Annotated in this window: 119 protein-coding genes, 3 tRNA genes, 1 other RNA gene and 1 pseudogene (1 of these 124 running past the window's edge); 66 read left to right on the forward strand and 58 right to left on the reverse strand. The window is 59.0% G+C overall.

What is annotated here, in order from left to right; translation table 11 throughout:
- The first annotated feature begins 589 nt into the window (after positions 1-589).
- The 13 genes and pseudogenes from OOZ52_RS00005 (at position 590) to OOZ52_RS00065 (ending at position 11356) form a co-directional block, all read left to right on the forward strand.
- Positions 590-1183, forward strand: a complete 594-nt coding sequence (locus OOZ52_RS00005) for a hypothetical protein (protein WP_274696436.1) — start codon at positions 590-592, stop codon at positions 1181-1183.
- 50 nt (positions 1184-1233) lie between these two features.
- Positions 1234-1461, forward strand: coding sequence for a hypothetical protein (locus OOZ52_RS00010; protein ID WP_274696437.1), 228 nt, complete (start codon positions 1234-1236; stop codon positions 1459-1461).
- A gap of 27 nt (positions 1462-1488) precedes the next feature.
- Positions 1489-1848, forward strand: a complete 360-nt coding sequence (locus OOZ52_RS00015) for a TrbC/VirB2 family protein (protein WP_274696438.1) — start codon at positions 1489-1491, stop codon at positions 1846-1848.
- Between the two features lie 124 nt (positions 1849-1972).
- Positions 1973-2260 (forward strand): type IV secretion system protein VirB3, encoded by a 288-nt coding sequence (locus OOZ52_RS00020; RefSeq protein WP_446698105.1) that lies wholly within the window; start codon positions 1973-1975, stop codon positions 2258-2260.
- Positions 2257-4617 carry a VirB4 family type IV secretion/conjugal transfer ATPase gene (locus OOZ52_RS00025; RefSeq protein WP_274696439.1) on the forward strand — a complete coding sequence of 787 codons (2361 nt, stop codon included), beginning with the start codon at positions 2257-2259 and terminating at the stop codon, positions 4615-4617. The genes OOZ52_RS00020 and OOZ52_RS00025 overlap by 4 nt, the downstream gene beginning before the upstream one ends.
- A complete protein-coding gene (locus OOZ52_RS00030) occupies positions 4617-5810 on the forward strand; it encodes a type IV secretion system protein (RefSeq protein ID WP_274696440.1) in 1194 nt (397 codons plus the stop codon). The genes OOZ52_RS00025 and OOZ52_RS00030 overlap by 1 nt, the downstream gene beginning before the upstream one ends.
- Positions 5807-6547 carry a virB8 family protein gene (locus OOZ52_RS00035; protein WP_274696441.1) on the forward strand — a complete coding sequence of 247 codons (741 nt, stop codon included), beginning with the start codon at positions 5807-5809 and terminating at the stop codon, positions 6545-6547. Before OOZ52_RS00030 ends, OOZ52_RS00035 begins: the two co-directional genes overlap by 4 nt.
- 5 nt (positions 6548-6552) lie before the next feature.
- Positions 6553-7248 (forward strand): TrbG/VirB9 family P-type conjugative transfer protein, encoded by a 696-nt coding sequence (locus OOZ52_RS00040; protein WP_274697199.1) that lies wholly within the window; start codon positions 6553-6555, stop codon positions 7246-7248.
- Between the two features lie 5 nt (positions 7249-7253).
- Entirely contained in the window at positions 7254-8297 is a 1044-nt protein-coding gene (locus OOZ52_RS00045; RefSeq protein ID WP_274696442.1) for a TrbI/VirB10 family protein, read from the forward strand.
- A gap of 6 nt (positions 8298-8303) precedes the next feature.
- Positions 8304-9275, forward strand: coding sequence for a P-type DNA transfer ATPase VirB11 (gene virB11 / locus OOZ52_RS00050; RefSeq protein ID WP_274696443.1), 972 nt, complete (start codon positions 8304-8306; stop codon positions 9273-9275).
- A gap of 213 nt (positions 9276-9488) precedes the next feature.
- Positions 9489-9812 (forward strand): hypothetical protein, encoded by a 324-nt coding sequence (locus OOZ52_RS00055; RefSeq protein ID WP_274696444.1) that lies wholly within the window; start codon positions 9489-9491, stop codon positions 9810-9812.
- 101 nt (positions 9813-9913) lie between these two features.
- Positions 9914-10264: pseudogene (locus tag OOZ52_RS00060) on the forward strand (recombinase family protein); the annotation flags it as partial.
- Between the two features lie 408 nt (positions 10265-10672).
- The gene (locus tag OOZ52_RS00065; RefSeq protein WP_274697200.1) at positions 10673-11356 is read left to right on the forward strand and encodes a zinc ribbon domain-containing protein; all 684 of its coding nucleotides are present in this window, start codon (positions 10673-10675) and stop codon (positions 11354-11356) included.
- On the opposite strand, the gene OOZ52_RS00070 is transcribed toward OOZ52_RS00065, so the two are convergent.
- The 3 genes from OOZ52_RS00070 to OOZ52_RS00080 form a co-directional block, all read right to left on the reverse strand.
- A tRNA-Thr gene (locus OOZ52_RS00070) sits at positions 11322-11397 on the reverse strand. The two genes, OOZ52_RS00065 and OOZ52_RS00070, sit on opposite strands and share 35 nt — an antisense overlap.
- A gap of 100 nt (positions 11398-11497) precedes the next feature.
- Positions 11498-12367, reverse strand: a complete 870-nt coding sequence (locus OOZ52_RS00075; protein ID WP_274696445.1) for a hypothetical protein — start codon at positions 12365-12367, stop codon at positions 11498-11500.
- Positions 12360-13679: a replication-associated recombination protein A gene (locus OOZ52_RS00080; protein ID WP_274696446.1), complete on the reverse strand. Its 1320-nt coding sequence runs from the start codon at positions 13677-13679 to the stop codon at positions 12360-12362. The genes OOZ52_RS00075 and OOZ52_RS00080 overlap by 8 nt, the downstream gene beginning before the upstream one ends.
- Positions 13680-13814: 135 nt before the next feature.
- Between OOZ52_RS00080 and OOZ52_RS00085 the strand changes: the two genes are divergently transcribed.
- Positions 13815-14747, forward strand: a complete 933-nt coding sequence (locus OOZ52_RS00085; protein WP_274696447.1) for a PadR family transcriptional regulator — start codon at positions 13815-13817, stop codon at positions 14745-14747.
- Between the two features lie 84 nt (positions 14748-14831).
- On the forward strand, positions 14832-15266 hold the full coding sequence (locus OOZ52_RS00090) for a hypothetical protein (protein ID WP_274696448.1): 435 nt from the start codon (positions 14832-14834) through the stop codon (positions 15264-15266).
- Here the strand turns inward: OOZ52_RS00090 and OOZ52_RS00095 are convergent.
- Positions 15258-16427, reverse strand: coding sequence for a glycosyltransferase family 4 protein (locus OOZ52_RS00095; RefSeq protein ID WP_274696449.1), 1170 nt, complete (start codon positions 16425-16427; stop codon positions 15258-15260). The two genes, OOZ52_RS00090 and OOZ52_RS00095, sit on opposite strands and share 9 nt — an antisense overlap.
- A gap of 145 nt (positions 16428-16572) precedes the next feature.
- On the opposite strand from OOZ52_RS00095, the gene OOZ52_RS00100 reads away from it, so the two are divergent.
- Both OOZ52_RS00100 and OOZ52_RS00105 read left to right on the forward strand, forming a co-directional pair.
- Positions 16573-16968, forward strand: a complete 396-nt coding sequence (locus OOZ52_RS00100) for a thioredoxin family protein (protein WP_274696450.1) — start codon at positions 16573-16575, stop codon at positions 16966-16968.
- Between the two features lie 26 nt (positions 16969-16994).
- Entirely contained in the window at positions 16995-17714 is a 720-nt protein-coding gene (locus OOZ52_RS00105) for a cytochrome c biogenesis CcdA family protein (protein ID WP_274696451.1), read from the forward strand.
- A gap of 97 nt (positions 17715-17811) precedes the next feature.
- Here OOZ52_RS00105 and typA read toward each other — a convergent pair whose 3' ends face one another.
- Entirely contained in the window at positions 17812-19653 is a 1842-nt protein-coding gene (gene typA, locus OOZ52_RS00110) for a translational GTPase TypA (RefSeq protein WP_274696452.1), read from the reverse strand.
- Positions 19654-19991: 338 nt separating this feature from the next.
- Between typA and OOZ52_RS00115 the strand changes: the two genes are divergently transcribed.
- Complete coding sequence (locus tag OOZ52_RS00115) at positions 19992-22715, forward strand: TonB-dependent receptor (RefSeq protein ID WP_274696453.1); 2724 nt, start codon at positions 19992-19994, stop codon at positions 22713-22715.
- 147 nt (positions 22716-22862) lie between these two features.
- A complete protein-coding gene (locus tag OOZ52_RS00120; protein WP_274696454.1) occupies positions 22863-23336 on the forward strand; it encodes an RDD family protein in 474 nt (157 codons plus the stop codon).
- A gap of 70 nt (positions 23337-23406) precedes the next feature.
- On the opposite strand, the gene OOZ52_RS00125 is transcribed toward OOZ52_RS00120, so the two are convergent.
- Together OOZ52_RS00125 and OOZ52_RS00130 are read right to left on the reverse strand one after the other, a co-directional pair.
- On the reverse strand, positions 23407-25917 hold the full coding sequence (locus OOZ52_RS00125) for an ABC transporter permease (protein ID WP_274696455.1): 2511 nt from the start codon (positions 25915-25917) through the stop codon (positions 23407-23409).
- On the reverse strand, positions 25914-26627 hold the full coding sequence (locus tag OOZ52_RS00130) for an ABC transporter ATP-binding protein (protein WP_274696456.1): 714 nt from the start codon (positions 26625-26627) through the stop codon (positions 25914-25916). The genes OOZ52_RS00125 and OOZ52_RS00130 overlap by 4 nt, the downstream gene beginning before the upstream one ends.
- Before the next feature lie 27 nt (positions 26628-26654).
- Between OOZ52_RS00130 and OOZ52_RS00135 the strand changes: the two genes are divergently transcribed.
- Positions 26655-27380, forward strand: coding sequence for an arylesterase (locus OOZ52_RS00135; RefSeq protein WP_274696457.1), 726 nt, complete (start codon positions 26655-26657; stop codon positions 27378-27380).
- A 3-nt stretch (positions 27381-27383) separates the two neighbouring features.
- Here OOZ52_RS00135 and recF read toward each other — a convergent pair whose 3' ends face one another.
- Positions 27384-28469: a DNA replication/repair protein RecF gene (gene recF / locus OOZ52_RS00140; RefSeq protein WP_274696458.1), complete on the reverse strand. Its 1086-nt coding sequence runs from the start codon at positions 28467-28469 to the stop codon at positions 27384-27386.
- 226 nt (positions 28470-28695) lie between these two features.
- Between recF and OOZ52_RS00145 the strand changes: the two genes are divergently transcribed.
- From OOZ52_RS00145 to OOZ52_RS00155, 3 genes are read left to right on the forward strand one after another with little or no spacing between them, the layout of a single operon-like run.
- Entirely contained in the window at positions 28696-28824 is a 129-nt protein-coding gene (locus OOZ52_RS00145) for a hypothetical protein (protein WP_274696459.1), read from the forward strand.
- A 31-nt stretch (positions 28825-28855) separates the two neighbouring features.
- The gene (locus tag OOZ52_RS00150; RefSeq protein WP_274696460.1) at positions 28856-28981 is read left to right on the forward strand and encodes a hypothetical protein; all 126 of its coding nucleotides are present in this window, start codon (positions 28856-28858) and stop codon (positions 28979-28981) included.
- Entirely contained in the window at positions 28978-29187 is a 210-nt protein-coding gene (locus OOZ52_RS00155; protein WP_274696461.1) for a PspC domain-containing protein, read from the forward strand. Before OOZ52_RS00150 ends, OOZ52_RS00155 begins: the two co-directional genes overlap by 4 nt.
- A 31-nt stretch (positions 29188-29218) precedes the next feature.
- Here OOZ52_RS00155 and OOZ52_RS00160 read toward each other — a convergent pair whose 3' ends face one another.
- The gene (locus OOZ52_RS00160) at positions 29219-29965 is read right to left on the reverse strand and encodes a queuosine precursor transporter (RefSeq protein ID WP_274696462.1); all 747 of its coding nucleotides are present in this window, start codon (positions 29963-29965) and stop codon (positions 29219-29221) included.
- 58 nt (positions 29966-30023) lie between these two features.
- On the opposite strand from OOZ52_RS00160, the gene OOZ52_RS00165 reads away from it, so the two are divergent.
- Positions 30024-30100, forward strand: a tRNA-Arg gene (locus tag OOZ52_RS00165).
- Positions 30101-30251: 151 nt separating this feature from the next.
- Here OOZ52_RS00165 and OOZ52_RS00170 read toward each other — a convergent pair.
- The 8 genes from OOZ52_RS00170 to leuC all read right to left on the reverse strand — a co-directional run bounded on the left by OOZ52_RS00170 (position 30252) and on the right by leuC (position 35326).
- Positions 30252-30812: a uracil-DNA glycosylase family protein gene (locus OOZ52_RS00170; RefSeq protein ID WP_274696463.1), complete on the reverse strand. Its 561-nt coding sequence runs from the start codon at positions 30810-30812 to the stop codon at positions 30252-30254.
- Between the two features lie 373 nt (positions 30813-31185).
- Positions 31186-32067, reverse strand: coding sequence for a hypothetical protein (locus tag OOZ52_RS00175; RefSeq protein ID WP_274696464.1), 882 nt, complete (start codon positions 32065-32067; stop codon positions 31186-31188).
- 37 nt (positions 32068-32104) lie between these two features.
- Positions 32105-32446, reverse strand: a complete 342-nt coding sequence (gene grxD, locus OOZ52_RS00180; RefSeq protein ID WP_274696465.1) for a Grx4 family monothiol glutaredoxin — start codon at positions 32444-32446, stop codon at positions 32105-32107.
- Between the two features lie 34 nt (positions 32447-32480).
- Positions 32481-32714, reverse strand: coding sequence for a BolA/IbaG family iron-sulfur metabolism protein (locus OOZ52_RS00185; RefSeq protein WP_274696466.1), 234 nt, complete (start codon positions 32712-32714; stop codon positions 32481-32483).
- A 9-nt stretch (positions 32715-32723) separates the two neighbouring features.
- On the reverse strand, positions 32724-33047 hold the full coding sequence (locus OOZ52_RS00190; protein WP_274696467.1) for a DUF1476 domain-containing protein: 324 nt from the start codon (positions 33045-33047) through the stop codon (positions 32724-32726).
- A gap of 49 nt (positions 33048-33096) precedes the next feature.
- Complete coding sequence (gene leuD / locus OOZ52_RS00195) at positions 33097-33702, reverse strand: 3-isopropylmalate dehydratase small subunit (protein ID WP_274696468.1); 606 nt, start codon at positions 33700-33702, stop codon at positions 33097-33099.
- The gene (locus OOZ52_RS00200; RefSeq protein WP_274696469.1) at positions 33702-33860 is read right to left on the reverse strand and encodes an isopropylmalate isomerase; all 159 of its coding nucleotides are present in this window, start codon (positions 33858-33860) and stop codon (positions 33702-33704) included. The genes leuD and OOZ52_RS00200 overlap by 1 nt, the downstream gene beginning before the upstream one ends.
- Before the next feature lie 38 nt (positions 33861-33898).
- Complete coding sequence (leuC, locus tag OOZ52_RS00205; RefSeq protein WP_274696470.1) at positions 33899-35326, reverse strand: 3-isopropylmalate dehydratase large subunit; 1428 nt, start codon at positions 35324-35326, stop codon at positions 33899-33901.
- Between the two features lie 99 nt (positions 35327-35425).
- Here leuC and OOZ52_RS00210 point away from each other — a divergent pair, with 99 nt between their 5' ends.
- Genes OOZ52_RS00210 through OOZ52_RS00225 form a run of 4 tightly spaced genes read left to right on the forward strand, consistent with a single transcriptional unit; the run spans position 35426 to position 37176 of the window.
- Positions 35426-35830, forward strand: coding sequence for an acyl-CoA thioesterase (locus OOZ52_RS00210; protein ID WP_274696471.1), 405 nt, complete (start codon positions 35426-35428; stop codon positions 35828-35830).
- A gap of 58 nt (positions 35831-35888) precedes the next feature.
- Complete coding sequence (locus OOZ52_RS00215; protein WP_274696472.1) at positions 35889-36407, forward strand: sterol desaturase family protein; 519 nt, start codon at positions 35889-35891, stop codon at positions 36405-36407.
- A gap of 16 nt (positions 36408-36423) precedes the next feature.
- A complete protein-coding gene (locus OOZ52_RS00220) occupies positions 36424-36777 on the forward strand; it encodes a hypothetical protein (protein ID WP_274696473.1) in 354 nt (117 codons plus the stop codon).
- Entirely contained in the window at positions 36778-37176 is a 399-nt protein-coding gene (locus tag OOZ52_RS00225) for a hypothetical protein (RefSeq protein WP_274696474.1), read from the forward strand. It abuts the gene before it with no gap.
- Positions 37177-37203: 27 nt separating this feature from the next.
- Here the strand turns inward: OOZ52_RS00225 and OOZ52_RS00230 are convergent, their stop codons facing one another.
- The 13 genes from OOZ52_RS00230 to OOZ52_RS00290 all read right to left on the reverse strand — a co-directional run bounded on the left by OOZ52_RS00230 (position 37204) and on the right by OOZ52_RS00290 (position 41734).
- Positions 37204-37611 (reverse strand): SufE family protein, encoded by a 408-nt coding sequence (locus OOZ52_RS00230; protein WP_274696475.1) that lies wholly within the window; start codon positions 37609-37611, stop codon positions 37204-37206.
- Positions 37612-37705: 94 nt separating this feature from the next.
- Entirely contained in the window at positions 37706-37948 is a 243-nt protein-coding gene (locus OOZ52_RS00235; protein ID WP_342454911.1) for a hypothetical protein, read from the reverse strand.
- Between the two features lie 32 nt (positions 37949-37980).
- Positions 37981-38229, reverse strand: coding sequence for a hypothetical protein (locus OOZ52_RS00240; protein WP_274696476.1), 249 nt, complete (start codon positions 38227-38229; stop codon positions 37981-37983).
- A complete protein-coding gene (locus OOZ52_RS00245; protein WP_274696477.1) occupies positions 38226-38522 on the reverse strand; it encodes a hypothetical protein in 297 nt (98 codons plus the stop codon). Before OOZ52_RS00245 ends, OOZ52_RS00240 begins: the two co-directional genes overlap by 4 nt.
- Positions 38522-38809, reverse strand: a complete 288-nt coding sequence (locus tag OOZ52_RS00250) for a hypothetical protein (RefSeq protein WP_274696478.1) — start codon at positions 38807-38809, stop codon at positions 38522-38524. Before OOZ52_RS00250 ends, OOZ52_RS00245 begins: the two co-directional genes overlap by 1 nt.
- Positions 38809-39060, reverse strand: a complete 252-nt coding sequence (locus tag OOZ52_RS00255) for a hypothetical protein (protein ID WP_274696479.1) — start codon at positions 39058-39060, stop codon at positions 38809-38811. The genes OOZ52_RS00250 and OOZ52_RS00255 overlap by 1 nt, the downstream gene beginning before the upstream one ends.
- Positions 39060-39377 (reverse strand): hypothetical protein, encoded by a 318-nt coding sequence (locus tag OOZ52_RS00260; protein ID WP_274696480.1) that lies wholly within the window; start codon positions 39375-39377, stop codon positions 39060-39062. Before OOZ52_RS00260 ends, OOZ52_RS00255 begins: the two co-directional genes overlap by 1 nt.
- Complete coding sequence (locus OOZ52_RS00265; RefSeq protein WP_274696481.1) at positions 39377-39727, reverse strand: hypothetical protein; 351 nt, start codon at positions 39725-39727, stop codon at positions 39377-39379. The genes OOZ52_RS00260 and OOZ52_RS00265 overlap by 1 nt, the downstream gene beginning before the upstream one ends.
- Positions 39727-40035 (reverse strand): hypothetical protein, encoded by a 309-nt coding sequence (locus OOZ52_RS00270; protein ID WP_274696482.1) that lies wholly within the window; start codon positions 40033-40035, stop codon positions 39727-39729. Before OOZ52_RS00270 ends, OOZ52_RS00265 begins: the two co-directional genes overlap by 1 nt.
- 31 nt (positions 40036-40066) lie before the next feature.
- Entirely contained in the window at positions 40067-40447 is a 381-nt protein-coding gene (gene pspC, locus OOZ52_RS00275; protein WP_274696483.1) for an envelope stress response membrane protein PspC, read from the reverse strand.
- The gene (pspB, locus tag OOZ52_RS00280) at positions 40444-40740 is read right to left on the reverse strand and encodes an envelope stress response membrane protein PspB (protein WP_274696484.1); all 297 of its coding nucleotides are present in this window, start codon (positions 40738-40740) and stop codon (positions 40444-40446) included. The genes pspC and pspB overlap by 4 nt, the downstream gene beginning before the upstream one ends.
- 2 nt (positions 40741-40742) lie before the next feature.
- Complete coding sequence (gene pspA / locus OOZ52_RS00285; protein ID WP_274696485.1) at positions 40743-41582, reverse strand: phage shock protein PspA; 840 nt, start codon at positions 41580-41582, stop codon at positions 40743-40745.
- A complete protein-coding gene (locus tag OOZ52_RS00290; protein WP_274696486.1) occupies positions 41579-41734 on the reverse strand; it encodes a hypothetical protein in 156 nt (51 codons plus the stop codon). The genes pspA and OOZ52_RS00290 overlap by 4 nt, the downstream gene beginning before the upstream one ends.
- Before the next feature lie 172 nt (positions 41735-41906).
- Between OOZ52_RS00290 and pspF the strand changes: the two genes are divergently transcribed.
- The 8 genes from pspF (at position 41907) to OOZ52_RS00330 (ending at position 50064) form a co-directional block, all read left to right on the forward strand.
- Complete coding sequence (gene pspF, locus OOZ52_RS00295) at positions 41907-42935, forward strand: phage shock protein operon transcriptional activator (protein ID WP_274696487.1); 1029 nt, start codon at positions 41907-41909, stop codon at positions 42933-42935.
- A 147-nt stretch (positions 42936-43082) separates the two neighbouring features.
- The gene (gene rimP, locus OOZ52_RS00300) at positions 43083-43637 is read left to right on the forward strand and encodes a ribosome maturation protein RimP (RefSeq protein WP_274696488.1); all 555 of its coding nucleotides are present in this window, start codon (positions 43083-43085) and stop codon (positions 43635-43637) included.
- A gap of 3 nt (positions 43638-43640) precedes the next feature.
- Positions 43641-45296 carry a transcription termination factor NusA gene (nusA, locus tag OOZ52_RS00305; protein ID WP_274696489.1) on the forward strand — a complete coding sequence of 552 codons (1656 nt, stop codon included), beginning with the start codon at positions 43641-43643 and terminating at the stop codon, positions 45294-45296.
- The gene (locus OOZ52_RS00310) at positions 45277-46005 is read left to right on the forward strand and encodes a DUF448 domain-containing protein (RefSeq protein ID WP_274696490.1); all 729 of its coding nucleotides are present in this window, start codon (positions 45277-45279) and stop codon (positions 46003-46005) included. Before nusA ends, OOZ52_RS00310 begins: the two co-directional genes overlap by 20 nt.
- 31 nt (positions 46006-46036) lie before the next feature.
- The gene (gene infB / locus OOZ52_RS00315; protein WP_274696491.1) at positions 46037-48541 is read left to right on the forward strand and encodes a translation initiation factor IF-2; all 2505 of its coding nucleotides are present in this window, start codon (positions 46037-46039) and stop codon (positions 48539-48541) included.
- Positions 48542-48554: 13 nt separating this feature from the next.
- A complete protein-coding gene (locus OOZ52_RS00320) occupies positions 48555-48980 on the forward strand; it encodes a PaaI family thioesterase (protein ID WP_274696492.1) in 426 nt (141 codons plus the stop codon).
- A complete protein-coding gene (gene rbfA, locus OOZ52_RS00325; RefSeq protein ID WP_274696493.1) occupies positions 48980-49390 on the forward strand; it encodes a 30S ribosome-binding factor RbfA in 411 nt (136 codons plus the stop codon). The genes OOZ52_RS00320 and rbfA overlap by 1 nt, the downstream gene beginning before the upstream one ends.
- A 92-nt stretch (positions 49391-49482) precedes the next feature.
- Positions 49483-50064 carry a thymidine kinase gene (locus OOZ52_RS00330; protein WP_274696494.1) on the forward strand — a complete coding sequence of 194 codons (582 nt, stop codon included), beginning with the start codon at positions 49483-49485 and terminating at the stop codon, positions 50062-50064.
- Here OOZ52_RS00330 and OOZ52_RS00335 read toward each other — a convergent pair whose 3' ends face one another.
- The 5 genes from OOZ52_RS00335 to OOZ52_RS00355 are packed head-to-tail and all read right to left on the reverse strand — an operon-like array spanning position 50065 to position 54699.
- On the reverse strand, positions 50065-50517 hold the full coding sequence (locus OOZ52_RS00335) for a hypothetical protein (protein ID WP_274696495.1): 453 nt from the start codon (positions 50515-50517) through the stop codon (positions 50065-50067).
- Complete coding sequence (locus tag OOZ52_RS00340; RefSeq protein WP_274696496.1) at positions 50514-50948, reverse strand: GNAT family N-acetyltransferase; 435 nt, start codon at positions 50946-50948, stop codon at positions 50514-50516. Before OOZ52_RS00340 ends, OOZ52_RS00335 begins: the two co-directional genes overlap by 4 nt.
- Complete coding sequence (locus OOZ52_RS00345; RefSeq protein WP_342454912.1) at positions 50948-51439, reverse strand: flavodoxin family protein; 492 nt, start codon at positions 51437-51439, stop codon at positions 50948-50950. Before OOZ52_RS00345 ends, OOZ52_RS00340 begins: the two co-directional genes overlap by 1 nt.
- Entirely contained in the window at positions 51436-53016 is a 1581-nt protein-coding gene (locus tag OOZ52_RS00350) for an AbgT family transporter (protein WP_274696497.1), read from the reverse strand. Before OOZ52_RS00350 ends, OOZ52_RS00345 begins: the two co-directional genes overlap by 4 nt.
- Before the next feature lie 30 nt (positions 53017-53046).
- On the reverse strand, positions 53047-54699 hold the full coding sequence (locus OOZ52_RS00355) for an AbgT family transporter (protein WP_274696498.1): 1653 nt from the start codon (positions 54697-54699) through the stop codon (positions 53047-53049).
- Between the two features lie 100 nt (positions 54700-54799).
- Between OOZ52_RS00355 and OOZ52_RS00360 the strand changes: the two genes are divergently transcribed.
- The 5 genes from OOZ52_RS00360 to OOZ52_RS00380 all read left to right on the forward strand — a co-directional run bounded on the left by OOZ52_RS00360 (position 54800) and on the right by OOZ52_RS00380 (position 59965).
- On the forward strand, positions 54800-55486 hold the full coding sequence (locus tag OOZ52_RS00360; protein WP_274696499.1) for a site-2 protease family protein: 687 nt from the start codon (positions 54800-54802) through the stop codon (positions 55484-55486).
- Complete coding sequence (gene truB, locus OOZ52_RS00365; RefSeq protein WP_274696500.1) at positions 55479-56459, forward strand: tRNA pseudouridine(55) synthase TruB; 981 nt, start codon at positions 55479-55481, stop codon at positions 56457-56459. The genes OOZ52_RS00360 and truB overlap by 8 nt, the downstream gene beginning before the upstream one ends.
- Positions 56460-56486: 27 nt before the next feature.
- The gene (rpsO, locus tag OOZ52_RS00370; protein ID WP_274696501.1) at positions 56487-56756 is read left to right on the forward strand and encodes a 30S ribosomal protein S15; all 270 of its coding nucleotides are present in this window, start codon (positions 56487-56489) and stop codon (positions 56754-56756) included.
- A 171-nt stretch (positions 56757-56927) separates the two neighbouring features.
- Positions 56928-59216: a polyribonucleotide nucleotidyltransferase gene (gene pnp, locus OOZ52_RS00375; protein WP_274696502.1), complete on the forward strand. Its 2289-nt coding sequence runs from the start codon at positions 56928-56930 to the stop codon at positions 59214-59216.
- Positions 59217-59284: 68 nt separating this feature from the next.
- Positions 59285-59965 carry a spermidine synthase gene (locus OOZ52_RS00380; protein WP_274696503.1) on the forward strand — a complete coding sequence of 227 codons (681 nt, stop codon included), beginning with the start codon at positions 59285-59287 and terminating at the stop codon, positions 59963-59965.
- Between the two features lie 7 nt (positions 59966-59972).
- On the opposite strand, the gene OOZ52_RS00385 is transcribed toward OOZ52_RS00380, so the two are convergent.
- Together OOZ52_RS00385 and OOZ52_RS00390 are read right to left on the reverse strand one after the other, a co-directional pair.
- Positions 59973-60491 carry a DUF1993 domain-containing protein gene (locus tag OOZ52_RS00385; RefSeq protein WP_274696504.1) on the reverse strand — a complete coding sequence of 173 codons (519 nt, stop codon included), beginning with the start codon at positions 60489-60491 and terminating at the stop codon, positions 59973-59975.
- A 545-nt stretch (positions 60492-61036) separates the two neighbouring features.
- Positions 61037-61705, reverse strand: coding sequence for a GcrA family cell cycle regulator (locus tag OOZ52_RS00390; RefSeq protein ID WP_274696505.1), 669 nt, complete (start codon positions 61703-61705; stop codon positions 61037-61039).
- Between the two features lie 82 nt (positions 61706-61787).
- On the opposite strand from OOZ52_RS00390, the gene OOZ52_RS00395 reads away from it, so the two are divergent.
- Positions 61788-62651 (forward strand): ABC transporter permease, encoded by an 864-nt coding sequence (locus OOZ52_RS00395; protein ID WP_274696506.1) that lies wholly within the window; start codon positions 61788-61790, stop codon positions 62649-62651.
- Between the two features lie 6 nt (positions 62652-62657).
- Here the strand turns inward: OOZ52_RS00395 and hspQ are convergent, their stop codons facing one another.
- Positions 62658-63038: a heat shock protein HspQ gene (hspQ, locus tag OOZ52_RS00400; RefSeq protein WP_274696507.1), complete on the reverse strand. Its 381-nt coding sequence runs from the start codon at positions 63036-63038 to the stop codon at positions 62658-62660.
- Between the two features lie 168 nt (positions 63039-63206).
- Here hspQ and OOZ52_RS00405 point away from each other — a divergent pair.
- The 8 genes from OOZ52_RS00405 to OOZ52_RS00440 all read left to right on the forward strand — a co-directional run bounded on the left by OOZ52_RS00405 (position 63207) and on the right by OOZ52_RS00440 (position 71578).
- Positions 63207-63296, forward strand: a tRNA-Ser gene (locus OOZ52_RS00405).
- An 82-nt stretch (positions 63297-63378) separates the two neighbouring features.
- Positions 63379-64599, forward strand: coding sequence for a saccharopine dehydrogenase family protein (locus OOZ52_RS00410; protein WP_274696508.1), 1221 nt, complete (start codon positions 63379-63381; stop codon positions 64597-64599).
- Positions 64600-64754: 155 nt separating this feature from the next.
- On the forward strand, positions 64755-67124 hold the full coding sequence (locus tag OOZ52_RS00415) for a chemotaxis protein CheA (protein ID WP_274696509.1): 2370 nt from the start codon (positions 64755-64757) through the stop codon (positions 67122-67124).
- Positions 67121-67558 carry a CheW domain-containing protein gene (locus OOZ52_RS00420; protein WP_274696510.1) on the forward strand — a complete coding sequence of 146 codons (438 nt, stop codon included), beginning with the start codon at positions 67121-67123 and terminating at the stop codon, positions 67556-67558. Before OOZ52_RS00415 ends, OOZ52_RS00420 begins: the two co-directional genes overlap by 4 nt.
- Positions 67559-67611: 53 nt before the next feature.
- Positions 67612-67980, forward strand: a complete 369-nt coding sequence (locus tag OOZ52_RS00425) for a response regulator (RefSeq protein WP_274696511.1) — start codon at positions 67612-67614, stop codon at positions 67978-67980.
- Between the two features lie 10 nt (positions 67981-67990).
- Entirely contained in the window at positions 67991-69109 is a 1119-nt protein-coding gene (cheB, locus tag OOZ52_RS00430) for a chemotaxis-specific protein-glutamate methyltransferase CheB (RefSeq protein WP_274696512.1), read from the forward strand.
- Positions 69106-69939, forward strand: a complete 834-nt coding sequence (locus OOZ52_RS00435) for a CheR family methyltransferase (RefSeq protein WP_274696513.1) — start codon at positions 69106-69108, stop codon at positions 69937-69939. Before cheB ends, OOZ52_RS00435 begins: the two co-directional genes overlap by 4 nt.
- 118 nt (positions 69940-70057) lie before the next feature.
- On the forward strand, positions 70058-71578 hold the full coding sequence (locus OOZ52_RS00440) for a putative bifunctional diguanylate cyclase/phosphodiesterase (RefSeq protein WP_274696514.1): 1521 nt from the start codon (positions 70058-70060) through the stop codon (positions 71576-71578).
- Positions 71579-71792: 214 nt separating this feature from the next.
- Here the strand turns inward: OOZ52_RS00440 and OOZ52_RS00445 are convergent, their stop codons facing one another.
- Positions 71793-73196, reverse strand: coding sequence for a methyl-accepting chemotaxis protein (locus OOZ52_RS00445; protein ID WP_274696515.1), 1404 nt, complete (start codon positions 73194-73196; stop codon positions 71793-71795).
- A gap of 163 nt (positions 73197-73359) precedes the next feature.
- Between OOZ52_RS00445 and OOZ52_RS00450 the strand changes: the two genes are divergently transcribed.
- Positions 73360-74187 carry a S1/P1 nuclease gene (locus tag OOZ52_RS00450; protein WP_274696516.1) on the forward strand — a complete coding sequence of 276 codons (828 nt, stop codon included), beginning with the start codon at positions 73360-73362 and terminating at the stop codon, positions 74185-74187.
- A gap of 66 nt (positions 74188-74253) precedes the next feature.
- Positions 74254-75708, forward strand: coding sequence for an AMP nucleosidase (locus tag OOZ52_RS00455; RefSeq protein WP_274696517.1), 1455 nt, complete (start codon positions 74254-74256; stop codon positions 75706-75708).
- Positions 75709-75714: 6 nt separating this feature from the next.
- Here the strand turns inward: OOZ52_RS00455 and OOZ52_RS00460 are convergent, their stop codons facing one another.
- The 4 genes from OOZ52_RS00460 to OOZ52_RS00475 all read right to left on the reverse strand — a co-directional run bounded on the left by OOZ52_RS00460 (position 75715) and on the right by OOZ52_RS00475 (position 82578).
- Complete coding sequence (locus OOZ52_RS00460; protein ID WP_274696518.1) at positions 75715-77415, reverse strand: bifunctional metallophosphatase/5'-nucleotidase; 1701 nt, start codon at positions 77413-77415, stop codon at positions 75715-75717.
- A 100-nt stretch (positions 77416-77515) separates the two neighbouring features.
- Positions 77516-80038 carry a TonB-dependent receptor gene (locus tag OOZ52_RS00465; RefSeq protein ID WP_274696519.1) on the reverse strand — a complete coding sequence of 841 codons (2523 nt, stop codon included), beginning with the start codon at positions 80036-80038 and terminating at the stop codon, positions 77516-77518.
- A 278-nt stretch (positions 80039-80316) separates the two neighbouring features.
- Positions 80317-81240 (reverse strand): isopenicillin N synthase family dioxygenase, encoded by a 924-nt coding sequence (locus OOZ52_RS00470; protein WP_274696520.1) that lies wholly within the window; start codon positions 81238-81240, stop codon positions 80317-80319.
- A gap of 9 nt (positions 81241-81249) precedes the next feature.
- Positions 81250-82578, reverse strand: a complete 1329-nt coding sequence (locus tag OOZ52_RS00475) for a NupC/NupG family nucleoside CNT transporter (protein WP_274696521.1) — start codon at positions 82576-82578, stop codon at positions 81250-81252.
- A gap of 183 nt (positions 82579-82761) precedes the next feature.
- Here OOZ52_RS00475 and OOZ52_RS00480 point away from each other — a divergent pair, with 183 nt between their 5' ends.
- Both OOZ52_RS00480 and OOZ52_RS00485 read left to right on the forward strand, forming a co-directional pair.
- Positions 82762-83394 carry a queuosine precursor transporter gene (locus tag OOZ52_RS00480; RefSeq protein ID WP_342454914.1) on the forward strand — a complete coding sequence of 211 codons (633 nt, stop codon included), beginning with the start codon at positions 82762-82764 and terminating at the stop codon, positions 83392-83394.
- A complete protein-coding gene (locus OOZ52_RS00485; RefSeq protein ID WP_274696523.1) occupies positions 83391-83807 on the forward strand; it encodes a cytidine deaminase in 417 nt (138 codons plus the stop codon). Before OOZ52_RS00480 ends, OOZ52_RS00485 begins: the two co-directional genes overlap by 4 nt.
- Here OOZ52_RS00485 and OOZ52_RS00490 read toward each other — a convergent pair.
- Positions 83804-85405 carry a phytoene desaturase family protein gene (locus OOZ52_RS00490; RefSeq protein WP_274697203.1) on the reverse strand — a complete coding sequence of 534 codons (1602 nt, stop codon included), beginning with the start codon at positions 85403-85405 and terminating at the stop codon, positions 83804-83806. The two genes, OOZ52_RS00485 and OOZ52_RS00490, sit on opposite strands and share 4 nt — an antisense overlap.
- A 136-nt stretch (positions 85406-85541) precedes the next feature.
- Here OOZ52_RS00490 and OOZ52_RS00495 point away from each other — a divergent pair, with 136 nt between their 5' ends.
- From OOZ52_RS00495 to OOZ52_RS00510, 4 genes are all read left to right on the forward strand, one after another.
- Positions 85542-88760 (forward strand): amidohydrolase family protein, encoded by a 3219-nt coding sequence (locus OOZ52_RS00495; protein ID WP_274696524.1) that lies wholly within the window; start codon positions 85542-85544, stop codon positions 88758-88760.
- 126 nt (positions 88761-88886) lie between these two features.
- On the forward strand, positions 88887-89345 hold the full coding sequence (locus OOZ52_RS00500) for a lasso peptide biosynthesis B2 protein (protein ID WP_274696525.1): 459 nt from the start codon (positions 88887-88889) through the stop codon (positions 89343-89345).
- Positions 89338-91101 (forward strand): ATP-binding cassette domain-containing protein, encoded by a 1764-nt coding sequence (locus OOZ52_RS00505; RefSeq protein ID WP_274696526.1) that lies wholly within the window; start codon positions 89338-89340, stop codon positions 91099-91101. Before OOZ52_RS00500 ends, OOZ52_RS00505 begins: the two co-directional genes overlap by 8 nt.
- A 121-nt stretch (positions 91102-91222) precedes the next feature.
- The gene (locus OOZ52_RS00510) at positions 91223-91798 is read left to right on the forward strand and encodes a LuxR C-terminal-related transcriptional regulator (RefSeq protein WP_274696527.1); all 576 of its coding nucleotides are present in this window, start codon (positions 91223-91225) and stop codon (positions 91796-91798) included.
- A gap of 180 nt (positions 91799-91978) precedes the next feature.
- Here OOZ52_RS00510 and OOZ52_RS00515 read toward each other — a convergent pair whose 3' ends face one another.
- The 5 genes from OOZ52_RS00515 to OOZ52_RS00535 are packed head-to-tail and all read right to left on the reverse strand — an operon-like array spanning position 91979 to position 95514.
- Positions 91979-92827, reverse strand: a complete 849-nt coding sequence (locus OOZ52_RS00515) for a kinase (protein ID WP_274696528.1) — start codon at positions 92825-92827, stop codon at positions 91979-91981.
- Positions 92824-93372: an NUDIX hydrolase gene (locus tag OOZ52_RS00520; protein ID WP_274696529.1), complete on the reverse strand. Its 549-nt coding sequence runs from the start codon at positions 93370-93372 to the stop codon at positions 92824-92826. The genes OOZ52_RS00515 and OOZ52_RS00520 overlap by 4 nt, the downstream gene beginning before the upstream one ends.
- A gap of 21 nt (positions 93373-93393) precedes the next feature.
- Positions 93394-94068 carry a TPM domain-containing protein gene (locus OOZ52_RS00525; RefSeq protein WP_274696530.1) on the reverse strand — a complete coding sequence of 225 codons (675 nt, stop codon included), beginning with the start codon at positions 94066-94068 and terminating at the stop codon, positions 93394-93396.
- A gap of 1 nt (position 94069) precedes the next feature.
- On the reverse strand, positions 94070-94912 hold the full coding sequence (locus tag OOZ52_RS00530; protein ID WP_274696531.1) for a TPM domain-containing protein: 843 nt from the start codon (positions 94910-94912) through the stop codon (positions 94070-94072).
- Entirely contained in the window at positions 94909-95514 is a 606-nt protein-coding gene (locus OOZ52_RS00535; RefSeq protein WP_274696532.1) for a LemA family protein, read from the reverse strand. Before OOZ52_RS00535 ends, OOZ52_RS00530 begins: the two co-directional genes overlap by 4 nt.
- Before the next feature lie 144 nt (positions 95515-95658).
- On the opposite strand from OOZ52_RS00535, the gene mscL reads away from it, so the two are divergent.
- From mscL to OOZ52_RS00550, 3 genes are all read left to right on the forward strand, one after another.
- Positions 95659-96093 (forward strand): large conductance mechanosensitive channel protein MscL, encoded by a 435-nt coding sequence (gene mscL, locus OOZ52_RS00540; RefSeq protein WP_274696533.1) that lies wholly within the window; start codon positions 95659-95661, stop codon positions 96091-96093.
- A gap of 35 nt (positions 96094-96128) precedes the next feature.
- Positions 96129-96474, forward strand: a transfer-messenger RNA (tmRNA) gene (gene ssrA, locus OOZ52_RS00545).
- A 140-nt stretch (positions 96475-96614) separates the two neighbouring features.
- Positions 96615-97292 carry a CPBP family intramembrane glutamic endopeptidase gene (locus tag OOZ52_RS00550; protein WP_274696534.1) on the forward strand — a complete coding sequence of 226 codons (678 nt, stop codon included), beginning with the start codon at positions 96615-96617 and terminating at the stop codon, positions 97290-97292.
- An 8-nt stretch (positions 97293-97300) separates the two neighbouring features.
- Here OOZ52_RS00550 and OOZ52_RS00555 read toward each other — a convergent pair whose 3' ends face one another.
- The 4 genes from OOZ52_RS00555 to OOZ52_RS00570 form a co-directional block, all read right to left on the reverse strand.
- Positions 97301-97540, reverse strand: coding sequence for a hypothetical protein (locus OOZ52_RS00555; protein ID WP_274696535.1), 240 nt, complete (start codon positions 97538-97540; stop codon positions 97301-97303).
- Positions 97541-97656: 116 nt separating this feature from the next.
- Positions 97657-98910 carry an N-succinylarginine dihydrolase gene (locus OOZ52_RS00560; RefSeq protein ID WP_274696536.1) on the reverse strand — a complete coding sequence of 418 codons (1254 nt, stop codon included), beginning with the start codon at positions 98908-98910 and terminating at the stop codon, positions 97657-97659.
- Positions 98907-99920, reverse strand: a complete 1014-nt coding sequence (locus OOZ52_RS00565) for an arginine N-succinyltransferase (RefSeq protein ID WP_274696537.1) — start codon at positions 99918-99920, stop codon at positions 98907-98909. Before OOZ52_RS00565 ends, OOZ52_RS00560 begins: the two co-directional genes overlap by 4 nt.
- Positions 99917-101128 (reverse strand): hydrolase, encoded by a 1212-nt coding sequence (locus OOZ52_RS00570; protein ID WP_274696538.1) that lies wholly within the window; start codon positions 101126-101128, stop codon positions 99917-99919. Before OOZ52_RS00570 ends, OOZ52_RS00565 begins: the two co-directional genes overlap by 4 nt.
- 175 nt (positions 101129-101303) lie before the next feature.
- Between OOZ52_RS00570 and OOZ52_RS00575 the strand changes: the two genes are divergently transcribed.
- The gene (locus OOZ52_RS00575; protein WP_274696539.1) at positions 101304-101732 is read left to right on the forward strand and encodes a PilZ domain-containing protein; all 429 of its coding nucleotides are present in this window, start codon (positions 101304-101306) and stop codon (positions 101730-101732) included.
- Here the strand turns inward: OOZ52_RS00575 and rsmA are convergent.
- The 4 genes from rsmA to OOZ52_RS00595 form a co-directional block, all read right to left on the reverse strand.
- Positions 101717-102547: a 16S rRNA (adenine(1518)-N(6)/adenine(1519)-N(6))-dimethyltransferase RsmA gene (gene rsmA, locus OOZ52_RS00580; protein WP_274696540.1), complete on the reverse strand. Its 831-nt coding sequence runs from the start codon at positions 102545-102547 to the stop codon at positions 101717-101719. The two genes, OOZ52_RS00575 and rsmA, sit on opposite strands and share 16 nt — an antisense overlap.
- Positions 102540-103547 carry a 4-hydroxythreonine-4-phosphate dehydrogenase PdxA gene (pdxA, locus tag OOZ52_RS00585; RefSeq protein ID WP_274696541.1) on the reverse strand — a complete coding sequence of 336 codons (1008 nt, stop codon included), beginning with the start codon at positions 103545-103547 and terminating at the stop codon, positions 102540-102542. The genes rsmA and pdxA overlap by 8 nt, the downstream gene beginning before the upstream one ends.
- A gap of 4 nt (positions 103548-103551) precedes the next feature.
- Complete coding sequence (locus OOZ52_RS00590) at positions 103552-104841, reverse strand: peptidylprolyl isomerase (RefSeq protein ID WP_274696542.1); 1290 nt, start codon at positions 104839-104841, stop codon at positions 103552-103554.
- A 224-nt stretch (positions 104842-105065) separates the two neighbouring features.
- Entirely contained in the window at positions 105066-107339 is a 2274-nt protein-coding gene (locus OOZ52_RS00595) for an LPS-assembly protein LptD (protein ID WP_274696543.1), read from the reverse strand.
- A gap of 99 nt (positions 107340-107438) precedes the next feature.
- Here OOZ52_RS00595 and OOZ52_RS00600 point away from each other — a divergent pair, with 99 nt between their 5' ends.
- From OOZ52_RS00600 to ndk, 4 genes are all read left to right on the forward strand, one after another.
- Positions 107439-108902 carry a leucyl aminopeptidase gene (locus OOZ52_RS00600; RefSeq protein ID WP_274696544.1) on the forward strand — a complete coding sequence of 488 codons (1464 nt, stop codon included), beginning with the start codon at positions 107439-107441 and terminating at the stop codon, positions 108900-108902.
- Positions 108903-108915: 13 nt separating this feature from the next.
- Positions 108916-109353, forward strand: coding sequence for a DNA polymerase III subunit chi (locus OOZ52_RS00605; RefSeq protein ID WP_274696545.1), 438 nt, complete (start codon positions 108916-108918; stop codon positions 109351-109353).
- Between the two features lie 58 nt (positions 109354-109411).
- The gene (locus OOZ52_RS00610) at positions 109412-109906 is read left to right on the forward strand and encodes a hypothetical protein (protein WP_274696546.1); all 495 of its coding nucleotides are present in this window, start codon (positions 109412-109414) and stop codon (positions 109904-109906) included.
- 85 nt (positions 109907-109991) lie between these two features.
- Positions 109992-110414: a nucleoside-diphosphate kinase gene (gene ndk, locus OOZ52_RS00615; protein ID WP_274696547.1), complete on the forward strand. Its 423-nt coding sequence runs from the start codon at positions 109992-109994 to the stop codon at positions 110412-110414.
- A 63-nt stretch (positions 110415-110477) separates the two neighbouring features.
- On the opposite strand, the gene OOZ52_RS00620 is transcribed toward ndk, so the two are convergent.
- On the reverse strand, positions 110478-110999 hold the final stretch of the coding sequence (locus OOZ52_RS00620) for a sulfotransferase family protein (protein WP_274696548.1). 681 nt of this gene lie beyond the right edge of the window; the window shows 522 of its 1203 coding nt (coding positions 682-1203); its start codon lies beyond the right edge, outside the window; the stop codon is at positions 110478-110480.

The following is a 110999-nucleotide window of genomic DNA, read 5'->3' on the forward strand; positions in this document are numbered from 1 at the left end:
CGATATGATGACGGCTCTGAAGGCACTCCCCAACTTTATGACATTACCTACTCCCATGAAAAGGAGGGGTGCGATCCCCAGCCGAATGTGGATCCTACAGGTCCCGGCGGCAGAGACGGGGGCGGGCCGCGAGAGCGTGGTAAGCCGCGCCCAAAGAAAAAGAGCTTTCCACGCTTTTGCAGTGGACCTGCAAGAGTGCTTGCTGGAAACCCGAGACTTATCGGGCGACAAGGGGGTATGTTGCGGCCTGTGCGGCCAAATTCGGCAGCGGTTATTCCGAGGCAGTGGATTCCTTCGTCGCCATCAAACGGGGGGCGGGGCCACAAATGAGAGAATTAGGGAACAGGGTTTTTGGAAGAACTAGCGAAGGTCAAACATTTGGTCGTTTGGACGATGTCATGGACCATCGCGAAGTAGCCTCTACTACAGCGCAAGCACAGGATGTTATTATGGGCAGGAATCCTGGTATGCTCATTTTAGAATTGGTCTCTGGCTATGACGAAGGTGTAACCAACGTTGAAATTAGGATACACGGAAGTGCTAGTTGTCCGACGGGCTTACGGCCCGGGCGCCTGTGAAGAGGGCATTGATGAGAATCTATTTTACGCTGCTGTTTGCCGTTTCGAATTGCCAACTTGGTGATGGTGGCAATGTACATGGTAATGATGCAGATTGGCCCGAAATTCGCGAGGTGAGAGCGACGTGGGATGTATCTTTTGCTCGAGATGGATTCCGTGACAGTCTAACTGTACAAGATCGCTACGGTAACCCGGTCTATGAATTTGAGTGCTTTTCTGGAGGTGATGCCGACCAGCTTCGATGGTCTAATGAAAATGGTGTGATGTTGATCGCGGACCTTTCCTGTGTTCTTTTTGAAGCGGGGGACGAGGTAAGAGGCGATTCATTACTTTCTCAGGTAGACGATACCCGTGACTATCAAAGCAGAGGCTTTTTTTGGGTTCATCAATTGACAGGACAGTGCGCTTCGCATGAAGCATATGGGGCAAATCGGAGCATCAGCGTTCGTGGGATAGAGGTGCATTTAAGCGTCGGTGCAATTGGCCCTGACAGAATGGCAACGCTGGAAGTTGAATTCACTAATCAGGGAGAAAATCGATCTCCGTTTGCGGCTCCTCCCGAATATCCCGGATATCCCCAATACTGCCGTGGCACTGAAGAATGATAGTAGCGAAGAATTCCGAGGGCAGTATAATTATTCCTACTGTCTGACTGATGACATTTCGCGACGATCCGCTGGTGCAGTGGAACGGCTCATCGGCAAGCCTGGGCGGGGCGCAGTATCTCTACAGCGATATGCGCGGCTCGATCGTGGGTATCTACAACCGCAACGGCACCGCGATAGAGATCAACGCCTACGACGAGTTCGGCACGCCCGACCAGGACAACGGCGGGCGGTTCCAGTTTACCGGGCGGATCTGGCTCAAGGCGCTGGCGACTTAGTGCAAGTCCAGCTACACTCTGGAGGCTATGTTTACGCCGTCCACCAACAGTGATCCCGTCACCAGCTCAATAGGCTGGATTACTGACACACTGCTTGGCCAGCTTGCAGTGACACTATGTGTTCTGGCGGTGGCGTTTGTTGGCTTCTCCATGCTCACGGGGCGGATATCGCTGCGCCGCGGGGCGCAGGTAGTGCTGGGATGTTTCCTCCTTCTGGGTTCACCGCTGATCGCGGCGAGCATGATGGGTATGCTCGGGCCGAGTGAGGCCAGCCAGCTCGGTCCGACAGATACGGTGGTCTATGAGGCCCAACCGCGCGAGCCATTGCCCGAGGCAACCTATAATCCCTACGCCAACGCGTCGCTGGGGCGCCGGCCTGCTGATTAGGGGCTGCCGATGGTGCAGGCCAAAGCGATGTTGTGCTTTGTCTCGACTCTGGGCATTTCCCTTGCAATAACTGGCTATAATCATGAGGGTATCGTTTTTCCCTTAAATAGTTCAGGGTGATATTCTGGCAGAGCAGTTGCGCAGTGATACGCTTTTTGTAGCGCTTACGCGTCCGCAAATGTTTGCGGGGGTGACGTTCAGCTTTTTCATCATCAACGGCATTATCGCAGTTGAATTATTTCTCATTTTCAAAAGCTTCTGGGTCCTGCTCGCCGCACTTCTCATCCATGGCATTGGTATGATTGTAAGTCTGCGCGAACCGCGCATTGTCGATCTGTGGCTGACCCGCATGCGCAATTGCCCCAGGGTAAAGAACCACGCGCATTGGCGGTGTAACTCATACCGACCATGAGTAGTAAACGCGATCTTGCCCGGAAAGAGGTCCCCGCGGGTGCGCATCTGCCATATGCTCGGCATCTCGACACAGCCACGCTGGAAACGCGTGACGGGTTACTGATGCAGACCATCCGCATTGCGGGTTTCCACTTTGAGACAGCGGACAGCGAAGAACTGAATTACCGCGCCGAACTGCGCGATGCCATGCTGCGCGCAATCGGCAACTCGCGCTTTGCAGTCTATCAGCATGTGGTGCGTAGGCGTGCCGAAGTCTATCTTGAAGGCGATCATCAGGATCGCTTCAGCCAAGGACTTGACGCTAGGTGGCGGCAGCGGCTGGGTGCGAAGAACCTCTACGTAAACGATCTGTTCGTCACCATCGTACGTCGCCCGTTGCAGGGGCGGATTGGAATTGCCGAGCGGATTGGAAATTGGTTTTCCAGGAAAAGCGGACAGCGTAAGGCGGCTTTGATTGCAGGGGAAATGCGCGCGCTCGACAACGCGCGTGAAGCGATGATTTCTGCCCTGCGGCAATATGATCCGCACCTGCTGACATGCTATGACACGCCAGATGGCGAGCGGTCGGAACCGCTCGAATTCCTCTCGTACCTCTACAATGCCGACATGCGTCCGGTGGGCGTGTCACAGACGGATCTGGGGCATCATTTGCCTGCCCGGCGCATCAGTTTTGGTACGGATACCATAGAATTGGCCAAGGCCGGTCCACTCAATCGTCGGTTTGTAGCGCTTGTTTCAATCAAGGATTACCCGTCGCGCACTATGCCGGGCATGTTCGATGAGCTGTACCGGCTACCGTTCGAGCTCGACGTTTCGCAAAGCTTTGCCTTCGTTGGACGCGCGCAGGCGCTAGGCAAAATGAACCTCGCTCTAAGGCGCATGCGTTCGGCAGAAGATGAGGCCATTTCCCTGCGTGATGAGTTGATCGTGGCGAAGGACGAAGTAGCTGCAGGTCGTGCAGGCTTTGGTGAGCACCATACAACTATTGCTGTGCATGCCGATGATCTAGGATTGCTGGATAGGCAAGTCGCAGAAGTCATTGCCTTGCTGGCTGACCTCGGGATTAATGGCGTGCGCGAAGATCTTGCACTAGAGCCTGCGTTCTGGGCACGGTTTCCCGCTAATTTCAAATATATTGCCAGGCGAGGACTGGTTTCGACCACCAATTTTGCAGGGCTTGCCAGCCTGCACAATTTTCCTACCGGCAAAGCGCATGGCAATCACTGGGGCGATGCCGTGACGCTTTTCGAGACGACGGCGGCTGGCCCTTATTACTTCAACTTTCACCAGCGCGACCTTGGCAATTTTACCGTCATCGGGCCTTCAGGGAGCGGTAAGACGGTGGTCATGAACTTCCTCCTGGCACAGGCGCGCCGTCATGATCCGCGCATTATATTCTTCGACAAGGATCGGGGGGCAGAGTTGTTTATCCGAGCGATAGGCGGGCAGTATGATCGCTTGTCGTCGGATCGCCCTTCGGGTCTCAATCCGCTGCAGCTCGATGATACGCCGGGCAATCGGCAGTTCTTGATCGATTGGCTCAGCCTGCTGGCAGGTGGCACAGACGAAGAGGAAACCGAGCAGATCCGTGACGCGGTCGATACCAATTTCGCGCAACCGATGGAGCGGCGCCGGTTGCGTTATCTTGTGGAACTGTTTCGTGGTGCACATCGCCCGAATGCGCGCGACCTGCATTCCCGGCTTCGCGCGTGGTGGGGTGACGGCGAACGCGCCTGGCTGTTCGACAATCCGCGTGATCTGACCGAACTGGATGCCAAAGCGGTTGGCTTCGACATGACCTCGATCCTTGATGACCCGGCAGCGCGCACGCCTGCGCTGCTCTATTTCTTCCATCGGGTTGAGGAACGGCTCGACGGCACTCCGGCTATCATCGTCGTTGATGAGGGGTGGAAGGCGCTGGATGATGATGTCTTCGTGCGGCGGATCAAGGATTGGGAAAAGACCATCCGTAAACGCAACGGCATTGTCGGCTTTGCTACGCAAAGTGCGCAGGATGCGCTGGAGAGCCGCATAGCCAGCGCGATAATCGAACAGGCCGCGACGCAGATATTCATGATCAACCCCAAGGCGCGCGCAGAGGACTATATCAATGGCTTCGGCCTGACCCGGCACGAGTTCGATCTTGTCCGTACGCTGCCGGACAACTCGCACTGCTTCTTAATCAAGCATGGCAAAGACAGTGTGGTGGCGCGGCTCGACCTTTCGGGTGAGACCGACCTGCTGACGATTCTTTCCGGCCGCGAGAAAACCGTGCGCCTGTTCGATGAACTGGTTGAAGAAACCGGGACTGATCCTGCTGCCTGGATGGCAAAATTGCTGGAAAGGGCGGCCTGATGTCGTGCCCGCAGATCCTCACCGGTACCGAGTTCGTGACGCGTATGGTCACGCATATTGACTGTCAGGCGCGGTATCTCGGCAGTTACGGCTATGAAGCCCTGGGGCAACCCGGGTCTGCTGCATCGCTCGCCATGACTGGTCTGCTGACGCTGTTCATCGCAATCTGGGGCTTTCGTTTGCTGTTTGGTTACACACCTGACAGCCGCGATATCATGGGTGACATGCTGAAGGTCGGGATAGTCCTGACACTTGCCTTTAGCTGGCCGGCCTTTCGGACAGTGGTGCATGATGTGACGCTTGATGGTCCGGCTCAGCTTGCCGCGTCGCTGTCCAATCCCGGGCTTGCCACTACGAGCGGTGGTTTTGTCGAGCGTTTGCAAGGGGTGGACAATGGTGTGTTGGCGCTGATCGACCTTGGCACTGGACGCTGGTCGGACCAGCTGATCGATGGGCAGGCGGGTAATGCCAGTTTTGTAGGTACGGCGCTGCAGGATGATGCAGCATTGGGCTGGGCGCGGCTGATCTATCTTGCAGGGATCATCGGCTCGCTTGGCCTGCTCAGGATCGTTGCCGGCCTGTTGCTGGCGCTTGCTCCACTTGCTGCGGGCATGTTGCTGTTCGAGGCGACGCGGGGTCTGTTTGCAGGCTGGCTGCGCGCGCTTGCATTGACACTGGTAGGTTCTGTTGGCGTCACTGTTATTCTTGCAGTGGAACTTGCTGTGCTTGAGCCGTTTTTGCGGGATGTCCTGCTGGTCCGCGGGAGCGGTTATGCCGCGCCGAGCGCTCCGATAGAACTGTTCGCCATGACGACAGGTTTCACTATCGTGCAGCTCATGACCATTTGGCTGCTCGCAAAGATCGCCTTCATGCGCGGCTGGACCAATGCCATTCGCTTGCCTGATTTTTCCAGCTCGGCAGGATGGCAGTCTGCAATTGCTGGTCCCACCGCGCGTGAAGTAAGTCCGCTAGCCTCTCGCGCCGAACGGATCGCTCAGCAGGTGGAGAATCGTATGAGTTTTGAACAGAGCAGGATTGTCAGTGTGACAGGCGGTGGAGCAGCAGCATCTGCAAGGGTGAGAGGTAGCCCATCTGCAGATTCGGCTCGCGTTGTCCTGCCGGAACGGCTGGGTAACTCCTATCGCCGCACCACGCATTCACGCTCGATTTCGAGCCGCAGGAGGGATGGTTGACCGCCCACGACCCTATCGAAGAGGACTTTGAAGTCGCCGACAGCTGGTCTGTCAGCGTAACCGATGAGCTTGAGAAATCACGGCGCATTGCATGGATTGTGGCGACGGTTTCCGCCGCAGTTGCGGTACTGCTGGCGATTGCTCTTGTCACGCTGCTCCCTCTCAAGGAGCGCGAGCCCTATACATTGCTGGTTGACCGGCAGACCGGCCATGTCGAAGCACTGGCGCCACTGGATCAGGATCTTGTGGCTCCCGATGCAGCACTGACACGCAGCTTTGTGGTGCAATATGTGATCGCGCGTGAAAGCTTCGACTACAACAGTTTCCAGGATGACTATCGCCGTGTTGGTCTGTGGAGCGCAGGCGATGCGCGGCAACGCTATGTAGCTGCCATGCAGGCAGGCGCGCCTGGGAGCCCACTGTCCGTCTATGGCACGGGGACACGCATATCCGTCGATGTGCGTAGCGTCTCTTCGCTGGCACAGGACCGTGCTCTGGTGCGCTTTTCCACCACTCGCACCGATCCGGGCGGGCAGCCGCAAGTGGCACAGCATTGGGCAGCAGTTATCGATTATGGCTTTAGCAATGCAGAAATGAGCGAGCAGGATCGTTACATCAATCCGCTTGGCTTTCAGGTGACACGCTATCGCCGTGATGCAGAGACATTACCTGAAGTGATGGAAGCTCAGGAAGCCGTGCAGTTGCGCGCTGTGCCAGCCGGGAGAACGCGCGAGTGATCCGTATGCTTGCCTTGCTGCTTGCGGGTCTTGCCTGGACAAACCCTGCCACGGCTCAGGTGGTGCCCGATCTGGAGCTCGGCAATCCGCGCCTCCAAACTGTGCAATGGGAAGAGGGGATGGACGTTCTACTCACGATCTTCCCAGGCAACGGTATGACCGTAATGTTGGAAGCAGGTGAAACGATCGAGCGCGTGACCATCAGCAACGAATTCGATTTTGAAGTGCGCGTATCGCCGGAGGGCAATTCCTTGCTCGTGCTGGCCGACAGGGAGGCTGCGGCAGCGCGCATGACGGTGGAAACCAATCGGCGTACCTATCCCTTTACACTGCGTGTGGGAGAAGGGCTGACAGCAGCGTATCTGGTGCGCTTTACCTATAACTTGCAGTCTGAGCAGGCGATTGCGGAGGAATTACCCGAAGTTCCGCTTGGAAACTGGTCATATCGCTTACGCGGTGATGGCGAAGTTCGCCCGCAATCGATCCGTGATGACGGCATTCGCACCTATATCTCCTACGCGCCCGATCAGGCACTGCCCGCTGTATTCGCTATCGGGCAGACGGGCGAGGAGGAAATGGTCAACGGCCATATGCGCGGCGGACTGTTCGTGATTGATCGGGTATATTCAGAACTTGTATTCCGGCTTGATGATGAGCGTGCACACGCGCGTCGAAACAGCCAGCCAGATGGGGAAGGGTGAGCGCAATGGCATCACCAAGCGACAGCCTGCCAGATGATATGCGCCCGGTAATCCGTACCAGTGGCGGCGGGAATTGGGGGATGTGGGCATTTGTTGCTGTTTTGCTGATTGGCGGCGTGTGGCTATTCTCTGCACTCAACACAGCACGGCAAGCTGAACAGGTGCCAACCGTTTTGGCCGGAGAACCAAGCACAGGCCGTATCGCCCCGCCGCCGCCGCTTCGTTTGCCTGAAGGTGCGCGTGTTCTACCCGCCGATTTGGGGGAAGCTGAGGTAGAGCAACCTACTCGTGCCCCCGCTTCGCCACCACCTGCGCCTGCTTTCGTACCAAGTCAGCCGCCCCCTACCCCTGCTTTTCTGCCACCAACCGCTCCGCCGACAGTGTTGTCGGAGCCGCCCAGCGGTCCTGCCGTCATTTACGAGCGGCCCGTTACTGGTTCCCGACCGGACCAGCGCTCGGACGAGAATGGTAGCGACCGGATCAATGCGACCCGTCTCCTCAATCCCTCGCACACTATTTCGCAGGGCACTATCATCCCGGCGGTGCTGGAAACCGCCTTCAATTCCACCCGCCCGGGGCGGGTGCGGGCCCTTGTGCAACGCGATGTTTATTCCTTTGACGGGACGCGCGTTCTTGTGCCGCGTGGCAGTCGCTTGTTCGGCGAGTATCAGGCGGGGCTCAATCCGGGCGAGCGGCGCGCGGCGATAAACTGGACGCGCCTGTTGCGCCCGGATGGGGTGAGCATTGCCCTTGATAGCCCTGCTTCCGATCCGCTGGGCCGTGGCGGTGTGGAAGGTGACGTCAATTCGCGCTTTTTCTCCCGCTTCGGCGAGGCATTACTGCAGACCTTCCTCGGTATCGGAGCGGGAATAGCGATCGGCGAAGCGACCGGAGGTGGCGGAACCTATGTCGCCCTGCCTGGAAGCACCCAGAATGTGACGCAGGCTGCCGGATCGCAGCGCGCAGGGCCCGTGCTAGAGATCGATCACGGCACAAGTGTTTCCGTCTATGTAGCGCGTGACCTTGATTTTTCGTCGGTCGATGGCTGACGCGTGGTGGAGGCCGGATACTATCTCGACAGCTTCCTCGCACCTCTGGCGCCATGGCTAGGCCGCAAAGATGTTACCGATATCTGGATCAATCGGCCCGGAGAGATCTGGTTCGAAGTCCTTGGCGGTGGGGTTTCATGCGAGCAGGTTGAGGGACTGAACGAGCAAACATTGCAACGCCTTGCGCGGCAGGTTGCGGCGCACGCGTCGCAAGGGATTAGCCGCGCGCAACCTTTACTGGCTGCCGCGTTGCCCGATGGCTCGCGCGTGCAGGTGGTTGCGCCCCCTGCAACACGTGATGGTCATGTGATTGCCATTCGTAAGCATGTTGCGCCGGATCTATCGTTGGACGACTGGAGCGAAGAGGGGGCTTTCGACACCCTGCACTCAAGTGCTGTATTGTTCGACAAGGAACGTTCGGAGCAATCGATAGGCCCGGATGAAGCGCTCGCAGTGTTGAAAGATGCGGTGCGCAATCGCCGCAATATTCTCGTTTCCGGCGGTACTTCCACGGGTAAGACCACATTCCTCAATGCCTTGTTGGCCGAAATCCCCGCGGAGGAGCGGCTGGTACTGATCGAGGATACAGAAGAGCTCCGGTTGAAGCATGAGAATGCTGTTGGCCTTATTGCCGCGCGCGGAGGCATGAGCGAGGCGGATGTCAGCGCGGAGGACTTGCTGATTGCGGCGCTTCGCTTGCGGCCAGACCGTATTATTCTCGGCGAGCTGCGCGGGGCCGAGGCTTTTACCTTCCTGCGAGCGGTCAACACCGGGCATCCAGGTTCGATGACGACGATCCACGCGGACACGCCTGCCCGGGCGATCGAACAGTTGACGCTGCTCGTCTTGCAGGCTGGAACTCGCCTCGGTCGCGATGATGTGCGCCATTATGTGCGTGAAAGCGTCGATGTCTTCGTGCAGTTGACGAGGACTAATGGTCGGCGGGCAATATCCGAGATACTAGTGTCGTCACGCTGATAGCCACTGTTTGCTGTCAGCGTGACGACACTTGGACAGTGACCAGTTCGCCAAACCAGCGGCCGCGACCAAATTTGCACTCCAAAACGGCAATGTAGTAAACTAAAAGATAAGGTGCCGGAAAAACAGCCGAGGTGTGGGGCGTTGGTGTTTTTCCCAGAAACGGTAGCAAGCCGTCATATCCAAAGACCCGTATCTTGAACGACTTGCCTCGTGCGCGAGGCAGAAGGGTTTTGGGTGGCGTTATTGGAGCATCATGATCTGGAGAAGTATCGGCAGCTTGTTGCCGATATCGACATGCCGGAGTCCGACAAGGACGAGTTGATTGGCATAGTCGCCGATATCACGGCCCATTTCGTCGATGCTGCTTTCGGTCAGACCTCCGAGCAAATTACTCTGGAACAAAGGAAAGAAAGGCCTTTCCCGCGACGATCGTCTTGTGATAAACTACTAGAAACAAAAGAAAAACAGACAATTGAAGGTCTATGCAAGCGCATTGGCCGAAACAAGGATTCTGAGAAAGAGCGGAAACCATGAGCGCGAACCCACGAACGAAAGCAGTGATCTATTGCCGCGTCAGTTCAGTCCAGCAGACTACGCAAGGGACTGGCCTTGAGTCCTAGGAGACGCGCTGCCGCGAGTTTGCCGAATACCGTGGATATGAGGTCATTGAGACGTTCACGGATGAAATGTCAGGATCGGCAGTCAGTCGGCCGGGCATGCAGGCTATGCTCAAGTTCCTGCGGCGGAAGCGCAAGCAAGGGCTGGTTGTCATCATTGACGACATCAGCCGTCTTGCACGGGGCTTGGAAGCCCACCTTCGTCTACGTGGCGACATCGCCTCAGCAGGCGCAACGCTTGAATCGCCTTCCATCGAGTTTGGCGAAGACTCCGACAGCCAGTTGGTCGAAAACCTGCTCGCCAGCGTCTCGCAGCATCAACGCGAAAAGAACAAGGAGCAAACCAAGAACCGGATGCGCGCGCGCATGCTCAACGGATATTGGGTGTTCTATGCACCATTGGGCTATCGCTTCGAGCGGGAGCCTGGAGGCGGGAAAGTAATGGTTCCTGACGAACCAAATGCGAGGATCGTGACCGAAGCTCTCGAGGGCTTTGCCAGCGGGCGATTCTCCTCACAGGCAGAGGTGAAGCGTTTCCTTGAGTCCAAACCGCAGTTTCCAAGATGTCGCCATAACGTGGTGCTTATCGAACGCGTCACGCATATGCTGAAGCAAATCCTTTATGCAGGTCACATTGATTATCCCAAGTGGGATGTGCCTTTGCGCAACGCGCGGCATGAAGGCCTGAGAAGCCTGGAAACATACGAACGCATTCAAGAGCGTCTAGCTGAGAAGGCTATCGCCCCGGCTCGCAAGAACATCAGCGAAGATTTCCCAATGCGCGGCTTTGTATGCTGCGGCGATTGCGATTATCCCATGACCTCAACATGGGCGAAGGGTCGCAACGATTACTACGCCTACTACATGTGCCGTCAGCGTGGCTGTGTGAGCAGCAAGAAGTCCATCTCGCGCGATCGAGTGGAGGAAGAGCTTCAAGACCTCGTTGAGGGGCTGACGCCTGCGCCAGAGCTGTTTGAGCTGGCCGACGCAATTTTTCGCGACCAATGGGGCAAGCGGGCAGAAGCTAGCAGGTTAGAAGCGACCCAAAATCGTGTCGAGATAGGCTCGGTAGAGAAGCAAATCTCAAAACTCATCGACCGGCTTGTCGAAGCAGAATCAACTGCTGTCGTGAGCGCCTATGAGGCTAAGGTCGAGAAGCTTGAGCGCCGCAAAGCAGCCCTAGAGGAAAAGGTCTCAAAATGTGGTCGCTCAGCAAGGGGCTATGACACAACTTTTCAAACCGCTCTCCAGCTCCTCTCAAACCCTTGGAATCTTTGGGAAACTGGTCGATTGGAAGACCGCCGTGCTATGCTGAGACTGGTCTTCGGCGGGCATATCAAATTCCACCGTGAAAACGGTTTTCAAACCCCAGAAATATCCTTGCCGTTCAAGGCGTTATCGGATTTTTCTGGCCACAAGGAAGGGATGGTGCCGGCTGCAGGAGTCGAACCCGCGGCCTGATGATTACAAATCAACTGCTCTACCAACTGAGCTAAGCCGGCACTCTTTTGTCGCCCTACCGCTTTGCTGCTTGAGGGCTGTTGTTCCCGTTATCCTCAAGTAGCGAAGCGTTTGGACAACAAGAATTCGCGGCCCTTTGCCTCAAGGAACGCCGAACGTCCACCCCTCAGTTTGCGCAATTTGTGGTGTGAGCGCTTTTGGTGACCACAAAGCATCCATTTTTGCCGCATTTCGCATCCATGCTGCGGTGATCAAGGCGTCGGAGGAGTGGTCGTCGATCAGGCCTGTACCGCCTAGTGGCGGACTGCTGAGGTTGGCGAGTGCCTCGTCGAGTTCCTCACGCGAGCGAATCTTGCTTTTCGATGCGGTTCGTCCGGCGGCCATTGCGGCGAGAGCGGTATAGATCTCGACCACAACCGATCCTTCGTAGGGCAATGGGTCGATAGGCCAGACTGGCAACTTGCCTTGCAACCGGTGCAGCACACGCATGCCCGTGAGGCTCGATTTGCCGACCTGCGCCGCGCCGACCAGGTTGAAGTTGGAATAGGGTTTGCACCCGATCATCTCCTGCACCTGCTCGGTTACCCGGAAGCGGCCTCTGCCACCTCCGAACTGCGCGCCTTCACGACCACCGTGGCGGCGGAAGTAAGCGTTGGCTTGCGGGTGATCGACAAAGCTTCCGGCGGAGAGATGTTCGTCTCCCTCGCAAACCGCGTCGATTAGCGCCCAGAGCGACTTTGCGTCGGCGGGATCGCGCTCCCAACCGGGAAAGAACGCGGACCTGTCCGCATGAGGCAGGGAAATGCCGAGATCGAGTCCGACGAGCGAATTGTCGGGCAATTCATCGCGCAGCACCTCAAGCACCTCTTGCCGCGACCAACCGCGGGTGCGCTCCACGAGAACGGGCGGTCCGCCATCCGCATGCGCCACAGCCATGGTAATGCTTTTGTGCCGCTCCCCTTGGGCGCCGGACCAGTCCACCGCGACGAAATATTCGAAGTCCCTAACCACCGCGCTGGGACCTCAACCGCGCCCAATAGTCCAGCCGCTCGCGTACCTTGCGTTCGAACCCGCGTTCTACCGGTTGGTAGAACTCCTGCGGCTCCATTTCGTCCGGCCAGTAGTTGTCGCCGGAAAAGCCGTCTTCGGCATCGTGATCGTAGGAGTATCCGGCACCGTATCCGGCATCCTTCATCAGCTTGGTCGGCGCGTTGACGATGTTCATCGGCGGCATCAGGCTGCCCGTTTCCCTCGCGCTCTTCCACGCCGCTTTCTGCGCCTTGTAGACCGCGTTCGATTTGGGAGCGGTGGCGAGGTAGAGGCAGGCCTGAACGAGTGCGAGCTCACCCTCAGGACTGCCGAGGAACTGGTAGGTGTCCTTCGCGGCAACGCATTGGGTAAGCGCACCGGGATCGGCCATGCCGATATCCTCCACCGCCATGCGGATCAGCCGCCGGGCGACGAATAGCGGTTCCTCACCCGCCACCAGCATCCGTGCCATGTAATAAAGCGCCGCCTGCGGGTCCGATCCGCGCACAGCTTTGTGCAGTGCGGAGATGAGGTTGTAATGTCCCTCGCGATCCTTGTCGTACACAGCCACGCGCCGCTGCAGGAATTGACCCAGCGCGGCCGGATTGAGCGGCTCGTCGATCTTCGCATTATAGAGCGTTTCGGCCTGGTTGAGCAGGAAACGGCCGTCGCCATCGGCGCTGGCGATCAGGGCATCGCGCGCTTCGGGTGAGAGGGGGAGGGGGCCTTCCAGCTCTTCCGCGCGGTCGAGCAATTGGCCGAGTGCTTCCGCATCCAAGCGGTGCAAGATCAACACCTGCGCGCGGCTCAGCAGAGCAGCGTTGAGTTCAAAGCTCGGGTTTTCGGTCGTCGCACCGATCAGGGTGACAACGCCGCGTTCGACAAAGGGGAGGAAGCCATCCTGCTGCGCGCGGTTGAAGCGGTGGATCTCGTCCACGAACAGGAGCGTTCGCTGTCCAGCCTTCTTCGCGGTTTCGGCAGTGGCAAAGGCCTTCTTCAGGTCCGCTACGCCCGAAAAGACCGCGCTCACAGCTTCGTATCGCATGCCTACTTCGGCGGCGAGCAGGCGGGCAATGCTGGTCTTGCCAGTGCCGGGTGGCCCCCACAGTACCAGACTGGAGAGTTTGCCCGCTGCGATCATCCGCCCGATTGCGCCTTCGGGTCCCGTGACATGATCTTGCCCGATGACCTCCGCGAGGGAGCGCGGACGTAGCCGATCAGCAAGCGGTGCGTCCTCGGACGGCGCATCCGGACCGGCGCTTTGCGGAACATCATCGGCGAAGAGATCTGCCATGTGGCCTTCTAACCCGAGGGCGGAGGCGAGCGGTAGCGGCATGATATTTTTTTGCCCAAAAACGCCGAGACCTCTTGTTACGATAGCTCTAAGATATATCTTAGCACTGGGACGAGACATATTTGGAGCCACATCATGGCCAAGAAACCTGCCAAGGGCGCGAAGGCGACCAAAGCCCGCAAGGCAACAAAAGCTACCAAGGCGACACGTACGCGCAAGACCACGCGCCGCACTGCAAAGCCGAAGGAAGAGATCATCGAACCGGAGGATATGGAGCCGGTAGAAGACGCGGCTGCCAGCGATGACGATGACATCGAGGTTGAAGTCGAAGTTGAAGTCGAGATCGATGATGAAGATGACGACGAGCAGGCGGAACGCCGCCGTCGCCGAAAGAACTTCAAGCGCCAGTTCAAGCGTGAGTTCAAACGCGAATTCAACACTGACGATATCTTCGGACCGGATGGTATTTTCGGCCGTGGGGGCCCGTTTGGCGGAAACAACCCGTTCAACGCGACGGGCATCTTTGGCCCGGGCGGCCTGTTCACACTTGGCGGAAACCGTAATCGCGGTGGCCGTCGCCACGGGCACGGCGGCCCGGGACGCAAGCGTGAACGCATGTTCGGACCTGGCGAACTTCGCCTTGTCCTCCTTGCCATGCTCGCAGAAGAACCGCGCCACGGTTATGAGTTGATCAAGGCGCTCGAGGAGATGACCGGCGGTGCCTACTCACCTAGCCCAGGCGTGATCTATCCGACCTTACAGATGCTCGGTGATGAAGGCGTTATCGAGGAGAAAGAGAGCGAGGATGCGCGCAAGCTCTACCAGGCAACCGAGGCTGGCCTTGATGAACTGGAAGACCGCGCGGATGATGTCGACGAACTGTGGGAACGCCTTGGGCGCAAGGCAGAGCGCGCGCGGCCAACGGGGTCTGCGGACGTGTTCCGCTCGCTCGGCAATCTCGCCACGGTGCTGACCAACAAGGCATCGCGGGGCGATTTGAAGGACGTGCAGAAGGATCAGGTGATCGACCTGATCGACGCGCTCGCTCGCAAGATCGAACGACTCTGATCAGGCCGGGGCAGGCCCATGGCTTGCACCTGACAATTCTCGTGATAGCTTCTCCCCCGGAACCAAGTTTCGGGGGAGATTTTTATGACAGAAGCAAGACCGGCCACGCCGTGGCACCTGTGGGTGATCGGCATCGTTTCGCTATTGTGGAATGCTGGCGGTATCATGAGTTATCTTATGACCGAGCTGAACATGCTCGATTCATTGGAAATGACTCCGGACCAGATTGCCTACTTCAGCAGCTTCCCGACATGGGCAGTCGCGTTCTGGGCCATGGGCGTCTGGGGGGCGTTTATCGGCTCTGCGCTGATCCTGCTGCGCCGCAAGTTGGCAGTGACCTCATTCGGCATATCGATCGTGGGCCTGATCGGCACGACGTATTATGAGCGGTTTGTTGGTGATCTACCGGAAAGCTTCAACACGGCCGGGCAATATGCCTTTGCTGCGGCGATATGGATCATCACTATAGCGCTGTTCTTCTACGCACGGGCCATGACTGCACGCGGCGTTCTACGCTGACGCTTCGGCTTTCACTCCGCCGTGTTCGGACAGAATGCGTAAGTAGGTTTCGGCCACGGCGGAGTTGATGGCGTCCCACGAATAGTCGCGGCTGCGCTTTTCGCCCGCTCGGCCATGCGCTTCGCGCAGTGCCACGTCCTTGATGTAGGCTTCCACCGCATCGGCGAAGAGCTCTGACTTTCCCGGTTCGATAAGGCGGCCTGTCACATTGTCCGTCACCAGACTGGTGCTGCCGGTTGCCCGGGCGGCGATCACGGGAATACCGCTCGCCATCGCTTCCAAAGTCACATTGCCGAAGGTTTCAGTGACAGATGGATTAAGCAGCATGTCCATGCTCGCCACTGCGCGGCCAAGATCGGCGCCTTTCTGGAACCCGACGAAGGCTGCATCCGGGCAATGCTGCTTGAAGAATTCCTTGGCCGGGCCTTCGCCCACTACCAGAACCTTGTGCGGCACGCCGCGGGCTTTCAACGCGTCGGTCGTTTCGGTGAAGACGTCGAGGCCTTTCTCCAATACCAGCCGTCCGAGGAAACCGATGGCAACATCCTCGTCTGCAATCCCGTGGCTGCGGCGCCATGACATATCGCGGCGGGAGGGATCGAAAATCTCGCGGTCCACACCGCGCGCCCAGATCGAGATATCCTCTCCCATGCCCTGTTCTTCGAGCACGTCGGCCATGCTTTGCGAAGGCACGACCAGCGCATCGCAACGATTGTAGAACCGTTTGAGGATTGCTTCTGCCCACGGCTCTGCGAAGGCGAAGCCGTAATAGCGTGGATAGGTTTCAAACCGGGTGTGGACGCTTGCCAGGATTGGCAGGCCGCGCTTGCGGCCCCAGCGCACGGCAGCATGGCCCGTGAAATCGGGTGACGAGACGTGCATCACATTGGGTTTGAATGCCGCCAGATCAGCCTTCACGTGCTGGTTGAAACCCAGCGGCAAACGATACTCGCCGCGTCCCGGGATCGGCATACTGGGGACACTCACCAGATCGCCTGCCGGTTCAAATGCGGGTTCATCCACTGTGGGAGAATACACACGCACCTTGGCACCCTGGCGCAACAGGTAATCCACCAGCCGGTTCAGCGCCTGGTTCGCCCCATCGCGGACATAGTTGTAGTTGCCGCTGAACAGCGCAACGCGAAGATCGGTAACGTCCATCCAGCGAAGCCTTAGGCGAGTGCAGCCACGATTGCGAGAGGGCCTCTCGAATTGGCTGCAAGCAGATTATTTCGGGCAACAGGTAACCGGTGCGACTGAGCGCGCGAAATGGGAGACGCAACAACCATTTCGGAGACTTACCCCCGTGTCCAAGATCAAACCCCTCATCCTCGCCATCGTGGCGCTTTTCGTCGCTGTCCCTGTCGCTGCATCGGCGCAGGCCACCATGGTCGAATACACTGAAAGCGGCTTCCGTGCGGCGCAGGCTGAAGGACGCACGATCATAGTCGATGTGCACGCAAGCTGGTGCCCGACCTGCCGCGCGCAGCAGCCGATCCTGAACGAACTGCGCAACGATCCGCGCCTTTCCGATGCCTTGTTCATCCGCGTCAACTTCGATGAGGATCGCGCTTTCCTTCGCGCACATCGCATTCCGCGCCAGTCCACCATTCTGGTGTTCAATGGCCGCGAAGAAGCCGGGCGCTCGATTGCCGAAACCAATCGCAATCGACTGCGCTCGTTCGTGTTCGGCAACATCTAACAGGCGTTCCTCCGGAGCTCAGCACCATGTTCAGCAGTATGGCCCTTGCCTTCGTTGCCGGTCTTGTGACGATCCTGAACCCTTGCGTCCTCCCCCTTGTGCCGATCATCATCGCCACTGCACTGGGGAAAAGTAAAATGGGGCCGGCAGCACTAGCCGCTGGACTGGTGCTGAGCTTTTCCATCTTCGGCCTGCTCGTTCTCGCTTTCGGCTTCTCGGTCGGGCTTGACGAGCGGTTGGTCCGTACCGCCGCTGGTAGTCTGTTGATTGTGGCGGGCGCCGTGTTGCTGATCCCTCGCGCGCAAATGGCGCTCAGCGCGGCAGCTGCTCCGGCAACAAGCGCCGGGCAGCGCATGCTGGGGCGCACGAGCGGCGAGGGCGCGATCGGACAGTTTGTCGTCGGCGGCCTGCTTGGTCTGGTCTGGGCACCGTGCGTCGGCCCGACACTCGGCATCGCCATTGCGGCGGCTGCACAGGGCGAAAACCTGCTCAGCGCTTTCGGCATCTTTCTCGTCTTCGGGCTTGGCGTCGCGACTTCGATCCTCGCTTTTGCCTACGGCTCGCGCAAGGCGCTCGGCCAGCGCAGCAAGTCGCTCCAGTCATTGGCGAAATATGCCAAGCCCATGTTTGGCGGAGCGGTGCTGCTGGTAGGCGTGATGGTGCTGACCGGTTTCGACAAGATGATCGAGATCTGGGCGCTCGACAACATGCCGCAGTCGCTGGTGGAGTTTACAACGCGTTTCTGAGCCGCTCCCACCCTCAACCCTACGGCTCAGACGCGAAGGCCCGGCCACTCTGCCTGAGTAGCCGGGCCTTCAACATTCTGGGCTTAGACTGCGGGGATTACGCGCCCTCAGCCGCGCGCTTTGCCCGCTTGCGTTCGTGTGGGTCGAGATGAACCTTGCGGAGGCGAATGCTTTCCGGTGTCACTTCTACTTGCTCGTCATCGCCGATGTAGGCGATGGCCTGCTCCAGCGTCATCTTGCGTGGCGGGGTGAGGCGAATGCCTTCGTCCTTGCCGCTGGCGCGGAAGTTGGTGAGCTGCTTGCTTTTGAGCGGGTTGACTTCGAGATCTTCCGGCTTGGCGTTCTCGCCGATGATCATGCCCTGATAGAGCTTCTCACCAGGGGATACGAACAGCACGCCGCGTTCCTCGATAGTGTTGAGCGCATAGGCCATTGCCTCGCCCTGTTCCATGCTGATCAGTACGCCGTTCTGGCGGCCGGCAATCTTGCCCTTGTGCGGGCCATAGCTGTCGAACAGACGGTTCATGATGCCGGTGCCGCGCGTGTCGGACAGGAATTCACCGTGATAGCCGATCAGGCCCCGGCTTGGAGCCACGAAGGTGAGGCGTGTCTTGCCGCCGCCGCTTGGGCGCATTTCGGTCATTTCGGCTTTGCGCTGCGCCATCTTCTCGACGACGGTGCCAGAGAATTCATCGTCCACGTCGACAACGACGGTTTCATACGGTTCAAGCCGCTGCCCGTTCTCTTCGCGGTAGAGCACGCGCGGACGGCTGATCGAGAGTTCGAAGCCTTCGCGGCGCATCGTTTCGATCAGCACGCCGAGCTGCAATTCGCCGCGGCCCGCCACTTCGAAAGCATCCTTGCCGGCGCTTTCGGTGATGCGGATGGCGACATTGCCCTCGGCTTCGCGTTCGAGACGCTCGCGGATCACGCGGCTCTGTACCTTGTCGCCCTCGCGGCCTGCATAGGGGCTGTCGTTGACGGCAAAGGTCATGCTGAGCGTAGGCGGATCGATTTCCGATGCGTGGATCGGTGCGTTCACGTTGGGTGAGCACAGTGTATTCGAAACGGTCGCTTCGGTCAGGCCTGCGATGGCAACGATATCGCCTGCCTTGGCGTGGAGCACGGGCTCACGATCAAGGCCATTGTAGGCAAAAACCTTTGTCGCGCGACCGGTCTCGACGACATTGCCGTTCACATCCAACGCGTGGATTGGCATGCCCGTTTCCAGGCGACCGCTTTCGATGCGGCCGGTCAGGATACGGCCGAGGAAGGCATCGCGATCAAGCAGCGTTGCCAGCATGGCGAATTCGCCATCGGGATCGAGATCGGGTTCGGGCACGTGGTTCACAATGAGGTTGAACAACGGCAGCAGATCGCCCTCACGTGCTTCCGGATCTTCGCTGGCATAGCCCGAGCGGCCCGAGGCGTAGAGCACGGGGAAATCGAGTTGCTCGTCATTCGCGTCGAGATTGACGAACAGATCGAACACTTCGTCCAGCACTTCGCTGGCGCGCGCATCGCTTCGGTCGATCTTGTTGACGACCACGATGGGCTTCAGGCCAAGGCCGAGTGCCTTGCCGGTTACGAACTTGGTCTGCGGCATCGGGCCTTCGGCGGCGTCGACCAGCAGGATAACGCCGTCGACCATGCTGAGGATACGCTCTACCTCGGCACCAAAGTCGGCGTGGCCCGGCGTATCGACGATGTTGATGCGGTAGCTGTGCTGGCCGCCCTCGGGTTTCCATTCAACACTGGTTGGCTTGGCAAGGATGGTGATCCCGCGCTCTTGCTCCAGTTCGTTTGAATCCATCGCGCGCTCTTCCACGCGCTGGTTATCCCGGAACATGCCGGATTGGCGGAAGAGCTGGTCAACCAGAGTGGTTTTACCGTGGTCAACGTGAGCGATAATCGCCACGTTGCGAAGGGGCGCAGACATTACAATTTTTCCTGTGTCGGGCAGGGCAAATCATGCTGCACCTGCGAATTGGCGCGCCTCTAGCCTAAGGTCGCGCGCGGGGCAAGGAGATAGGAGGAGGCACTGCACAGTGCATCCGTGCGCAAGTAGAGTGAAGCTGACCTTACGTAATGGTGAGGTGTTTCCCTGTTGCGCCAATGCTACACGTGTGTGGCCATACAATCGCGCGTCCCACTGAGCAATTGTAGGAAACATTTGCGCTAGGTAGAAGAAATCGACTAATTCAAGTCGCTGAAGGAATGGAATGGATCGTCAACTGGGCGAACTTTCCGCTTCCTGAGGGAGAGATGGAGAATTCGATGAAAACTACCATTACCGGCGCTGCCGGTTTTTCACGCAATCTTCTTTGCAGTGCCGCCGCTCTTGCGCTGGTCGCACCAGGGGTTGCCATGGCCCAGGATGCAGACGGCGATGATCCCGCTGCTGAAGAGGAAGAAGCACAGGGCAACACCATTCTGGTGACCGCCACCAAGCGTGAAACCACGCTGCAGGAAATTCCGGTCGCTGTTTCCGTTACCGGCGCTGAAACGCTGGAACGTGACGTGATCCGCGATATCCGCGACCTGCAAACGGTTGTTCCCTCGCTGACTGTTGGCCAGCGCCAGTCTTCGGCAAACACCGGTTTCTTCATTCGTGGCTTTGGTAACGGCGCCAACAACGCCGGTATCGAACCGTCTGTCGGTGTCTTCATCGATGGCGTGTATCGTAGCCGTACCGCGAGCTCGATCTCCGACCTTCCCAATGTGCAGCGTGTCGAAGTCCTTCGTGGCCCGCAGTCGACCCTGTTCGGCAAGAACGCATCGGCCGGTGTTATCTCGGTCGTAACCGAAGAGCCGCAGTTTGACTTCGGCGGCAATGTCGAACTGACCTACGGCAATTTCGATCAGGTTGTGGCGCGCGGTTATGTGACTGGCCCGCTGGCTGACTCGGTCGCCTTCAGTGTCGGTGCAGGTCTCAACAGCCGTGACGGTTTCTTCGAGGACCTGAACACGGGCAACAGCGTCAATAATCGTGATCGCTGGTACGCACGCGCCCAGATCCTGGTTGATGATGGTGAAAGCTGGCGCATCCGCGTGATTGCAGATATCGATGATATCGACGAAATCTGTTGCGGTGTTGTGAACGCGCAAAGCGGTCCGCCGACTGCAGTAATCCAGGCACTGGGTGGCCAGGTAACTGATCCGAACAATCCTTTTGCCGATGTCGTTTACAACAATTTCGATTCCACCAACGAGATCCGCAATCACGGCATCTCCGCGCAGATCGACAAGGACATTGGTGATTTCACATTCACCTCGATCACCGCAAGCCGCACGACGGAAGCGGTTACCGTACAGGACTCGGACTTCTCAACCGCTGACCTGATCTATCCGAACTCGCAGGACCTGCGTCTCGATACGTTCACGCAGGAATTCCGCGTTTCCGGAACCATCGGCGATCGCATCGATCTGTTGCTCGGCCTGTTCTACATCAACGAGGATGTCGAACAGTCGAACCAGCTGCTCTATGGTGCTGACTTCCGCAACTATGCCAATCTCTTGGTCGGGAACCTTTCAGGAGGGGCCTTTGCCCTCGCGCCTAGCCCCCTGTTCCCGACTGCAGTGCCGCTAGAGCAGGTCTTCAGTGCTTCTTTCGGTCAGAACTTCGTTGGGTCGTTCTTCAATCAAGGGCAGGGTTTCACTGAGTCTTACACGCTGGACTCCGAAGCTTTCTCGATCTTCGGCCAGGTCGATTTCGAGATTGTTGATGGCCTCGTTCTGACACTCGGCGGCAACTACACCGACGATAGCAAGACTTTCACTCAAGAAGCGATCTCGACCGACGTGTTCTCGTCGATTGACTTCGATGCACCCCAGCTTGCTCCGTTCCGTCAGCAGGTTCTGACGCAGGGCGCCATTGCCCAGGGCGTTGGTGATGCGCTGATGCTTGGGCGTGCGGCAACTGCCGCTGAAGTGCTTGCATTCGCCACGAACCCCGCGACGGCTCCGATTTTCCCAACGATCCAGGCCGGTGCAGCTGCATTCGCGGCGGCAAACGTCAACAACCCGCTTGCGAACCCGCTGAACCCGCTTCGCGCGCTGCAGTTCCTGCCGCCGTTCCTCGGCGTTCCCAACTCGGTTGAGGACGGCACCACGAACGACGACAACTTCAGCTACACTGCGCGTCTGGCTTACGACATCACGCCTGACGTGAACATCTACGCCAGCTATGCAACGGGCTTCAAAGCCAGCTCGGTGAACTTGTCGCGCGATGCGCGTCCGTCGCTCGCTGATCGTACCGCGATCATCAATGCAGGTCTTGCACAGCCGAACCAGACCTATGGTTCGCGCTTTGCCGGTCCGGAAGAATCGACGGTTTACGAAGTGGGTATCAAGACCAACTTCGACTTTGCTGCTCTGAACCTCACGGTTTTCCAGCAGGAGATCGAGGGCTTCCAGTCCAACATCTTCACCGGCTCGGGCTTCGTGCTCGCCAACGCAGGTAGCCAGTCGACCTTCGGTGTCGAATTTGAAGGCCTGTGGTACCCTGCACCGGGCCTCACGCTGAACACTGCGGTGACATACCTCAACCCCGAGTTCGACAGCTTCACGCAGTCGGCACAGGGTGACATTTCGGGCACCACGCCTTCGGGCATTCCGGAATGGACCGTGATCCTTGGTGCGCAGTACGAAGCCGATCTCGGCTTTGGCCAGCTCATTCCGCGCGTGAACTACCTCTGGTCGTCTGAATACCAGCTGGTTGAAGGTCTTCCGGCCTTCGCAGTTCGTGCACCTGACGGAACGATCGCCGATGGTGGTCCGGCGATTGCTGCCGGCCTGCCGTTTACTGCGCGTCAGAATAACCTGACCGCGTCGCTAACGCTGGCAATGGATAACGGTATCGAACTGCAGGTTTGGGGCCGTAACATTCTGGATGACCGTTACTTCGGTACCGTGTTCGACAGCCCGGCGCAGCCCGGTGCGGTTTCGGGTTACCCGAACGATCCGACCACTTACGGCATCACCGGCCGCTTCCGCTTCTAAGCGTCAGCGCCGATATCCTCTGCGGAGGAAGGGGAAGGGGGGCTTCGGCTCCCCTTTTTCTTTGTCCGGTTAGCGCGCCTTGCATCTTGTAAATTGCGGTGATTTGTGGTGGCTTGCACCTCTGGTTTGAAAGAGGGGACTATTCGTATGCCATATGCTGGTTTCTGGATTCGCGTTGGCGCGTATCTGATCGACGCAATAATTTTGTATATCGTGCAGATTGTTCTGGGGATGATGTTCGGCATCAGCGCAGGCGCTCTCACAGGTGTGGATCCGGCCGGGGCAGAAGCTCTGACAACGGGTGCTGGCGGGCTCTACCTGCTGATCGTAATGGCTATTGGTATTGGCTATTACGTGCTGATGGAAAGCGGACCATGGCAAGCGACATTGGGCAAGAAGGCGCTTGGCCTTGTCGTGACCGATGAAAACGGCAACCGCATCACCTGGCTGCGTGCGCTTGGCCGCTATCTTGCGAAGATCCTGTCCGGTCTGATCTTGCTGATCGGCTACATCATGATTGCTTTCACTGACAAGAAGCAGGGTCTGCATGACATGCTGGCCAGCACGCTGGTTCTGAAGGGGCAGCCCGGTGAACATGGTGCCGCAGGGGTGTTTGAATAACACCGCAGGCGGTTAATACCTTAGGCACGAATTTGGGCGGTCCTTCGGGGCCGCCCTTTTTCTGTGTGGATCAGAGTGAACGCAGCGTTTGCGCCGGTCGCGCTCTCAGCAGCGGGAGCGATGCGGCGAAGGCGAAGGCCAGCACCAAGACCAGTCCGCCGCCGAGAACGGCGAGGATTTCGGTCCAGTCGGGCAGCCACTCGAATTCGAACAGCTGAACAACGATCAGCCAAGCGACACCCGTTCCGAGTGCAAGGGCAACACCGGCCAATAGCGCTGCCAGCAGGCCAAACTCGGCAAATTGCAGAGCCAGGAGTTGTTTACGGCTGGCACCTAGCACGCGTAGGATCACGGTGTCGTAGATGCGCGCCTGCCTTGCCGCAGCAATCGCACCAAGCAATACGGCGATGCCTGCCAGTACCGCTACCGATGCAGCAGCAAGAATGGCGAGCGAAACCTGATCCAGGATCGTGCGTGCTTCGTTCAGGATCGGGCCGACTTCGATCACGCTGGATGAAGGGAAGGCCTGTACCAACTGGCGCAGCAGTCCTCCCGTTTCGGCACCCTCGGGAAGTTCGACCGTCGCGGCGAGATTGTGGGGCGTGTCTTCCAGCGTGTTGGGCGAGAAGATGTAGACGTTGTTGAAGCCCAGGCTTTCCCAGTCGATCCGGCGGATGCTGGCAACACGCGCGCTGCGTTCCACGCCGAGGATCGACACGGTGATGACATGGCCCAATTCGATGCCGGCCGCTGCCGCAAGATCAGCGTCGATCGAGACGAGGTTCTCGCCCGAGTGGTCAGGTGCCCACCATTCGCCCTCGGTCAGCACATTGCCTTCGGGCAGATCGGCGGCATAGGTCAGGCCACGCTCTCCGCTAAGACCCCAGGCGCCGTCAGGTAGCTGATCGAGCTCCGCGATCACCGTCGGGTCCTCTTCCGGCCCGTAGGAGACGATAAAGCCGCGCAGAGTGGGCACGGCTTCGATGACCGCGTCTTCGGAGATATCACCGATAATTCCGTTGAATTGCTCAAGCCCCTCCTTGGGGATGTCGAGCACGAAATAGTCGGGCGCGCGCTCTGGCACCGACTGCTGGATATTGCCGCCGAGGCTGGTCTGCACCCCTGCGAGCAGTACGAATGCCGCAAGGCCAAATCCCAGTGCGGTGACGAGCGAGCCGGTGGCTGCGCCGGGGCGGTGAAGATTGGCTATGGCTGCCCGCACAATCGGGTCTTTCGCACGCGGTGCCTTGGAGGCCGCAAACCGGATGCCGCGTCCAAGCAGCGCGAGGAAGCCGAGGATCAGCGCAGCGCCAGCAAGGAAGCCTGCCGAGAGCACCTGCTGCGGCGAAAAGGCGATGGCGAGCACCGCGATGCCAATCAGGCCGAGGGCAACGGGCAGCGCCGCCGCTTTCCATTGCCGAGCCAGTGGCGACACGCGCGCGCGCATCAGTGCCATCGCAGGGAAGGTCTTCGCGCGGGCGAGGGGAGGTGCTGCGAACACGAGCGCGACCAGAAGGCCAAACGCCATGGCGCGCACCAGCGCCCACGGATCGAGGACAAGGTTGGTATTGACCGGAAGCAACGAACCGAGGGCATTGGCAAGCAGCGGCGTCACGAGCACGCCCGCCAGCAGCCCTGCAAGCGAGCCGACGACCGCCGCAATGCCCACCTCCAGTGCGTAGATGCGCGAGATATCTCGCGACGTCGCGCCGAGGATCTTGAGCGTTGCAATCGAATTGCGCCGCGCTTCGAGATAGGAATTCACCCCACCGCCAATGCCGATCCCGGCAATGACGAGTGCGGCAAGGCCAACGAGCGTCAGGAATTCGCCCATACGGCTGACGAAACGCTCTGCACCCGGCGACGCGCGGTCTGCGGTGCGGGTGTCAAAGGGGGTGCCGGGGAATGCCTCGAAAAGGGCTTCCTCGACGTCCTCGGCATTGTAATTGCCGTCAAAAGCGAGGCGCGTCTTGGTTTCGAACAAGGCACCGGGTGCAGTCAGGCCTGCTGTCTCGGGATAGTCCTGCGCAACGATGATCGTCTGGCCAAGAGCAAAACCTTCGCTCAGACGGTCGGGCTCTTCCTCTATAATGCCGCTGACGGTGAGTTGTTCGGTGCCCACGGTAAAGCTGTCGCCAACAGCAACATCCAGCCGCTCGGCAGCACCGGCAGACAGGAAGGCATCGTTGCCCTGCGGGGCACTAACAGCGCCCTGACCCTCGATAAGCAGCGATCCGTACATCGGATAATTGGGGGCGACTGCCTTCAGTTCGATGGGAACCGCGACATTCTCGGTCGTCGCCATTGCCTGCATGCGATAGCCCGGAGAAAGTTCGCCGTACTGTTCGAGGAACTCGGTCTCCTCTTCGGACAGGAAGCGCTGCCATAGCTCGACCTCAAAGTCTCCGCCAAGGATAGCTTGGCCCTGCGAGTCCAGCTCGGTTTGAATGGCAGAGGTCAGACTGCCGATGGCCGCCAGCGCCCCTACGCCCAAAAAGAGACAGACGAGCAGCAGTCGCAGTCCGCGAAAGCCGCTCGATAGGTCGCGTCGAGCAATCGTCCAGGCGCGTGCCCAGCTCACGACTTGGCGGTATCGCTGGCGATCAGGCCGTCACCCAGCGTCACCACGCGGTCGCAGCGCTCGGCGAGCTTGCGATCATGGGTGATGATGATGAGCGTTGCGCCTGTTTCCTCGCGGCGGCGGAACAGAACATCCTCCACGCTCGATCCGGTGGAGGTGTCTAGGTTGCCCGTCGGCTCATCAGCAAAGATCAACGGCGGACGGCTGGCAATCGCGCGGGCGATGGCCACACGCTGCTGCTCACCGCCCGAAAGCTGCGCGGGATAGTGGGTGAGGCGATGGCCGAGGCCGACAGCTTCCAGCTCTTCGCTCGCACGTTCGGTCGCGCCCCTGATCCCGGCCAGTTCCAGCGGAGTGGCGACATTTTCGACCGCAGTCATCGTCGGCAGCAGGTGGAACGCCTGCAATACGATACCGATACGGCCACGGCGCGCTTGCGCCAGAGCGTCTTCGTCGAGCGCGGTGAAGTCTTCGCCAGCCACGGTCAGCTTGCCCGAGGTGGCGCGTTCCAGACCGGTCAGCACTGACATAAGCGAGCTCTTGCCGCTGCCCGAAGGCCCCAGCAGTGCGAGCGTTTCACCGGCGGCGACATCAAGGTCAATGCCGCGCAAGATCTCCACAGCAGCTTCACCTTCACCAAGCGTCAGGCGAAGGTCGCGCGCGGAAATCACGGTTTCGGAAGGGGCGGAATTGTTAGAGGGGCTTGTCACGAGCGTCGGATGGCATAGCTAGTGCATATGAACAAGCCATACCAAAGCCCGTGGCGGACGCTCATGCGCGGTTCGTCGATTGCTCTTGCTTTTACCCTTGCCGCCTGCGGTGCAGAAGCTCCGCCAAGCGAACCCGTGACCGAAGTAGAAGCGCCGATTGAGGAGGTGCTACCGGTGATGGGGCCGGAGCGGGTGATCCTCGGCTTTGGTGACAGTCTGATGGCTGGATACCAGCTGGAAGAGCAGCAGGGTTATCCCGAAGTGCTCGAAGCGGTCATGCGGACGCGTGGTATCAATGCGCGGATCATTGACGCTGGTGTTTCGGGCGACACGACGGCGGCTGGCCTTCAGCGGATCGAGTTTGTGCTCGACAATATGGGTGAAACGCCCGACCTCGCGATTGTCGAGCTTGGCGGGAATGATTTGATCCGTGGCGTGGTGCCAGAAGTGTCGCGCGAAAATCTCACCGGTATTCTCGATGCGCTTGCCGAACGCGACATTCCGGTCATCATGATGGGCATGCGCGCACCGCCCAATGCCGGGCCGGAGTACCAGAGCGCGTTCGACAACATGTACCCCGAATTGGCGGCGCAATATAATGCGGCACTGGTGCCGTTCTTCATGGAACCGCTCATTGCAAACCCGGACCTACTGATGGGGGACCGCATTCATCCGACTGCAGAGGGTGTGCAGGCCATGGTTGCAGCGACGGTCGACGATGTGATTGCCGCCCTGCCCGAAGAGGAGAGCTAGGGCCTAGAGGCGTTCCGCGGCGCCGCGGGCGACCCGCCAGACTGCCGCTTCGGAGCGGATCCCCTCGAACGGTGCTGACTCCGTGCCCGTCAGCCAGACTTGCGTCCCGCTCGTTCGCAATCGCTCGAACAGGGCATCGCGGCGCACGGGATCAAGGTGCGCGGCCACTTCATCAAGCAGCAGCAGGCTAGGCCGTCCCTTGGCGGACAGTGCAGCATGGGCAAGGGTGATGGCAATCAACATGGCTTTCTGTTCACCCGTAGAACATTCGGCGGCGGGCATCTCCTTGCCTTCCATCATCACCCGCAACTCATCGCGGTGCGGCCCGACGAGCGTGCGGCCTGCGGCACGATCACGCTGCCGATTGACGGCGAGGGCGTCCGCAAATGCCGCTTCCTGTAGTTCTCCGCCGGGAATATGGGTGAGGGCGGGGCGTGCGAAGGGCTCTGTCGGATATGCTGCCAGTTCAGCGGACAGGGCATCAACCAGCCGCGCGCGGCCTTGTCCCAGCATAGCACCTGCCGCAGCCATCTGGCTCTCAATAGAGTCTAGCCATGACGGATCCGGGGCTATCTCGTCGGAAAGCAACCTGTTGCGCTCGCGCAGGCTCGCCTCGTAACGGCTCGCATAGCGCGCGTGTGCAGGGTCAATGGCCACCGCCAGCCTGTCCATATAGCGCCGCCGTGCTCCCGCACTGTCGGCGAAGAGACGATCCATCGCCGGGGTGAGCCAGCCGATGGCGAGCCATTCCCCCAGACTGATCGCCGTAGCCTCTGCTCCGTTGACTTGCACCACACGGCGTCCGCTGCGCTCTGCCTTCATGCCGGTGCCAAATTGTACCGGTTGGCCTTCATCGCCGGCATCGAGCAATGCGCTGACGGCAAATCCTCCAGCCCCAGCATTGCCTGCCATGTCGGCAAGCGCCGCGCGCCTCAGCCCGCGCCCGGGCGCGAACAGGGATAATGCTTCGAGCACATTCGTCTTTCCGGCACCGTTCTCGCCCACCAACAGGTTGATGGGCTGCGCACCGTCAAGCCGCGTTTCGGCGTGGTTGCGGAAGGTCGAAAGGGTGATGCGGTCGAGCGCCATAGGACAGGCCAAGCTCTAAGCCAGCAGGGCACACGAGGCCACTGGAAATCGTATTTCTAAAAGTTGGGAAATTTCACCAATTAGTAGGTTGTAAACTGTGGTATCATGTACGCAATGTGAACAAGAATGGCAGAATTCTGCGGTTTTTTCAGTTTGGCACGCCTCCTGCACTGTCTGGGGCATGAAGCGGAAAACACCGTTTCGAACCAAAATGAGGAGAAATGACATGACTACGACCAACGACTTCACCGGCAAGATCTTCGCTGCTTTCGGCGCTCTCGCCATCACCACAACGCTGCTCGTTTCGAGCTTCGCCAACCCGACTACCACTTCGATCGCTACGCTGCTTGCCTAACCGATCGGACATTCGAACAAGGAATATGACAATGACCAATAACAACGAATTCGTCAGTAAGCTGTTCGCCGCATTTGGCGCAGTCGCAATGACCATGACGCTTCTGGTGAGCAGCTTTGCTCCGCCCGCCAACACTGTTTCGAGCATGCTGGTATGAGCAACATCCAGAACAAGAATTCCGGCGCGCCGAAGAAATTCCGTCTCGACCAGATCGACGGCAAGATTGGCGGCGTGTGTGGCGGTATCGCCAACTATATGGGTATCGACCCGCTGATCGTTCGGCTGGTGTTTGCCGTGGGTGCAGTGGCCGGTTTCGGCAGCTTCATCCTGATCTACCTCGCGGTCTGGTTGCTGGCCAAGTAATCCACCTGATTACAGGCCGGCAACCTCCACCTCAGGCCGTTTCGCCGCGAGAACCGAAGGGCGAAAAGTTGGTATCGGTGTCAAACACCTCCACCCCTTCGCGACGCTTGAGGAACCCAATGACCTGGTAGGTGACGGGCGTGAGGAGAATTTCCCACCCCGTCTTGATGAGCCACTGGGACAGCACAACTTCCCACAACTGTTCGATCGGCCAACCCGCCAGCCCGTAAAAGGCGAGCGGGTAGAAGATCAGGCTATCCAGCCCCTGGCCTACAACCGTCGAACCAATCGTGCGGCTCCACAAATGTTTGCCCCTGGTCCAGATCTTCATCTTGGCCATCACAAAGGCATTGGCGAATTCGCCCGCCCAGAAGGCGACGATGCTCGCGATCACGATGCGCCAGGCATTCCCGAACACAAATTCATAGGCTTCCTGTCCCGGCCAGCCCTCTGCTGGTGGCAGCGAGACGACGACCCATGCCATAAACGCCATGAATATGAGCGCGGCAAACCCCGCCCAGATCACCCGGCGTGCATTGGCATAGCCATAGACCTCGGTCAGCACGTCTCCGATAATGTAGCTGAGGGGGAAGAACAGCACGCCCGCACCAAAAGCCCACTCGCTGCCATTGGGCAGAACGATGAAGCTGGGTTTGGACGCGCCGATAATGTTGCTGAGCAGCAGGATCGCGACAAACGCTGCCATCACATATGGGAAATAGCGGAAATTGGCGTTCGCCAGTGCTGCACCGTCGAGTTTTTGGCGTTCACCTGTCATGCGCACTGCCTAACCGCATTTGCGCAAAAGCCAAACAACGCTATGGGCCAACACGGACGCGCCCATAGCTCAGCTGGATAGAGCACGGGTCTTCTAAACCTGAGGCCGCAGGTTCGAATCCTGCTGGGCGCGCCAAAAAGGGGAAAGCACGCCAACGGTGTGCTTTCCCCTTTTTGGTGGGCCTGTGCGTAGACGAGTCTTCAGGTTCGGAGTCGAAGCGCAGCGAAGACGACGGAGCCGCAACGCGGCGGAGTAATCCTGCTGGGCGAGCCAACCACCAGAATGATCAGCCGATGATGGCGGCTACTCGCTCTCCCAGGGCTGGCAGGACCTCTGACGGGAACCAGGGGTTCTTCTTGAGCCAGATGTTATTTCGCGGGCTGGGATGGGGGAGTGGCAGCACCTCCGGCCAGAAATGGCGCCAGTTCTGCACGGTTTGCGTGAGCGTCTTCGCTTGCTCATCGCCCAGATGCCAGTCCATCGCATATTTCCCGATGACGAGCGTGAGCTCGATATTGGGAAGCTGTTCGAGAACGGGCCTTCGCCAATTGGCTTCGCATTCTGCACGCGGAGGCAGGTCGCTGCTCTTCCCCGTCCCCGGGAAACAGAAGGCCATCGGCACGATCGCGATCTTGTTGGCATCGTAGAATGTCTCGCGCGAAATCCCCAACCAGTCGCGCAGCCTGTCGCCCGAAGGATCATCGAAGGGCATGCCCTTCCGATGCGTGATACGGCCGGGTGCCTGTCCTGCGATCAGGATTTTCGCGTCCTTGCCAATCTGGAAGATCGGGTTCGGACCGAGCGGCAGATCCTCGCAGATACCACAGGCTTTGATGCTGTCGCTCAAGGCAGAAATTTCCGCCGGGCTGTCAGAATGATGATTTTGCAAAGCGGCTACCGTCCAGTTCTGGTGGTTTCGGGATTGTATAACTGAACTTCGCTGTCGTGCACGGTAAGGTCACATTCTGCCGGAAACGTCGAAAAACTTTACACTCCGCTCCGTGTTAACTTTTCGCCAACCATCGTCTCCCGCAGGAAAGCTGACTTGCGCAAAACTGGCACGGGGCGTGCAATGTTACAGGCGTACCCAAAGTCTTCGATAGAGGCGGGGCCGATTTCCAAATGGTCCCTAACCAGTCTCCCGACCCCGCCTCCCCGAAGACCTTCCCAAAAACTGGACACCCAGCCTTCCGCTCAGAACGAATGCAGGTAAAGGCGTGTCACTCCGCCGGAGCGTAGCCCGCCTCAGCGGCGGGCACAGGTGCAGCAATCTCACCGTCGGCCATGGGCCAGATGATATCGCCAGTCACCACGCCCATGCTCATCGGCAGCAGGCTGGAAACGAAGGCGTGGACAGGCGTGGGTGCCGGTCCGTCATACTCGGTGACATAGACGCTCATCGCCAGATCCGGATTGTCCGCATCCCAGGTGATGACCTCGCAGGTATCAGTGACCAGCAGCGGCTCGCCTGAAAGGCCGAAGGCATCGAAGCTGACGAGGAAATGCTTGCCCAGAGGGATTGCGCCTTCCTCGATCGGGCCGTTGAGCACGTAGGCGTCAAAGCTTCCATCCTCGCGCGGGGGGAGAACGATGGTTGCAAAAGTGACCGAAGGCGTGCCGCCTGCACCCTCGCTATCATCGGCGCAGAACACGTTGTTACCTGCTGCCAGAATCGCGCGGGGTGCGATGGCGCGGGCCTCCGCCATTGCGGCGACCTGCCCGTCAATCAGCGGTGTCTGCCCCGGCAGGTGGATCACTTCGGAAACGATCTGTCCGCCTGAAATCTCGTACTCGGCGAGCGCTACAAGCTGCGCATCAAGAGCACCACCAAGGCTGCCGATTATTACCGTGTCCCATACGCCTTCTTCGCTGCCTGGCAGTGCCACGGCTCCGCGATAGGCCGCATCGGGCAATTGGCCGGTCATGCCCGAGTACTGGATCTGTGCGATGCCGACCGCCTGCTGAACCTCGGCCATCAGCTGCGCGGTGGCCTGTGCATCCTGCGCCATCTGCATGCGCGTTGCCTCGCCCGGCTCATCCTGCGCAAGGGCGGAACACGGAATAGCCAGCGCGATTGCGGCGGTAGACAGAGTGCGGATCATGCAAATTCCCTCGATCAGAGTGGCGAGGGTAGGGCGATCAGGAAGGCTTGGCGACCTTCTTCTCTTCGAGCAGCGTCTGCAGCTCACCCGCCTCGAACATTTCCATCATGATATCGCTACCGCCGATGAACTCGCCCTTGACGTAAAGCTGTGGGATCGTTGGCCAGTCCGAAAAGGTCTTGATGCCTTGGCGGATTTCCATGTCCTGCAGCACGTCCACGCTTTCAAACGTGACATTGCAGTGATCGAGGATAGCGACAGCCCGGTTGGAGAAGCCGCACTGCGGGAAAAGCGGCGTGCCTTTCATGAACAGGACGACATCATTGTCGCCCACGATCTTGGAAATGCGCTTGTCGGTTTCGGAATTTGTATCGGTCATATGTCCCACCCGATGGGTTAAAGTGTCTGACAGATCAGTTGGGGACGCTGGTGTGGAGTTGCAAGGCGTGCAGCTCTCCACCCATGCGCCCGCCCAGTGCCGCGAACACCATCTTGTGCTGTTGCACCCGGTTTTTGCCTGCGAATTCGGCAGAGGTTACGCGGGCTAGCCAGTGGTCGTTGTCGTCAGCCAGTGCTTCCATCTCGACCTCGGCATCGGGAATGGCGGCCTTGATCATGGCGACGATGTCTTCAGCGGGCATGGGCATGGGGTTGGCTCAGCTCTCGCTCATCAGCTGACGCTTGGCTTCGACTGTCATTTCTTCCAGCTTTGCGCGGATCGTGGCGTCATCGACATCGCATTCGGCTTGCGTCAGATCGCCAAGCAGCTTGCGGATCACGTCTTCGTCACCGGCTTCCTCGAAATCGGCTTGTACAACCGCTTTCTTGTAAGCTTCGGTTTCTTCCGGCGTGAGGTTCATCAAACCAGCAGCCCATTCGCCCAGCAGGCGATTGCGGCGCGCGGCAACCTTGAAGGCGGTTTCCTCGTCCATTGCAAATTTGGCTTCTTCGGCGCGTTCGCGGTCTTTGAAATCGGTCATGTTCGGTGTGTCCTCTCGAAGATTTGTGTCTGAATAGCGTGGGCGGCGACTAGGCTGCAACACCTGTGCCGCGGGTGAGCCAGGGTTTTTCAGCCGCAAGGCTATTCTCGTAAGATGAAATCGCATCATCGCGTGAAAGCGTAAGGCCTACCTCATCGAGCCCTTCCAGCAAGCAGTGCTTGCGGAATGGGTCAATGTCGAAGCTGAAACGGTCCTGAAACGGTGTGGTCACACTCTGCGCTTCCAGATCAATGCTGATCGGATCGGTCGCGGCGACTTCCAGCAAGCGATCAATCGCTTCCTGCGGCAGGGCGACGGTCAGGATACCGTTCTTGAAGGCATTGCCCGCGAAAATATCCGAGAAGCTCGGCGCGATGACCACGCAGATGCCAAGATCGAGTAGTGCCCAGGCGGCGTGCTCGCGGCTCGAACCGCAGCCGAAGTTGTCGCCTGCGATCAGGATCGGTGCGCCAGCGAATTCCTCGCTGTCGAAGGGATTGTCCGGCTCGGTTGTGCGCACTGCCTCGAATGCGCCTTGGCCCAGGCCTTCGCGGCTGATCGTTTTCAGCCAGCGGGCAGGGATAATCAGATCGGTATCGATATTCTTGCGACCGAACGGAATCGCGCGCCCTTCAACCTCGCGCAAAGCCTGCATCAGTCGGTCTCCGGCTTCTCGCCGCTGGGGATGGGGCCGGGCTGCGTCGGCTCGTTCGATTTACGCTTCTTGTTCACGTACAGAAGCGCAGCCGCGATGGCGGCGGAACCGATGGCGCCTGCTGCAATAGCGGCCTTGCCTTTGATGTTCTTTGTCATGATTTCCAGATGGTCTTTGGCGGGGTGGGTTGCAAGACTTATCGCACCAATTCGCGCACATCGGTAAGCGTACCAGTGACAGCGGCTGCGGCGGCCATGGCTGGGCTGACGAGGTGGGTGCGGCTTCCCGGACCCTGACGGCCCACGAAATTGCGGTTGGAGGTTGAGGCGCAGCGCTCACCGGCGGGCACTTTATCAGGGTTCATGCCGAGGCAAGCCGAGCATCCGGGTTCGCGCCATTCTAGGCCTGCCTCGGTGAAGACCTTATCCAGCCCTTCGGCTTCTGCCTGCGCTTTGACCAGGCCTGATCCGGGGACGACGATGCCCCATTTGATCCTGTCATGTTTGGTCCGGCCGCGCAGCACCTCTGCGGCGGCGCGCAGGTCTTCGATGCGGCTGTTGGTGCAGGAGCCAATGAAGACATTCTCGATCTCCACCTCTCGCATCGGCGTGCCCGGCGTGAGGCCCATGTAGTCGAGGCTGGCGCGCGCGGCATCTTGCTTGGATGGATCGGCAAAGCTCGCCGGGTCGGGGACACTGCCGGAAATTGCAATCGCATCCTCGGGGCTGGTGCCCCAAGTTACGGTCGGTTCGATCTCAGTAGCGTCGATGGCAACGCTGGTGTCGAACGCCGCACCGTCATCAGTGCGGAGCATTCGCCAGTAGGCGATGGCCTGCTCCCACTCCTCACCCTGCGGCGCGAACGGGCGGCCTTTCAGATAGGCGAACGTCGCTTCGTCGGGAGCGATCAAGCCAGCGCGCGCGCCGCCTTCGATGCTCATGTTGGAGACGGTGAGACGGCCCTCGACGCTCATTTCTTCGAACACCTTACCGCGATATTCAATGACATGCCCGGTACCGCCGGCGGTGCCGATGACGCCGATAATGTGCAGGATCAGGTCCTTGGGCGCTACGCCGGGGCCAAGATCACCCTCCACGCGCACTTCCATCGTCTTGCTGGGCTTTAAGAGCAGGGTTTGCGTAGCGAGCACATGCTCGACTTCGCTCGTACCGATACCGAAGGCGAGGGCACCGATCCCGCCGTGACAGGCGGTGTGGCTGTCTCCGCAAACGATCGTGGTGCCCGGTAGCGAGAAACCCTGTTCGGGTCCGACAACGTGGACAATCCCCTGTTCGCGAGCAGTAGCGCCGAAATAGCGAATGCCGAATTCTGCGACGTTGCGCTCCAAGGCGGCGAGTTGCTGGGCGCTCTGCGGGTCTTCGATGGGCAGGCGGGTACCATCGGGCGCTAGTCGAGGAGTTGTCGGCACATTGTGATCGGGAACCGCCAGCGTGAGTTCAGGACGACGCACCTTCCGGTCTGCCAGACGCAGCGCCTCGAACGCCTGCGGACTTGTCACTTCGTGCACCAGATGCCGGTCGATAAATATCAAACAGGTGCCGTCATCACGCCGCTCTACAACGTGTGCGTCCCAGATTTTCTCGTAGAGAGTGCGCGGTTTCATCGCCCGTGCATTAGCGCGGGGCATCTGCGTCGCCAAGATTTCGCGAAAAAGCGTTTTTGCTGACTTGGAAACTTAACCTTTCTCGCCTAACTTACAGTCATGTCAACGATCCCATTCAGCATCCCAATTCGCATCCTGCCCGAAGATATCGACTTCATGGGGCACGTGAACAATTCACGCTACCTCAACTGGGTGCAGGACGTGGTGCTGCAGCACTGGCAGAAGCTTGCTCCGGCAGAGGAAGTTGCGAGCAAGGCATGGGTCGCGCTGAAGCACGAGATTACCTATCGCAAGCCCGCATTCCTCGATGATGATGTAATCGCCGAAACCGTGTTGGAGAAGATCGCGGGCGCGCGCAGTTTCTACAATACCGTGATCAAGCGCGGCGAAGAGGTTCTGGCGGAAGTGCAGAGCATGTGGTGCTGTATAGACAGCGAAACGCTACGCCCGGCGCGGATCGATCGTGATGTTGCGGAAAAACACTTCGGTATTGCCCGCAAGTAGCCCAGATTCAGGTGGCTGCCCCTTTGCGTGAAGGCTTTATGAAGCCTATGCTGTCTGCATGGATACCCTGATCCCCATCCTGGTCGTTATCATCACCATTCTGCTGATGGAGATGGTTGCGTGGTCGAGCCACAAGTACATCATGCACGGCTTTGGCTGGGCGTGGCATCGCGACCATCACGAGCCGCATGACAAGCGCTTCGAGAAGAACGATCTTTACGGGGTGGTCGGCGCAGTGATGAGCATTTCCATGTTTGCCCTCGGCAGTCCGCTGGTAATGGGGGATGCAGCATGGTTGCCGGCGACCTGGATCGGACTTGGCATCCTCGGGTACGGTATCATCTACACACTCATTCACGATGGCTTGGTGCATCAGCGCTATTTCAAATGGGTGCCGAAAAAGGGCTATGCCAAACGGCTGGTCCAGGCGCACAAGCTGCATCACGCCACCATCGGCAAGGAAGGCGGGGTGAGTTTCGGTTTCCTGTTCGCGCGCGATCCGGCCAGGCTGAAGGCCGAGTTGCGCGAACAACGCCAGAGCGGCATTGCGGAAATTCGCGAAAGTGCAGGACTGTAGGAAAGGCAGGAAGACGATGACCGACGCGGTTTCTGTAAAAGGAATGTGGGAAGGCGCCTATCAGTACTCGTCATCGTCCGATGTTGGTGATTTTCCTTTCAAAGCCAGGCTGACGGAAAATGACGGGAAGGTTTCCGGCCTGGTGGTCGAGGAAGACCTGAACCAGGGAACCGGCACTATACGGGCGCAGATCGAAGGGACGATCGAAGGCCGCGTGATACGCTTCACCAAGACCTACATTGAGGCCAGCAATACCTATGCCCGGCCGGTAGAATATGACTGTGAAGTCAACACCGAAGGAGACCGCATCACCGGCACCTGGCGCCTGCCCGACGACGGTGGCACTTTTTCGATGCGGCGGGTCGGCTGATTGCCGCAAGGCCACGATCTTTCCGGCCAATGGGATGGTACCTTCGCCTACCCCGCGAAAGAAGGGCCGGCGACACCCTTTCTCGCCACGATCAGTCAGCACGATGGCAGGATCGCCGGCACGATCATCGAGCCCGATCTTCATTCTCCGGGTGCATCAGCAGAGGCCGCGATTGTCGGAATTGTGAGTGCCGGGGCGGTCGACTTCACCAAGACATACCTCAAAGCGTCGCGCGGCTATGCCAATCCCGTCGATTACGTCGGGCAGCTCAGCGATGATGGCAACCGTATCACCGGAGTGTGGAGCCTATTGCATATGAACGGGACGTTCGAGATGACACGTGAAGCCGAGGCGGAAATTGCCGAGGAGCGCGAGGAAAGCGTAGAAATCGAGACATAGCAGCGCCGTTCGCGCGGACCTGCTCAATCAGGCAGATGCTAGCCGTGCGGCGTGTTCCTGCACGAGTGCGATCATGTTGGGGATGCCCTGCGTACGGTTGGACGAGAGCTGGTTCTTGAGATCGAACGGGGCGAGGGCGTCTGCGATATCCATTTGTGCGACCTCGCCTGCTGGCTTGTCCTGCACGGCGGATATTACGAGTGCAACGATTCCCTTGGTGATCGCGGCATTGCTGTCTGCAAGGAAGTGGAGTTTGTCGGTCTCTCCGGTAGGATAGACCCACACTTGTGCGGAGCAACCGCGGACTAGGGTCGCATCGGTCTTGAGCGCCTCGGGCATTTCTTCCAGCTCGCGGCCGAGCTCGATCAGCAGACGATACCGTTCGTCACCGTCGAGGAAGTCGTATTCTTCGTAAATGTCTTCGAGGGTTCTCATGGCGCGCCCTCTATCAAGATCGTCATCCCAGCGAAAGCTGGGATCTGGTGCGAAGTGAGAGCGACCCCAGCTTTCGCTGGGGTGACGTTTGGGCTTAGAGGTCCACCCCGCTCGCAATGGCTTCCAGCTTGCGAATACGTTCTTTGAGGTCGGCAATCTCGATCCGCGCCATGCCTTCAGGAGAGCCATTCTCCATTTCAGGCGGCGTGCGGCCCAGTTCTAGCTCGCGGTTCTTGAGCGCAAGCCAACCCTGCCAGCCCACAAGGGCGGCTCCGGCCATGATCACCAGCGCGACCAGCGCAGTTCCGGCAATTATCATGTCGACTTCCATCATCATCCTTCCCCTTTCGAGGCCTTCCAAAATGGCGACTAATCGTCGCGCAGGTTCTCAATTTCTTCCGCCGTCCGGCGTGCCGGGTCCACGGCGATGCGCTCAAGCACCTGCACGCGGTCTTTCAGTTCCGCGAGTTCCTGTTTCGCATCGTCGCGTTCCTGTTCGAGCATGCGTCGCTCACTGTCCGGAAGGGCGTGCCCGTCCTCCCTTCGGTTTCGGCGACTGAAAACTCCGGCAATGGAGGTAATCAGCACGATGCAAACAACGGCCGTCCAGAAGCTCATCGCACCTTCTCCGCATCGGCCTTTAGTTCGCGCAGGTCTTCGATCTGTCGCGACAAGTCTGCCGTAGGGTCGGTGACGATGCGTTCGATGACACGCAGGCGATCTTCAAGGTCAGACTGATCTGACAACGAGCGATGCGCCTGTGCAGCCTTGGCTTCCTCGATCCGCGCCTCGATCTCGAGCTGCTTGATCTTGTGCGCGCGGCTCCGTGCTCCTGCAAAAGTTCCGAAGGAGAGCAGAATAACGACCATCGTCAGAACGAAGGTGAAAATTGTTACGAGTTCCCAATCCATTATTCTGCTTCCACTTTGCTGCGGCGGAGGTCCTCGATTTCTCGAGACAGACTATCCGGTTGGTCGGTGACGATCCGTTCGAGCACACGAAGACGATCTTCGATCAGTGAGTTATCATCGGCAGTTGTGGCAGACTTGGTGGCTTTGGCCCGCTCAAGCTCCACCTTTAGCTCCAACTTGCGCTCTGCGTGCTTGATGTTCCGGCGATGAAAGATGTGCGCCATCGCAAAACAAATCAGCGTCATCACGGTCACGAAAACGAAAATGCCTTCAAGGTCAGGATCCATCACTTGGCCTCCACAGACTTGTTGCGTAGCGCTTCGATCTCGGCAGCGAGTTCGCTCGGGCGATCGGTGGCGATACGTTCCAGCACACGGACGCGCTCTTCGAGCGAGCCAGACTGGGCTTGCTTGATCGCATCCGAATTGCGCGACGTTCGGTGGCGAAGGAACAGCCATGCGCCTCCCGCTCCGGCACCAAGTGCCAGAACGCCAATCTGGATGGCATCCCATACAAGTGCGGTGTCAGCTCCGAACATCAGTTGGCTTCCGTCTTGTCAGCGCGCAGGTTCTCGATCTCGTGCGTCAGCTGGTATCCGCTGTCGGTCACGATGCGTTCGACATTGCCAAGGCGGTCTTTCATCGAGCCAAGTTCGGCGCGCAGCTGGGCGTTTTCCTGTGTTAGGAGTTTGACGCGCTCTTCGCTTTCGGTGTTTTTGGGATAAACCGATTTGCCCCAGGCATTGTCCAGCGGATAGCCGTGCTTGATACGCAGCCAGGTGGTGACGACCCAGCCGACCGAGATCGACACGACGCCAAGGCCCATTACGGCGGGGGTGATGACACCAAAGTCCATCAAACTTCTTCCTTCTTTCCGAAGTTGAGCGGTACGCCGTTATCGGTGGCGGAGACAGATGCGGGCTTGTCACGCAGCGCTTCTATTTCCTCGGAAACGCGGTATCCCTTGTCGGTCACGATGCGTTCGAGAACGACCATACGGTCTTGCATCTTTTCCATCGTTTCAATGAGCTGCTGGTTCTGCTGTGCCAGTCGTTCCTCGCGCACCGTGTCGGTCTTTTCGGTCTTGCCGAAAAGCTCGTCTTCAAGCGCATAGCCGTGCTTGGCGCGGATCCAGTTGTTCACCAGCCAGCCTACGGTGCTGATCATGATGATCGTCAGGACAAATCCGGGACCTCCCCAATCCATTATGCTTTTTCCTTCTGGTCAAAATTGAGCGGAACGCCGCTATCTGTTTGTTCGACGCTTCTTGTGTCCCGCAGTGCTTCAATCTGGGTCGCTACATCGTATCCACGATCGGTCACGATACGCTCAAGCACCTGCACCCGGTCTTCCAGCGCCTGCACCTTGCTGGCGTACTGGGCGGCTTTCTCGGCAGTCTGCTCAGCAGTTGCGCCAAGCTTCATTTCGGCCATCTTTCGCTGATGGCTGGTCCAGATCGCAATGATCGGGATGCTGACGCCCAGGATCGGTATCAGGAGTGCAAATTCACCCACGATTATGTCCCCTCATTGGTTGTTTTGCGGCTTAGCGAAGCTTGGCGATTTCGCGGTCTAGGCTCGGGTTGTTATCGACGTAGAAGCTTTCGACAGCGGCGAGGCGGCGATCAACATCTTTCATCTGCGCGCGGATTTCGCGAGCTGTACGTTTCGGGTTTTGGCGAACACGCTGCCAATACTGCGTTTCCTTCGGATCGGCGGAATAGAGATGCTCGGGCTTCTTGTTCAGCAGACAGGCCATGATCACATAGATCGGGAAGACCAAACCGCTGGTGATGGGAAACAAAGCAAGCGCAGCGAGGCGAACCCATAGGGCGTTAACCCCGGTGTAGTCGGCGATGCCTGCGCATACACCAGCGATCTTCCCGTTATGCTTGTCTTTGTACAGCGTGGTGCGGGGCGTATTCATCGACGTGCTTCCTTCTTCTCGGCGAGCAATTCTTCCAGCTCGCGCAGGGGTTGGTTGTCGGCTTCCTTGTCATGCTGCAGGCGTGGCACAGAGAATTCTGCGTGGTCGGCAGCGACCAGGCGCTCGACCGTGTCCATGCGCTCATCAAGGCGCTTGGCGAGGCTGTAGAGATCTTCCAGCAACGCTTCGTCATCGGTGGTGATTGTCGCTGCTGTCTTCCACTTGGTCACATAGTGCAGGATCAGCCACGGCAGGCCGATGAACAGCATCGGAATGATGATAACCTCTTCCACGATTATTCCCCTTTGTCTTTCTTGTCAGCGCTGGCGCTCTTGCCGAGCGCGCGCTTCATTTCCTCCAAATCCTCATCAATCCGATCGCTACCTTCCAGGGCGGCGAATTCGTCGGCGAGGCTATTTCCTGTGCCATCGGCGATCTGCAGCGAGTCAGCATGACCCTCGGCATAGTCGACGCGGCGCTCGAGCTGGTCGAAGCGGGTCAGCGCTTCGTCTACGCGTTCGTTCGTCATCAGGCTGCGCAACTTGACGCGGTTCTCCGCGCTTTCGAGGCGGGCAGCGATCTGGCTCTGGCGGCTGCGGGCTTCGCGCAAGCGGTTCTGCAGCTTGGCAATATCCTGCTCATAGGCGCGCAGGGCATCGTCGAGCACGGCCAGCTCTTCCTTGAGCTGGTCGATCATGTCGGTGGCCTTGCGGCGCTCCATCAAAGCAGCGCGGGCCAGATCTTCGCGATCCTTTGACAGTGCCAGCTGAGCTTTGTCTGCCCAATCGGCCTGCAAGCGATCCAGCTTGGCCGAATGGCGCTGCATTTCCTTCATATCCGCGATTGTCCGTGCCGCGCTCGCTCGCACCTCAACCAGCGTTTCTTCCATCTCCAGGATAATCATGCGGATCATCTTGGCAGGGTCATCTGCCTGATCGAGAAGCTCGTTGAAGTTGGCGGCGATAATGTCACGGGTACGCGAGAAAATGCCCATCCAGTTTCCTCCGGAGTAAGTTGCACGTGCTGTCGGCGTGGGGCTGGTGCGCAGGCGATCGATTTCCTCATCGAGGCGCGATCCTGCCCGCTTCAGTCTGCTGCCGATCGGCGTCAGGGGATTTTTGTTGTCGTCGCTCATGCCAGGTCAACCACCGGTGCCGCGGTCAGCATGGCATCGGTCGTCGCCAGATCCTGCTGCATTTCCGCAAAGATCGTGAAGGTGATCATGGCAGCAATACTTACCAGCGCGGCGTGGCCGACTTTGCTGGAGAAGAAGCTTTGATCAAACATTGTTTCAATCCCTTGTTGAGGTTCCACAAACCGGAACCCTTTCTGCACCATGAATAGCAAGCACCGTGCCAGTTTGAAAAAATGTAAGAAAAACAAAGAAATCGCGTCACACAGTGTAAACTGATGTGGTTTCTCTTGCCAAGATATGGGAATTTTCACTATAACTTGGTGCGTGGATCAGAAAAGCCAGTTTATCGGCCAGTCAGGGGCCTTCCTCGATGCGGTCGAACGGGCCAGCCGCGCGGCGCCTATGGCGCGCCCCGTTCTGGTGATCGGAGAGCGCGGGACGGGCAAGGAACTGATCGCCGAACGTCTCCACCGCCTGTCCGATCGCTGGGAAGAGCCGCTCGTCGTGATGAACTGCGCGGCACTACCCGAAACGCTGATCGAAGCCGAATTATTCGGCCACGAACAGGGTGCATTTACCGGTGCTACCAGAGCGCGCGAGGGTAGGTTCGAAGAAGCCGACCGGGGTACCTTATTCCTCGACGAACTGGGCACGCTGTCGATGGGCGCGCAAGAGCGGCTGCTGAGGGCTGTTGAGTATGGTGAGGTTACCCGCATAGGCTCCAGCCGCCCAACCCGCGTTGACGTACGCATTGTTGCCGCCACAAATGAAGACCTGCAGGCAAAAGCCGAGCGCGGCGAATTTCGCGCAGACCTGCTCGACCGGCTGAGTTTCGAAGTTATCACCTTGCCGCCCCTGCGCGTGCGCGAAGGGGATATAGAAGTGTTGGCTGACTATTTCGGGCGCCGTATGGCGGCTGAACTCGGCTGGGAGCAATGGCCCGGCTTTGCAGACCATGTGCATGACGCGATGGAAGAGCACCCCTGGCCCGGCAACGTACGCGAGCTACGCAATGTGGTCGAGCGCGCGGTCTATCGCTGGGACAGCTGGGACCAGCCCATCGGCGAAGTTGTGTTTGATCCGTTCGACAGTCCTTGGAAACCGCTGACCTCGCCGGCTGCACCGGCGCAGGTAAACGGTGCCGCTGAGCCCACCACACCGACACCTGCCACGCCGCGCTTTGACCAGGTCGATGATCTGCGCGGTGCCGTAGAGGCCCACGAACGCGCTATTCTGGAGCACGCGCTCGGCGCCAATCGCTGGAACCAGCGGCAGACAGCCAAGGCACTGGGTCTGTCATATGACCAGCTACGCCACGCCATAAAGAAGCACGGGTTGGCCGATAACGGCTGATCCTGCTGTCATTAGCAGTTGCCTTTCGCGGAAACCCCTCCTACATAGCCGCCATCCCGACATTGTCTGACAACGAAGGGGCTGGCGCCAAACGGGGCCGGCACCAAACCTCTTTGTCATGGCAAGGTCACCCGAACCGGAGAACCTATGGCCGATATCGCGCGCCTTACCGAAGTGATCGAACCCGAAGCAGCAGCTCTGGGTTTTGAGCTCGTGCGCGTGAAAATGACCGGCTCAGGCGAAGAGCGCACGTTGCAGATCATGGCGGAAGACCCCGCCACGGGTCAGCTGCTGGTGGAGCAGTGCATGGAGCTGTCGCGCCGTGTGTCTGACAAGATCGACGCGATCGAGGAAGCCGGTGAAGTGCTGGTGCAGGGCGCCTATAACCTTGAAGTCAGCAGCCCCGGTATTGATCGCCCTCTGACCCGTGCGAAAGATTTTGCCGACTGGGCAGGGCACGAGGCAAAGATCGCTCTTTCGGAAAAGATTGATGATCACCGTAACCTGCGCGGCGAATTGATTGGCATCGAAGGTGATGTGATCACCGTAGAGGATAACAAGGCGGGCCGCATTGCGGTGCCGTTCGATAAAGTTCACTCGGCGCAGCTCGTCTTTACCGACAAGCTGATGGCCGCGACACAACCACTCGACATGACAGGTGTCGAGGACGTAGAAGAAACCGACGAAGAAGAGGCTCAGTAAGAAATGGCCAGTCCGATTTCCGCCAACAAGGCTGAACTGCTTGCAATCGCTACCGCGGTCGCATCGGAAAAGATGATCGAGAAGAGCATCGTGATCGAAGCTCTCGAAGAAGCGATCCAGAAGTCCGCGCGTTCGCGTTTCGGACAGGAAAACGATATCCGCGCCAAGCTCGATCCCGTGACCGGTGACCTGCGTTTGTGGCGTGTTGTCGAAGTCGTTGAAGAGGTCGATGACTACTTCAAGCAGGTCGATCTGGCGCAGGCTGAAAAGCTGGAGCCGGGCAGCAAGGTGGGTGACTTCATCGTCGATCCGCTGCCCGCGATGGATGACCTCGGCCGTATCGACGCGCAGAGCGCCAAGCAGGTGATCTTCCAGAAGGTTCGCGATGCAGAGCGCGAGCGCCAGTTTGAAGAATTCAAGGATCGCGGTGGTGAAGTGATCACGGGCGTGATCAAGTCGGTCGAATTCGGCCACGTGATCGTCAACCTCGGCCGCGCCGAAGGTGTGATCCGCCGTGACCAGCAGATCCCGCGTGAAGCTGCCCGTGTGGGCGAGCGTGTCCGCGCGCTGATCAGCAAGGTCGAGCGTAATAACCGCGGCCCGCAGATTTTTCTCAGCCGTGCGCACCCCGATTTCATGCGCAAGCTTTTCGCGCAGGAAGTGCCCGAGATTTACGACGGCATTATCGAGATCAAGGCCGCCGCTCGTGACCCGGGCAGCCGCGCCAAGATCGGCGTCATCTCGCACGACTCCTCCATCGATCCGGTCGGCGCCTGCGTCGGCATGAAAGGTAGCCGTGTTCAGGCTGTCGTGCAGGAACTGCAGGGCGAAAAGATCGACATTATTCCGTGGTCGGAAGATCCGGCGACCTTTATCGTCAACGCATTGCAGCCTGCTACCGTATCGCGGGTTGTTCTGGACGAGGAAGAAGGCCGTATCGAAGTTGTTGTGCCCGATGACCAGCTTTCGCTCGCCATCGGTCGCCGCGGGCAGAATGTGCGTCTCGCCAGCCAGCTGACCGACAACCAGATCGACATCATGACCGAGGAAGAAGCCTCGGAAAAGCGCAGCAAGGAATTTGCCGAGCGTTCGAAGATGTTCGAAGAAGAGCTGGATGTCGACGAAACGCTTTCGCAGCTGCTTGTCGCGGAAGGCTTCGTGGAGCTGGAAGAAGTCGCTTATGTCGAGCTGGAAGAACTCGCCAGCATCGAAGGCTTCGACGAAGAGCTTGCCGAAGAACTGCAGAGCCGCGCCAAGGAAGCGCTCGACCGTCAGGAAGAGGCGCACCGTACGGCTCGCCGTGAACTTGGCGTGGAAGATGATCTGGCGGAGCTGCCGCACCTGACCGAAGAAATGCTGGTTGTGCTGGGCAAGGCCGGGATCAAGGATCTCGACGATCTGGCCGATCTCGCGACTGACGAGCTGATTGCAAAGAAGCGCGAAGCTCCGCGTCGTCGCAACAGCGATGGCCCGCCGATGCGTCGTCCGCAGCGCGCGGAAGACAAGGGCGGCGTGCTTGGCAGGTTCGGCCTGAGCGAAGAGCAGGGCAACGAGATCATCATGGCCGCTCGCGCGCACTGGTTCGAAGACGAGGAAGAGGCAGCGCCTGCTGCTGGCGCCCAAGCAGAGGAGGCCGCCGATGCGGAATCCTCAACATGACACATTAGGTTCGCCTAAAACCGAGACCGGCGCTTCTCCTGAAAAGGGGAGCGAGCGCCGCTGCGTGCTGACCGGGCAGACCGGATCGCGCGACACCTTGCTGCGTCTGGCGATTTCGCCCGATGGAGAGGTGCTGCCCGATGCCCACGCCAAGGCACCGGGACGCGGTGCTTGGATCGGTGTGTCTCGCGTGGAGCTGGAGGAAGCGATTGCCTCGGGCAAGTTGAAGGGCGCACTCTCGCGCGGCTTCAAGACCGGGGCGATTGCGATTGCCGATGACCTGCCTGGACAGGCGCAGATCGCGCTGGAAAAGGCTTTCCTACAGCGGCTTGGCCTCGAAATGCGCAGCGGACGTCTTATCTTGGGTTCTGACCGGATCCGTGATGATGCACGCATGGGCAAGGTTTTTGCGCTCTACCACGCTGCGGATGCGAGCGAGGACGGGTGCAAGAAACTGGATCAGGCCTACCGCGTCGGCATGGATGCCGAAGGGTCGGGCCTGATGGGCACACGCTTGCCACTGGACCGGGAAGCACTGTCTGTGGCATTGGGCCGCGACAATGTCGTCCACCTGGGGCTTGCCGATCGCAAATCGGCAGAGCGGGTTGCGATCCCGCTGGGGCGTTTGCAGACCTTTCTGGGGGCCGCGAATGTGGCCGGGACAAGCGAAGACGTAAGCGGCCAAGCCGCCGCCGGCGTTTCCGCGTGACTGATTGATTTTGAAGGAATAGTACGAGCACATGAGCGAAGAAAACGACACTCCGAAACGCACCCGCAAGCCGCTTGGCCTGAAGCGTTCGGTCGATAGCGGGGAGGTCAAGCAGACCTTCAGCCACGGCCGCACCAACAAGGTCGCGGTCGAGGTGAAGCGTCGCCGCAAGCTCGTGAAGCCCGGTGAGACACCTCCTCCTCCGCCTCCGCCGCCACCTCCGCCGCCGCCTCCCGCGACCAAGAAGGCTGCGCCGAAGAAGGAAAGCGGTCCGGCAGGGGAAACCGCTCAGGAAAAGGTCAAACGCCTCCAGCGTGAAGCCGAAGAAGAGCGCCTGAAGCTCGCCGAAGAAGCGCGCAAGCGTGACGAACAGGAAGCCAAGAAGGCTGCCGAGGACGAGAAGAAGCGCGCCGAGGAAAACGCGAAGGCCAAGGAAGAGGCTGCAAAACAGGCTGCTGAAGACGCCAAGGCCGCTGCTGAGGCAGAGAAGGCCGCCGAGGAAGCTTCTGCGGCTGCTCCGGCTGATGATGGCAAGAAGGCCCCGTCCGCGCGCAAGTTCACACCGGTCGCGCGTCCGGAGCCCAAGCGCCCCGAGAAGAAGCGCGAAGAAAAGCCCAAGCGTGGCGGTAGTACCGGCGGAGGCGACAAGCGTCGTTCCGGCAAACTGACCGTAAACCGTGCGCTGAACGAGGACGAAGGTCGCCGCGCGCGTTCGCTCGCTGCGCTCAAGCGTGCGCGTGAGAAAGAGCGCCGCGCACAGGGCGGCGGCTCCAGCCAGCCGCGCGAGAAGCAGATCCGTGATGTTGTGGTGCCCGAAGTCATCACTGTGGCAGAATTGGCCAAGCGTATGGGTGAAAAGGGCGCCGATCTGGTGAAGGAGCTCTTCAATCTCGACATGATGGTCACCGTCAACCAGACGATTGACCAGGATACGGCGGAGCTGCTGGTCGAGCAGTTCGGCCACAATATCGAGAAGGTCTCCGAAGCCGATGTCGATATTACCACTGAAGAGGATGTCGATCCGGAAGAAACGCTGAAGCCGCGTCCGCCGGTTGTGGCTGTCATGGGCCACGTCGATCACGGCAAGACCAGCCTGCTCGATGCCCTGCGCAAGACCAATGTGACGCGCGGCGAAGCGGGTGGGATTACCCAGCATATCGGTGCCTATCAGGTGACGACCAAGGACAAGTCCAAGGTCACTTTCCTTGATACGCCGGGCCACGCGGCCTTCACCGAGATGCGTCAGCGCGGTGCCAATGTCACCGATATCGTGGTGCTGGTGGTGGCCGCCGATGATGGCATCATGCCGCAGACGATTGAGGCGATTAATCACGCCAAGGCGGCGAATGTTCCGCTGATCGTGGCGATCAACAAGATCGACAAGCCGGAGGCCGACGCCAACCAGGTGCGCACACGCCTGCTCGAACACGAAGTGATCGTGGAAGAGATGTCGGGCGACGTGCTCGATGCGGAAGTTTCCGCCAAGACCGGCAAGGGTCTGGATGAACTGATCGAGAAGATCGCGCTGCAGGCCGAACTGCTCGAGCTGAAGGCTCGTCCGGATCGGGATGCAGAGGCCACCGTGGTCGAGGCACAGCTGGACAAGGGTCGCGGCCCGGTCGCCACCGTGCTCGTCAATCGCGGCACGCTGAAGCGCGGGGACACCTTTGTTGTCGGTACCGAAAGCGGCCGTGTACGTGCGCTGGTCAACGATCAGGGCAAGCAGATCAAGGAAGCCGGCCCATCCATGCCGGTCGAAGTCCTCGGCCTTGGCGGCGTGCCGTCAGCCGGTGACAAGCTGACCGTGGTCGAAAACGAACAGCGCGCCCGCGAAGTTGCTCAGTACCGTCAGGAAAAGGCGACCGAGAAGCGTACTGCTCTCGCGCCGACCAGCTTCGATACGATGTTCAACAAGAGCAATGTCATCGAATGGCCTGTGGTCGTGAAGGCGGACGTTCAGGGTTCGGTCGAAGCCATTGTGACGGCGCTGCACAACCTCTCGAACGACGACATCAAGGTCCGCGTCCTGCACGCTGGCGTGGGTGCTATCACCGAAAGCGATGTGACGCTGGCCAACGGCTCCAAGGCCCCGATTATCGGCTTCAACGTGCGTCCGAATGCGAAGGCACGTGACCTTGTGAAGCGTGACGGTGTGCGGATGATGTATCACGATGTGATCTATCATCTGACCGACGAAATCACGAAGGAGCTGCTTGGCGAGCTCGGCCCGCTCAAGGTCGAAAACGTCATCGGCCGCGCAGAGGTCAAGGAAGTGTTCAAGTCCGGCAAAAAGGACAAGGCAGCGGGTCTGCTGGTGGAAGAAGGCGTCATTCGCAAGGGCGTGCACGCACGTCTTACCCGCGAAGACGTTATCGTATCCGCCACGACCATCGCCAGCTTGCGTCGCTTCAAGGACGACGTGGACGAAGTCCGCGCGGGCCTCGAATGCGGTGTGGTTCTGGAAGACACCAACGACATTCAGCCGGGTGATCAGCTTGAAGTGTTCGAGGTGAAGGAAGAAGAGCGGACGCTCTAACGCCTGAAAACCGATGACCGAAAAGAACCCGATCCTCCAATGGCCGTCAGCCAAGCTGATGGGCGCCGAATTCGTCGCGATGGATGAGGAGAGCCTCACCGTCGAGATGGCGTTCACTCCGCCCGAAGGCTTCGCCAATATGCGCGGGCATGTGCAAGGCGGATTGCTGGCGGGGCCGATGGATGAGGCGATGGGCGCTGCGGTTTATCTTGGCACCAAGGGCAAGCTGCAATTGACGCTCGACATCAACCTCTCGCTGCTGCGCCCGGTCGCGATGGATCGCATCACCGTGAAAGCGCGCGCGGTCAAACCCGGCCGCCGGGTGACCTTTGTTGAAAGCGAGCTGTTCGATGTGAACGGCAAGCTGTGCGCCCGGGCGACGGCGACGACGATGACGACAGATTGGCCCGGCGCGAAGAGTGAGGGAGCGGACGCGTAATGGCCAAACACTCGCGCCCCGAAGACCAGTCCGTCCGCCTACTCAAGGTGGGCGAGCGTGTGCGCCATATCCTCTCCGAGCTGCTCGCGCGCGGGGAAGCGCATGATGACGTGCTGAGCGCGTCGAATATCGCTGTCACCGAGGTGCGCATGTCACCCGACCTGCGCAATGCCAAGGTCTACGTGAAGCCGCTGCTTGGCGAGGATGAGGCCACAGTGGTGAAGGCCTTGCGCACCAACACAGCGTTCTTCCAGCGCGAGGTTGCCCAGCGCCTCGGACTGAAATTCGCTCCCAAGCTGCAATTCCGCGCCGACGAGAGTTTTGACGAGGCGAGCCGCATCGACCAGTTGCTCGATGACCCGAAGGTGCGGCGGGATTTGGAAGGCGATCTGGAGGATGGGGGCGAGTAATCCCCAGACCCGTTCGTCCTGAGCTTGTCGAAGGACGCATGGTTCGCGCTAACGTGGTTCGACAGGCTCACCACGAACGGATGTAGCGCACTATGGCCAAGCTCTATTTCTACTATGCCAGCATGAACGCGGGCAAATCGACCACTCTGCTGCAGGCGGATTTCAATTATCGCGAGCGTGGCATGGATACGATGCTGTGGACCGCCGCAATCGATACGCGCGCCGATGCTGCCATCGCCAGCCGGATCGGGCTGGAGGCAGATGCGCATCGCTTTACGCCAGGTACCAATCTTTACACCGAAGTGATGCAACAGCACGGGCAGGGCAGGCTCGCCTGCGTACTGATCGACGAAGCGCAGTTCCTCACTGCTGTGCAGGTGTGGCAATGCGCGCGTCTGGCGGATGAGGCGGGTATTCCGGTGCTCTGTTACGGCCTGCGCACCGATTTCCGCGGAGACCTCTTCCCCGGCTCAGCCGTGCTTCTAGGCGTCGCGGACTCGCTCGTCGAGCTGAAAGCCGTGTGCCACTGCGGACGCAAGGCGACAATGAACCTGCGCGTAAGCGAGGATGGCAATGCCGTGGGTGAAGGCGAGCAGACCGAGATCGGCGGAAACGAGCGCTACGTGGCGCTATGCCGGCGGCACTTTGCCGGGCAATTGGGGATGTATCGGTAGCTAGCCGAGCAAAACGCTCCCCGCCTTCCAAGCCAGTACGCCCCACGCGATAGTCAGCACAAACACTGAAATTCCACCCAGCACATAGGCGGTCTTCTGGATGATCTCGCCGCCGTAGACGAAGGCGTTGATGCCGAAGGCGCGCAGGAAATAGGGCACGGCATTCATCCATCCGCCGTAGATTAGCGCCACGAGCAGCCAGAGCGGGATTGCCAGATCGAACAGAACCAGCAGCGCTGCAGCCAGCCCTTGCATGAAAGCCAGCATGATCCAGTCGAGATGGGCGGAGAGCAACTGGCGGAAATTGATACCGCGCGTTGCCTTTGTGAGCGGCTTGATCCGCAGATGCGGAATCATCATGAACATGCCGAGCAGTGAGGACCAGAATATCGCCAGCGCACCACTGAACAGCAGCCATTGCGCTGCGGTAGTGGCATCGACGGGCGCAGTCACAAGTCAAACTCGAACATCAGGATTTCCTCGGGATTAGGCTGCCACTTCCGATAGACGGCTTGCGCTTCGACATTGTCGGTTTCTGTCCCTAACCAGCAGCTTGTGCAGCCGTGCTCGCGGCCCCAGGTGACGGCTTCTTTCATCAGGCGTGTCCCGATCCCGCGATTGCGATAGTCGGGATTGGTGCCAAGCTCGTCTATATAGAGTTCATTAGGCTTGTCCGGGTGTAGGTGAAGATTGGCCATGACCATCGCCACCATTGTGTCGCCATCCATGGCCACGGCCAGAAAATGCGTGTGCGAGGCAAGGTGGGCGTCGAGTTTGTCCGGCTCCACCAGGTGATCGAACACCTCCGGAAGAATGCTTCTGAACAGGTGATCATCGCCCCTGTTGACGCGGTGAATTGCAATGCTGGCCAGATCTTCCGCCATCAAAACACTCCCACCTCGAGTCCTGCGGCCAGCGTTGCTCCCAGTTCGCGCACTTGAGCAATATCCGCATCGCCAATTACCTTCTGCGCCAAGATTTCTTCTTTGGTCTGCGCGCCCACATTGACGATCTGCGTATCTGCGACGCGTTTCAGCCTCCAGCCGGTGCAGATGCGTTCCAGCTGCCGTTGAGCGTTCTCACCGTCGGACCCGGCGCAGATCAGCGCGGCGTAGGGACGACCTTCGATCTGGCCGAGCACATCGTAATAGGTCCGATCGAACATGGCTTTCATCACGCCTGCGATGGCCGCGAGGTTTTCGGGGCAGGCGAAGATATAGCCATCGGCGCCAAGGAGATCGGCGGATTGCGCTTCTTCGGCAGCGAGGAAGCGCACATCGATACCACCAGCCTCCAGCGCTCCAGCCCGAGCAGCCTCGGCCATCTGGCGACTGCCGCCGGTGAAGCTGTACCAGACGATCAGGAGCGTCTTCACTCGGCAACCGGAAGTTGATCAAGAAACACGTTCACACCCGGGCCAAGCGGCAAGTCGAACACCACCCATGTCACTGTGATCGCCAGGCCAGCCGCGATAATGCCGAAGAAGTAAGGCATCATCAGCGCGGTGAGGCTGCCGAGGCCGAACTCTTTAACCCAGCGCTGGCAGAAGATCAGCACCAGCGGGAAATAGACCATCAGCGGGGTCACGATGTTGGTCGCGCTATCGCCCACGCGGTAGGCTGCGGTGGTCATTTCGGGCGAGACGCCCACCAGCATCAGCATGGGCACCAGTACCGGAGCCATAACGCTCCACTTGGCGCTGGCCGAACCGATCAGCAAGTTGAGCATCGCGCCGAACAGCACAATCGCCACCAGCATCGCCCACATCGGCAGACCGCTCGCTTTCAGCGCATCTGCGCCCGTTACCGCCAGCACGATGCCCATGTTGGACCAGGCGAACATCACCACAAAGTGTGCTGCAACGAAAGTGAGGACGAGGTAATAGGCCATGTCCTTCATCGCCTCGCTCATCATGGAAATGAGCTCGCGGTGATCTCCAATTGTCCCAGCTGCGCGGCCGTAAAAATAGCCGGGCACGAGAAAGACGAGGAGGAAGAAGGGCAGCAGGCTCTCGTAGAACGGCGTCATGCGGCCTTGGGGTGGCGCTTCTGGGTCGATCAGCGGCTGGATTGGGCCGATGGTGAGGAAAGTCCACAGTGCGATCAGGGCGAGGACGACGAGTCCGGCGTGCTTGAGCCCGCGTTTCTGGCCGTCGGTAAGGCCTGCATCCATGTCCTCGTCGGGCTGCTCACCAGCTTGCGACTGGTCGTATCGGCCCAGCCGCGGTTCCACAACGCGGTCAGTCACGAACCAGATCACCGGCAGGTAGGCGAGGGTCATCGCCGCGATAAAGTACCAGTTGCCCGCGATATTGACGGTGTAGTCGCCGAACACGGTCTGCACCGCCGCTTCGGTAATGCCGAGCAGCAATGCATCGAGCTGTCCAGGGAAGAGGTTGGCGGAGAAGGCTCCCGATACGCTGGCAAAGCTCACGCCGATGCCGAGTAAGGGATGGCGGCCAGCGGCATGGTAGATGATGCCGGCCAGCGGGATCATAACCACAAAGGCCGCGTCCGCCGCGTGGTTCGCCATCATGCAGGCGAGCGCCACCGATGGTGTCAGCCAAAAACGTGAAGCGCGCGCTACGCTGGCCTTCATCGCTGTGGTGAACAGCCCGGATCGCTCGGCGACGCCCGCGCCGAGCATCACCGTCAGCACCATGCCCAGTGGTGGGAAGTGGGTGAAGGTCTCGGGCACCAGTGTGAAGAGCCGCCGCAGGTTCGCCTCTGACAGCAGGCTTTCGACGGTGACGATGCGGTTGGTGCCCGTTTCGGGATCGATCTCGCCCGGATGCGCCGCGTTCCATCCCGCCATGCTCGCCACGATGGACAGCACGACGAGGATGAGAATGAAGTAGACGAACAGCAGCACCGGATCGGGCAGACGGTTGCCCGTTCGCTCGACCCAGCCGAGAAAGCCGCTTTGTGTCTGTGCTGTTGCCGTTGTGCTCATGTCATCCCCTCCTCAATGAGCCGAACCGGCTTACTGCGTCGCCGGTGCCGCCATGGCCGTGGCTTCCGGCAGGGCGTAACCCACCGGAGCATCGGGGCCGAGCGGGATGCCGAGGTAGAACCACGCCACGATCAGCAGTGTGCCCGAAATCAGCAGCCAGACGGAGTATGGCAGCATCATCGCAGTCAGGCTTCCGAGGCCGAAATCCTTCTGCCAGCGCTGCGCGAAGACGAGGATCAGCGGGAAGTAGACCATCAGCGGAGTGATGATGTTGGTCGCACTGTCACCCACGCGGTAGGCGGCGGTTGCGCCTTCCGGACTGATGCCAAGCAGCATGAGCATAGGTACGAGGATCGGTGCAAGCAGCGCCCACTTGGCCGATGCCGAGCCCACGAAGAGGTTGAGCAGTGCGGCAAAGATCACCATCAGGCCGAGCACGATGGGCAGTGGCAATCCGGTCGATTCAATCGCGGCGGCTCCGTGCACCGCAGTGATGAGGCCAAGGTTAGACCAGGCAAACATCGCGACGAAGTGCGCAGCAGCGAAAGCGAGGACGAGGTAATAGCCCATGTCCTTCATGCTTTCCGCCATCATGTTCACGAGGTCTCGGTGATCCTTGATCTTGCCGACTGCACGGCCATAGGCCCAGCCGGTCAGCAGGAAGAGCAGGAAGAACGCCGCCACCAGCGACTGGTACAGCGGGCGCAGTTCGGAATGGATTGAGCAATCGGCAATTGCGCTGCCGTCTTCAGCGACACAGGCGGCCTCGTTGATCAGCGGCGTGCCCGGCGCGAAGACCATCAGCACCCACAAACCGATCACGAACAGCGCGGCGAGGCCAGCGTGGCGCAGGCCCTTGCTGGCGAGCTCTCCGGTTTCTTCGGTCGGATCGGGGCTGGTCCCGTCAGCCGCGCCAGCCGAGGCACCGCCGTTCCATGCGCCCAGTCGCGGCTCGATAATCCTGTCGGTAACGTACCAGATGATGGGGAGGAACAGCACAGTCATCGCACTGATAAAGAACCAGTTGCCCGCGATATTCGCGGTCCATGCCGGGTCGAGCGCGCTTGCGGCCACGGCTTCCTCGGTAATGCCGAACAGCAGCGCATCGAGCTGGCCGGGAGAAATGTTGGCGGAGAAACCGCCCGAAACGCCTGCAAATGCCGCAGCGATACCTGCCAGCGGATGGCGTCCGGCAGCGGCGAACAGGATTCCGGCGAGGGGAATAAGGACAACGTAGCCAGCGTCAGCCGCGTGGTTGCCCAACATGGCAACCAGCGCGACAACCGGGGTCAGCAGCGACTTGGGAGCAGCCTTAACTGCCTTCGCCATGCCAGCCGCAAAGAAGCCCGAACGCTCGGCAACACCGGCACCCAGCATCACCACCAGCACGTAGCCGAGTGGATGGAAGTGCGTGAAGGTCGCGGGCATTTCGACCCACAGCCGCTGGATATTCTCGGGACTGAGAAGGCTCACCGCCTGTATCACACGGTTGGCGCCCGTTTCCGGATCGATCTCCACCGGGTGCGCTGCGGAAAGCCCTGTTATGCTGGCAACGATAGAAATGACCACGAGGATGGCGATCAGCCAGAAGAAGAGAAATACCGGATCGGGCAGCTTGTTGCCCGTCCGCTCGACCCAGCCGAGAATGCCGGTCTGCGTTGGTGTGGCGGTGGTGTCCGTCATGATGAGATCCTGTCCCTCGTGTTCTTTTGTTGTGCTGCGCCTAACACGGGAAGCACGGCAGGTCTTTACCCGTGCCCGCGCATTCCCCATCTAGGACGCTATGACTGATACCCTTCTTCTCGCAGCGATCCTGATCCCTTGCTTAATAGTGGCGATCGTTTTTCACGAAGTCGCTCACGGCTGGACCGCGCTGATGCTTGGAGATCCGACTGCGAAGGAGCGCAATCGCCTAAGCCTGAACCCGATCCGCCATGTCGATCCGGTAGGGACTTTGCTGGTGCCGGGAGGGCTGGCGCTCGCAGGGCTTCCGGTATTCGGCTGGGCCAAACCGGTGCCGGTGATCAAGCAGCGCCTGAACAACCCCCGCTTCGGAATGATGGCGGTGGCTGCGGCTGGACCGGGCACGAACTTCATTCTCGCGGCGATTGGTGCGATTGCTCTCGGCCTGATGGCGCCCGCATTGGCTGTGGAGGGGGCGGCTGAGCCGCACATTCTGGTCACCGGCCTGTTCTATTTCATATCGATCAACATTTTCCTTGCACTGTTCAACCTCCTGCCGATTCCGCCATTCGATGGGAGCCACGTGGTGGAGGGCTTGCTCCCGCGGTCGGCTGCGCGGATCTACGAGAAGATCCGTCCGCTCGGCTTTCCACTGCTCTTCGTTCTGCTGGTCGCTGTGCCTTATGTTTTCCCAGGTGCGGGCATTGTCGAGAACTTCGTGCTGCCGCCGGTTGAATGGGTAATGGAAAAGTATCTAGGACTTGCCGGAGCCATCGCCGGTGGCTGACCTTCCGCGGTCACACGGTTGGCTGATCCTCGACAAACCGCGCGGGCTTGGCTCGACGCAGGCCGTTGGTGCGGTGAAGCGTAACCTTCGGGAGGGCGGGTATCCCAAGACCAAGGTCGGTCATGGTGGCACGCTCGATCCGCTGGCGGAAGGTGTGCTGCCAATTGCCTTGGGCGAGGCAACCAAACTTTCGGGTCGTATGCTCGATAGCGACAAGACCTACGAATTCACGATCCAGTTTGGCGAGGAAACCGATACGCTCGATACCGAGGGCAAGGTTGTGGCGACATCGAACCGTCGCCCACCGCTCGCCGCCATCGCTGCAATCTGCGAGCACTTTACCGGCGAAATCGATCAGGTGCCGCCTAAATACTCGGCGCTGAAGGTCGACGGGAAACGGGCCTATGATCTGGCGAGGGCGGGTGAAGAAGTGGAACTGGAAACCCGGCGGGTCACGATCCACTCGCTCGAATTTCTCGGTCCGGACCTGAGCGGGGAGGGCGTATCGCCCTTCGACACGACGCGTGGCCGGCCAGACCCCTATGATCCGCAAGCGCCGCTCGAATTGGCGGACAGTGTCACGCTCGTCGCGAAGGTTTCAAAGGGTACATATATCCGCTCTCTGGCACGAGATATCGCACATGCCCTTGGAACGGTCGGGCACGTTACCTATCTGCGTCGCACACAGGCCGGACCCTTTAGCGAAAATCAGGCGATTTCGCTGGACAAACTGAATGAAATCGGTAAGGGCGCGCCCATCAAAGACCACCTTCTGTCACTGGAGGCGGGGCTGGACGGTATCCCGGCTCTCGCTCTCGATCAGAACAGTGCGCAGGCGGCCAGACAAGGCCGGGTCGTTTCTGATCTGCCCCACCCTGACGGGCTCTACTTTGCCAAGCTGGAGGAAACTCCGGTGGCCTTGGTGGAACTTGAAGGGGGCACGATGAAAGTCGTGCGGGGGTTCAATCTTTAACAGGATGCCGCAGAAGGTAACAAAGACATGTCGGTAACTACCGAAAAGAAGGCAGAGATTATCAAGGATAACGCCACTGCCAAGGGCGACACCGGTTCTCCGGAAGTCCAGGTCGCGATCCTGACAGAGCGTATTCGCAATCTCACCGAGCACTTCAAGGACCACCACAAGGATAACCATTCGCGTCGTGGCCTGCTGAAGATGGTCAACAAGCGTCGTTCGCTGCTGGCCTATCTCAAAAAGAAGGATCTGGGCCGCTACAACGACCTGATCCAGAAGCTGGGTCTTCGCAAATAAGAGTTTCCGAGGGGCGGCTCCAAAGGCCGCCCTTCGCTTATCTGGCATCCTTCGCAATTCGGTGGAGGGGCCTTGAGGCCAATCTGGGCCTCGCACCGGACCGGGACGGAATACCCGGCACTGTAGGCCCCGTACCGCAATCAGGCCGTGCGGGTCATTTTAGGAAAACACATGTTCGACAAGAAAACCGTATCGATTGAATGGGGCGGAAAAACCCTCACTCTCGAAACCGGTCAGATTGCCCGTCAGGCAGACGGCGCCGTCCTGGCCACCTATGGCGAAACCGTGGTGCTGTGCGCCGTGACCGCCGCCAAGAGCGTCAAGGAAGGGCAGGACTTCTTCCCGCTGACCGTTCACTATCAGGAAAAATTCTCCGCTGCGGGTCGTATCCCGGGCGGCTTCTTCAAGCGTGAAGGTCGCGCAACGGAGAAGGAAACGCTGACTTCCCGCCTGATCGACCGCCCCGTGCGTCCGCTCTTCCCGGAAGGCTTCTACAACGAAATCAACGTTATCTGTCAGGTGCTGTCGTACGACGGTGAGACCGAGCCTGATATCGTTGCCATGATCGCCGCTTCGGCTGCGCTGACCATTTCGGGTGTACCTTTCATGGGCCCGATCGGCGCTGCACGCGTCGGCTTCCGCAATGGCGAATACGAACTTAACCCGTCGCTCCAGACTGCGCTCGACGAAGAAGGTCGCCTCGACCTCGTCGTCGCTGCAACGCAGGACGCTGTGATGATGGTGGAGTCCGAAGCCAAGGAACTGACCGAGGACGAAATGCTCGGCGCTGTCATGTTCGCGCACGAAGAAAGCCGCAAGGTTATCGGCGCGATCGTTGATCTGGCTGAGCAGGCTGCCAAGGATCCGTGGGAAATCGACACTTCGGACGATACCAGCGCGATCAAGGAAAAGCTGCGTGGCATCATCGGTGACGACATCGCTGCCGCTTACAAGCTGACCGACAAGTCGGCCCGTTCGGATGCTCTGAACGAAGCACGCGCCAAGGCGAAGGAAGCTTTCGCCGAGGAAGAAGCGCAGACGCAGCTCGTCGCCAACAAGGCGGTGAAGAAGCTGGAAGCGGAAATCGTTCGCGGTGCCATCATCAAGGACGGCACCCGTATCGACGGTCGTAAGCTCGATCAGGTTCGCCCGATCGAAGCCATGGTCGGCCTGCTGCCGCGGACCCACGGTTCGGCGCTGTTCACCCGCGGTGAAACGCAGGCGATCTGCACCACCACGCTGGGCACCAAGGATGCCGAGCAGATGATCGATGGTCTGGAAGGTCTCTCCTACAACCACTTCATGCTGCACTATAACTTCCCGCCGTACTCGGTCGGTGAAGTGGGCCGTTTCGGCTTCACGGGTCGCCGTGAAACCGGCCACGGCAAGCTGGCATGGCGCGCTCTGCACCCTGTGCTGCCCGACCATGAAGACTTCCCGTACACAATCCGCGTCCTGTCAGACATCACCGAGTCCAACGGCTCGAGCTCGATGGCGACCGTTTGCGGTGGCTGTCTGTCGATGATGGACGCCGGTGTTCCGATCGAACGCCCGGTTTCCGGTATCGCCATGGGCCTCATCCTTGAAGGCGACGACTTCGCCGTTCTTTCCGACATCCTGGGTGACGAAGATCACCTTGGTGATATGGACTTCAAGGTGGCCGGTTCGAAGGATGGTATCACTACCATGCAGATGGACATCAAGGTTGCCGGCATCACGCAGGAAATCATGGCCAAGGCTCTGGAGCAGGCCAAGGCTGGCCGTGACCACATCCTGGGTGAAATGAACAAGGCTCTGGGTTCGGCTCGTACGGGTGTTTCGAAGCATGCTCCGCGTATCGAAACCATGCAGATCGACAAGTCGAAGATCCGTGACGTTATCGGCACGGGCGGCAAGGTCATCCGTGAAATCGTCGCGGAAACCGGCGCCAAGGTCGACATCGACGATGAAGGCGTGATCAAGATCTCGTCCTCCAACGGTGACGAAATCGCGGCTGCAAAGGCGTGGATCGAAGGCATCGTGGAAGAGGCCGAAGTCGGCAAGATCTACACCGGCAAGGTCGTCAACATCGTCGACTTCGGTGCATTCGTGAACTTCATGGGTGGCAAGGACGGTCTCGTCCACGTGTCCGAAATGAAGAACGAGCGTGTCGAGAAGGTGACCGACGTCGTTTCCGAAGGTGACGAAGTGAAGGTCAAGGTCCTTGAGATCGACGGTCGCGGCAAGGTCCGCCTGTCGATGCGCGTTGTTGACCAGGAAACCGGCGAAGAGCTGGAAGACACCCGCCCGCCGCGCGAACCGCGTGGTGACAAGGGCGGCCGTGGTGGACGTGGCGGCGGTGATCGCCGTGGCCCGCGCGGTGGTCGTGATCGCAAGGACGATCGTGGCGGTCGTCGCGGCGGCGGCGACAAGAAAGGCGGCGGTGACGATCACATGCCGGCTTTCCTGAAGGACGACTAAGTCCAGCCACTAGGCTACAACGGAGGGGCCGCGAGGGATCGCGGCCCTTTCCTTTTCTGGAGATCACCATGCTGCCACGTGAAGAAATCGCCACTGCCAAGATCCCTGGCGGAGATACGCTGACGCTTGTCAGTCACGGGCGTGATCACATCATTATGCTTGGACGTAACGAGCTGATGGGTACGCGCATGCAGTATAGCGAGGAACAGCTCGCTGTCCTCACGCTGGAGCGGCTGGAGAAGCCTGCTCCGCGCATGCTGATCGGTGGCTATGGCATGGGTTTCACCTTCCGTGCAGCGCTTGCCAACCTGCCGGAGGGCGGCAGCGTAACCGTGGCCGAGGTCGTGCCGGAAATACTCGAATGGGCAGAAGGGCCGCTATCGCACATCACCGGAGACTGTCTGAAAGACCCACGCGGAGAGGTGATCCTCGCCGATGTGGCCGCGCTGGTGGACGACGCGATCGACGGAACGACAGCGCCCTACGACGCTATCCTGATGGATGTCGACAACGGCCCCGACGGCATCGTTCGCGACGGTAACGAGCGGCTCTATACCCGCACTGGCATTGCCCGGATGCGCGATGCACTCAATCCGGGAGGGTTGATTGCGATCTGGTCAGCTGCGGACGATCACAAGTTCACGCGCCGTCTCATGGATGCCGGGCTTGATGTTAAGGTAGAAACGGTTCGGGCACGCCCTAACAACAAAGGCCCGCGCCACACGATCTGGTTTGCGCGGAAGCGCTGAGGGCAGCCTAGCCCTGCACCATGCGCAACTGGCCAAGGTAGTCGAGCTTGCCGATATCAAGGCCTTGCTTGCGCAGGATGCCGTAAGCGGTGGTTGTATGGAAATAGAAGTTCGGCTGGCTAAAGCTGAGCAGGAAATCCTCGCTCTTGAACGGCAATTCGATGTTCCTGCTCGCGAGCTTGAATACTGTTGTGCCGCCGATGAAACTGTCGATTTCCCCTTTGGAGATTGCTCTCAAGGTGTTCTCGGCCGCACCGAGATTGAGCCGCATTTGCTCCAGCTCCTGCGCCGGTTCACCCAGATCGGGCTCCATAATGCCCGCACGCACACCCTCGATAGCGCCGACCGAATGTGCGACCATCCACCTGACCTGCTGGGCGAATGGAGCCATGTCGTCGATCAAGGAAGCCTGTGCCAGCTTTTCTTCCGGAATATCAGACGCCTTGGCTTTCTCTATCCAGCCCTGGCCGGCGTTCAGCAGCTGGATCATCGAAGGAATGACGGCTTCGTAGAGTGAGAAAGACATAGAGCGTCCTGTGCAATTGCGAGGTCAGGACATGCTGCCAGTCTATCAGCAAGCGATCAAGCGTCTGCGCGCACCTGCTGGTCGACCTTGAGGCGCGGATTGGAGGCAGATTTGCGATATTCGTCTTCGGCCCATTCACCAATCTCGTTGCCGACAAGAGCGATGTAACTGAAGTCCCATAAGCGGTTCTACACAGGCGCCAGGGACCAATTTCTGTTCGATGCCTATCCCCGAACCGAACATGTAAAATATCGTAAGAAAGCGAGGAGTCTTAACGACTTCTCGCGTGCACTGGATTATACAGTCTGCAGATACCGAGCGCCTTCGGGTCGTACCGTTGTGCACTGGGTATTCGGATTATCGGCCCGCAAGTGGCGCGAACATCCTACATCCGTATGGCAGCCCCCCTGCCACATCGGATACCTCCAAGAACGCCTCTCGGACTTCGTGCCGGGAGGCGTTTTGCTTTTGTGTGGTGTGATTAGAAAAAGGCCCGCCGTCGTTGGGACAGCGGGCCTTCTCGAAATAGTGCAGCCGCAGCGCCCCTAGCGAACGCGCGGACCACCAAAGGGCAGGGGAGGCGGGGGCCGGCGGGCACCACGCGGCAGCTGTGCCTGATAGGCCCGACCGCAATGTTCGACGCAGTAGGGGAAGCCAGGGTTCACCTTCTCGCCGCAGAAATGGAAATCAGGCTCACCTGGGTGGCCCATCGGCCAGCGGCATACGCGATCGTTGAGATCGAGCAAGCTGGTCTTGTCGGCAATGTCCGGGCTCGGCTTGGCAGGAACCAGACGGCGCGGCGGTGCGGGCGGGATGGGTGCTTGCTGATCGCCAGGACCCTGACGCAAAAACCCGCCGGGACCATAGGATACGATCTTGGGCAGATCGTCCTGCTTGTTGGGCAGAGGCTGGCTGTTGGCAGGTGGGGACGCAGGTTTTGCTGCGGCCTTGGGTGCCGGTTTGGGCGCGACTTTCGCCGGAGCTGCTTTCTTGGCTGCCGGCTTGGGCGCCGGTGCCGCCTTCTTCTTGGGGGCAGGCTTCTTCTTGGCCTTGGCCTTCACTGGGCTCGGGCGAGCCTTCAGGCCAAGACGGTGCGCCTTGCCAATCACCGCGTTACGCGAAACACCACCAAGCTCTTCTGCAATCTGGCTTGCGGTAGAGCCGCCTTCCCACATTTTCGTGAGGGTGGCGATGCGTTCTTCAGTCCAACTCATGCAATCGTCTTTCAGTCCTTGTGGCACAAATCCTGTGCCGAAATTCTTGCCAGTCCGTTCCCGCCCAGATAGTCGCGCACTCATGACAGAGCAAGCAAACCAGAGCATTGCAGTGAGTGGTGCACGCGAATTCCCGCAAAAAGGGGAGCCGCAGATCACCAGTTTCAACCGGATCGGACTGTGGTCCCTCTATATTAAGGAGATCCGGCGGTTTCTCAAGGTGCAGACGCAGACGGTTTGGGCTCCAGCGGTCACAACTTTGCTGTTTCTGGTCATTTTCACCGTCGCACTTGGCCGCGAAGGGCGTGAAGTGCTGGGAGTGCCCTTCGGTACTTTTGTTGCGCCTGGTCTCATCATGATGGGCATGATGCAGAATGCCTTCGCCAATTCCAGCTTCAGTCTGCTGTCGGGCAAGATGATGGGCACCATTATCGATCTGCTGATGCCGCCGCTGTCCAACGCCGAACTGATGCTCGGGATTGTGATGGCGGCGATAACGCGAGCCGTGATGGTTGGCGGCGCGGTGGCTGCTGCCATGTGGCTCTATCCCGGCGTCGAACTGCACGTCGAGCATTGGTGGGCAGTGATTTGGTTTGGCCTGATGGGTGCGGCGATGCTCGCGATTTTCGGATTTCTCTCCAGCATCTGGGCCGAGAAGTTCGACCACAATGCCGCGATCACCAATTTCATCGTGGCTCCACTCAGCCTGCTGTCAGGCACGTTCTATGTCATCTCGAACCTTTCGCCGTTCTTCCAGGCGATCAGCCGCGCAAACCCGTTCTTCTACATGATCTCGGGCTTCCGCTACGGCTTCCTGGGGGAAAGCGATATCGGCAATACCGACGCAGCGCTGCTGAACGCCGCAGTCGGTGTCGGTGTGCTCAATATCGTTCTCGGCCTGATCACCTATCAGGTGCTCAAGAGCGGCTGGAAGATTAAGAGCTAATTCTGCTTAGTGTGTAAGTGACCGGCGCAGACGGTATTTCCCGCCTCGAAAATCCTCGAACAGCTGGCTCACTTGCGGATGGTCGATGGGCTCGTTCGCAGTATCAATCAGCAGGTTCTGCTGGCTGACATAGGCGACGTACGAGCTTTCCTCGTTCTCTGCGAGCAGGTGATAAAACGGCTGGTCCCGCCGCGGACGTTGAGCTTCGGGGATCTGTTCATACCATTCTTCCGAATTGGCATAGACCGGGTCGATATCGAAGATCACTCCGCGAAAATCGTAATTGCGGTGTTTGACCACGTCTCCGATGGCGAAACGGGCACGGGACCGGAGAGGAGCCTCTATGTGGCGTCCGGCCTGCGACAGGGAAAGTTCCGAGCGAGCCATGCATCAAATATAGGTCAGGCTGATTAACCGACAAGTAACGCCCGCTGGCAATCACCCGATTTCGCGATTTTAGGCGTAAACAAGGCTTGGCAAGCACCCGAAGCTAGGCTAACCGCGCGCTTTCCCGGACGACCCCGGGGCCTGATCGCCCGCAAAGCGGGCTCTCGCGGAGAGGTGGCAGAGTGGTCGAATGCGCTGCACTCGAAATGCAGTATGCGGGCAACCGTATCGAGGGTTCGAATCCCTCCCTCTCCGCCACACATCACTTTGCCAGCATCGACATCTGAGCGCTTGCCTGTACATCTGCGTGGCAGAAAAAGAAGCAATCTGCGGGGCACTCATGGCCGAGAAACAATTCGACATCATCATCTATGGCGCGACGAGCTTTGTCGGGCAGATTGTCACACAGTACATGCATGACCGTTACGGCGATGGTGCGGTAGGCTGGGCGATCGCGGGGCGATCTCAAAGCAAGCTGGAAGATGTCGCGCGTTCCGTCGGACTGCCGGACGTCGAGATGATCGTTGCCGATGCTGCAGACGAGGTTGCATTGCAGCAGATATGCGCTCGCACCAAGGTCGTCATTTCCACTGTCGGGCCCTATGCGCTGTACGGAGACATCCTGCTCAAGGTCTGCGCCGAGAACGGAACGCATTATTGCGACCTGACAGGGGAGCCGCACTGGATCCGCCGGATGCAGGCAGCGCATGAAGAGACAGCCAAGGACAGCGGTGCGCGTATCGTGCATTGCTGCGGGTTCGATTCCATACCTTCCGACCTTGGTGTGCATGTCTTGCAAGATCATGCGGTGAAGGCGTTGGGTGAACCCTGCGAACGGATCGACATGCGTGTAATGCGGATCAAGGGCGGCGCTTCTGGCGGAACCATAGCCAGTATGGTGGAACTGGTGAAGGAAGCATCGGGCAACGCACAGCTGCGGCGCGAGCTGAAAAATCCCTACAGCCTTTGTCCGCCTGACCATGACTTCACCGTCCGCCAGCGCAACGTCGGTGCGGAAGAAGACAAAAGATTGGGTAAGTGGATTACGCCGTTCATCATGGAGGCGATCAACACCAAGGTCGTCCACCGCTCGAATGCGCTCAGCGGCAACTCCTATGGCACCCACTTCCGTTATGAAGAGGCGATGGTGACGGGCAGAGGGACTGGCGGCAAGCGCAGGGCCAAATTGACAGCACTCGGACTTGGTGCATTTACCGCAGGCGTGGCGATCCCGCCGATCCGATGGCTGCTTGGCAAATTCCTGCCTAAGCCGGGTGAAGGACCTAGCCCGACCGAGCAACGCGAAGGCATGTTCGACATGCTGTTCCTAGGCTCGACCGCATCGGGCAAGCAGGCGAGGGTGCGTGTCACGGGTGATCGCGATCCCGGCTATGGCTCGACTGCAAAAATGCTGTCCGAAGCTGCGGCTTGTCTTGCCAAGGATATCGGTGATGATGTGCCCGGCGGGTTCTGGACGCCGGCAACGCTGATGGGCGACACTCTGGTTGCGCGCCTGGAAGCAAATGCCGGCCTGACGTTCGAAATAGTCCCAGAGGCCTGACAGTGTCGCAGAAAGCGGGGACGTGTTTTCACCGGCCCTTTCGGAACCAGCGGTAATGCTGTTCCTGACCTCTGAGCATGCAAAGATGCGCACTTAACCGTTTATCAACCATAAACGGGCAATCCGTGAGCCTGACTCTCATAGGTTGAGGCCAAATGGACGATCTGCTCGCAGAATTTATTGCAGAAACGCATGACATGCTGGGCGCTGTCCAGGAGACGCTTGTCTCCTGGGAGGCAAACCCGTCTGACAGCGAGAAGCTCGATATCATTTTCCGTTTTGTGCACACGGTCAAAGGCAACTGCGGCTTTTTTGACCTTCCGCGGCTCGCCGCACTTAGTCACGCGGCAGAAACCTCGCTGGCAGAAGTGCGCGCAGGCAATCGCCAACCCGACAAACCGTTCATCGACGCGATCCTCGCGGTCATTGATCGTATCGACGAGATGGTAAGTGCGCTGGAAGCGGGAGAAGATCTTCCATCCGGTTCTGACGATGACGTGCTTGCAGCACTGGATGGTTCCGCTGGTTCGGTTGAGCAGCCTGAAACGGCACAGAGCGAAACGCCTTCAGCGCCGGAACCGGAAGCTGCAAAACCGACAGAGACCACACAGGTCGCGCGTTCGATCCGCCTTCCCGTGACACTGCTTGACCGGGTGATGGCCGAGATTTCTGACGTGGTGCTGGTGCGCAATGAACTCGGCAGGCACATTCGCAAAGCCGATCTCGATCCCGCGCTTGTTTCCACATTTGATCGATTGACCGGGATTATCAACGATCTGCGCGAGGATGTGTCGCAGATGCGCATGCATCGGCTCGATCATCTCTATGCGCCATTGCCGCGACTTGTGCGCGACTTGTCGCATGATCTTGGCAAGAAGGTAGCGCTCGAAGTCGATGGCGGACAGGTTGAACTGGATCGCGAAATCATCGAGCTGATCCGCGATCCAATCGTGCATATCCTTCGCAATGCCATCGATCATGGGATCGAAGCGCCTGAAGTTCGTCTGACCAACCAGAAGCCGGAAACCGGGACGATCAGCATCAACACCCGCCAAACTGGCAATCATGTCGCGATCATCATCGATGATGATGGTGCGGGGATCAATGTCGATCGCCTTGTGAAGAGGGCGAAAGACGCAGGCATCGTCACCGACGAAGAACTGCAAGTCATGTCAGGGGCTCACAAACTGGAGCTGATTTTTGAACCCGGGATTTCGACCGCTGCCGAGGTTACCTCTATCTCCGGGCGTGGTGTCGGCATGGATGTCGCGCGGGCAAATATTGAGCGGCTGGGTGGCACCATTGCCATCCGGAGCGAAGAAGGTGAGGGCACAAGGCTGATCATCTCGCTGCCGGCTACACTCAGCATTGTACCGTCGTTGACGGTACAGGTTGGCGATCACCGGTTTGGCGTTCCGCGTTCCTATGCTGAAGAAATTGTAAGTTCGCGGTCTGACCGTTTGAGCTTTTGTGATGCGGGCGATTCCAAGCTGGTTGAATTCCGTGGTAAAAAACTGCGTTGCATCCGTCTGGCGGACGTACTTGGCATCGCAGGCGATGACACGACACAGTGCGACTTGTTGATTGCCAAATTGGCCAGCGGAGATCTGTGCGCTCTCGCGGTTGACAAGGTTCTCGACCATGAAGAGCTTGTGGTCAAGCCGCTGGCCGACGCGATCATGAGTTGCAATCTCTACACTGGTGCTTCCCTGCTTGATGACGGCAGTCTGGTACTGATGTTGCACGTGACGGGCATCGCCATGCAGGAAGGCCTGCACACCGATGTAGCGCGCAAGAAGCGCAGTTATGTGCAAGAGCAGGCGAGCAAAGCGGCCGACAAGCTCGCCATCCCTGCTGTCCTTTTCTCAACCCTTGAAGGCACTGCGCAGCTTGTCCGTATGGATTCGGTCACGCGTATCGCGAAGGTCGATCGCACTGCTTTCCGTTTCGGAGAAGCAAGCGCGCAGGTGGTCATCAATGGTGACATCGTTCCGTTATACGGAAGCGAATCTGCCCATTTGTGCGCGGACAAAGCCAATGTCCTGCTCTTGGGTGATGGCAAGCGAGAAATCGCATATCTGATCGACAAGGTGCTTGATACCGTCAGATTGACCAATGAAATCATGCCGGAATCGCAGGCTGGCCTTGTTGAAGGCGTTGTTCTGCTCGACGGCATGGCGACCGAAGTGGTCGATTGTCATTGGCTGTTTGCCAATTACGGCACGCAGCAGACCGATGACACTGTGCGGACGTGCCGGATGGACCTGACCGATCAGTGGGTACGGTCGATACTGCGCCCGTTGGTGGAAAGCGCGGGCTACAAGGTCATAGACGGTGACGCATCTGAAGATGCCGATCTCGCCATCATGCTTGAGGGCGGCGAGAGTGCTCCCTTGCAAGCTGCAGAGATCATCACACTGATGAGCGCAGAAGCCGAGGCAGAAGGCGGCCCCGACAGCATCTATCGCTATGATCGCGACGGTCTCATCGCCGCGCTCCAATCCAAAAAGAGAGCTTCGGTATGAATGAACCAATCTTGCTGGCCCAACTGGCAGGGCGTCAGGTCGCGTTTCCGGCGCGCCAGATCGATTCAATCATCGAATTGGGCCTCATCACTCCGGTACCGCGCTCCCCGCACTACGTGGAAGGTCTGTCCACGCTGCGAAGCAAGTCTTTGACCGTTATCAATTGCAAGTCCGTGCTTGGAATCGATGAAGAGCATGCTGAGCCTGGTGACATACGCCAGGCTGCAGTCGTCAAGCATGGCAGTCATCACTACGCGCTGCTTCTGGATGATGTTCATGATGTCGTCGAAACGAAGGCCGATCCCCAAGATGTACTGGGCGGAGTCGGCGAAGAATGGGCGCGTGTTGCATCCGGGGTCGTCGAGACCAGCGCGGGTCCAGCGCTGCTGATGAGCGTCGTGCCCTTTATCGAAGTTGAAACCGAATTTGCGTAATACACCTTAGCAAGTCGGCAGAATGCTGATTTATAATGTTTTTTGGAGTTTTCATGAGCAAGACTTGTCTCGTTGTTGATGATTCGAGCGTGATCCGGAAGGTTTCGCGCCATATTCTCGAATCGCTGGGCTTCGAGGTCACCGATGCCGAGAATGGCGAAGATGGCCTTGCCAAGTGTGATGAGGCGATGAGCGATCTGATCCTGCTCGACTGGAACATGCCGGTTATGAACGGCATCGAATTTCTCAAAGCCCTGCGCGCGCGCCCAAATGGCGATGCACCGAAGGTGGTGTTCTGCACCACCGAGAATGATGTCGATCATATTCGCGAAGCGATGAATGCGGGCGCCAATGAATACGTTATGAAACCATTCGATCATGAGACCCTGGAGCTCAAGCTTCAGCTCGTCGGATTTGAGTGAAGGAATTAAGATGAACGCGCCCTCACAATTCCGTAGTCTCCGCCAGCACCCGAGCCCGAAACGGCGCAGGGGACCGATCCCTGTCATGGTGGTCGACGATTCCCTGACCGCGCGCACTGTGCTGGGCAAGGTTATCGATCGTTCGAGCGACATGGTTCTTGCCGATACCGCCAGTTCTGCCGAACAGGCGATTGCCAAGCTCAATCATGGACTGAAGGTCGATGTGATACTGCTTGATCTCGAAATGCCCGGTATGGGCGGTCTCGCCGGCCTGCCGGAAATCCTGGAGAAATCCGATAACGCCAGTGTACTGGTCGTATCGTCCCTCACGGCCGAGGGTGCAAAAGAGACCATTGCAGCACTCTCGATGGGTGCGTCTGACGTTGTGCAGAAGCCCGAGCCGGGCAAGTTCAATGCCGAGTATCGTGCTGAGCTTGCGGGCCGCATTCGTGCACTCGCGGGGGGCTCCATGCCCGAGCAGGTCGAAGTGGCTGCGCCTGTAGAGTCAAACGATGTCGCTGCTCCGGTCTTAAGGTCGGCAAGCAACTCGCGTATCGATTGCATTGCGATTGGCGGCTCCACAGGAGGCATTCATTCGCTGTGTCAGTTCTTTGCTGCACTGCCCAAAGCGATCTCTACACCCATCGTGATCACGCAGCACCTTCCGTCAGCCTTCGTGCAGATCTTTGCCGATCAGATGGAGAGCGCTTCGTCGCGTCCAGCGCGCATCGCAAAAGACGGATCGCAGCTTGTTCCCGGTGAGATCCTGATTGCGCCAGGCGACGGACACCTCTCGTTCGTGAAGAAGGGTGGCGAGGCGATTGCCAAGATTACCAACGAGGCGGTGGCTAGCGGATGTTGCCCGTCGGTCGATCCGATGTTGGCATCGCTTGCGGAAGTGCTCGATGGCCACGTTGTGGGCGTGGTGCTTTCGGGCATGGGCCGCGATGGCCAGTTCGGAGCGAAGAAGCTGGTAGAGAAGGGCGGCATCATGCTGGCGGAGAGTCCCGAGAGCTGTGCCGTTTGGGGTATGCCGCGCGGTGTGGCAGAAGCTGGCATTGCGTCGGAGATTGCCGATCCTGCAGAACTCGCCAAATGGGTCTCGATGCGTCTGGCGGTGGCTATATGACAGTTCCATCCGCATCAGAGCGGATCGTTGCAAATTTGCTCACGGCGCGGACCGGGCAGGAACTGAGTCAGGCGCGCAACTGGCGTATCGGCAGCGCACTTTCGGGCATTTTCCGGGAACGCGGAATTTCCAATATCGACCAGCTCGCCTGTATGCTGGATGCACCGGACAACGGGATTCTCTCGCAGCAAGTTGTGGAAGCACTGCTCAATAACGAGACATACTTCTTCCGTGATCGCCCGATGTTCGATCATCTTGCGAACAGTGTCTTTCCAGAGATCGAACGTAGAAACGCGGCTGCCCGGCGAATGTCCATCCTGTGCGCCGGTTGTTCGACAGGGCAGGAAGCTCTGTCGATCGCAATGCTCTTAAGAGAGCAAAGTGTTCGCTGGAAAGACTGGCAGATCGAAATAGTCGGCGTTGATGTTTCGCATAGCGCAATCGCCTCAGCCCGGGCTGCCGTGTACTCCCAGTTTGAAGTTCAACGAGGTCTGTCGGTTGCACAGATGCTCGGGAATTTTCGTGAAACACCAATGGGTTGGGAGGCCAAAGAGGATTTGCAGAAGATGACGCAGTTTCGTGTGCATAATCTGCTCACTCCGTTGCAGAGCGATTCCAAATTTGACCTGATCCTCTGCCGAAATGTGCTCCTCTACTTTGGTGAGTCGACGCGCAGTCTGGTCATGTCACTTTTGCTGCAAAAGCTGCATCCCGAGGGGTGGATGATGCTGGGAGCGGGCGAGACTGTTGCTGATCGCACAATGCCGCTGACGCAGATAAAAGAGGCGACCAACTTTTACCGTCACAATGGCAGTTCGATCGCCGCCTGAGCAGGCCTTCAAACGCCGTTTTCAGGCGGAGCCAAGTGTCTGCAAATAATGATAAAGACGCAGTTAACGGATACTTAGTCAGTATCGGTTATCCCTGCGCGTGACAGGGGGCTGGTGGATGCGCTTTTTCTTCAAGAATTCCCGATGGGGGCCGCAGAGCTTCGTCTTTGCGCCGTTGGTGATTCTTAGTCTGATTATTGGCACCGTTGCAGGGCTTCTGGCCGCGAGCGGGGCCATCAAGATCTCGTTTGCATCCCCGGTAATTATCGGCGGACTGACAGTGTACGCGCTTGCCATCGCGGGCCTCGCCCATTTCGGATTGCTCTATGCCAAGCGGCTGGAGCGCTGGGGCATGACTGATAGTCTGAGCGGTCTCCCCAACCGCCGCGCGCTGCATGCCTATGTGAAGAATCATCCCTCTCTCGATGAAGAAATGGCGGTGGCGATCATTGATCTTGATGGCTTTAAGTCGGTGAACGATCACTATGGCCACGCTATCGGTGATCAGTTGATCAAGAAATGTGCAGAAATCCTGGCAGAAACGGCCGGCGAAGATGCGCGTGTCTTTCGGCTGGGCGGTGATGAATTCGCAATTTGCCTGATCGCTCCTGTTGCTGGCACCTTGGTCGAAGGTATCGGCCGTGCTTTCATCGATCAGTTCCGCAAACCGGTTGAGATCGAAGGGCGTCGTATCGTGATCGGTGCGAGCATTGGCATCACCTCCGGCAAAGGGCCTGATCGAATTTCATCCGGAGAAGCCATGCGGCGATCCGATGTGGCGATGTATGCCTCCAAACGCGGCGGCAAGATGCGGTGCACATGGTACCAGTCATCGCTCGACGAAAACCGCGAGAGCATGCGCGAGCTCGACGCAGAGATGCGCGCCGCGCTTGCGAACGACGGGTTCAATCTCGTTTATCAGCCACTGGTCAATGCTCAGAGCGGCGAGATTGTAGCCGTCGAAACCCTATTACGCTGGGATTCCCGCCCGGATGGCCCAGTGGGTCCTCATATCTTTGTCCCGGTGGCAGAGGAATCGGGCCTGATCAGCGCCATCGGCATTTGGGTACTGCGCAAGGCTTGCGAGGATGCTTTGTCGTGGGAAGGCATTAAGCTTTCGGTCAATATCTCGGCAGTCCAGTTGCGCGACGTAGAATTTCCCATCCTGCTTGGCCAAATTCTGGAAGAGACAGGGTTCCCTCCAGAGCGCCTTGAGCTCGAGATCACCGAAACCTGTCTGGTCAACGATCCCGTCCTTGCCGAGCGCAGCCTTGATGTCATTCGTGGGTTTGGAGTTAACGTGTCGCTGGATGACTTCGGTACGGGTTACGCCTCCATCGGCTTCCTGCGCCAGTTCCGGTTTGAGAAGCTCAAGCTGGATCGTTCGCTGGTTGTCGATGCACAGGGCGATGAAGGCTCGCGCGCCATGATGCTATCCAGCATAACGATGGCGCATGCGCTCAAGATGGGTGTCACTGCCGAAGGCGTCGAAACGGAAGAGCAGGCCGCTCTGGTGCGCTCTGCCGGGTGCGACCAGATCCAGGGTTGGCTCTATTACAAGGCGCTTTCTCCCGAGGACATCCAGGAGCACCTCGACAAGCAGAGCGGCCTGTCCGCGCCTCTGGCAGTCAACACCTAGCCGCCGCTCTTCGCTGCGGCATTGCTCAATTCTCGATCGACAGCCCTTGATTTGGCTGAGCCAGCTGAGTGTGGCCGCTGGTCGTATCGGTCACGCGTCTGGAAGCCGACAGACGGAACGGCGAAAGAAAGGGGCCCGGGCAGCTACGACTGTCCGGGCCCCTTTCTTGTTCCTGCATCTAGATCAATCGCGCCCGCAACTCGGGCGCTTTCCATCAGTTCAGATAGAGGATCTCGAAGTTGCCCCAGTAGCGGCCATTGAAACGCAGTGGAACGAAGATGTTCTTCGCCGCAGTGCTCTTTTGCGAACCTGTGGCGACCCAACGGTAGCACGACGCTGTGAAGGGTTCATCGCGGCGGTCGATTGCACCCTGCGTGACTTCATCCAAGAGCTTCAGGCGATTGCGGCAGAATTTCTCGTCATGCACGGGGTTTCCGGTCGGCTCGCGCGAACGCTCCGTCATGTGCGTCGGAAGGTAGCCATCCTGGTTTGAGGCGACAGCCGACATCACTTCGCTACGCTGCACGTTCATGTCGTCAAGGACCGAACGGATATGCTTGTCCGCGAACTCGTTGAAGCGGTTACGATACTGCTGCGGAGCTGTGCCGGCGATTTCGACATAGTTGCGGTCGAACACGTCATCTTCGGTAAGTGAGCCATCACTCAAGGCTTGCTCAACCATCTCGACGATCCGGTCACGTCCACTGAACGCCAGTTCGACAAACGCCAGGTCTGCTGATGCAAAGCCGCTTCTTACAAGCTGGTCGAACATGCCCATGGACATCTTCTCGAGCGCGTCGATGCGGTCTTTCATGGCGTGGAGGTTGGTGTTGTTCTCTTTCGCGCCGCTAGCGAACAGATCAAGAGCTTCGCGTACTTCGTCCACCCGCGCGTTAATCGTACTGGTGTTTTGCGCGATACCGCTGTTCTGCTCATCGATCTGCGCAACAAAATCCGAAATGCCATTCACGGTATCGTCGATCCGGGCAAAATTGCTCTGGGCCGTCTTGCCCTGATCAACGCCTGCACTGATTTTTTCAACCAGCCCCTCGGCCTCACCGCCAAGCGAGTCCACAGTGCGAGCAATCTCGTCTGTGGCAAGGCGCGTGTCCTGCGCCAGCTTCTTCACTTCCTGAGCCACGACGGCGAAAGTGGCACCCGCTTCACCGGCACGATGTGCTTCAATCGCGGCATTCAGGGCGAGCATATTGGTTGTTTCGGCAATCGTATCGATCTTTTCCGACACGCGGCGGACCTGGTCCATCGCCCCGGCAAAACCGGTAATATGTTCGGCAAGGGCAACGATCAGATCGGTCAGGTCGACGAATTCGCCCATCGACTCACGAATGACCGACGTGCTGATGCGCAAGTCCTCTTTGGCACGATCTGAGAGCAACCTTGCTTCGTCAGTCGCATCGGTGACGCGTTGCTGATCCTTGGCCAGTTCGGTCATTTCCGATTGCAGCGCGCGGCGGTGGTCTTCCATTTCGGAAGCCGTGGCCATCATTTCTTCAACAATACCGCCAACATCCACGCAGCCCACGGTAACTTCACCGCACGATTGCGCGACCGCATCGATCAGAGAAGGATCAGCAATTTCAATCTTTTCGTGCTTCATTTGTTTGCCCAATTCCCAGTTGTTGGCGCATCTACATTGCCCGGCTTAGAGGGAATTCCTTGGTGAAATGTTAACCATAGCGAAAATTGACGAGATCGCTGTGCTGGCAATGTCTGCCGGCAATGTTCATAGAGCTGCAACAGTCATATTCGATGGAGTTACCATGACCCGCCCTCTGCTTGCATCGCTTGCCCTCTCTGCCCTCGCGTTCGCATCTCCGGCGCAAGCCTGGGGACCGATTGGACACCGCGTGAGCGCGGAGATCGCCGAGGACAACATCAGCGGGAAGACGCGAGCGGAGATAGAGGCAATTCTCGGCCATGAGGGCTTGCCGGAGGCGAGCACATGGCCTGACGAGCAGCGGTCCAATCCAACCGCCTTTTGGCAGGAAACGGCCTCTCCCTTTCACTACGTGACATTGCCTGAAGGCGCTGCAGCCGAAGACCTGGTCCATCCACCAGAGGGTGATGCGGTAAGCGCGCTTGAGCAATTTACGGCTGTTCTAAGGGACGATTCCGCATCGCAGGAAGACAAGGCTTTTGCGCTTCGATTCATCGTCCATCTGGTGTCGGATCTGCATATGCCGCTGCATGCGGGCAACGGGACCGACAGGGGGGGCAACGATTTCATCGTCAACTGGTTCGATACCCAGACCAACCTGCACTGGGTGTGGGACGAGGGCATGATATTGCGCCAACAGCTATCCTACAGCGAATATGCCGAGCGGCTCGACAACCGCATTACTCCCGATGACATCCTTGCATGGTGGGATGCCAGTCCGACGACATGGGTAGAGGAAAGCGCCCAGCTGCGCGACCGGATTTATCCAGGCACTAGCGAGCAGTTCGGCATGGGGACCCAGGAAAGCCCGGCAATTTTGCGCTATCGCTATCACTGGCAATGGATGCCCAGCGTGGAAGAGCGTTTGGCACAGTCTGGCGTTCGCCTTGCCGCATATCTTGACTGGGTCTTTGCGGAAGAGAGTGCTTAGGCCTTTTGCGGGTGCCTGCAATACGCTACAGGCACTCAAGCAAACAACAGACCATACGGAGAATATGTGGCGACCAAAGTTGAAGACATCGACGGAATCCTCAACCAGCTGGAAGAGGTTTACGATACATCCCGAACCAATTTGATCGATGCGCTTGCCACATATGCTGATAACCGAACCCCGCCAGACAAAGCTGCTCGAGAAGAAGGACTGTTCGCCTATCCCGAGCTAACGCTGCGTTATGCCAGCGAAGTGGGGCAGGAGCATCCGGCGCGTGCCTATGCGCGATTGAACCAGAGCGGCGTCTATCGCAATTCGATTGCCGATCCGGCGCTGTTCCGGCCTTACCTTAAGAACCAGCTGCAGCACCTGGTCCGTGATTATCCAGTGCAACTCGAAGTCGCACGTTCACCCGACGAGATACCCTATCAATACGTCCTCGATGCGACGTCGCCAGGCTTGCAGGGGGCGAGCAGTGCCGAGTTGACGCGGCACTTCCCGTCATCCGATCTGATCAAGATTGGCGATGAAATTGCCGATGGCACATGGATGGGTGGAGAAGATGATGCGCGACCGCTTTCGCTGTTCGACGCGCTGCGGACGGACTTCAGCCTTGCCCGTCTGCGCCACTATTCGGGCACGCCTGCAGCGCATTTTCAGCGTTATGTCCTATTCACAAACTACATACGATACGTTGAAGAATTCATTGATTTTGCACTGGAAGCAATCGCTGATCCCGACAGTCGCTACGAGAGTTTCTCTGCACCTGGAGCGGTGATTGATCGCGATAATCTGGAAGGCGCGCGCGAAAGGATCGCTGCGGGAACCTGGCGTAAGCACCAGATGCCAGCCTACCATCTGGTGGGCAAAGACAATTCCGGCATCACTTTGGTCAACATTGGTGTCGGCCCTTCCAACGCCAAGACAATCTGCGATCACATCGCGGTGCTTCGCCCTGAAGTGTGGCTGATGATCGGCCATTGCGGCGGGCTGAGACCGAGCCAGACGATTGGCGACTATGTGCTGGCCCACGCCTATCTGCGCGACGATAACGTACTCGATTCCGCAATCCCGCCAGAGATCCCGATCCCGCCGATTGCCGAAGTGCAAACCGCGATGTTCAAGGCTGCTCTCAATGTCACCGGGGATAGCGAGGATCAGCTCAAGCGACGCCTTCGCACAGGCACGGTTGTGACGACAGACGATCGCAATTGGGAGCTGCACTACACACGCTCTGCCATGCGCTTCAACGTCAGCCGCGCGGTAGCCATAGACATGGAGTCGGCTACGGTGGCAGCGCAGGGCTATCGCTTCCGTGTGCCATACGGGACGTTGCTCTGCGTATCTGACAAGCCACTGCATGGTGAGATCAAGCTGCCAGGGCAGGCCAATGCTTTTTACGAGAAATCTATCAGCCAGCACTTGCGCATCGGGATTGAAACGCTTGCCTTGCTGAGTGAGGCGGGCGGCAGCTTCCACAGCCGCAAGTTGCGCAGCTTTGACGAGCCGCCGCTACGCTAACCTGCGTCAGTTACGCGGGCTGACGTTTTGCACCCGGCCGCATACCGGCACACTGACCGTCCCTGTTGCGACGTAGGCTTCCAGCGCGTCTATATCGAAGCCGACATTGGCGATCTGCGAAACCTGGCTGAACTGCTCGAACCCGTCTCCGCCACCGACCAGAAAGTTGTTGGTGACCACGCGGTAAGTGCGCGCATCATCGATCGGTTCACCGTTCAACGTCATGCTGGCAATCCTACTGCCCAGAACTGCGCCTTGATCGACGGAGTAGGCCATGCCTGCCGAAGGTATGAGCACGGAATCGCATATGCCGATCTGCCCGTTCTCCTCGCAAAACTGCTGCTCAAGTACGTTGCGGATTTCAGATCCGGTCATTTCCAGCACGATCACGCTGTTACCGAACGGTGCCATGGCGGCGAGTTCACCAAAAGTCATGACGCCATCGCGCGCGCTATCAAGATTGCTGCGGACGCCGCCGGAATTGGTGAAAGCAACATCGGCGGGGAAATCCAGCCCGGCATTGGCGGCGAAGAGGTAGGCGTCAGCCACAAAGTCCTGCGCGGGACGATCTCCGCAATTCTCGCCGCGCTCTCCGCTATCGCTGATCGGGCCAACCGCGCGATTGGCGACCGGGCCAGAGGCTTCGGCAGCACGGCTAACAATCGCATCGACCGTGGCATTGGTACCCATGCTGCCGTCAACAGGGACATTGCGGCCGTCAAGAGAAAGAACCCTGTCGTTTGCCGGATCAACGACCATCGTTATGTCGGTAACAAAGCCACCATACCTACCGCCCGAGGTGAGCAGCACATCATGCCCAGCGGCGCTGGTTACATTGCAGACATAGGCTTGGTGCGTGTGGCCTGACACGACCAACGAAATGCTGGGATCGAGCCGTTCGATAATCGGCACGACGCTCCCATTGAGGGAAGGGCACCCGGCTATGTTGAACCTGGGATCAACATTCGCCCCTTCGTGCAACAGCAGGACTACCGCGTCCGCACCTTGCGCGCGCAATTCGGCGGCGAGGCGGTTGGCGGTATCGGCCTCGTCCAGAAAGTCGTAGCCTTCCGTCGCCTGAGCAGAGACGAGATTGGGTGTGCCTTCCAGCGTCAGACCGATAAAGCCGATCTGTGCGCCGTCCATCTCTTGTATCATGGTGCCGGGAAAGAAGCTCGCTCCGTCTTCGCTCACCACGTTGCCGGCAAGGTAGGAAAAACCTGCGCCTTCGAACCGGCCGATCGCGCATGGCTGTTTCAGAGTGAATTGTTCGCAACCACCGTCCTGAATGCGGCGTAGCTCGTCGGTGCCGCGATCAAATTCGTGATTGCCGACTGATGCAATATCGAGCCCCATTTCGGAAAGCACGTCGATCGCTGGCTCATCGAGGAAGAGCGCCGAGATAAGCGGGCTCGCGCCGATCAGGTCACCCGCAGCCACAGTGACGCTGTTTTCACTGCGCAAGGTGCCGAGCGTTCCCGCCAGCGCCCCAGCACCGCCCAATCGCGCGCGGTGTTCCTCGCCATTATCGAGCCAAGTCGTGGCGCTCTGCGGCGTCTCGAGATTGCCGTGAAAATCGTTGATCGCAAGGATCTGCAGCGTCACCGGCTCGGGAGAAGCCGCGCTGGTCACAACGTCGGTTTGCGGGGCAGCACAGGCGGCGAGTGCGGCGGTGGAGAGCAGGGCGGCTGCAGTCGTGATTCTCATGGCATGTTTCTTACGCAGCAAGGTGACAAAAGAAAGGCGGCGGCGCTCTTTCGAACGCCGCCGCCTGACTTGTTCAATCGGACGATTGTCCTATCGGGGCTTAGAAGCCGACGATCAGGGTCGCACTTGCAGCACGCGGCGCGCCGATCTGGGCGAAACCGAAGCCATCGAGTGAGCCACCGAAGAAGCCGATGTAATACTCGTCGAACAGGTTGGTCACGTTGATCTGCAGGGCAGCGTTGGTGCCATTGGACAGCTCTGCAATGTTCCAACGCAGGTCGAGGTCGACCAGCGTGTAGGACGGAGCACGCTCTTCGTTCAGATCGTTGATCCAACGCTGGCCGGTGTGCTTGATCTGGGCACCCAGATCGAACGGACCGAAGGTCACCTGGCCACGGCCACCGATGGTGAAGTTCGGTGTGCCCGATTCCGCATTGCCGGCAGTCGCTGCAAAGATCGGCGTATCCGTAGCGGAGTCAACGCCAACCTGCACATCGTCCTGAATGTCGGACTCGCTGATCGAGCCGAAGATGTACAGCAGTGTGTTGTCGGTCGGAGCAATCGAGAACGAACCGTCGAGGCCATACTTGTCGACACGGCCCAGGTTACGGAACACGACTGCACCTTCACCGTCACGCGCGTCGGGATCGAAGGCCGAAGCGAGACGATCATCGTAGCGAGTGTACCAACCGCTGAGCTGGGCCTGGACGCTGCCGTTCTGGAAGCGAAGACCAAGATCGAAACTGTCGGTGGTTTCCGGAACCGGCTGCGCGCGATCTTCATCAGCGATGTAGAGCGAATCGTACAGCGGGTCAGTGCCCGGGACAGATATGCCGCGCGAGTAGTTACCGAAAGCCGACAGATCATCTGTCAGGGCATAGGTGAAACCGATCGAAGGCAGGAACCGGTCATAGTTGTACTCGCGCGAAGTCGGTGCAACGTGATCGGGATTTGCAGCTTCGTACTCGGTCAGGTCCTGACCTGGTGCCGGGCAGTCCACAAAGCCGTTGACTGACGTGGTGTAACAGTTCTGGTTCAGCTCACGCGTGAAGAACGGCATACGCAGGCCGACAACTGCAGTCAGATCGCCAAAGTTACCGGCATATTCTGCCGAGAACTGGTTGAGGATGGCGAATGACAGACGGTCACGCTTGTTGACCTCTTCACCACGGTTGTCGAGCAAAGCATTGTCTACGGCGTAAACGTTGCTGATTTCACCGTTGGGAAGCATGCTCGTGATCTGGCCGGTCTGACGGTGGCGTGCGTGGTCGAGCGTGTAAGCAACACGAACGCGGTGATCAGAGTTGATGTCATAGATCAGATTAGCCACGATGCCATAGCGGTCGGTGCGGGTCTGGCTCGGGTCGTTACCGGCAACGCGGTCAAGCATATCGCCGTCACCGTTGAGGTCACGACCGAAGTAGTAACCGCCGCGGAACGCACCGGTCAGTTCCGAGGTCGTGCCGAACGGAGTGAAGAAAGCTTCACGCAGATCGTCTGGTCCGCCACCATTCGCCTTCACGTACTGGTAGCTCGGGTCCAGAGTCAGGGTCAGATTGTCGGTGAGGTTGAACAACGAGTTGATGCGGATGTTGCCCGTGTCAGACGGGTTGAAACGACGGTAGAATGCGGAGCCGCAATCGCCACGATCATTATAGCGCTCCGAAACGCCATTCTCACCGGCACCACCACCAATCAGTACGTTCTGCGCAACGGTGCAGGGGAATTCGCCTGCGCCTTCGTAAACGGTGAAGCGATCTTCGCCGCTGAAGTTCGGATCATCATGGAAGTCCAGCAGCGTGCTGAGCCGCTCCGAACCGGCAAAGTTGTTGCGGTTGCGGTTGTAGTGGCCGCTGATCGAGATGAAATCGCCGTTGCTGCCGAGTTCCTGGTACACGCGACCGTTGAACTGCAGCTTATCGATTTCGCCGTAGGGGTTATAGGGCGTGCCGTAGTTGGTGTAGCTGAGCGCACCGAAGGCAGTCAGACCGTTACCGGTAAGATCGCCGAAATCGACCATACCGAAGATGCGGTAGAATTCGGTGTTTTCGGCACCCGAAGAGAGAACGTCGCCGAAAGTTGCGGTCGCGAGGACGCCAATTTCGTCACCCGGGCGGCGCGTGCGAATGTTGATCGTACCGCCGCTGGCCGACGCGGTCGGGCTATCGACATCGGTCGTGCCGAGGTTGACGCTGACGCGTTCGAGAACTTCAGAGTCAACCTGCTGGTTGGTGTACAGCGCGTAGTTACCGCTATCGTTGAGGGGCAGGCCGTCAAGCGTCTGCGACACACGGTCTGCACCAAAACCGCGGATGGTGAAGCCACCGCCCGAAGAACCCCACGGGTCATTGTTTTGGAAGCTGACACCCGGAACGAGATTGACGATGTCGTTCACCGTCTGGCCGGGGCGCTGGCGACGAATGATTTCTTCGCCCAGTTCCTGCTTGGCGCGAGGCGTGTTGGGGTTTTCAATGCCGCCGACGCTAAGGTCGAGCGTGCCTGTAACCACAATCGTGCCTTCGTCGAAGTCAGTAGAGCCGGTCGACTGCGCTGCAGCCGAGCTGGCAAAGCCTACGCTGGCGAGGGTCGCCGCGCTGGCTGCGAGGAGATATTTGATTTTCATGATCCCGAAAGTCCTTCGTGTGGATGAAACTTCTACCCTGGGAGTTGGGCCTCAAGGTTGTGCGCGCCCATAGAGGGGAGTTTTCTGACAATCCAATGACTCGGCAACGCTATGTTGTCATATCGCGGACATTTCTTGTGGAGCGGTGCCCTTTTGCACAAGAGTGTTGCTGCGACGCAACATAATTACACTGCTGTCAGTGATGCCGGAGCGATCCACGCGCTTGTGAAAACGAATCAGAGAGAAGCGGCGTCGGATCGTCAGCGCCGAGTCGCGGATCAGGCGAGGCCGATTTCGCGCAATCTTTGCTGGAGGAATTCGTGCGCCGTAATGGGTGGCGCAGTCTGCTCATCCCCGTTCACGCAGTTGGGCAGGGCCTCAATCAGGAAATCGGGCCGGAAATGCAGGAAAAACGGCATTGAATAGCGTGACCGCCGCGCAGCTTCACCGCCCGGATTGACCACGCGGTGGGTGGTTGAGCGCAGACGGTTGTTGGTCAGCCGCTCCAGCATGTCGCCCACATTCACCGCTAACGCGCCTTTTGGAGGAGAGACGGCGACCCACTCGTTCTGCTTGTTGAGCAGTTCAAGGCCTGCCTCTTCTGCACCAAGCAGAAGCGTGATTGTGTTGATATCGCCATGTGCTGCTGCGCGGATCGCGCCCTCCGGCACGTGCTCGCCGAGCGGCGGGTAATGCAATAGGCGCATCACCGAATTGCCGTCTTCAACGGTGGAGACGAAGTAATCTTCTGCTAGGTTCAGGTGCAGCGCTATGGCGCGCAGGATGCGGTCTCCTGACTCTTCGAATGCGGCGTAAAGGGCGCGGAAGGTCTCTTCGAAACCTTCGATCTCGCTCGGCCAAACGTTGGGCGCCATGACTTCCGCGAGCGGATGGTCTTCGGGCAATGTGCGCCCGACGTGCCAGAATTCCTTCAGATCGTGTACTTCGGCGTCCTTGGCAATTTCCTTGCCGAAAGGCGTGTAACCGCGAGCGCCACCACCACCGGCGATCTGATAGCTGTTTTTGACTTCTACCGGCAGTTCGAAGAATGCCTTGGCCAGTTCTTCTGCGCGATCAATCAAGTCCTGCGGAATGCCGTGATCACGGACAATGGCAAAACCATACTCGGCAAAACTTTGGCCCAGCTCGTCAGAAAACTCTTCGAGCGGTCGCGACAGTGAAATCGATGCAAGTTCAGACATGGTTTGCCCTTAGACGGGAAGAACGAGTCCCGCCAAGGCCGCACTCATCAAATTGGCGAGCGAGCCAGCTGCCAGCGCGCGCAGGCCAAGCTTGGCTATGACCGGACGCTGGTTGGGGGCAAGCCCCCCCGTCACCGCCATCTGGATCGCGATCGAGCTGAAATTGGCAAAGCCGCACAGCGCAAAAGTGACAATGGCTTGCGTACGAGTAGAGAAAGTACCTGCCTCCAGCGCACCCAGATTGATGAAGGCGACAAATTCGTTGAGCACGATTTTGGTGCCGAACAGCCCCCCGGCAATACCGGCCTCATCCCACGGCACGCCGATCAGAAACATGACCGGTTGGAACACGTAGCCGAGCAATTGCTGGAAGGTGACGTCGGGATAGCCGACCCAGCCGCCGATGCCGCCAAGGATGCCGTTGGCAAGCGCGACAAGCGCTACGAATACCATAACCATTGCACCTACGGCGACGGCGAGCTTGACGCCTGTCTGTGTGCCCTGCGCGGCGGCTTCGATCACATTGGCAGGACGATGGCCTTCTTCGAAGGTTTCCGCCACGACAACCTCATGCGGCTTGCCGCCCTCTGTCAGTGCAGCCGGTCCTTCAGCACTGATCCGCACTGCGGGAAGCTCGATATCGGCAAGATCGGCGGCATCGCGCGCCAGCTCGCTCTCGTCATCCGGCATGATGATCTTTGCCATCAGGATGCCGCCCGGTGCCGACATAAAGGCAGCCGCGAGCAGGAAGGGCACGGCTTCCGACCCGATAAAGCTGGCGTAGGCGGCAAGGATCGTGCCTGCGACACCGGCCATGCCGACAGCCATCAGTGTGAACAGGCGGCTCGGCGTCAGATTGGCGAGATAGGGGCGCACCACCAACGGACTTTCGGATTGGCCAACGAAGATGTTGGCTGCGCTGCCCAGTGCCTCAACTTTGCTGATCCCGGTAATCCAGCCAATTGCGCCGCCGACCCAGCGAACCAAGCGCTGCATGACGCCCCAGTGATAGAGGATCGAAACAATGGCGGCAAAAAACACAATGACCGGAAGCGCCGCAATGACGAAGGTATTGGTGAAGGGGTTGGCATCCATCGAGCCGAACACTGCTTCGATCCCGACTTTGGAATAATCGAGCAAGGCGATCACGCCGTCAGACAGGAACTGGATCGCGGCAACACCCCACGGTGTGCGCAAGACGAGCAATGCCATCAATGCCTGCAAGGCAAAGGCTGCACCGACCACGCGCAGCTTGATGCGCTTCTTTCCGGTAGAGAGCAGGAATGCGATGAGCAGGATCGCGGCGATCCCGGCGAGAGAAATGAGTTGGGGAGGCACGGCGACTCCAGATAAGGTGAACCGTCAGCCTCTTTCGCCCAAGATGTGGACAGGTTCAACGCTTTTGCCCCTGTTATTCCCCGTTGAGGCTTGCCAAGCGGCGCTTTGGTTGCATAGCCATTCGCCATGACAGAGAACGTTCCTACCGCCCGCGCGCTACCAATGGCGAAATCCCTTTTTGTTATGACACTGCTTTATGGTGGCATGACGGTGATTGCCGGCGTGCTTGCTTTCAAGCAATTCGCTATCCCGATATTCGATCTCGGTACGCTCAAGGTGGAAAGCGGCATCCTTGCCTTCCTGTTGCTGGTGGTGATGTCGAGCACGGTGTCGCAACTGCACGGCAAAGCAGCGGCGGATCGCCTGGTGTTGTGGGGCTTCCTTCCTCTCGCATGCTCTATTGCGCTGATCTGGATCGTGTTGGCCCTTCCGTCTTCGCCGCAAATGCCTGCCGAGAACCTTGACGCATTTAACACCGTGCATGCGCAAACGCCGCGGATCATGGCGGCCGGACCGGTTGCCTACGGCGTTTCGCTGCTGCTCAACGTTTGGATATTCAACAAGCTGCGCGGTAGCGGGGAGGGTGGTGGCTTCTGGCTTATGGCGCGCGGTGCGATTGCTTCGGCAATCAGTCAGGCGATTGATACCGTGATCTTCATCACACTAGCTTTCTATGGCGAGTTTCCGATCGGTGATCTGCTCGTTGGACAAGCGATTGCCAAGATCGTCCTGTCGTTCGTCCTGGTGCCTTTCCTTATTGCGGGCGCGGTGGCTCTGGCCAAATGGCTCGACGGGCCTGAAGGGGAAACCGCGTGAGCGACCTTCTGGCGAAGGCCAAGGCTGCTCGCCTGAAGGCCCATGCGCCCTATTCGGGCTTCTTTGTCGGGGCAGCAGTAGAGAGCATCGACGGCGAAGTAGCCGTCGGCGCGAATATGGAAAACGCCTGTTACCGGCTGGGCGTCTGTGCCGAGCAATCGGCGCTGACTGCTGCGCAACAGGCGTTCGGGCTGGAAAATGTGGCCCGTGTCCTCGTTGTTGGCGGCCCGGAAGATGAGAGCAAGCCTGACGTGGGCCCGGTAACGCCGTGCGGTGGTTGCCGTCAGGCGATTGCCGAGGCGGCGCAGCTGTCCGGTCGCAACATCGAGATTGTCTGCTGCGACAGGGACGGGGGCGAAACTCTCACCACCAGCATTGCTGATTTGCTGCCTTCGGCCTTCTCGCTTGACTAGGCGAAGCGGCGGAACGATCCGCCATCGGCAATGACCTCGCGCGCGCAATTGTGACCGGGAGCCCCCGTCACACCGCCGCCCGGATGCGTTCCTGACCCGCACATGTAGAGGCCTTTGACGGGCCCACGGTAGGCGCCGTGGCCGAGCACCGGGCGGGCAGACCACAGCTGGTCGAGGCTCATATGGCCGTGGAAGATGTCGCCGCCAACCAAACCGAATTTGCGATAGAGACCCTTGGGACTGAGCACTTGCTTTCCGAGAATGGAAGCGCGGAACCCCGGCGCATGGCGTTCGACCGTATCGATAATCGTATCGACAGCTGCGTCCTCCTCGTCATCCCAATCGCGGCCATCGGGCAGCTCGGGCGCGAACTGCTGGCAGAACAGGCTGGCGACATGTTGGCCGGGAGGCGCGAGGCTGTCATCCACCGTGCTCGGGATTAGCATTTCGACAATCGGTTCCTTCGACCACCCATGCTGTTTCGCATCGAGAAAAGCGCGGTCCATGTAATCGAGTGTTGGCGCGATGATGATACCGGAAGAATGATGCTCGCCGGGCTCGGGTAGGGCGGTGAAACGCGGCAGCTCGCTGAGTGCCACATTCATGCGGAAGGTGCCGCCACCAGCCTTGAAGCCCTTCATCGCGCGTCGGAAGTCTTCAGGCTGATGGGCTTCGTCGAGCATGTTGCCGTAGAGCAGTTTCGGTCCGACATTGGCGATCACGCGCTTCGCGGGGATCTCCTCGTCGCTTTCAAGCCTGACGCCGGCGACCGTGTCGCCATCAACCAACACTTCATCGACAGGGCTTTCGAGCGAAATCTCTACACCAGCCTCGCGACAAACCTTTGCCATGATTTGCGTGATCGTGCCCATGCCGCCGACACAGTGGCCCCACGCACCCTTCTTGCCGTTCACCTCACCAAAGACGTGGTGCAGCAGGACATAGGCGCTGCCCGGTGTATCGGGCGAAGCATAGTTACCCACAACCGCATCGAAGCCGAAGGCGGCCTTGACCGGTTCGCTTTCAAACCACTGACCAAGGAAACTGGTGGCAGACTTGGTAAAAAGGTCGAGTACGTTGCGCTTGGCTTCGAGGTCGAGCCGTGAAAGCCCCCAGCCTTGCGCTGCGCCTGCCAGCAGCGTGCGAATGCCGTCCCCTGCATTCGGAGGTGTCTTCAGGGCCAGATCGCGCAAGACCTCTGCGACGTCCTCCAGCGCGTCGTAATAGGCAGGCAGAGCTTCTGCATCCTTTACCGAGAACTTGCGAAACTCCGCCTGCGTCCGCTCCAGTCCGCCGCCGAGTTTCAGGTACCCGCCATCCTCTTGCGGCAGGAAATTGGAAATCGGGCGCTCGATTACGCGGTAGCCGTTTTCGACCAGCCGCATATCCTTGATCACTTTGGGCTGCAGCAGGCTGACCGTGTAGCTGGCAACCGAATTACGGAAGCCCGGATGAAACTCTTCGGTCACCGCCGCGCCGCCCACGACATCGCGCCGCTCGACAATGCGCACCTTTAGTCCGGCCTGAGCGAGATAGAAGGCGCAGACGAGGCCGTTGTGGCCGCCGCCGATAATTACCGCGTCATACTGCTTGTTCATGCCGCAGATGAACCGCTTTTGCTTGGCCATGTCCAGCTTGGTCTAACCGGTTGCAGTTGAAACATTGCGCCGCACGTCTGGGAGCGTATGAAGGCGTTCGGGACAAGAAAAGATATTCAACGGGGATCGAACCTACATGCTTCGCACCAGATCGCTTTTTGCCGCCAGCCTGCTCGCCATCGCCATGACAGCTCCGGCGCATGCCCAGGACGATACCTCCAGCGAAGAATGGGATGTGAACAATCCTCCGGGTGTCGAGATCACCCAGGTACCAATCGAAACTGACGAAGGCACATGGATGGATGTCGATGTGTCGCCCGACGGGCGCACCATCGCGTTCTCCATGCTGGGCGACATATACACCATGCCGATCAGCGGCGGTACGCCGCGGCGCATTGCCGAAGGGCTGGCGTGGGAAGTGCAACCGCGGTTCTCTCCCGATGGCACCCGCATTGCTTTCACCTCCGACCGCGGGGGTGGTGACAATATCTGGGTGATGAATGCCGATGGCACCGACATGCGGCAGCTCACCAACGAGGATTTCCGCCTAATGCACCAGCCCAGCTGGTCGCCCGACGGGCAGTTTATCGTTGCCAAGAAGCACTTCACCACCGGCCGGTCGCTCGGCACGGGTGAGGTGTGGATGTACCACATCTCCGGCGGCAGCGGCGTGCAACTGGTCGCGCGTCCGAACGAACAGCACCAGAAGGAGCTGGGCGAACCGATCTTCGATGCCGACGGTACGGGGGTCTACTACACCCGCAACATTACCGGCGGCGGGACTTTCGAATACGCGCAGGATTCGAACCAGGACCTGTTCAATATCGAGCGATATGATCTTACTTCGGGTGAAACTACGACCACGGTTTCCGGTCTTGGCGGCGCTGTGCGCCCGACGCCTTCCCCGGATGGCACGATGATCGCTTTTGTCCGCCGCGAGAACCTCCAGTCCGGCCTTTACATCCGTGATCTCTCCACAGGTGAGGAACGCCGCATCTATGACGATCTCGACCGCGACGTGCAGGAAACATGGGCCATCACCGGTGTCTATCCGAACATGGACTGGACGCCTGACAGCCGTTCCATCGTGTTCTGGTCGGGCGGGCACATCAATCGCGTGAATGCCGATGGTTCGGGCTTTGCCGAAATTCCGTTCAGGATCAGCGACACGCGCGGCGTTCTGCCCGCACCGCGCCCTGAAATTCCCGTTGCCGTGGACAATGTCGACATCACAATGGCGCGCTTCGCAACGGTTTCTCCCGATGGCCGTACCGTAGTGTTCGAGAGCCTCGGTCGCCTCTATTCCATGCCCGCGAACGGCGGCACGCCGCGGCGCCTGACCAGCGACAGCGCGGATGCGATGGAAGCCTATCCTGCATGGTCGAGAGACGGGCGCAGTATCGTCTATGTCCGCTGGACCGATGCGGGGCTGGGCGAGATCCGGACCATCGGCGCAAACGGACAGGGCAGCCGCGCGATAACCTCGACGCCCGGCCACTATGCCCGTCCGCAGTTCTCTCCCGATGGGCGGACTGTGGTTTTCCAGCGCGGATCGGGAGGTTATCTGACTGCGCCCGAATACAGCGATAATCCCGGGATATACCGCATGCCGGTAGGCGGCGGTGAGCAGGTGCTCGTCACTCGCTCCGGCAGCAACCCGCATTTCGGGGCGAGCAGCGACCGGGTGTTTATGACCGGATCGGAGGGTGGCCAGGCGGCGCTGATATCGACCGATCTCAACGGCGAGGCCCGGCGCGTCCATGCGCGCGGCGAAATGGCGACCGGATTCTATGTATCGCCTACCGGGAGGCATGTCGCTTTCACAGAAAACTACGATGCCTTCGCCATGCCGCTGATGCCAGGCGGGCAGACCGTAACCGTATCGGGCAGCGCCCGCGCGCTTCCTGTGGTGGAGGTGTCAGACTCGGGTGCGGACTATGTGCACTGGTCCACCGGCGGCGACCGCCTCAACTGGTCGCTCGGCGCGACGCTCTATGGCGCATCGCTTGGTGATCTATTTGCTTCGGCACCTCCGGGAGAGGATGACGAAGGTGGTTACGAACAGCCCGAGACAGGTGTTTCACTACTGCGGACTGTACGGGCAGACCGGCATCAGGGATCGCTCGCGATTACCGGCGCGCGTATAATTACGATGGGCGGAGACGATGGTGGTATCATCGAAGGTGGGACGATCCTCATTAATGGTGACGTGATCGCGGCCATTGGTCCGGCTGGTAGTGTTGCCATTCCAGCAGGCACGCCCACGATAGACGCAAGTGGCCGGACGATCATTCCCGGCATTGTGGATGCCCACGCCCATGGGCCGGTTTCTACCGGTGATCTTGTGCCGCAGCAGAACTGGGCGCTGCACCAGATGCTCGCGTTGGGAACTACGACAATCCACAACCCTTCTACCGTGTCCGAGTTCTTCGTTGCAGAGGATATGCAGCGCACAGGAATGATCGTTGCACCGCGCATGTTCAGCACGGGACGCATTATCTATGGTGCGCGCAGCCCGTCTGCCTATGCCCAGATTGACAGCCTGGAGGACGCGCTCGATCATGTGCGCCGCCTGCGGGCAGAGGGCGCGCCAAGTGTCAAGAATTACAACCAGCCGCGCCGTGAACAGCGGCAGATGGTTGTCGAGGCAGCCCGGCGCGAGAACATGCTGGTGGTGGCCGAAGGCGGCTCGCTGTTCGGTATGGATATGAACCTTGTTGCGGACGGCAACTCAACGCTCGAACACAACCTACCGGTCGAGCATATGTATGAAGACGTGCTACAGTTCTTCGAGCATGCCGATACCAATTATACGCCGACACTCGTTGTCGGTTACGGCGGCCTTGCGGGTGATCCTTACTGGCGACAGGCGACCAATGCATTCGAACAGCCGCTGCTGCAGGCGCATACGCCGCCGGCGATTTTGAGGGCGCAAACTTCCCGCCGGACAACCGCGCCCGAAGGTGATTTTGTTGACGACGATATCGCACGCGAAGCAGCCCGCCTTGCAGAGCGCGGAGTGCAGGTGTCGGCCGGCGGTCACGGCCAGCAGTCGGGCATAGACATCCACTGGGAAATCTGGTCCTTCGCACGGGGTGGTATGAGTGAGTTGGATGCCCTTGAAACTGCGACAATTTCTGCAGCCCGATCGCTCGGGATGGATAGCGAGATCGGCTCGCTCGAAGTCGGTAAGCTGGCCGACCTGGTGATCCTGACCGGCAATCCGCTCGAGAATATCCAGAACACGCAAACGGTGGAAACCGTTGTGCTGGGTGGCCGTGCTTACGAAGCCGAAACGCTCAATGAAGTGGTAACTGGCGATCACCGGCGCGCGCCCTATTGGTGGGAAGACTAGACGAAGCTGTCAGGCCGCACGGTGTTACCGCGATGTTTGCGGAAGCCGTGCGCGCTCTGCCTCGGCCATTTGTGTAACAGTGCGATGTTGTGGCTTTTCTAAAAGCTCTGATAGGGCGGAACGGACATGAACCTATTCCGCTTCATCCGACGTGTTTTGCTGCATCTGGAAGTATGGCTGCAGCTCGGACTCGCACGGTTCTTGATCAAGTTCGTCGCATTCCGCAGGTGGCGGCTACTGCTCGGCCCTATAGATGGCGAACCTACACCTGAAGACTGGCCGGAACTCAGCGTTGTACAGCTTGAGCAGGCGAGCGATATCGGGCGTATCGTCAACCGCGTGGGGAGCCGCCCCATCCTCTTCAAGGCCATCTGTCTGCCTAGAGCGATGACAGGGCGGTGGACTTTGGCCCGTCGCGGCATTCCATCGCGTATCGTTATCGGCTCGCGCCGCGGGAGGGAGAGCGAAGAGGATGTGCTGTTTCACGCCTGGCTCATGGTCTGTGATCGCGTCATCACGGGGCAGGAAGAGCGCGAAGCATTTCTCGAATTGCGCAAAGGCAAGGTTCCGACCGGCAATGGATGATTTCGACCAGCACCAGCCCGGCACTTTGAGTGCACTGGTGCACGAGATCGTGGCATTTGCCGGTTCTCGCTTGCCGTTGGCCATTGTCATCATCACCCTTGCCGCTGTCTTGGAAGGGACGGGTCTCGTCCTCCTGCTACCCGTTGCCGAGACCATTTTTGCCCAGACAGGAGAAACGCAATCCGGTGTCACGGGCACCCTGCTTGACTGGTTGAGTGCAGCGGGGATCACGACGGTTCTTCAGCAGCTCGCAGTAATGGGGGCGGCGTTTGTTGGTCTTGTGATGGTAAGAGCCGCGGTCCTGCTCAAGCGGGACGTGCTTATGACGGAGTTGGAAGAAGGCTTTGTCGATCACATCCGCAGAGGCTTTTTCGTCAAGCTGGCCCATGCCGACTGGCCGGTGATCAAAAGGTTCCGCAAGGCGCAATTGCTCGACACAATGACAACCAATATTGGCCGTCTGTCCCAAACCATGAGCTTCCTTGCCAATGGACTGATTACGGCGATCATGGTGCTCGCCTATCTGGGCGCTGCATTTGTGGTCAGTTCAGTGCTTGGCATCGCCTTGCTGGGGTTGATCCTGGTCGGCCTTGTTGGCGCGGTTGTCTGGATGAAACGCAGTCGTGCGCTGGGCCAGCGCATGAACATCGCCAATCGCGATGTGATGCACCAGACCACGCGCTTTCTTGACGGGATGAAGGCAGCCAAAGCAGCCAGAGCCGAGGAGCAGCTGACAGGCCGATTCACCGAAAGCATCACCGAAACCCGGGCAATTTCCGTTCAGTTTGTTTCGCAGCAGGCGCGGCTACGCAATGTCGTTCAATTGATAGCTTCTGCGGGTGCGCTGGGGGTTCTGCTGGTCGGCTTTGGCCTGGTGGGGCTGACGGGAGGAGAGCTGATGGTCATGGCGGCAATCGTCATGCGCCTTGCGCCCAGCCTGCTTTCCACATTCAGCGGACTGCAATCGATCTCTTTCGCACTTCCTGCTTTTGAAGCGATCCGTGTTTTGGAGCGTAATATCGAAAATGCTCACGTCGCTCAGTCCGCAACTGTCGTGCACGAGCAAGCCATTGAGATTGATCCCGGTGCTGCATTAAAACTGAGCGATGCAAGGGTAGATGTCGTCAATGATGACGGAGACGTCATCACGCTGGTCCGGTCAGGCCAGATAGAGATATTGCCCGGTCAACTTGTCCATATCGGTGGACCGTCAGGCGCGGGAAAATCGACACTGGTGGAACTTATTGCGGGCCTGCACCTTCCGGCGAGCGGTAGTGTTTCGCGGGGAGATATTGCGCTTGATGCGGCCAATCGGAGCGCGTGGCAGGCGCAGATATCTTTTGCTCCGCAAGAACCTTTCATTTTCGATGGAAGTGTCCGCGACAATCTTCTTTGGCCAAATCTCCAGATCGATGACGATCAGATTTGGGAAGTGCTGGCGCAGGTTGAAGCCGCCGATATCGTGTGTGGTTTGCCTAAGGGGCTAGACGAGGAACTGCTCGATGGCGGTGCGCGTCTTTCCGGCGGTGAGCGGCAGCGACTGTGTCTGGCGAGGACTCTTCTCCGGCCGGCCAGCATGCTTATTCTTGATGAGGCGACCTCGGCGATGGATCCTGAGCTTGAAAGGTCCGTGATCGCCCGATTGCGTGACAATATCGGCGAGCGGATTGTTCTTCTGGTTTCTCACTCACTCAACGCGGTGGAGCATGCTGATGTGCGTATCGAAGTCTCCGATGGGGAGACCCACATTAGATGAGGAATCTGGAGCTAAATGGTGAAGCGCTTGCACGCCAGGCTTTACCTTACATTGCAATTTCCGCATGAAGTGAGGCGTGGGAAACACAGAGAATAAGACATCGGGTCAGGCAGTGCTTGATTTGATTGCGACCAATCCGATCGCATCCGTGGTGAGTAATCCGCGCTTACCCGATAACCCGATTATTGCCTGCAACCAGGCATTTATGGATCTGACCGGATATTCTGAAGAGGAAATTGTCGGAAGGAATTGCCGCTTTCTAGCCGGCCCGGGAACAGAACCGTGGTTGACCGAAATGATCCGCGAAGGGGTTCGAGACCGCAAGCCTGTGCTGGTCGAGATTCTCAATTACAAAAAGGACGGAACCCCATTTCGCAACGCCGTGGTGGTCGCACCCATTTTTGATGAGGATGGTGAGCTGGAATATTTCCACGGCTCGCAAGTCGAACTGGAAGACAGCGTGCAAAGCCCGAGTGCGACCCGTCGGGCGCGGGCGGCCGAGAAGATCAAGGATCTGTCCAAGCGCCAGCTAGAAGTGTTGACAATGGTTGCGGCCGGTCTGCGTAACAAGCAGATCGCCTACGAGCTGGGTCTGTCAGAAAAGACGATCAAGATGCACCGCGGCCTGGCGATGGAAAAACTGGGTTCGAAAAATTCCGCCGATATGATCAGGCTTGCGGTGGAGGCAGGCATCTAGCCGTACGGCCGTTTAACTACCCCCAAAGTCCATATTTCTTCTTGCCAGCATAGGTGTATCGCGGAACCGCATCGTAGCCGGAATGCGGGGCCATACTCACTCCCACCTTTTACGCCTCGCTTCCTCCATCCCACCTCATCCGGTTGCGATGCACTTTCGCTCTTGCAGTGGTAAGCTAGCTCAGTCGCGTGGGCGCTGCTGTCCATCAATGCTGATCACGACATCAGCGCGTTCGGGCATCTCTTCAAGCATATGACGGGTCAACCGTTCATAGTGAGACACGAAGCGGACCATCTCATCTTCATCGAGAATCCCCGATCCTAGGGGATTGAGGTCGGCGAGTTTCTGTTCCTGTTTGCGTCGATTGGCGAGAACGGCATCGAAATGGTCGACCTTCAGCATGACCAGCAGGTCGATCAGGCCGAACAGCTTCTTGTAATCCTCTCCCAGCCAGTGGTTCGCCAGTGTACGCCATACGGCATCGGGGTCTTCCTCTGCTTCGAGCACGTTGATCGGGCGTTTGAGCTTTTCGGGTGGCTGTGCGGCGGCGCTGACACACCATCCTTCGAACAGGACAACGTCCACCGGCCCGGATATCCGTGTGACTGCGTTGGAGCGGTCATCGCAGCTCTTGTCAAAGCGAGGGATTTCAAACGTACGGCCGGCCAAAACATCCTCGAGAATACTGAAGGCAAGGGCCACAGCATGGGTTCCCGGCACGCCGCGCGTCGCAAAAAGCGGATGAACCTCGGCGGCCAGCTGCAGGCGTTCCGAATGGGTAAGATAGAGATCATCGAGTGAAAGCGTGATGGCGCGCAAGCCCCGCTTCTTGAGTAGCAGTTCGAGGAACTTGCACAGCGTTGTTTTGCCCGCCCCCTGCGCGCCGTTGATCCCGACGATCAGAGGCTTGCGGTTTGCAGCCTCGCGCGCGATCCGAGTGGCAAGCGGCTTCCAGTGCGTCTCTACAACTTCGACATAGTCATCGGGCAACTCTTCGCGAGCGATCAGTTCGGCAATCGGATCGCTCATGCGGTGCGCTCACCCAGCAGGTAAGGCCCAAGAGCGATAAGTAGCCGGGTGTCGATCCCGACATCTCCACCGCGAAAATCGTCGAGAATCCCGGGAAACTCGCTAAGTTTGACGCGGTGCACCACGATATCCTCTCCCTCGACACCGCCACCCGGGCCTGACTTCACAAGCCCGGTCGCCTTGAGGAGGGTGAAGCTTTCACTGACCATCCCGGGGGAGGAGAAAAACTCTCCCACCACTTCCCAATTGCGAGCTTCGTATCCGGTCTCTTCCAGCAGCTCGCGCTTCGCGGCACGCAACGGATCGTCGTCTGCGCCGCCATCGTCGTCGCCGATCAGGCCTGCTGGAAGTTCGAGGCAGCGCATGCCGAGAGGGACACGGTACTGTTCGACAAGGATGATCTTACCATTCTCGACGGCTAGAATGACGGCTGCACGAATTTCGCGTGCACGGCTGACATATTCCCAGCGGCCGCGTTTTTTCGTGGTGATCCAGTCACCCTGCCAGGTGATTTCTTCGGGCGCGTCAGCGTCTGGAGTGCTCATGCGGCGTGAGCTAACGAAGGCTCAGACTTCGATCAAGCGGTCCGGCAGTTCATTGTCGTCATCTTCCCCGCGCGGGAAGTGTTCTGACAGCACTTTGCCCACATCGCGCACGCCAGCGGCGATGCCTTCTGCCACACAGCCTTTGCGGATTTCGGCGAGCATATCTGCCATCGCCTCTCCCCAAACCTCATGTGGCACGAGATCAGTGATGGAATCGTCCGCCACAATCTCTGCACGGTGTTCGCGCATGGAGAGGTAGAGCATCACGCCGGTCTTGCCGCGTGTGCGCCCTTCTGCGCCGACCTTGAAGTGGCGGATGGCACGTCCATGCACACGGTCACGCTTCACGGGCGAAGGGACGAAGATAAAGCGCAGGGCATCCCAGCTGAGAAGCGCATAAACAGCCAGGAATTTGACGAGGCCCAAACCGACCGTCCAGGCGATAACTTCGCCATAGGTCCACTCGCTGCTCCAGCCGCCCATGATCAAATCGACCTTGGCGAGGAAGAACTCAGGGAAGGCCGCAAATACGCTCATCGCGGTAAAGGCAGCCGCTGCCGCCCACCACAGGATGACATCGGTGTAGCCATCAGAGCGGTCCGCAATGACAGGCACGATCTCACCGCTGGTGGTGAGTTCAGCCTCGCGCACGGCGCTCGATACAATCTCGTGATCGGCTTCGCTCAGATATGCCATGTCACCAGCCTCCCGAGGCGCCGCCGCCACCGAATGAGCCACCACCGCCGGAGAAACCTCCGCCGCCGCCAAAGCCGCCTCCGCCGCTCCAGCCGCCACCACCGCTCCCAGACGCGCCGCGGACGATAGCCTTACCGGCCTCCCAAAGGATGATGTCACCCACTGTGCCAGCTACGCCGCCGCGATAGCGCCTGCGGCCCTTGCTGCCTGAGATCATCGGCAGGATGAAAAAGAAGAACAGGAAACCCAACCAGATGATCGTACCAATCGGGAATCCACCTTCGCTACGCGATTGGCCGGCCTGCTGCGCGATGGCAGCGGCTTCTTCCGGAGGGAGTTCGAGCTGGGTGATGATCTGGTCAGATGCCCATGCAATCCCGCCAGAGAAGTCTCCGGCGCGAAAATAGTCTTTCATGCCTTCGACATACTCGAAGGCGAGTCCGTCCGGGATAATATGCTCCAAACCGTAGCCGACCTCGATCCGCATACGCCGTTCGTTTGGCGCCACAATCAGGATGATGCCGTCATTGTTCTCGGCATCGCCCAGCGCCCATTCGCGGCCAAGCTGGTATCCATAGTCGGCAATGTCGTAGCCTTGCAGGCTATCGAGAGTGACGATGACGAACTGACGCTGGTTGCGTTCTTCGAATGCATCGAGTTGCTGCGTCAGCTTCGCCTCGGTGTTGGCATCGATGATATTCGCCTGATCGAGAACCGGTGAGGTCCCGCGATCCGGGAAGACGGGCTGGGCGTGAGCGACTGCCGCCCAGTTCGCCGCCATCAAGGCGGCAAACAAGACGAGCAGGAGCCTCAGCGGCCATTGGGGTGAGCGAGTGGCGATCACTCGCTACGCATATCCAGTTCTTCGGCGACTTCCGCGCCTTCAGTCGCGGCTTCGTACATCACCATTGGCTCTGCGCCGTGGATGATGTTCGCGCCGATGGTATCGGGGAAGGTGCGGATGGTGGTGTTATACTGGCGAACCGCCTCGTTATAGTCGCGGATCGACACGCGGATTCGATTCTCGATGCCTTCAACCTGCACCATCATGCGGCCGAAGTTTTCCTGACTCTGCAGCTGCGGATACTGCTCCTGAACCACCATCAGGCGTGACAGCGCGCCACCAAAGGTGTTTTGCGCCTGCTGGTACTGCGCCATCGCTTCGGGGTCGTTCAGATCTTCGCTGTCGAGCTGGATCTCCGGGCGAGTTGCCGATGCTCGGGCTTCGATCACGCCCTGCAGAGTTTCACGTTCTTCCTCTGAACCGGCCATCGCAATTTCCTGCAGATTGCCGAGCAAGTTTGCACGTTCCTGGAACGCTGCCTCAACGTCAGCCCATTTGGCGCGAGCATTCTCTTCAGCGGTTGGAACCGAGTTGATACCGCACGCTGCGAGCGCAAGGCTCCCGACGACAACAGTGAAAGTGGTGCTCAGACGCTTGAACATGCGATTAGTCCTCCTGAAATTCCCTTTTAGGTGTGTTGTTTATATAGCACGGCAGCCGCTGTGTTCAAGGCGAGCCGCGCTATTGCAGCGGTTTGTTTCCTTTGGCAGACCCCCCAAACCATAAACGGGGAGCCAGAGAGACCTATGTTTTCAGAGTTCAAGGAATTCATTGCCAAGGGCAATGTGATGGAGCTTGCGGTCGCGGTAATCATCGCGGGTGCTTTTGCGGTTATCGTAACATCGCTTACCAATGACATGATCATGCCGTTGGTCGGCGCAATCTTTGGTGATGTTGATTTCAGCGCGAAGTACATGGTTTTGAGCGGAGCCGAGCTGGTAGAGGACGGCATGTCGCTTGAGGCGGCGCGTGAAGCGGGCGCCAATGTGCTGGCATGGGGTGCGTTTGTCACCAGCATCATCAACTTTGTGATCCTGGCCTTCATCATCTTTATGCTCGTGCGGTACGCCAACAAGGTGCAGGCGCGCTTCGAGAAGGAAGAGGAAGCCAAAGCTGAAGAGCCTGCAGGCCCTACCGAAATCGAGCTGCTGACTGAAATTCGCGACGCATTGAAGAAATAATGGGGAGGGCGCGCTGTTCGCGCCAGACTCCAACTTCACTTCACATTAAGCGGGCAGTCCCTATATAGGTGCTGCCCGTTTTTGCGGGATATGGCGATAAACTGCGCCGTGTAATAGGTACAACGGACCCGGGGGCAGTACCCGGCGGCTCCACCACAAACGGCTGTGATTACAGCATTTTATGACGGGGCCGAACTAGGATCGACGTGTGCTGAAAGACGGTGTTTTTGCTCGGGCTGAGTAACCCGTAAAACTGTTCAAAACCTATAAGTGCAAACGATAACGAAGCACTCGCAATCGCTGCGTAATCTGACGTCCTAACGGACTGATCTTACAAAGCTAAAGCGCGGTTGGACCCACCGGGCAACAGAAGCGGATTCCGGGGCCCCGGGGAGAGGCTAGCAACAGAATCTCCTCACTTATCCTTACTGTTTATCGATAAATCTCTGCGCTTAGTCAGTTAGCTGCTGAAGTGCGGAAATATTTGCGCTCAACCCCGCGCCAAGGAACGGGGAACAATTGTGCCAAATGAACAATCCAACAGCCGTTTGACGGCATTTGTCGACCTTCTGATCGTTGTCGCGGTCCTTGTGATAGTGAAACAAAGTGTTCTGCCGCACACGGTCGTCTATGCGGGGCCAGTGTCGACGTTTAGCGCGATGGTGGTGGCTACATTCCTGCTCCATCGACGCGGCTTTTCCTGGGCAGGTCTCGGGTTGAACTGGCCTGAGAGCTGGCCGAGAACTCTTGGACTGGCCGTGCTGATCTTCATAGCCTTCTTGCTAACTGTCGCTGCCTTTCAAGCTCTTGCAGATCTCTTCTTCGAAGACATCGGCACCAGTGGCCGCTTTAACTTCGTGCGTGGAAATCTGGGTGCCTATCTGCTCATCATGGCGATTGTCTGGACGCACGGTTCCTTTTTTGAGGAACTACTCTTTCGGGCCTTTATCATCACGAAAGGCGAGGCCGCTCTAGGAGGAACGCGTATCGCCAGTCTGTTGGCCGTTGTGTTGGCAGCGATCTTTTTTGGATACCGGCACTACTACTACCAAGGCATGCACGGTGCAGTTGTTACCGGCGGGATCGGACTGGTATTCGGACTGATCTACTTGAAGATCGGCAGGCAGAATATCATGCCGCTGATCATCGTTCATGGGATCGCGAATTCGATAGCACAAACCTCAAGGTTTCTGAGCTAGCGATCACTTCAAGCTTGCGTTTCCGCCTCGCGTTCTTTCGCCTCGTACTTCAGGCAATCGAGAATCTTCGCACCGGCAAGGAACACAGCGCCGGTGCAGGCCAGGAACAGCAGCTTGCCGCCCCAACCTGGAAATTGCTCGATATAGGCAGCGCCGCGGGTCGTGGCTCCCAAAGCAAGCGCGTAGATGATCAGATAGGCTTCCCAGCGTGTCTTGATGACGAACAGTCTGCCAATCTTGCGAAACATGCGCTCCCTTTCGTTAACTTTTTACAGAGCAAACCCCGTGCCAAGCGCGCAAAACTGCGCTTTGCGATGGTTAAGGGAAACGCAAATGTAAAGCAAACCGACAGGGCAGATGCGCCTTAGAGCAGCTCGGTAAGGTCAAGAGCTTCCAGCAGCTTGCCACGAGCAGTCTGTACCGTGTCGGCAAGCGCAGGATCGCCTATCTGCGCAGTATTGATCGTTTCGGGCCAATACTGACTGACAACGCTTTCGACAAGGCTCGCCTTGTCTTTGTCCAGCATGAAACGGTGATCGACTGTGGCTGGATCGGCGACGACGCGAAGACGCAAACAAGCAGGGCCACCGCCATTGGCCATGCTCTGTCGAACATCGACAACCTTGACGTGGCGGATCGGGCCATTGCCTTCGAGCATCGCTTGTAGCCAGGTCCAGACTGCGCCGTTTTCGCGGCATTCCTCCGGTACGACAAGCGTCATCTCTCCCGATGGCGGAGTGAGAAGCTGCGCGTTGAAGAGATAGGAACTCACCGCGTCAGCAAGGCTCACCGCACTGGCGGGCACTTCCACAACCTGCGCGCCGGGGCACTTCGCTGCGATAGCGGCATAAGTGCCCGACGGGTCGGCGAATGCCTGCTCGTGGGTGAACAGCACGCCCTCGTTTGCCACCGCGACCACATCATTATGGAACGCCCCGGCGGCAATGGCCTCGGGCGCTTGCTCGACAAACAGTGTATGTTCCAGGTCGAGACCATGACTGCGGGCAATGATCCGGCTGGCTTGCTCGTGCTGCCTAGCGGGGAAGCGACCGCCGGGGCGACCGTAGACAAACACTTCCAGACCCTTCTCGCCATGCGATGGCGTCAGGCGCATATGGTTTGCCGCACCCTCATCGCCGAACGTCGGCGGAACCGCGCTATGCACTGCGAAGCGATCACCGTCGGCAAAGGCGAGCTTGAGCTGGCGCAGCGTATCGGGCCATTCGTGGCTGCGGTGCGGCATGGTGACGAGGTTGGCGACTGTCAGATGGCACTTGCCGTCAGCGGTGTCACTCGCGGGGCTGACCGTGGCAGCATTGGCGGTCCACATCGAACTTGCCGACCACGCTCCTGCAACCAATGCGGGATCGGTCGTATCATCGGTGGCCAGTTCTTCCAGCCAGCCAGTGTCTGGGCGCGGTAGCGGCAGGAAGAACCCCTGCGCCAGACCCATAGCCATATTGTGCCGCATCTTTGCTACGCCCTGCAGCGCGGCTGCACGCGGATATGACGTGTCGCCTGCGTTCTTCGTCGCGGCGAGGTTGCCGAGGCTCAGACCGGCATAGTTGTGGCTGGGGCCTACGATCCCATCGAAATTGATCTCTACGACGTTGCTCATCGCGGAATGCTCCACACGGTATCACCTTCACCCACGCCAAGAAGGTCAGCGGCGCGAGAGTCAATCGCTACACCATCGCCGCGCAGTTCTCGCGCTCCGTAGCAGCAGCGGAAATCGGCGAAGCGCCCCGCGGCGATAAGGGCCTTCTCTCCCTTTTCAAGTGCCGTGCTTTCGATAGCGCCGCTATGGGCATTTGCGATCGAGCGGACCTTGTCTGTTTCGGCAAGCATTGTGGGACCACCGTCGAAGATATCGACATAGCCCTGATAAGAGAACGCCTCGTTTTCCAGCATGCGCATTGCGGCGCGACCACTGGGGTGGGGCAGGCCGATCACGCTGCGCGCCTCTTCGCCCAGCATGGCGATATAGACCGGGTGCTTTGGCATCAGATCGGCAATGAACTGGTTGCCGTGGACGGCGTTGAACTCGTCGGCTTCCTGAAAGCTCATGCCGAAGAACTTGCCGCCGATGGCATCCCAGAAAGGCGATCCGCCGCGTTCGTCAATAATGCCGCGCAATTCCGCCAGGATCCGGTCGCTAAACCGCTCGCGGTGGCTGGCGATGAAGAGATAACGGCTGCGCGCAAGGAGCATGCCGAGCCCTCCGGCGCGTTCGCCAGGGTGGAGAAACAGTCCGCCCACTTCGCTGCATCCACCCAGATCGTTCGTCAGGCTGAGCATCTCGGCTGTGACGGTGCGTTCAAGTTCCTGCGAATGCTGGGTGAGCGTGGTGATGCGATAGGAATAGAACGGCCATTCCTGCCCCACAGCCGTGAAGACCTGGCAGGTTCCGCGCACGTCGCCAGTCTCGGTGTTTTCCAGCACCAGCACGAAAGTCTCTGCCTCGATCTCTTCGCCTTCGCGGGCGAAGGCAGCGTCGGACCGCTCCAGCTTGCCGGTCAGCGAATTGCGATCGGGCGGCAGATTGGTGAAACCGCCTCCTGTCAGTTTCGCCATTTCATACAGAGGTTGCAGGTCGCCGGCCTTGGCCGCGCGCATGACGAAACTCATAGGGTTGCTCCGGAAGCAAGACGGTGGAGGACGATGGCCGAAAGCTGCGCGCGTTCGGTAAGTGAGGGGACGATCATGAATTCGTCCGGCGAATGGATGCTGCCACCGCGGACACCCATCGTATCGACAACCGGCACATAATTGGCGGCGATATTGTTGCCGTCGCACACCCCGCCAGATGATTGCCAACCAATGGTCTGGCCGAGCGCGGCACCGCTGTCTTTGACCAGATCAAACAGGTTCTGCGCGCGCTCGTCGACCGGCTTTGGCGGACGTGAAATGCCACCGTGCAGGTGGATAGAAACCTCATGTTCTCGCTCAATATCAGCCAGCATCATTTTGAGATCTGTGATAAACTGTTCTGCTGCTTTGGTCGCCTTGGGACGAATGTTGAACCGTAGAACAGCATGATCAGGAACAACATTGTTCGCGGCTCCGCCATCTATCTTGGCTGGATTGATTGGCAGCTCAGCGTGCTGCATGGTCTTCAACCGAAGAGCGCAATCTGCAGCGGCAACAATCGCATTACGACCATCCTGCGGGTTACGACCTGCATGGGCCGAGCGACCGGTAAAAGTCACCGAGAAATTTCCGCTACCGCCGCGTGCGTGGGCAAGCGTGCCGTCGGGAAGGGCACTCGGCTCGTATGTCAGTGCCGCATATTTGCCTCGCGCCAACTGGTCGATCAGCGCAGCAGAGGAAAGCGAGCCGGTTTCCTCGTCCGAATTGATCATCACATCGTAACCGATGTTTTGCACCGCCTCGCTGGTTTCGAGGGCGGTCAGGGCTTCAAGAATAATCGCCAGGCCGGCTTTCATGTCCGCAGTGCCAGGGCCGTTGAGGGTGTCATCGTCCAGCCAGGTCAGATCCTGAAATGCGTGATCGACGGGGAAGACGGTATCCATGTGGCCTGTGAGCAGGAAGCGCTTCTCCGCTTCCGGGCGGACCGAGCAGACCAGATGGCGACCGTGCGGCTTTTCAACCTCTTTTCCCTCGGCACTCACAACCGTGACAGGAGCCGGATCGCGTAAGGACACCTCGCCGGGAAGCGTAGAGAAGGCTTCGGCCAGCATGTCTGCCACTTGCGCCAGCCCGTCGAGATTACCGGTGCCGGAATTCACTTTGGCCCAGTCCATCGTGCGTTCCAGCATGCGTTGCTGGTCGACGCTCTCGATCAAGGCGCTCTCGGCAGGGGAAAGTTGTTTCATTTGTGACCGCCCTTACCGTCCCCAATCGTCCTGTCAAATCAGGCGTTGGTGAAGGGATGCGGGATGGCTGGCTCAGTTGCAAGGCGATCTCGCCGTGATGTTACAATTGAGCTTAACCGAGGCATAAGAAATCATGCTTATTGTAGGAGGCTCACTGTGGAATCGGAGTTCGCTCATGTTAGCCGGTGGTGAGCAGTCGCGCCTAGAGACGCGGCAAACTGCCATGTTGCAAGCAAAAATGCGCGACGCGCAGAGCACGCGCTCTGTGCGCTTGGGAGATTTGTCTCCGAAAGGTATGCTTGTCGTGAGCGACCGCCCTCCTTCCCGTGGTGAATTTGTCGATATTATTGTTGCCGGCCATCAACTCACCGGCCAAGTCCGCTGGGTTCAAGGACGCCGCTTTGGCCTACGCATGAGCGAACGCATTGATGTGCATGCGATAATGTCCGGAAAGCCGCCAAAAAAGCGGATCAAGGGCAAGAAGATCGAGATCGAGAACGATCCGGACAAGTGGCCGATCGAGAAAGTTGCGGGAGCCTACGCGTTGCTTGGCGTGACTGCCTTTGCGACTGCCTACCTGCTGGTGAACTACTTCGTTCTCTGATCAAGTGCTCGCGCGATAGAGACGAACTCGTCGACGCTCAGCGTTTCCGCCCTGCGGGTCGCATCGATACCAAGACTCTCAAGCACTTTCAAAGCGCCCTGAACGGATTTGAGGCTTTGCCGGAGCATCTTGCGCCGCTGGCCGAATGCGGCCTCCGTAATACGCGCCAACGTTGGCATCGATGCACCTTCTGGCGCATCGGCGGGTTCAAGGTGTACAATCGCGCTCATCACCTTGGGTGGCGGTGTGAAGGCGCTGCGATGCACCTTCATGGCGAGCCGCGCGTCAGAGCGCCACTGTGCCAGAACCGCCAGGCGGCCGAATTCGCCCGTTCCGGGAGTGGCCACGATCCGTTTTGCAACCTCTTGCTGGAACATCAGCGTCAGGCTGGTCCATTGCGGAGGCCATTCGCTCGATGAAAGCCAGTTGGTGAAGAGCAGGGTCCCCACGTTGTAGGGGAGATTGGCGATGACCGCGAAAGGCTCCCCCATCAGCTCCGCATGATCGACTTTCAAGGCATCGTCCTCGACCACCCGCAACTGGCCGGGGAAGATCTGTTCCAGCTCGGCCAGAGCAGGGAGACAGCGGCTGTCGCGTTCGATTGCAGTGACGCGGGCTCCGGCGCGCAGCAGGGCGCGGGTGAGGCCGCCGGGGCCGGGACCAATCTCCAGAACGGCTTTGCCTTGCAGATCGCCGGGAATGGCGGCGATGCGATCGAGCAATTGCTCGTCGAACAGGAAGTTCTGCCCCAGTGCCTTGGAGGCGGAGAGGCCGTGCGCCTTGATAACTTCGCGCAAGGGAGGGAGATCAACCATTGGCGCGGCGCTCGGCAATTTCCCCCGCCATGCGGATCGCGGCAATCATCGCATCGGGCCGTGCGATACCCTTGCCGGCGATATCAAACGCAGTGCCGTGATCGGGGGATGTGCGGACGATGGGCAAGCCGAGCGTGACATTCACTCCCTGATCAAAATCCAGAGCCTTCAGCGGGACGAGTGCCTGATCGTGGTACATGGCAATCGCGACATCGTATGTGCCGCGCTTGTGCGGCGCGAACAGCGTATCTGCCGGGTGCGGACCGCTCGCATCGATTCCTTCGCCACGCAGCCGTGCAATGGCCGGGGCGATGACCTCAATCTCCTCTGTCCCCATCCGGCCATCCTCGCCGGCGTGCGGATTGAGCCCTGCGATGGCGATGCGCGGGTTTGTGATGCCGAAGTCGGTCTGCAGGGCGCGGGCGACGATGCGTGTACGCTCCACGATCAGGTCTTGCGTCAGCAGTGCGGGCACATCGGCAATAGCACAGTGGACCGTCATCGGGACGGTGCGCAACGTCGGGCCGGCGAGCATCATGACAGAATGCTCGAGTGGTAGCCTTAGTGACTGTGCCAGAAGTTCCGTTTGCCCAATGAAGTCAGAGTCAACTTCCGCTATCGCTGACTTTGATACTGGCGCTGTGACCACTGCAGATGCGGCACCATGAAAGGCGTACTCGATTGCTTGGCCCAAGGATTTGTATGCAAGCCGTGCACCAGAGACATGTGGTTTCCCCGGAGTATACTGGCGCTCTGATCGACGCCAAACGGGTAGGCCATCTCGATAAGCCGACCTGGCGTCCTCTGGCCCGTCAATGCCGATAACTGGGCAATCAATATCACAGGCCTGAGCAGCCGCTTCGAGAATCTCTGCTCCATGCGTAACAAAAAAAGGCCGTAAACTGGCCGCTTCCCGCGCCATCCACGCCTTGAGAATAATCTCCGGCCCGATCCCTGCCGGATCGCCAATGGTGACCGCAAGCGGGGGAAGGGCCGTCACCGGATCAGTTGTATTCAATCACGGCGTCGCGGCGAAGGTCGCGCATAAAGCGCTGCCCGCGGCGCTGGATACGCTCTTCTTCCATCTGCGACATGACCTGATCAACAGTTGGAAGGCTGGTGTCCTGCGGATCGTCACGCCCGCAAAGCATCAGTACGCGAATCCCTTCCTGCAAATCACCGAAAGGCGGTGTGGACTGCCCGACATTGAGTTGCAGCACGATACCCTGCAAAGCTTCAGGAAGCTGGCGTGCAGGAATTTCATCATTGTCGACCGTGGTCGCGCCGACTGCTGCCGCACGGGCATCGGCATCGCCGCAACCATTCATTTGCCCGACAGCCTCGATAAAGGCCTGGCCTTCGATCTCGGCCTGTTGGGGCGTTATGCCCGGTGCGAAGTCATAGGATATCTGCTTGAGGCTGAGAACGGCATCGCGCGGATCGGGCATGCCGACCTGGCGTTGGTCGATCATCAACAGGATTGAATAGCCGCCCGGAATTTCCAGCGGACCGACCAGCTGGCCAGTAGTCATCTGCGCTGCAGCGGCTTCAAGCGTGGGCTGCTGTAGCTGGGCAAGACGCAGCCAGCCAAGATCACCGCCCGTAATGGCGCTGGTCGCTTCGGAAAACTGGCGGGCATAGGCGGCAAAGCTGCCGCCCTGGCGCAGCTGCTCGACAATCTGGTTGGCGTTGGCAAGCACCTGCCCGCGATTGGTGGCGTTGGCCGAAAGGTAAATCTCGCCAATGCGATATTCGGTCGTGCCGCGTGAAGCGTTGATGCGGTCCAGCAGATCAGTCACTTCGCCTTCGGAGACGTTGACGAAGGGGCGAATGAAGCGGCGAATGAGATTATCCCACGCAAGCTCGCCCTGGATCTGGCGTTTGATTGTACGCGGCGACGAGCCGAGCGAATAAAGGAACTCGTCCATCTGCGCGGCGCTGCGGTTCTGTGAAGCGGCATATCGCTCGTAAGCGCTGTCAACCTGCTCCTGCGTGACAGCCATGTCGTTGGCGGCAGCCTCCTGAACGCGCAAAGTCTCGTCGATCAGGTTGCGCAGAACCTGTAGCCGCAACCTTGCAACTTCTTCTTCCGGGACCGCTACATCCTGTGCCGCAAGGATCAGCGCAACGCGGTGATCCACATCGGTGCCGGTGATGATGCTGCCGTTGACGCGCGCGGTGGCGCGGCGTTCATTCGGATTGCTCGGCTGCACGATGAAGGCGATGTCATCGGGGAAATTGAAGGCATCGCTACCCTGCGTGACCGCTTGCGCATGCGCGCCCGAAGCCGCCATTGGCAAGCCCAATGCAACGGCTGCAAAGCCTGAGAAACACGCAGAAAAGGTCTTTTTGGTGAACGAAATCACAGTAATACTTATCCTGTTTGCAGCGTGCCAATGCGCGCCTGAATATGGTGCTGCTTGATACAAGTGCAGGCTTAACCCTAGCTGAGCCGCAATCCCTAGCCAAGTGAGAGGGCTCTGCCAAACTCTGCCTGCCTGTCATGGTGGAAAGCGGATCAGAACCCCAGATTACGCAGGTTGAAGAAGATGCGGAAGCTACTGCCACTTTGTGCGTCGGCCAGCTCGATAAAGTCGCGGCGCCAGGTGAACCCGAATTCCAGGCATTCATCCGAATAGGCAATGCCAAGGCGGGTGCGCAGCGGCTCGAAACCGTCTGCAGTAAAGCTGGGGTCTTCCTCGCGATCGGTCAGATTGACGACAGCAGATCCGAAAATGGACCAGTGATCGGCAAAAGCCACACGGCCTGCGGCGCGCAGCTCCTCGCGGTCCTGCAAATCCTCGAAGCTCAGATCGATATCGCGATCAAGCCGCAGGTATCCCAATTCGACATAGGTCTCGTCTGAACCAAGTGTCGCATCGACCTCGTTCCGGCGCACAGCGAAGTTATCCTTATCTAGGCGGAACCGATGGGTAAATTTGAGGAAATCGCGGTAGCGAACTTCGGTACGCCCCACGAAATCGGAGAATTGTTCGTTCAAGCCAGTTCCGTCCCGGAAGAGCGTGGGTTCGTCTGTCAGGCGATAGGATTGTCCGAAGGTGGTGCTGAGACGCCAGCCGGGAAAGTTGGCCTGCCAGTCGAAGCCATAGGTCAGCCGCACACCGTCTTCGACCCGGTCATATCCGGGGAAGCGGTTGAGCGCAAAAAGATTGGAATCTTCAAGATCGATCGCGCGCGCGTCTTCGTTGGGAATGTCCAGATTGCGGATGCTCGGCGCGGCCACCAGTTGCACGCGCGGAGTAAGGATCTGCGTGCCGCCAAGAAAATCGCCCGCAAACGGCCATTTTACGTCCACAGCCGCAGTAGCGACGCCGCGCGCCTGCCAGCCTTCTTCGCCGCGGTAGCTCGGCGTAACGTTGAGCAGGTTGTCGTCCGAGTGGTACAGGTCTCCGCGGACTAGCGCGGTCAGCGTCACTTCCTGTCCAAGCGGCGTGATCGTGCGATAGTCCCACTGCGCACGGGCAAAGGCACGCTGGGTGTCCTGCCCCTCTGAGCGGGTGATGGCGAGGGTGTTGGCTTGCAGCTCCACCTGACCGCCCAGCACCGGGTCTTCCAGCCGGTAACGCGCGTCGACAAGCGGGAGGGCTAGCGGCACTTGGCCCTGATCGGTACTGACGAGCAGAGCCTGCGTCGCCCAACCTGCGATCGAGACGTAAGAGTTATCGTCAAACCGCTGAAGTTGGATAGTCGAGCGTAGCCGGTCCTCACGGCTGATATCGTAACGGCGCAAAAAGGTTCGGTCGCTGGCGAGCCGGATCGAACCGGTTGCGGTCCAGTTTTCGTCCAATTGGAACTGCCCGTTGGCGGACAGATACCCGCGAATATCCTCCTCCGTCGTCGGCGTGGTCGAGTTGAGGGGGATGCGGGTGCCGTAGGTTCCGTAGGCCTCTACCTGGAAAGCGCCGTTGCCGGTCAAATGCCGGTAATGGGCGGAAACCATCGGGGCAGCTTCGGTGTAGAGATAGCCTGTAAGCGTCAGGTCCCTGTTGTCTGCAAGACGCAAGTAATAGCTTTCGGAGATCTCGATGCCGTTGGATGCAGTGATTCCGATATCGGGCACGAAGAAGCCGCTTTCCGCGCTGCCATCGGCGCGCAGGGTGAGGCCGGGCAAGGGCAATAACCGCGCGCCGAAGAGCTCAAGGTAAGCACCTGAAAAGCGGATGCGCTCGGACTCGCTGTCGTACCAGACCCGCTCTGCGGTAATCCGCCAGCTCGGGCTCTGTGCGCAGCCTTCGCTATCGACCACCGGGCAGCCGGTGTAGGCAGCACGGGTTAGCTCGATATCGCCATTCTCGGCACGGGTTGCCTGTTCTGCAGCAAGCCGAGCGCCCTGACGGAACGCGAGCAGCAGGTTGCTCATCGCGCCCGCTTCCAGCTCGTCTGTCAGCGTCATGCTCTCGGTAAAAAGCTGGTTGCCGTCTGCATCGACGAGGCGAATATTGCCGCTGGCGATGATTTCCCCGGTCGTGCGGTTCCAGCTGACATCGTCGGCACGCAGCGACTGGTCGCCTGATCGCAGGATCACATTGCCGGATGCGGTGACGGTATCAGTATCCTGATCATAGCGCAGGTCATTGGCTTCAAAACCGATCTGGCGCCTGCCCTGCTCGTTGAATTCCGGAATGTAGTCCGAATCGCCCGCGGTTTCTTCCGCATTGCCATCCTGGGCGTGCGCTGACGGCACCGCGAGGGCGAGCGCGCTGGCGGCTGCTCCCACTACGGGCAGGCAACGCAAAATAGCAAAAGGGGACTGTGTCGGGCCGCGGACCATGACTTGCCTATCGCACCACGCGTCACTAACTGCAACGCCAGCTTTGCAACGCGTGCTGCGCGTTCTGTTCAAGACCACATCCGACCTTTGGGAGCCTCCATGAAAATCACCTTCAGCGATAGCCTGACCGCCGACAGCCCGCGCCTTGTTGCCCGGGTGGTCGATCAGGACACACTGCCTTCCGATCTGCCTGGTGCAATCGTGGAAGGTGCAGCAGCTTCGCGGTTCACTGGCAAGAAGGGGCAGGTGTTTGAAGGCTTCCATGAAGTCGACGGCAAGCTGGTGCGTATGGCGCTGGCCGGAGCCGGGAAGACTGATGATGAAGGCCGTATCGCGGCGCTTGAAAAAGCGGGTTCGTCGCTGACGGCCAAGTATCTCACCAGCGGCGAGAGCGCGATGGTGCTCGACCTGCGTGATGCGGGTCTTGATGCTGCCGGAACCGCTGCTGTGCTGACGGGTGTGCGGCTGCGGGGCTGGCGCTGGGACGAGTATCGCACCAAGCTGCGCGACGAACAGAAGAAGTCGCTCGCCGCAGTAACCGTGGTCGGCGCGCCTGAAGGAACCGAAGCTGTCTGGAGCGAAGCAGAGGCCATCGCCACAGGCGTCGAGTTCACGCGAGAGCTCGTCGCTGAACCCGCCAACATTATTTACCCCGCAAGCTTTGTGGAACGCTGCGAGAAGCGCTTCGAGGGCACCGGTGCCGAAATTCAGGTGCTCGAGGAAGCTGAGATGGAAAAGCTCGGCATGCACATGTTGCTCGGTGTTGGGCAGGGCTCGCGCAAGGACAGCAAGCTGCTCGTCATCAAGTGGATGGGCGGCAAGGACGGTGAAGCACCGACTGCTTTCGTCGGCAAGGGCGTGACCTTCGATACGGGCGGCATTTCGATCAAGCCGGGTCCTGGCATGGGTGACATGAAATTCGACATGGGCGGTGCCGGTGCGGTTGCTGGCGCCATGCTCGCGCTTTCGCTGCGCAAGGCGAAGGCCAATGTCATTGGCGTCTGCGGCCTGGTCGAGAACATGCCCGACGGCAACGCACAGCGCCCCGGCGATGTTGTGCAGACGATGAGCGGCCAGACGGTCGAGATTCTCAACACCGATGCCGAGGGGCGGCTGGTTCTGGGCGATGCGCTCACTTGGACACAGCGCGAGTTCTCTCCAGCGCGCATCGTTGATCTTGCAACGCTGACCGGCGCTATGATCATTTCGCTTGGCAATGAGCACGGCGGACTGTTTTCGAACAACGATGAACTGGCTGACCAGCTTCTCCAGGCGGGCAAGACCTCTGGCGACAAGCTGTGGCGCATGCCGATTGGTCCAGCCTACAACAAGCTGATCGACAGCCCGATTGCCGACATGCAGAACATCGGTCCGCGTGGAGCGGGTTCGATCACAGCAGCACAGTTCCTTGGCCGCTTCATCGAGAACGATACGCCTTGGGCGCACCTCGATATCGCGGGCACCGTCTGGGCCGACAAGCCCGGCGCGCTGTGGGACAAGGGCGCAACCGGATACGGCGTGCGCCTGCTCGACAACTTCATCCGCGACACGGCGGAGGGATAGGTCGACCATATCCATGCGGGTCGATTTTTACCTCCTGTCTGCCGATCCGGCGCCCGTTGCCATCACTCTGCTTGCGCGCAAGGTACGCGAAGCGGGTGAGAACCTGCTCGTTGTCGCGGATGACTTCGAACTGCTGGAGGCGATTTCACAGGCGCTGTGGACAGCCACGCCAGAAGAGTTCCTCGCAAACGGCATTGCCGGTGACGAACACGATGCGCGCCAACCGATTCTCCTCTCTGGCGAGGTGGAGCCGGTTAATGGAGCGAGTTTCCTTCTGCTCGCCGATGGCCACTGGCGCGAGCCGGCTGAGGGCTTTTCCCGCGTGCTCTATATCTTTGACCAGACCACAATCGACGAAGCGCGGCAGACCTGGAAGGTGCTACAGGATCGCGAAGACTGTGAAAGCAAGTTCTGGAAGCAGCAGAGTGGTCGCTGGGTCGAGGGCCCGTAGCCGGGCTTGACCAAACCGCCAAAGCTGCGATCCTGCGTGCAAACTTGGGAGGGCATAAATGCGTAAACTGGCAATTCTATCTGGAGCACTGGCGCTCGCTGCTTGTGGAAGTAGTGACAGCGGAACGATCGAGACCGAAGACGGCACAGTCGCGTATGAAGCCGATTCGGACGGTGATGGCGTCGAAATGAGCTTCACCGATGATGACGGAAATGAAACGACACTCGTTTCTGGCAGCGATGTCGAAGTCGATCTGCCGGACGGTTTCTCGATCTATCCCGGTGCCGAGGTTGTGCAGAGTACCGTTATCGACGGAGCGGAAGGCCAGGGCAGCATGATCATGATGACCAGCTCTGACGATCCACAGGACATGGTGGACCATTTCCGTACTCAGGCGGAGGCAGCGGGTATCGATATCCAGATGGAAATGACGTCCGGCGATACGCGGATCATTGGCGGCGAGGGTCCCGATGACCGCTTCTTCAGCTTCACTGTAAGCAGCGACGGTGGCGAAAACACTGGCATGCTGACTATCGGAACACGGCCCCAGTAGGGCTGATCGGGCTTGCCCAAAGTCGGTAGTGGCGCTAGGGGCGCGCGCAATTATCGAATCCCCGATTTTTGCGAAGGAATTCCCCATGGCGGTTACCCGCACGTTTTCGATCATCAAGCCTGATGCCACCAAGCGCAACCTGACCGGCGCTGTGACCAAGATGCTGGAAGAAGCCGGCCTGCGCGTCGTCGCTTCCAAGCGCATCCACATGACCCGCGAACAGGCAGAAGGCTTCTACGCCGTCCACAGCGAGCGTCCGTTCTTCGGCGAACTGTGCGACTTCATGATGAGCGAGCCGGTTGTCGTGCAGGTTCTCGAAGGTGAAGACGCCGTGAAGCGCAACCGTGACGTGATGGGCGCCACCAACCCTGCCGAAGCCGACGAAGGCACCATCCGCAAGGCATTCGCACTGTCGATCGGTGAAAACACCGTCCACGGCTCTGACAGCGAAGAGAACGCCAAGATCGAAATCGACTTCTTCTTCAACGAAGACGAAATCGTAGGCTAAATCCCGCCTTGGGATTTTGGGAGAGGGGGCCGGGCAGCATTGCTGTCCGGCCCTTTTTCTTTGTCAGGACGGCTTGCTGCGGAAGCTTTCGCGCTGCTGCGCGTGGTGGCGATGCGGTGAGCTGGCTGCGCGCGCCTGTTCGTCCCGCATGGCTTCAAGCGATGCACCTGACAGCGGCATTTCAAGGTGGCGATAAACGCGGGCCACTTCTGTTTCCCAGTCGACATTGAGCGCATCAAAATCGACAACCGCATGCGGCCCATCAAAATCGGCCAAGGCTGCTTCCATCCGCGCGTCTCGCAGCGCGATTTTCCGGGTAACTTCGCCCTCGATCCAGTCCATATCCACCGCGTCTGACTGGATCGTCATCTGGTTGGCGACGAGCGATGCCGAGCTGCTCACCAGATCATCCTGATCGCGGCGCGTCACGATCACGCGGGCATCGGGGAACTCGGCCAGGATCGCAGGCAAATCCTCAGTGAACTGCGGAACCTTGAGTACACGCGGTCGATGGGTGTTCTCGTGCCAGCAAGCGTCGGTGCGCAGGATACGCCCGAATTCACGATAAATCGCCGCCGGATCGCG

This window comes from Aurantiacibacter sp. D1-12, assembly GCF_028858515.1.
Taxonomy (GTDB): Bacteria; Pseudomonadota; Alphaproteobacteria; order Sphingomonadales; family Sphingomonadaceae; genus Alteraurantiacibacter.

Coding starts and splice junctions, on each gene's coding strand:
- rimP (WP_274696488.1), top strand. CDS start 43,083: ATGGCCGATATCGCGCGCCTTACCGAAGTGATCGAACCCGAAGCAGCA.
- OOZ52_RS00505 (WP_274696526.1), top strand. CDS start 89,338: ATGGATGATTTCGACCAGCACCAGCCCGGCACTTTGAGTGCACTGGTG.
- OOZ52_RS00005 (WP_274696436.1), top strand. CDS start 590: ATGAGAATCTATTTTACGCTGCTGTTTGCCGTTTCGAATTGCCAACTT.
- OOZ52_RS00045 (WP_274696442.1), top strand. CDS start 7,254: ATGGCATCACCAAGCGACAGCCTGCCAGATGATATGCGCCCGGTAATC.
- pspA (WP_274696485.1), bottom strand. CDS start 41,582: ATGAGCGACGACAACAAAAATCCCCTGACGCCGATCGGCAGCAGACTG.
- OOZ52_RS00330 (WP_274696494.1), top strand. CDS start 49,483: ATGGCCAAGCTCTATTTCTACTATGCCAGCATGAACGCGGGCAAATCG.
- OOZ52_RS00435 (WP_274696513.1), top strand. CDS start 69,106: ATGACAGTTCCATCCGCATCAGAGCGGATCGTTGCAAATTTGCTCACG.
- OOZ52_RS00105 (WP_274696451.1), top strand. CDS start 16,995: ATGTTCAGCAGTATGGCCCTTGCCTTCGTTGCCGGTCTTGTGACGATC.
- OOZ52_RS00450 (WP_274696516.1), top strand. CDS start 73,360: ATGACCCGCCCTCTGCTTGCATCGCTTGCCCTCTCTGCCCTCGCGTTC.
- OOZ52_RS00265 (WP_274696481.1), bottom strand. CDS start 39,727: ATGGATTGGGGAGGTCCCGGATTTGTCCTGACGATCATCATGATCAGC.
- OOZ52_RS00290 (WP_274696486.1), bottom strand. CDS start 41,734: ATGTTTGATCAAAGCTTCTTCTCCAGCAAAGTCGGCCACGCCGCGCTG.
- OOZ52_RS00190 (WP_274696467.1), bottom strand. CDS start 33,047: ATGACCGATTTCAAAGACCGCGAACGCGCCGAAGAAGCCAAATTTGCA.
- rpsO (WP_274696501.1), top strand. CDS start 56,487: ATGTCGGTAACTACCGAAAAGAAGGCAGAGATTATCAAGGATAACGCC.
- OOZ52_RS00490 (WP_274697203.1), bottom strand. CDS start 85,405: ATGAACAAGCAGTATGACGCGGTAATTATCGGCGGCGGCCACAACGGC.
- OOZ52_RS00390 (WP_274696505.1), bottom strand. CDS start 61,705: ATGAGTTGGACTGAAGAACGCATCGCCACCCTCACGAAAATGTGGGAA.
- OOZ52_RS00440 (WP_274696514.1), top strand. CDS start 70,058: ATGCGCTTTTTCTTCAAGAATTCCCGATGGGGGCCGCAGAGCTTCGTC.
- recF (WP_274696458.1), bottom strand. CDS start 28,469: ATGGCGCTCGACCGCATCACCCTTTCGACCTTCCGCAACCACGCCGAA.
- OOZ52_RS00255 (WP_274696479.1), bottom strand. CDS start 39,060: ATGTTCGGAGCTGACACCGCACTTGTATGGGATGCCATCCAGATTGGC.
- OOZ52_RS00090 (WP_274696448.1), top strand. CDS start 14,832: ATGACAGAAGCAAGACCGGCCACGCCGTGGCACCTGTGGGTGATCGGC.
- OOZ52_RS00200 (WP_274696469.1), bottom strand. CDS start 33,860: ATGACAAAGAACATCAAAGGCAAGGCCGCTATTGCAGCAGGCGCCATC.
- OOZ52_RS00465 (WP_274696519.1), bottom strand. CDS start 80,038: ATGAAAATCAAATATCTCCTCGCAGCCAGCGCGGCGACCCTCGCCAGC.
- OOZ52_RS00425 (WP_274696511.1), top strand. CDS start 67,612: ATGAGCAAGACTTGTCTCGTTGTTGATGATTCGAGCGTGATCCGGAAG.
- OOZ52_RS00495 (WP_274696524.1), top strand. CDS start 85,542: ATGCTTCGCACCAGATCGCTTTTTGCCGCCAGCCTGCTCGCCATCGCC.
- OOZ52_RS00575 (WP_274696539.1), top strand. CDS start 101,304: ATGTTAGCCGGTGGTGAGCAGTCGCGCCTAGAGACGCGGCAAACTGCC.
- OOZ52_RS00155 (WP_274696461.1), top strand. CDS start 28,978: ATGAGCAACATCCAGAACAAGAATTCCGGCGCGCCGAAGAAATTCCGT.
- ndk (WP_274696547.1), top strand. CDS start 109,992: ATGGCGGTTACCCGCACGTTTTCGATCATCAAGCCTGATGCCACCAAG.
- OOZ52_RS00480 (WP_342454914.1), top strand. CDS start 82,762: ATGACACTGCTTTATGGTGGCATGACGGTGATTGCCGGCGTGCTTGCT.
- OOZ52_RS00555 (WP_274696535.1), bottom strand. CDS start 97,540: ATGTTTCGCAAGATTGGCAGACTGTTCGTCATCAAGACACGCTGGGAA.
- OOZ52_RS00380 (WP_274696503.1), top strand. CDS start 59,285: ATGCTGCCACGTGAAGAAATCGCCACTGCCAAGATCCCTGGCGGAGAT.
- OOZ52_RS00360 (WP_274696499.1), top strand. CDS start 54,800: ATGACTGATACCCTTCTTCTCGCAGCGATCCTGATCCCTTGCTTAATA.
- OOZ52_RS00065 (WP_274697200.1), top strand. CDS start 10,673: ATGCGCGGCTTTGTATGCTGCGGCGATTGCGATTATCCCATGACCTCA.
- OOZ52_RS00210 (WP_274696471.1), top strand. CDS start 35,426: ATGTCAACGATCCCATTCAGCATCCCAATTCGCATCCTGCCCGAAGAT.
- OOZ52_RS00025 (WP_274696439.1), top strand. CDS start 2,257: ATGAGTAGTAAACGCGATCTTGCCCGGAAAGAGGTCCCCGCGGGTGCG.
- OOZ52_RS00600 (WP_274696544.1), top strand. CDS start 107,439: ATGAAAATCACCTTCAGCGATAGCCTGACCGCCGACAGCCCGCGCCTT.
- OOZ52_RS00535 (WP_274696532.1), bottom strand. CDS start 95,514: ATGTTCAAGCGTCTGAGCACCACTTTCACTGTTGTCGTCGGGAGCCTT.
- typA (WP_274696452.1), bottom strand. CDS start 19,653: ATGTCTGCGCCCCTTCGCAACGTGGCGATTATCGCTCACGTTGACCAC.
- OOZ52_RS00355 (WP_274696498.1), bottom strand. CDS start 54,699: ATGACGGACACCACCGCCACACCAACGCAGACCGGCATTCTCGGCTGG.
- OOZ52_RS00115 (WP_274696453.1), top strand. CDS start 19,992: ATGAAAACTACCATTACCGGCGCTGCCGGTTTTTCACGCAATCTTCTT.
- OOZ52_RS00235 (WP_342454911.1), bottom strand. CDS start 37,948: ATGATGATGGAAGTCGACATGATAATTGCCGGAACTGCGCTGGTCGCG.
- grxD (WP_274696465.1), bottom strand. CDS start 32,446: ATGACCGATACAAATTCCGAAACCGACAAGCGCATTTCCAAGATCGTG.
- OOZ52_RS00395 (WP_274696506.1), top strand. CDS start 61,788: ATGACAGAGCAAGCAAACCAGAGCATTGCAGTGAGTGGTGCACGCGAA.
- OOZ52_RS00150 (WP_274696460.1), top strand. CDS start 28,856: ATGACCAATAACAACGAATTCGTCAGTAAGCTGTTCGCCGCATTTGGC.
- OOZ52_RS00260 (WP_274696480.1), bottom strand. CDS start 39,377: ATGGACTTTGGTGTCATCACCCCCGCCGTAATGGGCCTTGGCGTCGTG.
- OOZ52_RS00015 (WP_274696438.1), top strand. CDS start 1,489: ATGTTTACGCCGTCCACCAACAGTGATCCCGTCACCAGCTCAATAGGC.
- OOZ52_RS00310 (WP_274696490.1), top strand. CDS start 45,277: ATGCGGAATCCTCAACATGACACATTAGGTTCGCCTAAAACCGAGACC.
- OOZ52_RS00095 (WP_274696449.1), bottom strand. CDS start 16,427: ATGGACGTTACCGATCTTCGCGTTGCGCTGTTCAGCGGCAACTACAAC.
- OOZ52_RS00415 (WP_274696509.1), top strand. CDS start 64,755: ATGGACGATCTGCTCGCAGAATTTATTGCAGAAACGCATGACATGCTG.
- OOZ52_RS00520 (WP_274696529.1), bottom strand. CDS start 93,372: ATGAGCACTCCAGACGCTGACGCGCCCGAAGAAATCACCTGGCAGGGT.
- leuC (WP_274696470.1), bottom strand. CDS start 35,326: ATGAAACCGCGCACTCTCTACGAGAAAATCTGGGACGCACACGTTGTA.
- OOZ52_RS00460 (WP_274696518.1), bottom strand. CDS start 77,415: ATGAGAATCACGACTGCAGCCGCCCTGCTCTCCACCGCCGCACTCGCC.
- OOZ52_RS00010 (WP_274696437.1), top strand. CDS start 1,234: ATGACATTTCGCGACGATCCGCTGGTGCAGTGGAACGGCTCATCGGCA.
- OOZ52_RS00320 (WP_274696492.1), top strand. CDS start 48,555: ATGACCGAAAAGAACCCGATCCTCCAATGGCCGTCAGCCAAGCTGATG.
- OOZ52_RS00240 (WP_274696476.1), bottom strand. CDS start 38,229: ATGAGCTTCTGGACGGCCGTTGTTTGCATCGTGCTGATTACCTCCATT.
- pspC (WP_274696483.1), bottom strand. CDS start 40,447: ATGAATACGCCCCGCACCACGCTGTACAAAGACAAGCATAACGGGAAG.
- OOZ52_RS00420 (WP_274696510.1), top strand. CDS start 67,121: ATGAATGAACCAATCTTGCTGGCCCAACTGGCAGGGCGTCAGGTCGCG.
- OOZ52_RS00525 (WP_274696530.1), bottom strand. CDS start 94,068: ATGGCATATCTGAGCGAAGCCGATCACGAGATTGTATCGAGCGCCGTG.
- OOZ52_RS00175 (WP_274696464.1), bottom strand. CDS start 32,067: ATGATCCGCACTCTGTCTACCGCCGCAATCGCGCTGGCTATTCCGTGT.
- OOZ52_RS00245 (WP_274696477.1), bottom strand. CDS start 38,522: ATGGATTGGGAACTCGTAACAATTTTCACCTTCGTTCTGACGATGGTC.
- leuD (WP_274696468.1), bottom strand. CDS start 33,702: ATGCAGGCTTTGCGCGAGGTTGAAGGGCGCGCGATTCCGTTCGGTCGC.
- OOZ52_RS00230 (WP_274696475.1), bottom strand. CDS start 37,611: ATGAGAACCCTCGAAGACATTTACGAAGAATACGACTTCCTCGACGGT.
- OOZ52_RS00215 (WP_274696472.1), top strand. CDS start 35,889: ATGGATACCCTGATCCCCATCCTGGTCGTTATCATCACCATTCTGCTG.
- OOZ52_RS00250 (WP_274696478.1), bottom strand. CDS start 38,809: ATGGATCCTGACCTTGAAGGCATTTTCGTTTTCGTGACCGTGATGACG.
- OOZ52_RS00565 (WP_274696537.1), bottom strand. CDS start 99,920: ATGAGTTTCGTCATGCGCGCGGCCAAGGCCGGCGACCTGCAACCTCTG.
- OOZ52_RS00120 (WP_274696454.1), top strand. CDS start 22,863: ATGCCATATGCTGGTTTCTGGATTCGCGTTGGCGCGTATCTGATCGAC.
- OOZ52_RS00385 (WP_274696504.1), bottom strand. CDS start 60,491: ATGTCTTTCTCACTCTACGAAGCCGTCATTCCTTCGATGATCCAGCTG.
- OOZ52_RS00595 (WP_274696543.1), bottom strand. CDS start 107,339: ATGGTCCGCGGCCCGACACAGTCCCCTTTTGCTATTTTGCGTTGCCTG.
- OOZ52_RS00605 (WP_274696545.1), top strand. CDS start 108,916: ATGCGGGTCGATTTTTACCTCCTGTCTGCCGATCCGGCGCCCGTTGCC.
- OOZ52_RS00185 (WP_274696466.1), bottom strand. CDS start 32,714: ATGCCCATGCCCGCTGAAGACATCGTCGCCATGATCAAGGCCGCCATT.
- OOZ52_RS00470 (WP_274696520.1), bottom strand. CDS start 81,240: ATGTCTGAACTTGCATCGATTTCACTGTCGCGACCGCTCGAAGAGTTT.
- OOZ52_RS00560 (WP_274696536.1), bottom strand. CDS start 98,910: ATGAGCAACGTCGTAGAGATCAATTTCGATGGGATCGTAGGCCCCAGC.
- OOZ52_RS00145 (WP_274696459.1), top strand. CDS start 28,696: ATGACTACGACCAACGACTTCACCGGCAAGATCTTCGCTGCTTTCGGC.
- mscL (WP_274696533.1), top strand. CDS start 95,659: ATGTTTTCAGAGTTCAAGGAATTCATTGCCAAGGGCAATGTGATGGAG.
- OOZ52_RS00085 (WP_274696447.1), top strand. CDS start 13,815: ATGGCCAAGAAACCTGCCAAGGGCGCGAAGGCGACCAAAGCCCGCAAG.
- OOZ52_RS00135 (WP_274696457.1), top strand. CDS start 26,655: ATGAACAAGCCATACCAAAGCCCGTGGCGGACGCTCATGCGCGGTTCG.
- OOZ52_RS00340 (WP_274696496.1), bottom strand. CDS start 50,948: ATGGCGGAAGATCTGGCCAGCATTGCAATTCACCGCGTCAACAGGGGC.
- OOZ52_RS00080 (WP_274696446.1), bottom strand. CDS start 13,679: ATGGCAGATCTCTTCGCCGATGATGTTCCGCAAAGCGCCGGTCCGGAT.
- pnp (WP_274696502.1), top strand. CDS start 56,928: ATGTTCGACAAGAAAACCGTATCGATTGAATGGGGCGGAAAAACCCTC.
- OOZ52_RS00220 (WP_274696473.1), top strand. CDS start 36,424: ATGACCGACGCGGTTTCTGTAAAAGGAATGTGGGAAGGCGCCTATCAG.
- OOZ52_RS00040 (WP_274697199.1), top strand. CDS start 6,553: ATGCTTGCCTTGCTGCTTGCGGGTCTTGCCTGGACAAACCCTGCCACG.
- cheB (WP_274696512.1), top strand. CDS start 67,991: ATGAACGCGCCCTCACAATTCCGTAGTCTCCGCCAGCACCCGAGCCCG.
- OOZ52_RS00350 (WP_274696497.1), bottom strand. CDS start 53,016: ATGAGCACAACGGCAACAGCACAGACACAAAGCGGCTTTCTCGGCTGG.
- rbfA (WP_274696493.1), top strand. CDS start 48,980: ATGGCCAAACACTCGCGCCCCGAAGACCAGTCCGTCCGCCTACTCAAG.
- infB (WP_274696491.1), top strand. CDS start 46,037: ATGAGCGAAGAAAACGACACTCCGAAACGCACCCGCAAGCCGCTTGGC.
- rsmA (WP_274696540.1), bottom strand. CDS start 102,547: ATGGTTGATCTCCCTCCCTTGCGCGAAGTTATCAAGGCGCACGGCCTC.
- OOZ52_RS00610 (WP_274696546.1), top strand. CDS start 109,412: ATGCGTAAACTGGCAATTCTATCTGGAGCACTGGCGCTCGCTGCTTGT.
- hspQ (WP_274696507.1), bottom strand. CDS start 63,038: ATGGCTCGCTCGGAACTTTCCCTGTCGCAGGCCGGACGCCACATAGAG.
- OOZ52_RS00030 (WP_274696440.1), top strand. CDS start 4,617: ATGTCGTGCCCGCAGATCCTCACCGGTACCGAGTTCGTGACGCGTATG.
- OOZ52_RS00160 (WP_274696462.1), bottom strand. CDS start 29,965: ATGACAGGTGAACGCCAAAAACTCGACGGTGCAGCACTGGCGAACGCC.
- OOZ52_RS00500 (WP_274696525.1), top strand. CDS start 88,887: ATGAACCTATTCCGCTTCATCCGACGTGTTTTGCTGCATCTGGAAGTA.
- OOZ52_RS00590 (WP_274696542.1), bottom strand. CDS start 104,841: ATGGCGGCTTCGGGCGCGCATGCGCAAGCGGTCACGCAGGGTAGCGAT.
- OOZ52_RS00410 (WP_274696508.1), top strand. CDS start 63,379: ATGGCCGAGAAACAATTCGACATCATCATCTATGGCGCGACGAGCTTT.
- nusA (WP_274696489.1), top strand. CDS start 43,641: ATGGCCAGTCCGATTTCCGCCAACAAGGCTGAACTGCTTGCAATCGCT.
- OOZ52_RS00445 (WP_274696515.1), bottom strand. CDS start 73,196: ATGAAGCACGAAAAGATTGAAATTGCTGATCCTTCTCTGATCGATGCG.
- OOZ52_RS00570 (WP_274696538.1), bottom strand. CDS start 101,128: ATGAAACAACTTTCCCCTGCCGAGAGCGCCTTGATCGAGAGCGTCGAC.
- OOZ52_RS00515 (WP_274696528.1), bottom strand. CDS start 92,827: ATGAGCGATCCGATTGCCGAACTGATCGCTCGCGAAGAGTTGCCCGAT.